General features: G+C 41.0%; 77 protein-coding genes (1 of these 77 running past the window's edge). 40 read left to right on the top strand and 37 right to left on the bottom strand.

Annotated features, from left to right (window positions below; genetic code table 11):
• On the bottom strand, positions 1 to 507 hold the beginning of the coding sequence (gene hslU, locus Q0976_RS05930; RefSeq protein ID WP_299492018.1) for an ATP-dependent protease ATPase subunit HslU. It extends 819 nt beyond the left edge of the window; only the first 507 of its 1,326 coding nucleotides appear in the window; the start codon lies at positions 505 to 507; its stop codon lies beyond the left edge, outside the window.
• A gap of 35 nt (positions 508 to 542) precedes the next feature.
• Positions 543 to 1,067, bottom strand: a complete 525-nt coding sequence (hslV, locus tag Q0976_RS05925; protein ID WP_299492016.1) for an ATP-dependent protease subunit HslV — start codon at positions 1,065 to 1,067, stop codon at positions 543 to 545.
• A 640-nt stretch (positions 1,068 to 1,707) separates the two neighbouring features.
• Between hslV and Q0976_RS05920 the strand changes: the two genes are divergently transcribed.
• From Q0976_RS05920 to metF, 9 genes are all read left to right on the top strand, one after another.
• Positions 1,708 to 2,757 carry a rod shape-determining protein gene (locus Q0976_RS05920; protein ID WP_299492014.1) on the top strand — a complete coding sequence of 350 codons (1,050 nt, stop codon included), beginning with the start codon at positions 1,708 to 1,710 and terminating at the stop codon, positions 2,755 to 2,757.
• A 43-nt stretch (positions 2,758 to 2,800) separates the two neighbouring features.
• Complete coding sequence (mreC, locus tag Q0976_RS05915; protein WP_299492012.1) at positions 2,801 to 3,739, top strand: rod shape-determining protein MreC; 939 nt, start codon at positions 2,801 to 2,803, stop codon at positions 3,737 to 3,739.
• Complete coding sequence (mreD, locus tag Q0976_RS05910) at positions 3,736 to 4,224, top strand: rod shape-determining protein MreD (RefSeq protein ID WP_299492010.1); 489 nt, start codon at positions 3,736 to 3,738, stop codon at positions 4,222 to 4,224. Before mreC ends, mreD begins: the two co-directional genes overlap by 4 nt.
• A complete protein-coding gene (locus Q0976_RS05905) occupies positions 4,224 to 4,832 on the top strand; it encodes a Maf family protein (protein ID WP_299492008.1) in 609 nt (202 codons plus the stop codon). Before mreD ends, Q0976_RS05905 begins: the two co-directional genes overlap by 1 nt.
• A 209-nt stretch (positions 4,833 to 5,041) precedes the next feature.
• On the top strand, positions 5,042 to 6,544 hold the full coding sequence (gene rng, locus Q0976_RS05900) for a ribonuclease G (protein WP_299492006.1): 1,503 nt from the start codon (positions 5,042 to 5,044) through the stop codon (positions 6,542 to 6,544).
• On the top strand, positions 6,544 to 10,551 hold the full coding sequence (locus Q0976_RS05895) for a YhdP family protein (protein ID WP_299492004.1): 4,008 nt from the start codon (positions 6,544 to 6,546) through the stop codon (positions 10,549 to 10,551). The genes rng and Q0976_RS05895 overlap by 1 nt, the downstream gene beginning before the upstream one ends.
• A 91-nt stretch (positions 10,552 to 10,642) precedes the next feature.
• On the top strand, positions 10,643 to 11,473 hold the full coding sequence (locus Q0976_RS05890; protein WP_299492002.1) for a carbon-nitrogen hydrolase family protein: 831 nt from the start codon (positions 10,643 to 10,645) through the stop codon (positions 11,471 to 11,473).
• Positions 11,474 to 11,848: 375 nt separating this feature from the next.
• Complete coding sequence (tldD, locus tag Q0976_RS05885) at positions 11,849 to 13,297, top strand: metalloprotease TldD (protein ID WP_299492000.1); 1,449 nt, start codon at positions 11,849 to 11,851, stop codon at positions 13,295 to 13,297.
• 339 nt (positions 13,298 to 13,636) lie between these two features.
• Positions 13,637 to 14,530 (top strand): methylenetetrahydrofolate reductase, encoded by an 894-nt coding sequence (gene metF / locus Q0976_RS05880; protein ID WP_299491998.1) that lies wholly within the window; start codon positions 13,637 to 13,639, stop codon positions 14,528 to 14,530.
• A gap of 51 nt (positions 14,531 to 14,581) precedes the next feature.
• On the opposite strand, the gene Q0976_RS05875 is transcribed toward metF, so the two are convergent.
• From Q0976_RS05875 to cyaY, 14 genes are all read right to left on the bottom strand, one after another.
• Positions 14,582 to 18,766 (bottom strand): Ig-like domain-containing protein, encoded by a 4,185-nt coding sequence (locus tag Q0976_RS05875; protein ID WP_299491996.1) that lies wholly within the window; start codon positions 18,764 to 18,766, stop codon positions 14,582 to 14,584.
• A gap of 389 nt (positions 18,767 to 19,155) precedes the next feature.
• Positions 19,156 to 21,078 (bottom strand): EAL domain-containing protein, encoded by a 1,923-nt coding sequence (locus Q0976_RS05870; RefSeq protein ID WP_299491994.1) that lies wholly within the window; start codon positions 21,076 to 21,078, stop codon positions 19,156 to 19,158.
• A complete protein-coding gene (locus tag Q0976_RS05865) occupies positions 21,075 to 21,734 on the bottom strand; it encodes a transglutaminase-like cysteine peptidase (RefSeq protein WP_299492177.1) in 660 nt (219 codons plus the stop codon). Before Q0976_RS05865 ends, Q0976_RS05870 begins: the two co-directional genes overlap by 4 nt.
• A 46-nt stretch (positions 21,735 to 21,780) precedes the next feature.
• Positions 21,781 to 22,374, bottom strand: coding sequence for an OmpA family protein (locus Q0976_RS05860; RefSeq protein ID WP_299491992.1), 594 nt, complete (start codon positions 22,372 to 22,374; stop codon positions 21,781 to 21,783).
• Positions 22,374 to 23,774 (bottom strand): TolC family outer membrane protein, encoded by a 1,401-nt coding sequence (locus Q0976_RS05855; protein ID WP_299491990.1) that lies wholly within the window; start codon positions 23,772 to 23,774, stop codon positions 22,374 to 22,376. The genes Q0976_RS05860 and Q0976_RS05855 overlap by 1 nt, the downstream gene beginning before the upstream one ends.
• A 71-nt stretch (positions 23,775 to 23,845) precedes the next feature.
• A complete protein-coding gene (locus Q0976_RS05850; protein ID WP_299491988.1) occupies positions 23,846 to 25,228 on the bottom strand; it encodes an HlyD family type I secretion periplasmic adaptor subunit in 1,383 nt (460 codons plus the stop codon).
• Between the two features lie 111 nt (positions 25,229 to 25,339).
• Positions 25,340 to 27,541 (bottom strand): type I secretion system permease/ATPase, encoded by a 2,202-nt coding sequence (locus Q0976_RS05845; protein ID WP_299491986.1) that lies wholly within the window; start codon positions 27,539 to 27,541, stop codon positions 25,340 to 25,342.
• 221 nt (positions 27,542 to 27,762) lie between these two features.
• Positions 27,763 to 38,211, bottom strand: a complete 10,449-nt coding sequence (locus Q0976_RS05840; protein ID WP_299491984.1) for an Ig-like domain-containing protein — start codon at positions 38,209 to 38,211, stop codon at positions 27,763 to 27,765.
• A 557-nt stretch (positions 38,212 to 38,768) separates the two neighbouring features.
• Positions 38,769 to 45,977 (bottom strand): Ig-like domain-containing protein, encoded by a 7,209-nt coding sequence (locus Q0976_RS05835; RefSeq protein WP_299491982.1) that lies wholly within the window; start codon positions 45,975 to 45,977, stop codon positions 38,769 to 38,771.
• Positions 45,978 to 46,452: 475 nt separating this feature from the next.
• Positions 46,453 to 47,619, bottom strand: a complete 1,167-nt coding sequence (locus tag Q0976_RS05830) for a heme biosynthesis HemY N-terminal domain-containing protein (RefSeq protein ID WP_299491980.1) — start codon at positions 47,617 to 47,619, stop codon at positions 46,453 to 46,455.
• Positions 47,616 to 48,746 (bottom strand): uroporphyrinogen-III C-methyltransferase, encoded by a 1,131-nt coding sequence (locus Q0976_RS05825; protein ID WP_299491978.1) that lies wholly within the window; start codon positions 48,744 to 48,746, stop codon positions 47,616 to 47,618. The genes Q0976_RS05830 and Q0976_RS05825 overlap by 4 nt, the downstream gene beginning before the upstream one ends.
• Positions 48,747 to 48,966: 220 nt before the next feature.
• A complete protein-coding gene (locus tag Q0976_RS05820) occupies positions 48,967 to 49,692 on the bottom strand; it encodes a uroporphyrinogen-III synthase (RefSeq protein ID WP_299491977.1) in 726 nt (241 codons plus the stop codon).
• 13 nt (positions 49,693 to 49,705) lie between these two features.
• A complete protein-coding gene (gene hemC / locus Q0976_RS05815; protein WP_299491976.1) occupies positions 49,706 to 50,635 on the bottom strand; it encodes a hydroxymethylbilane synthase in 930 nt (309 codons plus the stop codon).
• A 122-nt stretch (positions 50,636 to 50,757) separates the two neighbouring features.
• Positions 50,758 to 51,093: an iron donor protein CyaY gene (cyaY, locus tag Q0976_RS05810; RefSeq protein ID WP_299491974.1), complete on the bottom strand. Its 336-nt coding sequence runs from the start codon at positions 51,091 to 51,093 to the stop codon at positions 50,758 to 50,760.
• A 418-nt stretch (positions 51,094 to 51,511) separates the two neighbouring features.
• On the opposite strand from cyaY, the gene Q0976_RS05805 reads away from it, so the two are divergent.
• The 6 genes from Q0976_RS05805 (at position 51,512) to Q0976_RS05780 (ending at position 56,641) form a co-directional block, all read left to right on the top strand.
• Positions 51,512 to 51,676, top strand: coding sequence for a hypothetical protein (locus Q0976_RS05805; RefSeq protein WP_299491972.1), 165 nt, complete (start codon positions 51,512 to 51,514; stop codon positions 51,674 to 51,676).
• A 38-nt stretch (positions 51,677 to 51,714) separates the two neighbouring features.
• Positions 51,715 to 52,959: a diaminopimelate decarboxylase gene (lysA, locus tag Q0976_RS05800; protein ID WP_299491970.1), complete on the top strand. Its 1,245-nt coding sequence runs from the start codon at positions 51,715 to 51,717 to the stop codon at positions 52,957 to 52,959.
• Positions 52,960 to 53,208: 249 nt separating this feature from the next.
• Positions 53,209 to 54,036, top strand: a complete 828-nt coding sequence (gene dapF, locus Q0976_RS05795; RefSeq protein WP_299491968.1) for a diaminopimelate epimerase — start codon at positions 53,209 to 53,211, stop codon at positions 54,034 to 54,036.
• On the top strand, positions 54,033 to 54,671 hold the full coding sequence (locus Q0976_RS05790) for a DUF484 family protein (protein WP_299491966.1): 639 nt from the start codon (positions 54,033 to 54,035) through the stop codon (positions 54,669 to 54,671). The genes dapF and Q0976_RS05790 overlap by 4 nt, the downstream gene beginning before the upstream one ends.
• Positions 54,672 to 54,958: 287 nt before the next feature.
• Positions 54,959 to 55,867: a tyrosine recombinase XerC gene (gene xerC / locus Q0976_RS05785; protein WP_299491964.1), complete on the top strand. Its 909-nt coding sequence runs from the start codon at positions 54,959 to 54,961 to the stop codon at positions 55,865 to 55,867.
• A gap of 9 nt (positions 55,868 to 55,876) precedes the next feature.
• Complete coding sequence (locus Q0976_RS05780; RefSeq protein WP_299491962.1) at positions 55,877 to 56,641, top strand: HAD-IA family hydrolase; 765 nt, start codon at positions 55,877 to 55,879, stop codon at positions 56,639 to 56,641.
• A gap of 163 nt (positions 56,642 to 56,804) precedes the next feature.
• Here Q0976_RS05780 and fis read toward each other — a convergent pair whose 3' ends face one another.
• From fis to trxA, 5 genes are all read right to left on the bottom strand, one after another.
• Positions 56,805 to 57,110 carry a DNA-binding transcriptional regulator Fis gene (gene fis / locus Q0976_RS05775; protein ID WP_248941712.1) on the bottom strand — a complete coding sequence of 102 codons (306 nt, stop codon included), beginning with the start codon at positions 57,108 to 57,110 and terminating at the stop codon, positions 56,805 to 56,807.
• Positions 57,111 to 57,124: 14 nt separating this feature from the next.
• Entirely contained in the window at positions 57,125 to 58,096 is a 972-nt protein-coding gene (gene dusB, locus Q0976_RS05770; protein ID WP_299491960.1) for a tRNA dihydrouridine synthase DusB, read from the bottom strand.
• Positions 58,097 to 58,243: 147 nt separating this feature from the next.
• Positions 58,244 to 59,125, bottom strand: coding sequence for a 50S ribosomal protein L11 methyltransferase (gene prmA, locus Q0976_RS05765; protein ID WP_299491958.1), 882 nt, complete (start codon positions 59,123 to 59,125; stop codon positions 58,244 to 58,246).
• A gap of 152 nt (positions 59,126 to 59,277) precedes the next feature.
• A complete protein-coding gene (gene rho / locus Q0976_RS05760) occupies positions 59,278 to 60,543 on the bottom strand; it encodes a transcription termination factor Rho (protein ID WP_298773712.1) in 1,266 nt (421 codons plus the stop codon).
• 238 nt (positions 60,544 to 60,781) lie between these two features.
• Entirely contained in the window at positions 60,782 to 61,108 is a 327-nt protein-coding gene (gene trxA, locus Q0976_RS05755) for a thioredoxin TrxA (RefSeq protein ID WP_298773714.1), read from the bottom strand.
• Positions 61,109 to 61,495: 387 nt separating this feature from the next.
• On the opposite strand from trxA, the gene rhlB reads away from it, so the two are divergent.
• Entirely contained in the window at positions 61,496 to 62,809 is a 1,314-nt protein-coding gene (gene rhlB / locus Q0976_RS05750; RefSeq protein ID WP_299491955.1) for an ATP-dependent RNA helicase RhlB, read from the top strand.
• Positions 62,809 to 63,726, top strand: coding sequence for an exopolyphosphatase (locus Q0976_RS05745; protein ID WP_299491954.1), 918 nt, complete (start codon positions 62,809 to 62,811; stop codon positions 63,724 to 63,726). The genes rhlB and Q0976_RS05745 overlap by 1 nt, the downstream gene beginning before the upstream one ends.
• A gap of 44 nt (positions 63,727 to 63,770) precedes the next feature.
• On the opposite strand, the gene Q0976_RS05740 is transcribed toward Q0976_RS05745, so the two are convergent.
• The 11 genes from Q0976_RS05740 to ubiE form a co-directional block, all read right to left on the bottom strand.
• On the bottom strand, positions 63,771 to 64,172 hold the full coding sequence (locus tag Q0976_RS05740) for a thioredoxin family protein (protein ID WP_299491952.1): 402 nt from the start codon (positions 64,170 to 64,172) through the stop codon (positions 63,771 to 63,773).
• A 70-nt stretch (positions 64,173 to 64,242) separates the two neighbouring features.
• Complete coding sequence (gene hemB / locus Q0976_RS05735; RefSeq protein ID WP_299491950.1) at positions 64,243 to 65,256, bottom strand: porphobilinogen synthase; 1,014 nt, start codon at positions 65,254 to 65,256, stop codon at positions 64,243 to 64,245.
• A 14-nt stretch (positions 65,257 to 65,270) separates the two neighbouring features.
• Complete coding sequence (locus Q0976_RS05730; RefSeq protein WP_299491948.1) at positions 65,271 to 67,163, bottom strand: diguanylate cyclase; 1,893 nt, start codon at positions 67,161 to 67,163, stop codon at positions 65,271 to 65,273.
• The gene (locus tag Q0976_RS05725; protein WP_299491946.1) at positions 67,160 to 67,960 is read right to left on the bottom strand and encodes a TatD family hydrolase; all 801 of its coding nucleotides are present in this window, start codon (positions 67,958 to 67,960) and stop codon (positions 67,160 to 67,162) included. The genes Q0976_RS05730 and Q0976_RS05725 overlap by 4 nt, the downstream gene beginning before the upstream one ends.
• Positions 67,960 to 68,430 carry a hypothetical protein gene (locus tag Q0976_RS05720; RefSeq protein ID WP_299491944.1) on the bottom strand — a complete coding sequence of 157 codons (471 nt, stop codon included), beginning with the start codon at positions 68,428 to 68,430 and terminating at the stop codon, positions 67,960 to 67,962. The genes Q0976_RS05725 and Q0976_RS05720 overlap by 1 nt, the downstream gene beginning before the upstream one ends.
• A 277-nt stretch (positions 68,431 to 68,707) precedes the next feature.
• Entirely contained in the window at positions 68,708 to 69,478 is a 771-nt protein-coding gene (gene tatC / locus Q0976_RS05715; RefSeq protein WP_299491942.1) for a twin-arginine translocase subunit TatC, read from the bottom strand.
• Positions 69,479 to 69,481: 3 nt separating this feature from the next.
• Positions 69,482 to 69,901: a Sec-independent protein translocase protein TatB gene (tatB, locus tag Q0976_RS05710; RefSeq protein ID WP_366525070.1), complete on the bottom strand. Its 420-nt coding sequence runs from the start codon at positions 69,899 to 69,901 to the stop codon at positions 69,482 to 69,484.
• 12 nt (positions 69,902 to 69,913) lie between these two features.
• On the bottom strand, positions 69,914 to 70,147 hold the full coding sequence (gene tatA, locus Q0976_RS05705) for a Sec-independent protein translocase subunit TatA (protein WP_299491940.1): 234 nt from the start codon (positions 70,145 to 70,147) through the stop codon (positions 69,914 to 69,916).
• Positions 70,148 to 70,712: 565 nt separating this feature from the next.
• On the bottom strand, positions 70,713 to 72,362 hold the full coding sequence (ubiB, locus tag Q0976_RS05700) for a ubiquinone biosynthesis regulatory protein kinase UbiB (RefSeq protein ID WP_299491938.1): 1,650 nt from the start codon (positions 72,360 to 72,362) through the stop codon (positions 70,713 to 70,715).
• A gap of 2 nt (positions 72,363 to 72,364) precedes the next feature.
• Complete coding sequence (locus Q0976_RS05695; RefSeq protein ID WP_299491936.1) at positions 72,365 to 72,982, bottom strand: SCP2 sterol-binding domain-containing protein; 618 nt, start codon at positions 72,980 to 72,982, stop codon at positions 72,365 to 72,367.
• Between the two features lie 24 nt (positions 72,983 to 73,006).
• A complete protein-coding gene (gene ubiE / locus Q0976_RS05690) occupies positions 73,007 to 73,762 on the bottom strand; it encodes a bifunctional demethylmenaquinone methyltransferase/2-methoxy-6-polyprenyl-1,4-benzoquinol methylase UbiE (RefSeq protein ID WP_299491934.1) in 756 nt (251 codons plus the stop codon).
• A 480-nt stretch (positions 73,763 to 74,242) separates the two neighbouring features.
• Here ubiE and Q0976_RS05685 point away from each other — a divergent pair, with 480 nt between their 5' ends.
• Positions 74,243 to 75,112 carry a MaoC/PaaZ C-terminal domain-containing protein gene (locus Q0976_RS05685; RefSeq protein WP_299491932.1) on the top strand — a complete coding sequence of 290 codons (870 nt, stop codon included), beginning with the start codon at positions 74,243 to 74,245 and terminating at the stop codon, positions 75,110 to 75,112.
• A gap of 344 nt (positions 75,113 to 75,456) precedes the next feature.
• On the opposite strand, the gene Q0976_RS05680 is transcribed toward Q0976_RS05685, so the two are convergent.
• The gene (locus Q0976_RS05680; protein WP_299491930.1) at positions 75,457 to 77,133 is read right to left on the bottom strand and encodes a mechanosensitive ion channel family protein; all 1,677 of its coding nucleotides are present in this window, start codon (positions 77,131 to 77,133) and stop codon (positions 75,457 to 75,459) included.
• Between the two features lie 149 nt (positions 77,134 to 77,282).
• On the opposite strand from Q0976_RS05680, the gene Q0976_RS05675 reads away from it, so the two are divergent.
• The 13 genes from Q0976_RS05675 to Q0976_RS05615 all read left to right on the top strand — a co-directional run bounded on the left by Q0976_RS05675 (position 77,283) and on the right by Q0976_RS05615 (position 98,494).
• Positions 77,283 to 77,663 carry a hypothetical protein gene (locus Q0976_RS05675; protein WP_299491928.1) on the top strand — a complete coding sequence of 127 codons (381 nt, stop codon included), beginning with the start codon at positions 77,283 to 77,285 and terminating at the stop codon, positions 77,661 to 77,663.
• Between the two features lie 388 nt (positions 77,664 to 78,051).
• Entirely contained in the window at positions 78,052 to 79,548 is a 1,497-nt protein-coding gene (locus tag Q0976_RS05670) for a hypothetical protein (RefSeq protein ID WP_299491926.1), read from the top strand.
• A gap of 1 nt (position 79,549) precedes the next feature.
• Positions 79,550 to 90,364, top strand: coding sequence for an FG-GAP-like repeat-containing protein (locus Q0976_RS05665; RefSeq protein WP_299491924.1), 10,815 nt, complete (start codon positions 79,550 to 79,552; stop codon positions 90,362 to 90,364).
• Positions 90,364 to 90,642, top strand: coding sequence for a hypothetical protein (locus tag Q0976_RS05660; RefSeq protein ID WP_299491922.1), 279 nt, complete (start codon positions 90,364 to 90,366; stop codon positions 90,640 to 90,642). Before Q0976_RS05665 ends, Q0976_RS05660 begins: the two co-directional genes overlap by 1 nt.
• A 203-nt stretch (positions 90,643 to 90,845) precedes the next feature.
• Positions 90,846 to 91,946 carry a hypothetical protein gene (locus tag Q0976_RS05655; protein ID WP_299491920.1) on the top strand — a complete coding sequence of 367 codons (1,101 nt, stop codon included), beginning with the start codon at positions 90,846 to 90,848 and terminating at the stop codon, positions 91,944 to 91,946.
• Positions 91,924 to 92,322 carry a hypothetical protein gene (locus Q0976_RS05650; RefSeq protein ID WP_299491918.1) on the top strand — a complete coding sequence of 133 codons (399 nt, stop codon included), beginning with the start codon at positions 91,924 to 91,926 and terminating at the stop codon, positions 92,320 to 92,322. Before Q0976_RS05655 ends, Q0976_RS05650 begins: the two co-directional genes overlap by 23 nt.
• Before the next feature lie 335 nt (positions 92,323 to 92,657).
• Complete coding sequence (locus tag Q0976_RS05645; RefSeq protein WP_299491916.1) at positions 92,658 to 93,728, top strand: hypothetical protein; 1,071 nt, start codon at positions 92,658 to 92,660, stop codon at positions 93,726 to 93,728.
• The gene (locus Q0976_RS05640) at positions 93,725 to 94,177 is read left to right on the top strand and encodes a hypothetical protein (protein WP_299491914.1); all 453 of its coding nucleotides are present in this window, start codon (positions 93,725 to 93,727) and stop codon (positions 94,175 to 94,177) included. The genes Q0976_RS05645 and Q0976_RS05640 overlap by 4 nt, the downstream gene beginning before the upstream one ends.
• Positions 94,178 to 94,562: 385 nt before the next feature.
• The gene (locus Q0976_RS05635) at positions 94,563 to 95,192 is read left to right on the top strand and encodes a hypothetical protein (protein ID WP_299491912.1); all 630 of its coding nucleotides are present in this window, start codon (positions 94,563 to 94,565) and stop codon (positions 95,190 to 95,192) included.
• Complete coding sequence (locus Q0976_RS05630; protein WP_299491910.1) at positions 95,171 to 95,716, top strand: hypothetical protein; 546 nt, start codon at positions 95,171 to 95,173, stop codon at positions 95,714 to 95,716. Before Q0976_RS05635 ends, Q0976_RS05630 begins: the two co-directional genes overlap by 22 nt.
• A 384-nt stretch (positions 95,717 to 96,100) precedes the next feature.
• Positions 96,101 to 97,042 carry a hypothetical protein gene (locus tag Q0976_RS05625; protein ID WP_299491909.1) on the top strand — a complete coding sequence of 314 codons (942 nt, stop codon included), beginning with the start codon at positions 96,101 to 96,103 and terminating at the stop codon, positions 97,040 to 97,042.
• A 2-nt stretch (positions 97,043 to 97,044) separates the two neighbouring features.
• Complete coding sequence (locus Q0976_RS05620) at positions 97,045 to 97,464, top strand: hypothetical protein (protein WP_299491907.1); 420 nt, start codon at positions 97,045 to 97,047, stop codon at positions 97,462 to 97,464.
• A gap of 532 nt (positions 97,465 to 97,996) precedes the next feature.
• A complete protein-coding gene (locus Q0976_RS05615; protein WP_299491905.1) occupies positions 97,997 to 98,494 on the top strand; it encodes a hypothetical protein in 498 nt (165 codons plus the stop codon).
• 63 nt (positions 98,495 to 98,557) lie between these two features.
• On the opposite strand, the gene Q0976_RS05610 is transcribed toward Q0976_RS05615, so the two are convergent.
• Positions 98,558 to 99,580 (bottom strand): lyase, encoded by a 1,023-nt coding sequence (locus tag Q0976_RS05610; RefSeq protein WP_299491903.1) that lies wholly within the window; start codon positions 99,578 to 99,580, stop codon positions 98,558 to 98,560.
• Between the two features lie 382 nt (positions 99,581 to 99,962).
• On the opposite strand from Q0976_RS05610, the gene Q0976_RS05605 reads away from it, so the two are divergent.
• From Q0976_RS05605 to rraB, 8 genes are all read left to right on the top strand, one after another.
• On the top strand, positions 99,963 to 101,141 hold the full coding sequence (locus Q0976_RS05605) for a hypothetical protein (RefSeq protein WP_299491902.1): 1,179 nt from the start codon (positions 99,963 to 99,965) through the stop codon (positions 101,139 to 101,141).
• A gap of 399 nt (positions 101,142 to 101,540) precedes the next feature.
• A complete protein-coding gene (locus tag Q0976_RS05600) occupies positions 101,541 to 102,689 on the top strand; it encodes an acetyl-CoA C-acetyltransferase (protein ID WP_299491900.1) in 1,149 nt (382 codons plus the stop codon).
• Between the two features lie 252 nt (positions 102,690 to 102,941).
• Positions 102,942 to 103,229 carry an ABC-type zinc uptake system zinc chaperone gene (locus tag Q0976_RS05595; protein WP_299491898.1) on the top strand — a complete coding sequence of 96 codons (288 nt, stop codon included), beginning with the start codon at positions 102,942 to 102,944 and terminating at the stop codon, positions 103,227 to 103,229.
• 356 nt (positions 103,230 to 103,585) lie between these two features.
• Positions 103,586 to 104,728, top strand: coding sequence for a hypothetical protein (locus Q0976_RS05590; RefSeq protein ID WP_299492175.1), 1,143 nt, complete (start codon positions 103,586 to 103,588; stop codon positions 104,726 to 104,728).
• A complete protein-coding gene (locus Q0976_RS05585; RefSeq protein ID WP_299491896.1) occupies positions 104,712 to 105,635 on the top strand; it encodes a zinc ABC transporter substrate-binding protein in 924 nt (307 codons plus the stop codon). Before Q0976_RS05590 ends, Q0976_RS05585 begins: the two co-directional genes overlap by 17 nt.
• A gap of 69 nt (positions 105,636 to 105,704) precedes the next feature.
• Positions 105,705 to 106,499, top strand: coding sequence for a metal ABC transporter permease (locus Q0976_RS05580; protein WP_299491894.1), 795 nt, complete (start codon positions 105,705 to 105,707; stop codon positions 106,497 to 106,499).
• A gap of 135 nt (positions 106,500 to 106,634) precedes the next feature.
• Complete coding sequence (locus tag Q0976_RS05575; RefSeq protein ID WP_299491892.1) at positions 106,635 to 107,369, top strand: 1-acylglycerol-3-phosphate O-acyltransferase; 735 nt, start codon at positions 106,635 to 106,637, stop codon at positions 107,367 to 107,369.
• Between the two features lie 37 nt (positions 107,370 to 107,406).
• The gene (gene rraB, locus Q0976_RS05570) at positions 107,407 to 107,814 is read left to right on the top strand and encodes a ribonuclease E inhibitor RraB (protein ID WP_299491890.1); all 408 of its coding nucleotides are present in this window, start codon (positions 107,407 to 107,409) and stop codon (positions 107,812 to 107,814) included.
• Positions 107,815 to 108,124: 310 nt separating this feature from the next.
• Here the strand turns inward: rraB and Q0976_RS05565 are convergent, their stop codons facing one another.
• Together Q0976_RS05565 and Q0976_RS05560 are read right to left on the bottom strand one after the other, a co-directional pair.
• Positions 108,125 to 109,096 (bottom strand): diguanylate cyclase, encoded by a 972-nt coding sequence (locus Q0976_RS05565; RefSeq protein ID WP_299491888.1) that lies wholly within the window; start codon positions 109,094 to 109,096, stop codon positions 108,125 to 108,127.
• On the bottom strand, positions 109,093 to 110,103 hold the full coding sequence (locus tag Q0976_RS05560) for a response regulator (protein ID WP_299491886.1): 1,011 nt from the start codon (positions 110,101 to 110,103) through the stop codon (positions 109,093 to 109,095). The genes Q0976_RS05565 and Q0976_RS05560 overlap by 4 nt, the downstream gene beginning before the upstream one ends.
• A 200-nt stretch (positions 110,104 to 110,303) precedes the next feature.
• Between Q0976_RS05560 and Q0976_RS05555 the strand changes: the two genes are divergently transcribed.
• Entirely contained in the window at positions 110,304 to 111,110 is an 807-nt protein-coding gene (locus Q0976_RS05555; RefSeq protein WP_299491884.1) for a crotonase/enoyl-CoA hydratase family protein, read from the top strand.
• A 275-nt stretch (positions 111,111 to 111,385) separates the two neighbouring features.
• Here the strand turns inward: Q0976_RS05555 and Q0976_RS05550 are convergent, their stop codons facing one another.
• A complete protein-coding gene (locus Q0976_RS05550) occupies positions 111,386 to 114,823 on the bottom strand; it encodes a S8 family serine peptidase (RefSeq protein WP_299491882.1) in 3,438 nt (1,145 codons plus the stop codon).
• Positions 114,824 to 115,343 lie beyond the last annotated feature (520 nt).

Raw genomic sequence — 115,343 nt, 5'->3', positions numbered from 1 at the left:
TTTATCGTCTAATTGCCCTTCGCGTAGCTTTTTACGAAAGATCTGACGAGTATTAGAGTCGTCAGCTTTATCTGCGTCCCACTCGCCATTAGGCTTAGGAATTAATGCATCTAAAATACGTTCTTCAGCATTTTCTTCAGCTTGTGTTTTGCACTTTGCCATTTGCTCTTCACGAGTCAATTTTATAGCAATATCGGTCAAATCACGAATGATCTGGTCAACTTCTTTGCCGACATAACCGACTTCAGTAAATTTTGTCGCTTCCACTTTAATAAAAGGGGCTTTGGCAAGTTTTGCCAAGCGACGAGCAATCTCTGTTTTACCGACGCCAGTTGGGCCAATCATTAAAATATTTTTTGGTGTGACTTCTTGACGTAAATCATTTTCAAGTTGCATGCGTCGCCAGCGATTACGCAGGGCAATAGCAACGGAACGTTTAGCCTTTTGTTGGCCAATAATGTGGCTGTCCAGCTCATGGACAATCTCACGTGGGGTCATTTCAGACATAATTTTTCCTCGTGCCTATAGCTGGAAGCTTGCTATTAATAGGTAATTTCTTCAACAGTTTTATGTTGGTTAGTAAAGACGCAGATATCACCCGCAATAGTGAGTGATTTTTCGGCGATTTCACGCGCGCTTAATTCAGTATTTTCAAGTAATGCTGTGGCTGCAGATTGTGCAAAGTTACCGCCTGAACCGATGGCGATAAGATCGTTCTCTGTTTGCACAACATCACCATTACCCGTAATAATGAGTGATGCTTCGGTATCTGCTACGGCTAAAATCGCTTCTAATTTGCGCAGCATTTTATCGGTACGCCAATCTTTAGCCATTTCAACGGCTGCTTTCATTAAATGCCCTTGATGCATTTCAAGTTTAGCTTCAAAGCGCTCAAATAAAGTAAATGCATCAGCGGTACCGCCTGCAAACCCTGCAAGTACTTTATTATTGTATAGGCGGCGTACTTTCTTGGCGTTACCTTTCATGACGGTATTGCCTAGGGAAACTTGTCCATCACCAGCGATAACGACTTGGTTATTACGGCGAACTGATACGATAGTGGTCACAATAATTCCTCTTCTCTAGCCAGCGGCAATGGGCCGACTGGATGATGATAAATTAAGATATGGGGGATGTTATCAATAATTCAAGGGTAAACTGGAAAACTTGATAGTAGAGGTTGAATAAATCAATGAGCAATTCCCCTTTAGTCGTTTAAGTTTATTTTAGTTCTTTGATTCTGAGTCGTTTTGTTCAAGGGGCGATAGTAAAACGCATGATGTAGAGTATTTAGATTAGTTGCTTTTTTGAACAAGAGGGGCTTGAAGAGTGTGATTGTCTTTAAAGGTGTGACAATGAGCTCTTTTTGGTTATGTAAATAATATGAAAACAGAATCATTTTTTTAAAGTAATCGGTTAGCTCTTCTTATGTAGATGATTTATCGTCATTTGCTGTATTTTTAATACGTATTTTTGGCAATTGATATAAAAACAGTGGATAAATCTGTATTTTATTTGTTTGCTATATATGCAATCGATTAGTTTATTTTAACAAAAATAGCTTTTTTATGAGGTAATATGCATTTTATACGAAAAAATCGTCACTCATTCGCGATTGTTAACGTCTATGCCCTTGTAGAATTTAAGAAGCGTGATAAAGTTAGCTGATTTCTTTTTTCAATGACTCCACTGAGACAGGCTGGTTACATGTTCAAGAAGCTGCGTGGCATTTTTTCTAACGATTTATCGATCGATTTGGGTACTGCTAATACATTAATTTATGTTCGTGAAGAGGGCATAGTATTAGATGAGCCTTCTGTTGTGGCTATTCGCGCTGAGCGAGGCAATTCAGGACAAAAGTCTGTTGCGGCAGTGGGGACAGAGGCCAAACAAATGTTGGGCAGAACGCCTGGCAACATACAAGCTATTCGTCCAATGAAAGACGGTGTTATCGCCGATTTTTATGTGACAGAAAAAATGCTTCAGCATTTTATTAAGCAAGTTCACAACAATAGCGTATTTCGTCCCAGTCCAAGAGTGTTGGTTTGTGTACCTGTTGGGGCGACACAAGTTGAGCGACGGGCTATCCGTGAATCAGCTATCGGTGCGGGTGCCAGAGATGTTTATTTAATTGAAGAGCCTATGGCAGCAGCAATTGGAGCGGGGTTGCCTGTATCTGAGGCGACGGGTTCTATGGTTGTTGATATTGGTGGCGGTACGACTGAAGTGGCTATCATTTCATTAAATGGTGTGGTGTACTCTTCATCAGTGCGTATTGGTGGTGACAAATTTGATGATGCCATCATTAATTACGTTCGTCGTAATTATGGTAGTTTAATTGGTGAGGCAACCGCTGAGCGTATTAAACATACCATAGGAACAGCTTATCCCGGTGATGAAGTGCTTGAAATAGAAGTGCGTGGTCGCAATCTTGCAGAAGGTGTACCTCGCAGTTTTACATTGAATAGCAATGAGATATTAGAAGCACTGCAAGAACCATTATCAGGGATTGTCAGTGCTGTTATGGTGGCGTTAGAGCAATCACCTCCAGAGCTTGCCTCGGATATTTCAGAGCGTGGTATGGTCTTAACTGGCGGTGGTGCCCTTATTCGTGATTTAGATCGTTTGCTGATGCAAGAAACAGGGATCCCTGTGATGATTGCTGAAGACCCATTAACTTGCGTCGCACGTGGAGGGGGAAAAGCCCTTGAAATGATCGATATGCATGGCGGTGATCTGTTCTCCGACGAAAATTAACGCGTTTCTTTTATTGGGCGGTTAATCCCGCCTTAGTGATCCTATGAAGCCTATTTTTGTTCGTGGAATTTCAAATCAATTTAGACTAACACTGGCAGTGATACTGTCAGTGATTTTACTTGTTGCTAACGACAGACTCGATCCTGCGCGTGATGCCCTTTCTTCTTTACTCAGTCCTTTACAATATGTAGCCAGTTTTCCTGGGCAATTATTGGATATATCGGCAGAGAACCTTGCCACACGAAATATGCTGGCAAAACAAAACAAAAGTTTATTAAGAAAGCAATTATTAATGAGTGAACGCTTACAAAGGTTTGAGTTTTTGCGCCAAGAAAACGAGCGTTTAAGAGCGTTACTTGGTTCCCCAGTGCATATGGATGCCAAAAAGATGGTTGCTGAAGTCATGGAAGTGGCAAGCGATCCTTTTCATCAATATGTTGTGCTCAACAGAGGAAAGAAGAGTGGTGTGTTTGTTGGCCAACCTGTTGTAGATGCACAAGGTGTCGTTGGGCAAGTGACTCAAGTTAGTGAGTTAACCAGTCGTGTTTTGTTATTATCCGATGTTTCCCATGCTATACCTGTTCGCTTAACACGTAATGATGCTCGATTTGTTATTAATGGAACTGGTGTACTGGATGAATTGGAACTGAGGTATGTGTCAAAAAGTACCGATATCCGTGTAGGTGATTTATTGGTGTCATCTGGATTAGGGAAACGGTTTCCTGAAGGGTATCCAGTTGCAAGGGTGATGAGTGTGATTAAAGATGACGGTAAAAGTTATGCCAGTGTCACAGCTCAACCTTTAGCGGCGTTAGACCGTATTCGTTATTTATTATTACTATGGCCAGATACCCATGAGCACGATGTTGTCCCGGATAATAAATATAAGGATGTGAGTGACGCTAACGAAGTGTTAGCTGAAAACGATTCACCCGCTAATACGCCGACATCTGCTGGACAGAACGCTGAGGTGAACGAATGAGTTTACATTTGCCAAATGGGCGTTGGGTTGTTTGGTTAAGTTTTTTATTGGCCATGTTATTTCAAATCATGCCGTTACCCGAAGGGGTGGCTGTGTGGCGGCCAGATTGGTTATTGCTGGTGATGACGTATTGGGCAATGGCTTTACCACACCGCTATAATATTTTAACCGCGTGGGTATTGGGGTTATTGCTGGATATTCTTTTAGGCGCCACCCTTGGGATCCGCTCACTGGGTATGTCGATAGTTATCTATGGGGTAGTATTGCATTTTCAGCGATTGCGCAATTTTCCGATTTGGCAACAATCATTATTTGTTGCAGCTGAAGTGGCTGTTTATCAACTCATCGTTTTTTGGCTCCAGTTTGTTGTTGATGGTGCTAAATTTGAATTGAGTTTACTTTTCCCCGCCGTATCAAGTTTATTTCTATGGGTATGGGTTTTTTGGATTTTACGTCGAATGAGACGTAAGTATAAGGTAAGGTAATGAAAGCGTTAGTGTTAGCTTCCGCGTCACCAAGACGAAAACAATTATTAAGTCAATTACTTTTTAGTCAGCCTGAGGTCACTTTTACAATATTGCCTGCGGATATTGATGAAACGCCACAAGTGGGAGAGACACCAGCAGCATTGGTGATGCGCTTAGCTTGTGAAAAAGCCCGTGCAGGTTGGTTACTTGCTCAGTCTCAATCGTGTTTTTCTGACGTGGCTTCACTCAACGTTTTGGGATCAGATACCCTTGTGGTGTTTAATCATCAAATGTTAGGCAAGCCCACAGATGAACTTGATGCAAAAACAATGTTGCAAACGCTATCTGGCCAAGAGCACGAGGTGATGACTGCTGTTGCATTAACGGACGGGGTGAAAACACTGACTCGCTTAGTTATAACCAAAGTCAGTTTTTGTGCTCTCTCAGCCTTAGATATTGAGTCTTATATTGCAACAGGTGAGCCCATGGATAAAGCAGGCGCTTATGGCATTCAGGGCATAGGCGGGAATTTTGTTTCTCGTATTCAAGGGAGTTATTCTGCTGTGGTCGGTTTACCTTTAGTTGAAACCCAAGATTTACTGAAAGAAATGCAATTATTACGATGATATTGAGGGAACATTCATCTTATTCGGTTATCTAACAACGTCGTGGTAGTTGAAGAGAAGTGAATATTAAGCAGTGAAATAATACTGTGGAGTCAAAATTTCTATTATTTTATTTCTGTGTTACTACATTGTTTAGCGCCAAGTAGAGTGCTAACCCAGTACCTAGATGACTTGGGTATATAAAAAAAATGTCTTAAGTGAGTGTTAAAATGGGCCGTATCATAAGTAAGCCAGTACAAGGAAAGATAGGATCTGAATTGTTGATTAATGTCACTCCCACAGAAGCAAGGGTGGCATTAGTTGAATATGGTATTTTACAAGAAGTCCATATTGAGCGGCGAATGAAGCGAGGGCTTGTTGGTAATATTTACAAAGGTAAGGTGAGCCGAGTGTTACCGGGTATGCAGGCCGCTTTTGTTGATATTGGGCTGGATAAAGCCGCTTTCCTTCACGCATCGGATATTGTTCCTCATACAGAGTGTGTGGCTGATACTGATAAAGATCATTTTACCGTACAAGATATTCGGCAATTAGTCAGACCGGGTCAAGCCGTTATTGTGCAAGTGATTAAAGATCCGATTGGTACCAAAGGTGCCCGTTTAACAACTGATATTACTTTGCCTTCTCGTTATTTAGTGTTTATGCCTGGAGCCAGTCATGTGGGCGTATCTCAACGAATAGAGTCGGCTAAAGTGAGGGCGAGACTGAAAGGTTTGACAGAACCCTTTGTTGATGAAAATGGAGGGTTTATCATTCGCACTGCTGCGGAAAATGCCGGAGAAACAGAACTGGTACAAGATGCAGCGTTTTTAAGACGAGTATGGGCTAAAGTCAGTGAAAGGCGTAAGCGACCCGGTGTGTCTTTACTTTATCAAGATCTTGCTCTTCCTGTACGTATTGTTCGTGATTTTGTCGGAACTGAACTGGATAGAGTACAAGTGGATTCCAGTCAAACATTTGCAGAGCTTCAGAATTTTACTCAAGAATTTATGCCTGAAATTGCGGATAAATTAGAAAATTACTCAGGCTCTGTGTCTATTTTTGATTTATATGATGTAGAAAATGAAATTCAGCGTGCTTTAGGCCGAAAAGTTGAATTAAAATCAGGCGGATATTTGATTATTGATCAAACTGAAGCCATGACCACAATTGATATTAATACCGGCGCATTTGTGGGGCATCGTAATCTCGAAGAAACCATTTTTAACACTAATTTAGAAGCCACTCAGGTGATTGCTCGTCAATTAAGATTACGTAATCTCGGTGGTATTATTATTATCGACTTTATTGATATGCAAAATAAAGAACATAAAAGTCGTGTACTCAACAGTTTAGAACAAGCGCTCTCTTTTGATCGAGTGAAAACCAGTCTTAGTGGTTTTTCTGGCTTAGGTTTGGTGGAGATGACACGTAAGCGTACACGGGAAAGCTTAGAACATATTTTATGTGGTGAATGCCCTTCTTGCCAAGGTACAGGGAGTTTGAAAACAGTAGAAACTGTTTCTTATGAAATGTTTAGAGAGATTATTCGCTTAAATCGCAGCTATGATGCTGATGAGTTCCTTGTGTATTGCGCACCGGCTGTTTATAACACATTAAAAGAAGATGAAAGCCATTTTTTGGCTGAGTTGGAAATATATGTTGGAAAAAGAGTTAAACTACAAAGTGAACCTTTATATGCTCAAAATAAATTTGATGTGGTGATAATGTAGTGTTCTCTTTTTTTAGACCGTTTAAAGTGCTGCGTTTCTGCTGGCTTTCATTAGCTGGTCTTTTGGTATTGTTTGCGCTTTTAGTGAGTCTAATTCGAGGCTTGTTGCCTGAATTGGATGAAGTGAAGGCGGAGGTAGTTCATTATGTCGAGCAGACATATCAAGTCAAGGTGGAAGTGGGGCAGCTTCATGCTCGGTGGCGGGCATTTGGACCGGCATTGACCGTCACCAACCTTGTATTACCCAAACAAAATAACCTTCCTCTTACATTTTCTATTTCTCAAGCGCATATTAAGCTCGATTTTTGGCAGAGTTTATTGACGTTTAGTCCACAAATTGAAACTGTTATTTTTGATGGTATTGATGTCACATTAAACCTTGATGCGTTAAAAGAAAATACATCGGATCCTAAAACGTCTTCTGATACGACCTGGTTATATGGCTTATTGTTAGAGCAACTCAAACGTTTTACTGTGAGAGATGCAAGTATTACTCTTGAAAGCCATTCACATAAGTATAACCCTATTTATATCAAAGATTTAATATGGCGCAATAGAGAAAAACAGCATTTAGGGAAAGGTCTTGTTTATTTAGACGATAATGGCTCTGTGGCTGAAAGTTTGTCTTTAAATGTGGCATTAAAAGGCAATGGTTACCGTCCAGATAACTTAGTGGGACAGATATATTTAGCCGCTAATAGCTTGGATGTTGGGCATTGGGCATCGAGGCAACCTTCGAGGTTTAAGCGAGAGCAAAGGATGCACCTTAAGGGAGCCGTTAATTTTGAAGCTTGGTTGAGTATTGCGCATCGTCGCATAGAGTCTGCTGATGTTAATTTTAGGCCTAGTTGGTTAACCTGGTATTTAAACCAACAAGAACAGAATTTTACCATTGGAAAAGGCCAACTTTCTTGGCAGAGAAAGGAAGACGGTTGGGCATTAACAAGCAGTGATTTAGCCTTTTCAAGTAATGATACTCCTTGGCCTGTGTTGAAGTTAGGAGCAAAAGAAGAGCAAGGTCGCACCTTTGCTTATCTTAATGAGATTGATATTGGTTTATTACAACCTTTGTTGCCCTTATTTTCTAAGTTAGATAAAGAGGTGCTTGATACATGGCAGTTGATGGCCCCTAAAGGAAAGCTATTTGATTTACGTTTTTCTCAGCAAGAAGAAAATAAGCCGCAAATCAGTGTTAATGCCAAAGGGCTGGTTTGGCAAGGAGTGAAGAATATACCCAGTATATCACCTGTCGATTTGACCCTTATCGCTCAAAACGATCAAGTGTATTTTACTTTGCCTTCTCAACATTATTCATTAGATTTTAAAAATAGTTTTAAAGCACCATTAGTGTTTTCAGCTGACGAGGTGACAGGGCGGTTTGATGTCAATACACAGTCATTAATTCTTCCTAATGTAAGGTTGAAAAATGAAGATTTAACGCTCGAAACTGCTGTTAAAATGGATTTTAAAGCACCAATGACTCTCGGACTATTAGCCAATGTATCGGTTGATAATATTAGTCACGCCCAAAAGTATTTTCCTCAATCAGTGATGAGTCAAGATGTGGTTGATTATTTAGACTCTGCACTTAAAGCGGGTCAGATAGAAAAAGGAACGGTGGTTTGGCAAGGGGCGTTGGATGATTACCCCTATGATAACCACAATGGTATTTTTCAAGCAGGCTTTAATTTAAAGCAGGGGACTTATCAATTTCAGCCTGACTGGCCTGCAATAACTCATCTCTCCTTATATGGCTTATTTGAAAATGCGGCAATGGATCTATGGGTTAAACAAGGTGATTTGTTAAAGGTGCCTGCAAAGGGGACCCATGTCTCGATAGATAATTTAGTGGAAAAGCCAATATTAGGTATTCAGTCGACATTATCGACACAAGCTGTGGCTGCAGAAGAAGTCATACAAGACTCGCCTTTATCTGATACTGTTGGTGAAACGCTTAAGGTGCTTAATGTTAAAGGACCTTTGACTGGAGCATTGGATCTGTCTATTCCTTTGTATGGCAAAGATAATGAAAGCATTAAAGGCACCGTTAACTTTAACAACAACCCTGTTTATGTCTCAGAGCCTGGTATTCAGCTATCAAATGTGACCGGAGAAATTCAATTTAATAATGACGTGGTAACGGGGAAAAACATTTCTGCTACCTTGTATAATCAGCCAGTGAGTTTTGATTTTTACACAGGCGAGAAACATAAAAAATATGCGGTTAATGTTGATTTTAAAGGTCATTGGCAATTAGGTACCTTATCGAATGAATTGAATAATCCATTGAGTGATTATTATCGAGGCACTTTAGATTGGACTGGGAGTTTATTATTGGCCTTTGGAGACGGCGGATACAGCTTACAGGGGCAAATTAATTCCGATTTAATGGGGACTGAGCTGTTATTACCCGCACCTTTTCATAAAGAAAAGCAGCAAAAAAGGGCTTTATTGGCTGAAATTGTAGGTGATGATAAGCAGTTGTCTTTAGGTGTTAAAATTGGTCAACAATCTGAGTTTTGGGGAGCATTTGACTTTGACCCTAAAGGTGAATCATCACTGGGCTCATATGATTTATTATTAGGCCGTTTATTTAAACCAGGAGATAAGCTACAACGGAATAAGGGACACTTACAGTTAGAATTGGATAAAGCTAATTTTTTACAGTGGGATCCAATTATTAAAAAGTTTATTGGTGATGATAAAAGCGAAAATATAGCGTCAGAGGCGCAGACTAAATCAGCCAAATTGACGATGAAAAGACCATTATTTCCGACACTTAATCTGATTTCAGGTCATATAGGTCAGTTAGACTTTTTAGGGCATAATGTGGACAATGTGAAGTTTACTTCATTTGCTGTTGAAAAGGCTTGGCGTTTAAAGGCGACTTCTGATCAATTTACTGGGTATGTCGACTTTTACCCAAATTGGTTGCAACAAGGGTTAAAAATTGCCGCTCAAAAATTATATTTACAGAACTTGAGTAAAGATGTTGAGTCTGATGATCAAAAAAATACGCAAAGTCTGTCTATCAAAAATAAAGACAATAGTGTGTCAACAAACGTAGATGAAGTTGAGAAGGTCAATCCTATCACTTTACCTCCTTTAGCCATTAATGCTGAGGACTTTAGAGTCGGAGGAAAGCAATTAGGACAGCTAGTGTTACAGGCAACTCCAATTGAGAATGCTTATCAAATTCAAACTTTATCTTTAACAACTCCCGATATTCAATTACAAGGTAAAGGGGCTTGGTATTATAAAGATCAGAATAAAACTCGGCTTAAATTAGATTTAACCGCGAAGAAGTTTGATGCTGTCTCTAAGGTGTTGGGTATTGATCCTGGATTAAAAGATGCGCCTTTATCGATGGCGGCGACTTTAGCGTGGGTAGGTGCGCCATATGAATTTAGTTTAGATACTCTCAGTGGTCAGATTAATTTTACATTGGGCAAGGGACATTTAACAGAGGTGAGTGATAAGGGGGCGAGGATTTTATCCTTGTTCAGTTTAGATTCGATTTTACGTAAGTTAACACTCGATTTTTCTGATGTGTTTGGTAAGGGGCTTTATTTCGATTCGTTTAAGGGCACACTGGATATAGACAATGGTGTCGCAAAAACAACGAATACAGAGATGAAAGCTATTGTGGGTGACATGAAAGTCAGGGGATACACAAACTTATTGAATGAAAATATTAATTATGACATTAAGTTTATGCCTAAACTCGCGTCCAGTGTGCCAACGGTCGTATTGTTAACGACAGGAGGGTGGACATTTGGATTGGGGGCGTTTGTTCTTACTAAAGTGTTAGAGCCTGTGATTGAAGTGATTTCTGAATTACGCTTTAGAGTGACTGGAACCATGTCCGAGCCAATATTGAAAGAATTACCTCGCAAAAGTAAAGAAATCCAAATTCCTGAGTCTGTATTATCAGACTCTAAAGCCGCACAAGATAATGCTAATAAACCTGTGGTTGCCCCGCAAACGCCCACATCGACAGAACAATAATTGAACGGATTAACTTGCATTCTTTTTGGTTAATATCTCGAGTATAATGAGGAGTGTTGATTTTATTGTTCACAATAAAGGGTGAGGCTGCATGCAAATAAGTTTATTACAATGCCAAAGTGGCGCAGATGTTCAAGCTAACCTAGATTTTATCGAAGCTCAACTGATTAAGTTGCCTCGTGTTGAGAGTGAGCTGCAATTAGTTGTGTTGCCTGAAGCGTGTTTATTGTTTGGTGGCCTTGAGAGCGATCAAAAGCATATTGCTAAAACTGAAGCCGGCAATCCTTTAGTGGCAATATTGGCTAGTATGGCTGAACAATACCATGTTTATTTAATCGCTGGCACTATTCCTATTTTAGCCCATGATGGTCGTGTTTATAGTCGTAGTTATTTGTTTAACGATAAGGGGGAGGTGCTGGGCGACTATGACAAACTGCATTTATTTGATGTTGAAGTCAGCGATGGGACGAAAACGTATAGAGAAAGTGATACTTTTTTTCCTGGTAATAAAATCAGTGTTGTTGATACGCCTTTTGGGAAAATAGGTCTAGCGATATGTTATGATTTACGTTTTCCTGAACTTTTTAGAGCGATGCGTTTAGCGGGAGCAGAATTAATTGCATTACCCTCAGCTTTTACTAAAGTCACGGGTGAGGCGCATTGGCAAACGTTAGTGCAGGCCAGAGCCATTGAAACCCAATGTTTTATGTTAGCAGCTAACCAATGGGGGGCGTGTGACGGTGGGCGAGAAACATGGGGACAAAGCATGATTGTAGATCCATGGGGGCGTATTCTTGCTCAAAAGGAAACGGGTTGTGGTTGGGTGCAGATAGCCTTAGATAAGTCGCAACTGAATAATATTCGTCAAAAAATACCGGTAGCGATACACAATCGTTTTGCTAAACCTAAGTTGATTGAATAATTCTAAATTTATGTTATCAAGCTTAGGGGCTGTTTATCTTTGGTGATGATTTCTGAAGCAGTTTGTTTGGGCTTTATATAAGATAGAGCTTATGCTGTGTAGTTATTCTCGGCTTTGGTTCAAACGTCGCTCTACCTTCCCTATCCATGGGCTTGTACATAAATGAGCGATAATGATGTATAAAGGCACCACAAACGCTGTCCGTAGGATTCACTAAACGTGGTTTACTCTTTGTTGAGAGCCCTTTTATTTAAAGAAAGGCGGGGGGCTTAGAATGACTAGGCGTCACCTCTCGCCGCGATTAAAATACGTTCATTTGAACATGATTTAATCACAAAAGATCAACTGCCCCTAATTACTTAAAGAGAGAAATGAATGCCATTTTTAACACAAGTTGGACAAAGTTTACTGCAAGATGGACTATCAATTGATGATTTGCAGCATTACCTTAAGAAAATACACCAGCATAAGGTAGACTTTTCTGATCTGTACTTTCAAGGCGCACGGAATGAATCTTGGGTTTTAGAAGATGGCATTGTTAAAGATGGCAGTTTTCATATTGAAAGAGGTGTGGGTGTCCGTGCTATTACGGGTGAGAAAACCGGTTTTGCTTATGCTGATGAAATAACACCAGCAGCGTTAACGGCTTCAGTTAATGCTGCCAGAGGGATTGCATTGGCGGGTGAGCAGGTGCAGGTGAATGCATGGAAACGCCAAAGTGCACAGGTGCAATATTGCAGTAGCGATCCGATTGCAGCAATGGAGGAAGTGAAAAAAATTAATCTGTTAAAGCAAGCGGATGCCTATGTTCGCAGTTTAGATGAGCGCATCACTCAGGTTGTTGTGAGCTTGTCTGGCGTGTATGAAGAGATTTTAGTGGCTGCAAGTGATGGCACGTTAGCGGGGGATATTCGTCCTCTGGTTCGTTTTAATGTTAGCGTTATTTTAGAAGAAAATGGTAAGCGTGAGCGTGGTAGTGCAGGTGGTGGTGGCCGTCATGCTTACGATGTATTAATGAAAGAAGATGATACTGGTCTGCCTTATTGTTTTTATTTTGCGAAAGAAGCTGTGCGTCAAGCGCAGGTGAGTTTACGGGCTATTGATGCACCAGCGGGTGAAATGCCTGTCGTATTGGGAGCCGGTTGGCCTGGTGTGCTTTTACATGAGGCTGTGGGTCATGGTCTTGAAGGTGACTTTAATCGTAAAGGCAGCAGTGCTTTTAGTGGTAAGGTTGGTCAGCAAGTGGCTTCATCGTTAGTGACCGTTGTGGACGATGGGACTATTGCCGATCGTCGTGGTTCATTAAGCATTGATGATGAAGGGGTGCCAACTCAAAAAACCATTTTAATTGAAAAGGGGGTTTTGAAGGGCTACATGCAGGATAAATTGAATGCGGGTTTGATGGGGAGTGTGTCTACTGGTAATGGTCGACGAGAATCTTACGCTCATCTACCTATGCCACGTATGACAAACACCTATATGGAAGCGGGTGAGTCCGATCCAACTGCGATTATTCAATCAGTAGAAAAGGGCATTTATGCCCCTAATTTTGGTGGTGGGCAAGTCGACATCACCTCGGGGAAATTTGTATTTTCAGCCTCTGAAGCCTATTTGATTGAAAAAGGAGAAATAACTCAGCCAATTAAAGGCGCCACCCTGATAGGAAACGGGCCGGAAGCGATGGGGCAAATTTCTATGGTTGGTAATGACTTGTCGTTAGATAAGGGGGTTGGAGTGTGCGGCAAAGATGGCCAAAGTGTGCCTGTAGGTGTTGGTCAACCGACTCTAAAATTAGACTCATTAACGGTTGGTGGAACGGCTTAATAATGCAATATAAGGTTACGTCTTTGGGCGTAACCTCATGTTTTTTGATTGTCATATAATCATGTTTCATTTTCCAAAGTAATTTCTTTTTCATGCTGTCAATGAGAGAGCTATGATCTTTCCTGGTGTTTAATTAACTTAATTGTTGTCTTAAATGCTCAAAATTAACATTTAATGAGCACCTAAACAGGATAACCTTCGAGATCTTAGCTACGCTATCTTGAAAGCATTAAAAATATCATTAGAGTGTTTTTTAAGGCTTGACTTCATTCAGAGTTTCTCTAATATATGGACATATAGACGTCCAAACGTCCATTGTAGAACCCGAAGGAATTATTTATGGCTTTTCATTATGCGCAACATGCAACTTCATTAAACCAAAGCTTATCTGAGCTAAATGGTGATATTAATGTTTCTTTTGAATTTTTCCCTCCTTCAACACCTGAAATGGAAACCATACTTTGGAACTCTATTAGAAGGCTAGCTCCATTGAATCCTAAATTTGTTTCAGTGACTTATGGGGCAAATTCTGGCGTACGAGATCGTACCCACAGTGTGATTGAGCGGATCCAAAAAGAAACTCAGCTTGTTGCAGCGCCTCACTTAACCTTAGTGGATGCCAGTGATGAAGAGTTGATTGAATTGGCAAAACACTATTGGAATTCAGGGGTTCGCGATATTGTCGCTCTACGGGGTGACTTACCTGAAGGAAGTCCTAAACCGACACGTTTTGCGAATGACTTGGTAAGTTTATTGCGTTCTGTGGCGGATTTTGATATTTCAGTGGCTGCTTATCCTGAAGGGCATCCTGATGCGGCTAATGCTCAAGCAGATTTGATCCATCTGAAACGTAAAATTGATGCGGGCGCTAATCGGGCTATTACTCAGTTTTTCTTTGATGTCGAATCATATTTACGTTTTCGAGATCGGTGTGTGACCGCAGGTATTGATGTTGAAATTGTTCCCGGCATTTTACCTGTTACGAACTTTAAGCAATTAAAGCGATTTGCGGGCATGACAAATGTGGGGATCCCCAATTGGCTTCATCAGCAATTTGATGGATTGGATGACGATCCAGCGACGCGTCAGCTAGTGGGCGCAAATGTGGCGATTGACATGGTGAAAGTATTATCTCGAGAAGGGGTAAAAGACTTCCATTTCTATACATTAAATCGTGCTGAATTAACTTATGCTATTTGCCATACATTAGGTGTGAGACCAAGTAAAGTTTAAATACTTTATGTATCAAGGGCATGGTGATTTATCATGCCCTTGATACATTATTTAAGCTGTAAAAGTTGTAATCCCTTCTTCCAGTGGTTCGGGTTCATTCGTGTTTACCGGTGAGCTGTTTTGAAAGATTAAATTATCTTCTGCAATGAGAGTATTAATCATATCGCTATCATTATTGACACTGTAAGAAGAAAATAAATTTACACCATCAAGTATTAGGTGCTGGTTCATATCGCCGTCATGGTTACTGTCAATATCAATGATAGTGTCGCCATCTTCGGTTGAAAAATGCAGTAGGTTATCTAGGTTATTAACATCATCGTCCTCTTGGAGAATATCACTCAAGTCGAGTTTGTCTTTATCTAGATCAAATCCAATAATATGCGTCTCTCCCATCGCCGCTGCATTGAGTACAAAAATATCGACTCCATCATTACCTGAAAAATCAATAGTATCGATTAAGTCAGGATCATTTTGTTCTACAATAGACTCTGTTGTGTCACTTAATGGCGTAACAGGGGTAATATTAAGACTTACTGCAGAAGCTGTAATGGCCTCAGCCTCTATGGGAGTAAAATTATTGTTTATATTACTATTTGTACTTATTTGAGCATTAAGTGTTTCGTCACCGGGCCAAGGTATTGGGGTGATTTCGTTCTCAGGTATGTTAATAGTATCAACGATTAAGTCGTTGGAATGATCAATGGGATCGACAGTAATAGGGTTTAAGTTATCGACGATTAAGTCATTGGAATGATCAATGGGATCGATAGTAATGGGATTTAAGTTATCGACGATTAAGTCATTGGAATGATCAATAGGATCGACAGTAATAGGGTTTAAGGTATCGACGATTAAGTCATCGGAATGATCAATAGGATCGACAGTAATGGGATTTAAGTTATCGACGATTAAATCTGTGGGGTCGGCTGGGGTTATGCTCAAGAACTCTACACTATAGTCTTGATGGTGAGCCACACTCGTTGTGTTACCCGCATTATCTGTTGTGGTTAATGTGGCTGTGATGCGGTTATCACTTCTTAACTCTTGACTCGTAATAGACACATTAAATAATCCTTCATTGTTGAGGCTAGCAATATATTGCAGGCCATTGACTGTGATAATAACCTGATCATCAAGCTGATATTCACCTTCTACATGGCCAGTGACAATAATGTCATTATTCGCTTCAGACAAGCTTAGATGGTTATCTTCTGTAATGGGATGTAAAACAAGGGTGACAACTGGAGGATGGTTATCGATTAGAAAACTTTTTGTCGAAGACAATGAATAAGTGTCTCCATTTAGAGTTGAGAGGCTAACTTGTGCAATAAAGCTTATTTCATCATAACCTGCTAAAATAGTACCATTAATATCGACATGGAACGCTCCAGTAATGGGATCAATAAGGCCAGTGAAAACAATGGGATTATTCTCGATATTGAGTGTAATATCAATGAGGTTATTTTCCGTTAAAGGGATTACATCGACTCCTTCAATACGCCCACTAATAATAAAATCATTATTCAATTCTTGACGGTTAATAACATTATCATCAGTGATATTATCAAGTGTTAGGCTATACATTGGGGCAAGGGTGTAATTAAGGGTATCTATCGCTTCAGTTATATTCCCTGCAGGATCTGAATGAGATAAATACGCGCTGATTTGTGTGCCTTGCGTGATATGTTCACTGATCACCAGAGTGCTGAAATGCCCACTGGCATCAATTTGCGCTAAATAATCCTGTCCATTCACATTAATAGTAACTGGGGTTGATGGGTCATAATCACCGGACACCACACCGGATATTTGAACACTTTGGAGTGATTCAGCTGGGCTAATGATGTTATCGGGTGTGATAGGATTGAGGGTAATAGCAAGTGCTGGACCGATTAAGTCTAAATATATGTCTTTGGTCTCAGTAAATGTGTAATCAGTATGGGTTGTATCATCACTAATGGTTGCTGTTGCCGTTATGGAAATATCAGAGTGGCCCATAAAATCACTGGCATCAAGTGATCGAGTAAAAAAGCCATTTTCATCTGTGATGGCTAGAGTTGATATTCCCTCAGGAAATTTATCGGTTATGACTGTGAGCAAAATATTTTGCTGAACGACGGGCGTATTGGTGCGTAAATCCTGTAGTGTGCCACTAACGGCTAGCTCACCTTGGACTTCAGTGTTATTGATAATATTGTCGCCAGTAATATCATCAAATACAAGGTTATATAAGGGGTCAATAACAAATATTAGGCTGTCATAAACCGTGCTCTGATTACCCGCAAGATCGGTTGAACTGATTTCTGCATATAGCTGCGTGTCTTGGCTTAATTCAGCATAATTTAAGCTAATGGAGAAATGGCCATTATCGTCGATATGAGTCGTGTAGACCTGTCCATTATGGGTTATTTTGACTTGATCTTGGAGATTATATTCTCCTGAAACTGTACCTGATAGCCTGATGTCTTCATTATACAGAGCTGCGTTAAGAACGTTGTCATTGCCTATGGGGTTTAACGATAGCGTTATTTCTGGGGGAGTTCTATCAAGAGTGTAATGACCATTGGCTGTTAATACGATATTGTTACCAATATCCTTGATGATTTCAGTTTGAAATTGGATATTTGGAAGAGCAGAAAAGTATTCACCTTCAATATTGAAGATAAACTCACCGTTATTTGGATCTATTGTCGCACGGAATAAAGGATCATTAACGCCAAGGTTCATTTCGACTGTGATGGGTTGAGTATTTTCTAAAGGGAAAGGGTCGCTTGTTATCAGTCGGCCAGTAATGGCGATTATTGAACCGTATTCTTGAGCGTTAATAATACCGTCTTCAGCGATAGGATCGATTTCCAAGTCATAAAATGCTGATAGGGTATATGGCTGAACAGCCATTTTAGTGGTCTGATTTCCTACATTGTCGGTGCTAGTAATACTTGCTGTGACTTCTTTGTCATGACTTAATTCGCTGCCGTGAAGTCGTAAACTAAAATAACCTTGAGGATCGATATTTGTGGCATGATGTAAGTTATTAACACTGATTATCACTTGATCGTTACTGTTATATTCACCGCTAACTGTTCCGGTTAATGTGACCATGTCGGTCACTTCACTGGATGATAAAATATTATCGCCAGTAATAGGATTTAAACTGATTGAAATATTCGGTTCATTTACACTAACTGTATATGCTTTGGTTGTATGAGCAATAGTATTGTTTCCTGCCTGATCTGTTGTAGAAACCGTTGCGTATATCTGGCTGTCATTAGCAAGATCATGGCCTTGAATATTTGTATTAAAATAACCACTTTCTAATAATATATGAGTCGTATATGTTTGATTATTTATGGTTAAATTAACTTGATCATTAAGGTTAAAGTCACCAAAAACTTGTCCTGTTATATTGATCAAAGAGTGAGCTTCTTGAGAATTGATAATATTATCTTCTGTGACATCATTTAAGGTCAGTTGAAGATCTGGCCCTACGAGTTCAACTGTGTAGTCTTTTTCCGTATGGGCAAAAAGGGTTTCTTTTTCGTATTGAGTCGTGATCTGTGCGGTGACTTGGGTGACTAAGGCAAGCTCATTACCAGGAATATTGAGACTAAAATAGCCTTGCTCATTAAGGTGAGTGTAATGTTGATTATTGGCAATGTTGACTGTGACAGTATTGCCGTTTTGAAAGTGACCAAAAACATTGCCTGAAATGAGGATATTGCCACTAACGTCAAGAATATTGAGTATGTTATTGTCTGTGATATTATTTAACGTAATACTGAGTGTTGGCAGTTCTTGCTCTAATTGCTCTCCCTCTAAAGATAAAGAGCTGAATGGGTTGTTTTTATCGATATTGTTATTCGACAACGGTAATGCAGCTGAGTCGTAGCCACTTTCTGCCAGTGTCTCTTTTGCTGTTCTTATTATTTGAATAAAATCAGAGCGGATATCATGAGCGGAAGGTTCTGTGGTTGCAGTAATTTGAGAGTCGTGATCTAGGCTGGTGGAAGGCATATCCTTATCGAATAATGCTTTAATATTATCACTTGTGAGTGATTCTTGGTTCTCAAAAGTGAGGAAAAATTCACTCTCTCGATTAAAAATAACTTGATCTCCGACATGAATGTTAGTTTCAGCATTAATGTACTTAACTTGATCATTAATGGTTTTTATTTTCAATGAGCCTGAGAGGGGATGAATAACGGCATCAAATTTGGTTATAAAAAGATTCATAAGGAACGCTCCTTCAGAAATTGTGAATTTGAAGGTATAAATCCTTTACCTAATACTTGTACTTGAGATTAGCTCTATTTGATAAATTAAAAAAATATTAATTTGTATCTTAATATTTATTAATTTAACATTTTAAGGTGAGATAAGGGTTTTTATATTCGATGAATATATAAATGTGACGTACGTTTTTCATACTATTCTGTTGTTGTTTCATCAGATTATAACGTTATTTTGAACGGCTTATTTTTGTGTTGACAACATTTTTATATGAACGAAAAGATGTTTTTTTAATGTTAACTTTGTGTTTTGTTTGCCGTGTTTATCATAATAAAAAGAATATTATATTAATTAACTTTAATTTATGCTGCTAGGATATAAGTCAACTAATGTTAAAAAACAACATCTGTAGGTGGTGAAATAAACCCCATATAGTATTGAATAGTAAGTGAATTAAAATATGTAAGTTGCTCTTTATTTTGAATGCCTGTGGCAATAACATCAATATTGAGTTCAGCGGCAATATTCACTAGTGCTCGTCTGAGTTCTATATTATGTTGATTATCATCATTAACAGTGAATGATTGATCTAATTTAACATAGTGAGGCCTTAATTTTTGTAGATAGGACATGGAACCAAATTGACGGCCAAAATGGTCAATACCGAAGTGGGCACCATTATTTTTTATGATATTACATAATGCTCGGCATGTGTCGAAGTTGTTGTAGACCGCGGCCTCAGGAATATCAAAAATGACATTATGTTCCCATTTTGCATTTTTTAGAAATGTATTGAGCCAAAGGTGGAAGTCTGTATCGTTCAAACTTTGATGCGTTAAATTAATCACAATTGGTTCTTCATTAAGTGTCATTAATTGCTTATCTAATAAGGTTTCAAGTAAACATTTATCAAGGACGGCGCCTAAAGATAATTGTTCAATATATGGCATGAATTGCCCTGCGGGTATGAGAGTATTGTCGATTGACAACTGACAGAAGAGTTCTTTATTGTGAACTTCATGGGTGTTTATTTTATGAATGGGCTGTAATCTAAATTTAAAGCTTTTATTATCTATCGCTGTGATTAAGTTTTCACGCCATTGAACTTGAGTGAAAAGAGTTTGCTCATGAGATTCATACCAATGAAAAATTTTGTGTTCATTAAGGGCGGTTTGTAGCGCGTTGTCTGCTTGACCTAAAATATCAGAAATACTCATTTGCCCATTTCGTTGAGCAATACCAATTGCAAATTTTTCATTAGCGGTTAATCCTGCTTTTGATATTTCTTGATTGATTGTCCGTATCAATGTTTGTAGGTACTTATTGATGAGATCGCGTTCGATATCAGTGACTAAAAAAGAAAATTCGTAGGCTGCAATACGTGAAATAACAGAGGGGGCAATACCATTTAATTGCTGCTGGATTTCTTTGGAAAATAATTGGATGGTCTGATCTCTGACTTGATATCCGTGTTGACTATGTATATCTGCTAACCAATCCATTTTTATCATAAAAAGTGTACCGCTGCTTGATTCACTTAACCAACTATTCAAGCGGCTGACCAAATACTGTCTATTAGGCAGTCCTGAAATATCATCAATTAAATTGATCCTTCTGAGTGCAGATATTTCATCATCTAATGAAGTGAATACTTTCTTGAGCTGTGCCGACATAGAATTAAATGCTTGAACGACTTCTTTTAATTCTGTTGTTTTTGGTAGTTCAATTTTAGGGTCAAATTGTCTATTGGCAATATTCTTGGCGTATGTAGAGAGTTCATTTAAAGGTTTTAATAACCAAGATAAGCTGAGTCTCGCAATAATAAGAGCCAATATAAATAAAATTAAAACAGTGATAAATAAGTGTGACATGTTTTGCCAAAGTTCGTTATAGCCAAGACCAGGGTGTGCAATAATTTCAAGCTCAGCAAGTTGAGTCCAACCGGATGTAATTGTGGTTTCTTGAGCTATAGAGGGGAATAAATCTAAAGCAATAAACCAGTTAGGGACTTCTTTAATTTCTAGAGGGCTATTCCATGTTTCTTGTTCTCCTTCAACGAGCCAAGTTAGAGTGATTTGTTGATAATAACCACCTTCAAATAATGTGTTAATCAAGGCTTTGACTTGTTCAGCATTGCCTGCTTCTAATTCAGGGACTAACATCAAACCAAGAGACGTGCTGGTGTTGTTAAGATCGGAGCGCATTTGCTGAGTCAGAAAAGACTTAGTCTCATAAAACTGAAAATAACTGATACTAATAATTAGGATCAAAAATAAGATAGATAATAAAGAATAGATTTGTCGAAAGAGTGTCATAATGACTCCAACATTAAGATCGGAATATTAAGCTGATCTACACTTAAGCGATTTTGTAACTCATTCCATAAGGTTAATTGATTGGATGAGCCAGCGAGTACACCTTGAGTTTTTTCTTTGTTTAGCCACAACTGTCTGCCATTAAAGCTATAGACAGGGATGAGATCAGGCCGTTTATCTGCTTTTTTTATATCTAAATCTAAATTATCAAGTACAAAAGGAATGGATGATGGTGTTTCATAATAAGACAGAACCATATGATTTTGATTTAACTTTGATGCTTTGACCATAGTGATCCTTAATTTATCTTCTGCGACTCCCAAGTAGAGTAAAGTAAAATATTTAGCAATAGAAAAGTCTTCACAGTCACCCGCACCCACTCCGATAAATTCCAATGGTTTGGCCCAATAATTTATATGTCCCCATAACTTGATATCAGTGATATAGGTATATTGATTGAAAAATTCATTCACTTTTATGACCTTGCCTAGTTCATCAAGCCCTCTAGCCTGATCGATTAATCTAAACCATAATTTGGCACGCTGTATTGCCTTAGGACCATAATATGTTTCTAGTGTTTGAGTAATTTTAGCTACATCCAGCTGCTTTACTTTTGCATAACTACTTAGGCTATAAAGAGGTAAAAGCAGCACCATTATGATAATGTTGGCAAGTTTCATCACAGGACAATAGCGTCAAGACTTATTGCGCTTCCTCATCGACACTGTAAATATGCCAATCCATATCCGTTATTTTCTGGTTATTACTGATATCCACAATAACCCGCCTGTTTTCCGCTGCTGCTGGATTATCCGGATTAATGGGATGATCATAACCATAGCCGATGTCGGATATTCTTTTGGGGTCAATGCCATATTTAGTGGATAATAAGTTACTGACAGCAGCAGCTCTATTTTTAGACAGAGTCAGGTTGTGTTCGTAACTTCCTGTTTTGCTTGTATAGCCTTCAACCGTTGCAGTTGCTGTGGGGTAAGCATTCATTAACTTAGCAACAACTTCCACTTCAGAATAAAAGGCGGGGGGAATAATGGCCGAATTATTGGCAAATTGAATTTTAACCTCTTCTCTTTGATGTATTGGTTCAACGAGAGAGCAGCCGTAATTATCGATCATGGCGCCGAGGGGGGTATCTTTACAGCGATCCCGTTCCGCTATGACCCCATCAAAGTCGTAATCATTGAGATCATAAACTTGAGTAGTTGGTGTGTCCATAGTATCAATATTGGCGCAGCCTGACAGTACACTGAGCGTTAATAAAAACGTTAATTTTTTCATTAGTAACTTCCTTGTAAATATTGATCATCACTAAACCACACTTCAGGACGAGTGAAGCGTAATGAACCTAGCAATTGACCCGTGGCATTTAACAGGCGATATTGTGAAATAATTTCGTCATATTCAGCTGTTAAGTAATCTTTTCTTGCTTCGAACAGCTCATTTTCGGTATCCAGTAAATCCAATAATGTACGTTGTCCGAGATTAAATTGTTGTCTATAAGCCAATTGCGTCTCTTTTGCCGCTATCACATGTTCTTTAATGAACATTTTTTGAGGAGTTAACAGTTCATAGGCATTCCATGCAAGACCTAAACTTTCTACTATTTGTCTTTCTGCTCTTTGCCTGATTTCTTTTGATTCGCTTAAGTTATAAGCTGCTCTTTTTTCGGTGGCGAGATCTCTACCGCCTGCAAATAAGTTATATTTAACTCTGATCATACCAACGAGCTCATTGTAGTGGCCTTGTACGCCATTGACATCGCCATTTACGCCGTCTAAGTTATTATCCCAGCTACCATCAAATTCAAAAGTAAATTTAGGGTAATAACCTGATTTTGATGATTCTTTTGCCGACTCTGCTGCTTGAATATCTTTTGCTGCAGATTTTAAAACAGGATGATTCTCTTGTGCGATTTCAATGCCTGCGATAAGGTCGGTAGGGAGTAAATCTGCATCAGGCATAGGTACAATTAAGTTTTCAGGTGGAAGATGAATAATGCGTATATATTCAGATTTTGCATCGTAAAAATTATTCATTGCTGAAATGACATTGGCATTGGCTCGAGCAAGACGTCCGGTAATTTGAGATAAATCTGCAGTGGATGCAAGTCCTGAATTGGTTCTTTGTTTTATTTGGTCGTAAATCGTTTGGTGAGTAACAAGGTTTTTCTCTGCTAATGTCAAGACTTGTTCTGTTTGAATATATTTAATGTATACTTTTGCTGTATCGAGCGCCATATTTTCCGCAGCTGCAAATAACGCCCATTGCTCGGCACTGGCTTCAAAACGACTTCTGTCGACTTCACTGGTAGTAAAGAAACCATCAAAAATAATTTGTTGAAGGCTAATACCAAATTCTCCACGATCAAGGTCGAGATAATCATTTGGGTAATTAGCGGGATCAGATGAGTTTAAGTTACGTGTGGCTGGACTATCAGTTCGTTCAAAACCATAACCGCCAGTTACATCAAGTGTGGGCATAAAGCCAGACTCTGCTTGCTTGACTTGTTCTTGACTGGCTTTAAATTGATTGAAAACAATACGAATTTCTGGGTTACTTTCTAAAGTGTGAGCAACGGCTTGTTCAAGTGTTTGGCTGTAAGATATTGATGTAAATAAACTGCTAACGGCCAATGCAATAATGCTTGGGCATAATCTTATGTTTGAGCGGTTTTTCATAGGGTTCCCTCCAATGTTGTTATTCGCTTTTTTATATAAAATTCTATTGTGATAACAGTAATGTTTACATTTTATCGCTCCCTTAAGGCCGTATCTTTTGCTCTTAGTATTGGGTTAAGTATGTACTCCAAAATTGATCTTTGCCCAGTAATTACATCTACGGTTGTTAACATTCCCGGAATAATGGGCATTATTGTGCCGTCATCTTTTTTAAGGCTGGATTGTTTTGTTTTGACTATGGCTAAATAGAAGCTATTTCCTTCTTCATCTTGAGTGGTATCAGCACTAATGTGTTCAACAGTGCCATCTAAGCCGCCATAACGGGTAAAATCATAAGCGGTTATTTTGACAATGGCAGGTAAACCTGGATGTAAAAATGCAATATCTTTTGGTAATATTTTGGTTTCTATTAAGAGTTGGTCGTCCGTTGGTACAATTTCAATGATGTTTTCCCCAGGTTTTACAACTCCACCTAAGGTATTAATATTGACTGTTTTAATCGTGCCGTTTACCGGAGAGATAATTTCTGCCTTACTGACTTTATCCTGTGTTCCTACCTGAGCTTCGTTAATGCGAAGTAAAGTTGCTTGTAAGTCATTGAGTTCTGCTCGTGTATCGGCAATAAAGTTATAAGTATGTTCCCTGCGAGTCAAAATTGCTTCATCAAGAATGGACTTTACTTTTGGACGAAGTACACGCAGTGTCGATAACTCTCCTTGAATATCGTTAACCGTGCGTTGTAGCTTGAGTAGTTCAACTTCAGGCACAATGCCTTTTTGAGCTAAAGGCTTCGTTAAATCTAATTCACGGCTGATGAGTTGGAAGCTTTTTGTTAGTGTTCTAATTTTTGAAGCTAACTCTTGAACTTCTTGCTGGCGCTGTTGAATTTTACGTGTTTCAATTTCCAAATGGTTATTTAAATTATCGAGTCGATTTTGATATTCTTGACGTTGACTTTCAATCATATTGGCATGACTTTTAATCATGGCCTCAGGAAAAGATAGAGGTTCTGGACTGACTTTGATTTGCTCTCGCCAGTCAGTGGCGAGACTAGCAATCTCAATACTGTCTAGCTCTGACTCTAAACGAATAATATTTGCTTGTAAGCTGGAAACCTCTTGTTCTTGCTGGGCAAGGTCTGAACGAAATCGAGTGGCATCAATTCTAGCTAATGCTTGGCCTTTTCTTACCATCATGCCTTCTTTAACATGCATTTCAAGTAATACACCGCCATCTAAACTTTGTATTAATTGAATTTGAGAAGAAGGGATCACTTTGCCTGTACCAGAGGTGACCTGATCAATATTAGAAAAATATGCCCAAATAAAAAAACAAATAAATAATGCACTTAAGGCCCAAATAATGAGTTTATGGCTAACAGGAGCCTCTGTCATCATTGCACCATAAACATCATCGACCATGTCCAAATCGTTAGATTGAAGTTGCTTACTCATGATGTGCTCTCAATTGGGAGGTGATTAAAAGGAAAATGAGTCTTGACCATGGGAAAGTGTATTGGATGGACACAAGTCGGTTGGTAAAATGGGAGAGGGTTGCTAACGATATTATTTCTCATGAGTCGGACCTGCGTTAAGAGTGCCGGCATTGAGTTTTTCAAGGACTTCTTTTTTAGCGCCATCAGCAATGATACGACCACTATCAAGTATGATAATACGATCGACTAATTTAAGAAGATGCATTTTGTGAGTAATTAAAATTAAGCTGCGATCTTTGGACACATTTTCCATTGCATTGACAAATTGCTTTTCTGCGCGAGCATCTAAGCTCGCAGTGGGTTCATCCATTAATAATACAGGCGGATCATTCAAGGTTGCTCTTGCTAATGCCACTATTTGTCTTTGCCCTCTAGAAAGGGAAAGCCCACCTTCACCGACTTGTTGATCTAAGCCTTCTGACTCAAGATCGGTAAATAAACTGACACCTGAAAGCTGTACTGCACGGATCAATTGATGTTCAGTGACTTGACGTGTACCAAAAAGGATATTATCTCTAATTGAACCATGAAATAAGGTGACATCTTGGGGTAAATAGCCGAAATTACGTCGCAGATCACTCGGGTGTATTTGGGCGGAATCTAAGCCGTCGTAACGTAAACTGCCTTTTGTTGGCTGATAAAGTCCAATTAATAATTTAGCAAGTGTGCTTTTCCCTGAGCCATTGCGGCCTATGATTGCTACCCGTTCACCAGGGGCTATTTTTAAAGATAAGGGGTGCAAGCTTGGTTTTTCCGACTCTGGATAGCTAAAGCTGATATTATTAGCATCCACTTGCCCCATTATGCGTAGCCGGCTGACGAGGTGACCTTTATTTTCAAACTCATCTTCTTGGGTCATAATTTCGTTGACTTGACGCAATGCATTGGCAGTATGATTACCTCGAGTCATTAACCCTGCAAGCTGTGCCATAGGGGAAATAGCACGGCTTGATAACATAACTGCTGCAATAATTCCACCCATAGAAATGGCATTGTCGGCAACTCGATACACCCCTAAAATGACGACACAAATAACGGTAAACTGGACAATAAAAGTGGCAACATTGGTCACTGAAGTGGTAATTTTTTTCGTTTTTAATTGCCAGTTAGCCGTATGGCCTATCATTTGTTGCCAGCTTTTTTGTACGATCCCTTCAGCCCCGCTAGATTTGATGGATTCAAGAGAGGAGAGGGATTCAATTAAGTGACCATGTTTAAGGCTGAGAAACTTATTACTTTCTTCTATTGCGGCCTTGAGCCTGGATTGTATGAGTAAAGTATACCCAATAATAATGACACTCCCAATGAGAGGAATAAGAGCAAGATCGCCTGCAACAATATAAATAACAATTAAAAAGAAGACTGCAAAAGGTAAATCAACCAATGCGGTTATGGTCGCAGAGGTCAAAAAGTCACGAATACTATCAAATTCACTGACTTGTTTTGCCATACCACCCACGCTAGGTGAACGTTTTTCCAGTGGAATACCAATGGCTTTGGAAAAAATTTGAGATGAAACGACAATATCAACCTTTTTTCCAGCAATATCAATTAGGTGGCTTCTTAGTTGTCTCATGATAAAGTCAAATAGGTAGGCGATTCCGGCTCCAATAGCCAGCACCCAGAGTGACTCAAAAGCAAGGTTAGGGACGACTTTATCGTACACATTCATGACAAAAAGAGGGGACACTAATGCGAAAATATTCACCAACACTGATGCGATGAGGGCATCGCGATAAATAGGGGCGGAGTCTTTTAGTGTTTGAATTAACCAGTGTGTGCGGGTTTCATGTAAATGCAAATTAAAGCTTTTATCACCACGATATTCTTGTTTGACTAAAAATACATAACCAACATATAAAGTTTCGAGTTCTTCAATACTCATTGACTCTTGGCCGCCCGTTTCAGGAAGCTGAATGGTCGCTTTATCTTGCTCGGGATCAATTTCTCTTAATAGGCAGGCTTTATGGTTTTTAAGTAATAAAATGCAAGGTAATAAAATAGGGGGGATTTGATTAAGGCCTTTGCGAGCAAGTTTTGCTGATAGTCCTGCACGAGCGGCTGCCTGAGGGAATAATTCAGGGGTTAGCACACTACTACTTAAGGGCAAGCCTGCCGTCATAGAATCACTGGAGCAGGGAGTGCCAAAATATTCTGTCATCAGAACCAAGCTGTCAAGCAAAGGATCTTGTGTCACTCTTTGAGATGCTGAAATGGTCCATTGTTTGTTTTTATTGTCGTGTTCATCTGGAGTTGTTGTCGTATCTGACACCGAATGACTTTCCTTGATAATCCTTTTCGTGTGAAAAGTATTGGTCAAAATAGGCTAGTTTTCCAGTTATGAGGAAATTTAAAAGGTGATCATAATGAAGGGGGATTGGGAAATATTAAAAAGCGCCGAATAAAGCAAGCTCTTACTATTCAATAAGGGCTTGCTGCATTGGGTTCCAATGAGGCTAAGAGATAGCTCCCAAATTTTGGAAGCGCATAACCTTATATCACGGAGGGGGGAGTATCCTCGGGCGGCATCTCACTTGGTGAAGCTGCTTGCTGGCTTGCAGCTGTGTCAACAATCAGAGGACCATTATTATTACTGGTTAACTCATTGATTTCTATGCTGTTTAAATGCACGCCATCAAGTATAATTTCTTGGCTAAAGCTGTGATCGTGCATAGCATCTATTTCAATATGTGTGCCATCAGGTTCCAGTGAAATATTAATTTGTTCATCAAGACTTTGTTCCTGTTGAAGCAAATGACTAATGTCAATGCTATCTTCTGCTTTAAAATCGGTAATGTGATCGGTACTGGCATGGGCTTCAAGGAAAGCAAAGATATTGGCTCCTCCACCGCCGATTAATATATCATCACCGGTTCCACCTATGAGGGTATCATTCCCCTCACCACCAAGCAGTATATCATTACCACCTTCCCCTAAAAGGTTATCATTACCTTGGAGACTTTCCATCACATCGTTGCCATCCCAGCCCACAAGTTCATCATCGTTTTGTGTACCCACAATATGCTGATTATCATCACTTTCAAGATAAAATATAAGCTCTTGTCTCTCAGTTTCTAGGTTATCTATTTCAGCTTGTTTAGCGTCGATTTGTTCTTGTAGCTCTGCTCTAAGTAACCCATACTGACCAGCAGAAGCATTATCATCATTTACAGCTTGAGTAATCAAGGCGTTATCCTCATTATTTTTTGCCTCGAGTGCCAATATTGCCGTGTTGATAATACCAATTTCAAGTGTGCTTAATCCGTGAGGGGGCGTTAATGAATCATTATGCTCATCAATTTCGTCTAGATTGTTCATTATTCTGGCATTGGCCTCTCTAATGATGTCGTCATATTGTTGAAACTCTTCTCCTCTTGCGATATTCAGTGCGAGTATCTCGCTTTCTAGCGTACTCACTTCTTCATTTAATAGGTTGATTTGTGTCGTTAGCGTATTAATTTCATCAATACGTCCTTGTTCCTCCTGCTCAGCTTGCTCCTCAATATTTTGATTTAACGTCGCTAATGCATCATCCATCAATAAGCTCACGCTATCGGAATGAGTTGTTGAAATGACGCCTGCAACCACATTTGCAGCAGTGATACTTAAGTTTACGGCAGCATTTAATACAATGGTTTCATACCAGCTAATGATATTTGTACCTGAAGTAGTATTATCTAGAAAAGTAAAACCAGAGACAGTATTTTGTGCGGCATCAGTGACGTGTAATTCACCAGCAGCGTTTAAGCTGGCGAGTAATTGAGTTATCTCACCATTCTTATTCATACTGATACTCATATAGCTGTCTGGTTGCGTTAATATATCGGCACTTATCCAGACATGTACTTGTTCAGGATTGGGTTCAAGTTCAGATACTGATAGCAAGCCATCATTGTTGCTGTCGGTGATAATGGCGACTTCCGGCGGCTCAACGGTATCGGGAAGGACTTCAAGCTCTGCAATAACGACATTAGTGAGATCGATGGGCGCGTCGATATTATTTTCAGTTAATTCAAGGTTGAAATCGATAGTTTCTGCGCCGGAGGACTGGGTTAATATGACACTGGCATCATCATTTACGGTGAGATTTTCCTGATTAATTTCAATGTTTCTAAGCAGAATAGAAAAGGCACTCGGAAACATAGTTAATGTTTCTGTTCCTACTGTTAAAATGTCAATATTTTTGTTGGTTTGAAACGTGAAGGTATCCGACACCAGTTCCTCGGTGTGAAAAGACTGGCTAAATGACGTGCCGTCGGTATGAAAGCCTTCAATTTTAATCGCATACTCAGCGATACCGATACTGCTAAAAAGGCCGCCTAAGTTGTCAAGAGTGATACTGACCGAGGTGGCGTCAACACCGACGAAGTCAATTTGCATTGCATCCTCTCGGGCTATTCCCCTATCATCTGCACTGCCTATTCCGCCTGCACCGTTTTGAATAAAAAAGTTAGTGTTATTATCATTAAAGGCTGCAAGTGGGTCCTCTGAGAGTAAACCGACTGAAACGTATCCGCCTTGAGGTAAATCGAAATTATAGATTTCAGGAGATTCAGATGTTCCCCAGTCATCCAATGCTGCAACACCATCGAGTTCATTGGTGGTTAAATCTGAGTCAACAGTGCCGATAATGGTGCTAATATCCCCCGTGATCTCCACTAACACATCAGTATCGGGAACAAACTGTATTTGTGTATTCTCATTTATTGGTACAGAGTCTGATAAATTCAGTGTTTGCCAGGGTTCCCCTTCATTTAATGACACTTGTAGCTCGCCATAATCGAAGGCATTGGTCATTTCTATTTGAGGTTGTGTTGAATTAACTTCAGCTTCTAGCAAGGTTACAGTGGCGGTATCTTGACCGCCTTGATTATCGATTAATGTATAAGTGAAGGAGGACTCACCAGTAAAGTTGGCTGCGGCGGTAACAAATACTCCACCTATTCCCATCATCACGCTAAACGGAGAGTTAGGGTCTGCCTGAACGTCAATAATATTAGTTGGGTTACCGTCAGGATCGCTGTCATTACTCTGTAATTTGTCAAAAGGAATAAAGAGCGTTTCACCAGGAACGACTTCAAAAGGCTCTAGTTCTCGGGGGGTGAGATCGGCAATAACATGAGAGGTAACATCAATATTATTATTAGCATTGCCTTCAGTAAGTTCAACTTCATACTCTATATTGTCAATTGAGCCATCAGGTTGGATGGTGCTCATGATTATTTGCTCAAAGGCAGATTGATGAATGACCATATTGGTTATCACAAAATTGGCCGTATCTCCACCTACAGTGGTTAATTCAAAACTTGCGATTTCAGCCTGACCATTGTAAGAATAAGTTTCGTATAGCTCACCAGATTCTCTATAGCTGCCTTGGCTATCAATCAATACGCCATTCGCATCATAAGCATTAATAACAACATAGGCTCCGCCTTCATCAAATCGGCCGCCAAGTCCATCGTACCTTAAGTCGATAGAATGAGGGTAAGGTGCACCCTCTTTTGGTGTGATTTCTATTATTACACGTTCGTTTCCATTTATTCCGCTTGTATCATCGCCACCAATACCGACACCGAAGGAGCTGCCCGGATCATTATAAAAAACTAACGTATCCCCAATTAAAGTTGTAGTAACGGAATATTTTGGGTCGTCATCATTAAAGAGTGTATTGCCCTCTTTCTCCCCCCAGTCAGATATGGATGCTGGGCCGTCAAAAATGCCTGTGTTGGGGTCAGTATCAATGCTTCCGACCATAATATCATGCGTGGCGCCGACTACAGCCTCAGCATCTTGGACAAATCTAACTTGACTGAGTGCAGAATAAGTTTGTCCTGCTACCATATTTTGCCAAGAACCATTGGGCTCTTGCACCTGAACTTGACCAAAAGGCGTTTCAGGTGAGCTATCGAGTCGAATTAAGGCCTCAGGTTCTAAAGTACTGTTATCATCAACGGCATCGGGCTGATGGTTAACGGGGTAGCTGGCAGTATCTGAATTAGTGTACATGTTACCCGCTGCATCAGTGAGAGTGGCAATCACCTCAACAGTTGCGTCGAGATCTAATGCCATGTGCTCACCGTCAACGGCAAATTGCACAAAACCATAAGGATCAATGGCGCCGATATAGTCATGATTATTGACCGTTAATACGGCCTGATGATGGCCTATTAATGGTAGCTCATTATGTTCTAAGGTGGCTGTCACAATCACAGTGCCATAATCAGCTTCATTCTCATATACCTGTATGGGCTCAATTTCATTTAAATTAATATTGAATACAGGGACTTGAGTATCGACGTTGGCAGATTCTGTGTCGGTGGCAACATGTAGTGCACCGTTGGGATCAATAGCGCTTACATTTGCGGTAACAGTAATGCCATCTTCATTGTTAAACCGTGTTCTTTCTTGAAGGATAAACTCTGGGTGATTGAGAATATTTTCGATGATAAATTGACCATTTGAATCAATAGCAATATTCGGGTATTCAAGAGTAAAGGGGATTTCATCTGATAGTTGGAAGAGAATTTCAATGTCAACAGTCTGGCCTGTTAGGTGAGACGGGAACTCTGAATTAACATGGCCGCTCACTTCTATGGGGAGCTGTGATTCTACATTATTAATTAGGCTATCTTGAGAGATGGGCTCTAAAATCAAATCAAATTCAGCATAATTAGGAATGACATTAATAAAAACTACGGCCGTATCCTCGCCGCCTTGACCATCTGTCGCAGTATATTCAAAAGCGATTAGGCCAGAATGCCCCGGTTCAGGAGTATAAATGATTTTATCTTCTGTAGGGTGTAAGCTGACTGTACCGTAAGTGTCCCCTGTTGCTGAAACACTGCTTATTGAGATAGGGTCGGGAGTGATGCCATTGCTTTGTTCATTGTTATCGATTATGCCATTATTATTGGTATCAGGATCTAAGTCGTAATCATTTTGAAGCAGCTCGTCGGCATGGATGACAAGCACACCATCTTCCATGACTCTGATTTCGGCCACTTCAGGGACAACAACGTTCTCAAATGCGGCTTGAGTGATATTAATGGGAGCCCCGTCATTATGTTCTGTCACACTGATTATAACGGGGGTGATAGTGGTTGTTAAATTTGGTTGGAAAACCGTAATAGGAACTTCTACTAATAATGTCTGTGATAAGATTATGCTTTGTACAACATAACTTCCACCACCTCCAACAGTTGTGAGTTCAAATGTATCAAATGGTTTGTCCGCTGTGAAAGTATAGGCATAATTAGATAGGCCTGATTCTCGAAAGCCTCCTAGTGTTGTTGTTGAACCATCTTGATGAAAGGCGGTAATTTGAACTTCTGTCTCGTTGTCGTTACCTTCGTCAAACCAATCCCCTAACCCTGATAATGGTAATGTTACTTCATTTATTTGTATCGGAGTGTCTCCTGAATCAGTAATAGTGATCTTAAGTTTGTCGCCAGTAGAAAGGCCGTTATTAGTTTCCCCACCAATACCGACACCTAGATGATTATCAATACCTGAACCGTTATAAGCTGTTAAGTTGCCATCACCTATGACTTGAGTGTGAATAGTTATATCACCTTGAAATGAAGTGATTTGGCTGTAATCGATATTACCTAAGGCATCGAGGGTCTCATATTGTCCCCAGTCAGGTGCTACGTCTGCAACACCATCAAAGGTTCCGATAAAAATATCTTCAAGAAGTCCCTCGCTTAATTCAGGATCAGGAATAAAGATAAGTTCGATGTCAGTGGGATATTTGTGTCCGACTTCGATTGGCTGTTGTTCGCCAGAGGCATCAGTGAAATAGAGTGTGCCGTACTCAGGTAGTGTATCAATGCAAAAGCTCGCATCGGGTTGCATGAGTTGTGAATCATTATTAGCATTGACATCTTTATTGATGTTGTATTCACGTGTTGCGACTGCGGGAATGGCTGGGTTACCGGCATTATCCGCTGTTTCATAGCGTGCATCGACTTGCCCTATTCCATCACCGTCAATGTCATCACTTCGTAATGCTTCATTGGGCAGGGTGAGTGACCAAGTTGCTGTAAATTGATGACTGCCATTGATACCATTATCTGGCGTGATGATCACATTGATATCGCCATCTTCAAGGTTATCGTAGATTATTTCATTGACCTTGATTTGCACAAGCTCGTTTGCACCGAAAGGTTGGTTGCTTGTGATTGTCCCTGTTAGGGGCACAGCAAAGAACTCAGGCACAGGTGGAGCGTTAGGGCCGTCATCTTGACCGAGTACTTCATTCATAGGGTCAATTGTGATGTCAATGATAGGGGAAACAAGGTCTACGCCATAGTTATCACCGTCAGTGACTGTTTTGCTATTGCCTGCCGCATCAGTGGCGGTATATTCTACTTTAATTTCATGATCGATATCGTTAACCAGATATTGGCCTGGTACATCCTGGCTGAATGAGCCATCACTTTGAATGATTGGTGTAAAGGAATAGATATAAGGGGCCGTTGGGATTTGAATGGTTAAGTGTACTGGGTCACCTGAAGTGAATTCACCGGCAACAGAACCAGAAATAGCAATATTTTCAGTTGCTTCTATCGCATTGATGACATCATCTGAAGTAACGTGAGGATTTAATGTAATAGATAGTGGCTCCGGTGGCGTGCTGTCGATAATATAGCTTTCAGTATCTTGCGCCGGCGTTTCATTACCAGCTTCATCAACAGCGGTGAGAGTAGCGGTAATATTTGGGCTATCAGTGTCATTACTCAGAACGTCACCAGAAGTTACAATGGAGAAAGTGGCATGGTAGGTCGTGCCATCGTCTTCAGTGGCCACAATGCCGCCATTGTCGAGTGTGGGGTAATAAGTGATACCGTTGACAGTAATTTCTACGATATCCCTGTCTGATATCGGGTGATCAATGTGTAAAGTTCCAGTTAGGATAACGGTAGGAAGTTGTGATTCAAAGTGGTTGATCCAGCCATCACTAACAAGATTGTCATCGAATTCGATATTGGCCACAGGGGCAATGGTGTCAATGGTGTAAGGTAAGGGGTCAGCGGTAGCAGTGGTGGAGTTCCCCGCTACATCTGAGGTCATTAAGGTTGCCTGGATACTGGTTGCATCGTTATCCAGTGTTGGGCCATCGGTATAAACAGTAAAGGTGGCAAAATAGAGGCTCGCTTCGTCTCCGTCGGGAACAAGTCGTCCATTGCCCGTGGTGGCGATATAATCGACGCCATTTACTGTTACCGTGACGACATCGTTTTCAGTGATTGGCTGGTCAATGGAAATCGTGCCTGTGATAGGTATGCTCTGTGTTTCTACATTTGACTCTGCAATATTCAGTACGCCATCCTCTAGGAAGTCTTCGCCATTAAATTCAATGGTGGCGACGGGGGCAGTGGTGTCAATCGTATAGGGTAAGGGGTCAGCGGTAGCATTGGTGGGGTTCCCCGCTGTATCTGAGGTCATTAAGGTGGCTTGGATACTGGTTGCATCGTTATCCAGTGTTGGGCCATCTGTATAAACAGTAAAGGTGGCAAAATAGAAGCCCGCGTCGTTTTCGCCGGGCACAAGCAGTCCATTGTTAGTGGTGGCGATATAATCGACGCCATTGACTGTTACCGTGATGATATCGTTTTCAGTAATGGGCTGGTCAATGGAAATAGAGCCTGTGATAGGTATGCTCTGTGTTTCTATGTTTGACTCTGCAATATTCAGTACGCCATCTTCAAGGAAGTTTTCGCCATTAAATTCAATGGTGGCGACGGGGGCAGTGGTGTCAATGGTGTAAGGTAAGGGGTCAGCGGTAGCTGTGGTGGTATTGCCAGCGTTATCGGTGGTGACTAAGGTGGCCTCGATACTTCTGTCTTCGTGATTGAGGGTATCGCCATTGGTAAACACAGTAAAGGAGGCAACATAGGTGCCGGCTTCGCTTTCACCTGGCATGAGCAATCCATTGTCAATGGTGGCGATATAATCGACGCCATTGATTGTTACTGTGACGATATCGGCTTCCGTAATGGGTTGGTCGATGGTGATGGTACCGTTAATAGCGATGGTGTTTGTTTCAATGTTGGATTCGTCAATATTCAAAACGCCATCACCAAGAAAGCCCTCTTCAGTGAATGCAATGGTGGCGACAGGGGCGATGATGTCAATTTCGTAGTGACCAATATTTGTTGCTGTTGTACTGTTATCAGCCGCATCTGTTACAGTTAATGAGGCTATAACGTTATAACCTCCTTGTTCGAGCTCATCGGCAATAGAAAGTTGGTGGCCACTGACAGGGATGCTGTAGGTAAGCTCACCAGCACCATTTAGTATTAATGGGCCTTCACCTAAGGGGGTATTGATACCATTTATCACGTTATGTAGCATGACGATATTACCGGCTTGGGTTTCATCACCAGTGGCGTAGCCATTAATTAATACATTTTTAGGGTAGTCGGTTGGCGGTAAATCACTGTTCAATACAGTATCAAGCTGCCCATCTCCATCCGCATCAAGATCGATTATATCGAATATACCATCATTATCAGTATCTTGTGACACTTCAGCAGATAAGCCATCAGGATTGACATTACCATAAGCATAACCTCCAATCATATCGGGAACATTATTTCCGTCTGAGTCAATTTGCATTGAATCTATTATTCCATCTTGATTTTTATCGATATCAGCTGCAGCAAAGCCCTGATTATTATTGTTAATGTCTGCAAAATCAGCGATACCATCGCCATCAGTATCTTGATTTAACAATGCGTCAGGAATATTGTCGCCATTGGCGTCAATATCATCTGGATCAGGTATACCATCTCCATCAGTATCCAAGGGCAATACTGGCATTTCATTTTCATCAATATTATCGATGAAATCGGGAGGTAAAACGCCTGCAGGAATAGTGGCGTCGATATGATCAGGAATCCCGTTCATATTGATGTCTGTGGTGATTAATTGATCCTGAAAGCTTTCATTAAACATATCTCGCTGGGACTCTTCGATATTGATTATATTGTCCTCGGCGATTTGGGTAACAAACACACCGACAACAGGGGCGATGGTGTCAATGGTGTAAGGTAAGGGGTCAGCGGTAGCAGTGGTGGAGTTCCCCGCTACATCTGAGGTCATTAAGGTTGCCTGGATACTGGTTGCATCGTTATCCAGTGTTGGGCCATCGGTATAAACAGTAAAGGTGGCAAAATAGAGGCTCGCTTCGTCTCCGTCGGGAACAAGTCGTCCATTGCCCGTGGTGGCGATATAATCGACGCCATTTACTGTTACCGTGACGACATCGTTTTCAGTGATTGGCTGGTCAATGGAAATCGTGCCTGTGATAGGTATGCTCTGTGTTTCTACATTTGACTCTGCAATATTCAGTACGCCATCCTCTAGGAAGTCTTCGCCATTAAATTCAATGGTGGCGACGGGGGCAGTGGTGTCAATCGTATAGGGTAAGGGGTCAGCGGTAGCATTGGTGGGGTTCCCCGCTGTATCTGAGGTCATTAAGGTGGCTTGGATACTGGTTGCATCGTTATCCAGTGTTGGGCCATCTGTATAAACAGTAAAGGTGGCAAAATAGAAGCCCGCGTCGTTTTCGCCGGGCACAAGCAGTCCATTGTTAGTGGTGGCGATATAATCGACGCCATTGACTGTTACCGTGATGATATCGTTTTCAGTAATGGGCTGGTCAATGGAAATAGAGCCTGTGATAGGTATGCTCTGTGTTTCTATGTTTGACTCTGCAATATTCAGTACGCCATCTTCAAGGAAGTTTTCGCCATTAAATTCAATGGTGGCGACGGGGGCAGTGGTGTCAATGGTGTAAGGTAAGGGGTCAGCGGTAGCTGTGGTGGTATTGCCAGCGTTATCGGTGGTGACTAAGGTGGCCTCGATACTTCTGTCTTCGTGATTGAGGGTATCGCCATTGGTAAACACAGTAAAGGAGGCAACATAGGTGCCGGCTTCGCTTTCACCTGGCATGAGCAATCCATTGTCAATGGTGGCGATATAATCGACGCCATTGATTGTTACTGTGACGATATCGGCTTCCGTAATGGGTTGGTCGATGGTGATGGTACCGTTAATAGCGATGGTGTTTGTTTCAATGTTGGATTCGTCAATATTCAAAACGCCATCACCAAGAAAGCCCTCTTCAGTGAATGCAATGGTGGCGATAGGAGCATCTAAATCTACATTAAAAGGGTGACGGGTTGTAGAAGTTGTTGAAAGGCCTGTAACGTCGAATGTCGTGATTTCTACAGTAATAAAGCCGTCAGTGTTGGTGAGTTTTTGTCCATCTACCTCTAACGTGTATGTTCTATTTTCATCTGCAGTGGTCGTTCCTAGTGGAATTTCTTCCCCATCTTTATTGGTTGTCGTAAAGACGAGTTTGTCACCAGCCTTGGCATTTAATGTTACTGTACCGGATAAGGTGACCTTACCATTAGATTCGGCAATGTTGACAGTATTATCAGCAGTGACCGAATCGAATGTCACTCCAGCACTCAGGTTGCCACCAACTTGGTAAGTATTAGTGGCAACGTCATTATTGTTATCATTAAGGTTATCAATGAGAAAGTCGCCATTTTGTGAGTTTACATCGGTAGGTTGAGTATCAAAGCCAGCACTGGCGAGGACTTCATTGCCCTCCCTGTGAAGATTAACAGTATAGGTATCGCCTTCACTAAGCGGAATGTTGTCTTCAGTGTCGAGGGCTGATGATATTTCTTTGGAGGTAACGGCATCGGATGAGGCAATATTGTCAGGAGTAATGCTTTCATTGCCTGAAGCTAAAACGAATTGGGCGTCATCGGTGTATTGAAATTGCTCACCGACTTTAATGGTCTCACCAGGGAGAAGGGGGTGTTGTTCCCCTTGAGCATTAATAACGAAAATTTGCCCTGAATTAATAGATTGAAGAGTGAGTTCGTTTTTTGCTTCGTGCGTGATGGTTTGCGCAGCCATAATACATCGTCCTGTTTGCAGTCATCCATGATTAAATTCAAAGTGATTGAGAGTATAAGGTGACTTTATAATTATTCCCTTAACCTACTTAAGTCTAATAGGCCTTAATGGGCTGTCAAATGAGAGGGAGTTGGCACTAATGTTAGTAATAAACGTCTGTAACAAACATTAACAATATTTAAGCAATTGATTGTTTACACTTGAATCTTTTTGTATCTTTGTCGGCATGATTTATGTGAGTGTTAATGGAGGGGGTAAAGGGTGAAATAGGCGTATAAGCCGATGTATTTTTTATGATGGTTATCAATAAGTATTAATACTAATGGGTTGTTATACGAATAAAATGAACGAATGAAGAGATAGATCAACCGGTGGAGGCTTTGCTGCTTAGTGCGGTAGGGCAGAGCTATCGCATTGAGTATATAAATTTGGTTTTTAATAGAAAAAAACCACCTTAAAGGTGGTTTCTTTAGTCTAAATTAATCTATAGGTTGAGCGGTTATCGTTCCCCTATAATGGCGCTATCGCTCACCTATCGCTGTCAATTTAACAGCGTGCTATATTGTGGGTGGGGGCGTTTCTTCGGGGGGGACCTCCCCAGCAGGAGGGGCTGCATGTTGACTTGCTGTGGTATCAACAATCAAGGCTCCAGAATGACCATCTCCTAATAAACCATTAATAACAGCGTTTTCATCATTGGTTGTCACGCCATATTGAGCGAATAAGTCAATCCCATCTAATACAATATTTTGATTAAAATGACCGTCATGGGTACTGTCAAACGAGAGAGTTGTATTGCCTTCAGTATCAAGATAAATATGTAATTGTTGTTCCAGTTTATCTAGGTGTTCTTGCTGCAGTAAATGACTAATATCAATACTATCTTCATGAAGGTTGAAATCCGTGATGTGATCAATACTTTCACTGGCTTCAAGAAAGACAAAGGTATCAGCTCCATTCTCTCCAGTTAAAATATTATTTCCAAGACCACCGATGAGGATATCATTTCCTTCACCCCCAATGAGAATATCATTTCCATCCTGGCCAGATAATGCATCGTTGCCACCTTTACCTTCAATAACTACGTGGTCCATTGGACTGACTAAGGTATCATCACCATCAGTGCCAATTATATGCGAGTCCACATTGTGTGTTAATTCGAGCTCTAATTGGTTTATTGTATTATTGATAGTTTGAATGTTAAAAGTTATATCTTGAATTGCGATTGTGAGGTTATTAGAAGCTGTGTTAAAGGTTTCTTGTGCTGCGATTTCATTATCTGATATCGTTATGATGGTTTCTTCAAGTTGCGTAATTTCTTTTCTCAGATTAGCAATATTCAGTAACAAGACATTTCCTTGTGGATTGTTGAAGTTTTCAATACTTGTTTCAAGTTCAGTTTGTCTTTCTTGTTTAACTAATTGAATTTCATTGATAAGACTCTCATTATTAGCTTTATCGGATGTTCGCTCTGCGTTGAGTTCAGATAATTCAGTTTTAAATTGGTTGAGGCTTGCTGATAATACACTGACTTGTTCTTGAAGATTTGTCATTGTATCGAAAGGTGATTCCTGTTGAGGTGCGTTTTCATAAGAGATAATAGCACTATCAAAAGAGAGTTCTGAGACATAACCATTAGTCATAGTTGCTGCAGTGACTGTGACGCTGGATTCTAAATTGGGTGCAATGGTTTCTGCCCAGCTAATAATTAACGCATTTTGATTAAACTCTACTCCTTCAACAGGATGACCCCATTCATCAGTAATGGATAAAGCTTCTCCCACTTTTTGCGTAAAATAATAGTGTTTAATGGCTCCATTAATATTAACGTTCACACTGATTTGCCCATTTTGTAAAAATGTGGGATCAGCTCTCATCCAGATAACAACTTGATTATTTTCTGCATTGCCATTATTCAATAATTCATTATTATCAATAAACTTATCGTCATTGGCGTCTGTAACTATGGAGAGATCAGGTCCTATCATTTGATCATCGCCAGTTGTACCATCTTCAAAAATGGTGATAGTACCAGTATCTGTACGGCCTAAGTTATCTGCGATTGTGTAAGTCACATCAGCTTGTGCTGTGAAATCATGTCTGGCAATAATAAATATTCCATCTTTAGCCATTACGATTGAAAGAGAGGGATTATCACTGCTTGCATTGATAACAGTAAGGAGCTGGCCTTCAGGATCTACATCATTGCCAAGTAAAGATGCAAAATCAAGAAAGATTGATTTAGAAGCGGCAAGATTGGCAGTGTCATTTGAGGCAATAGGGGCATTATTCAGTATAATATTACTGGTTTGTGCTACCGTTGTTGAGTGTCCTACGTCACTTGCTAAGGTAGTGCTAATACTGAAGTTTTGACTTTGTTCATTCACTAATTCAGCTGCGTGAACAGCAAATTGCATAAAGCCCGTTGAGGTTATCATGGCGAGATAGGTTTGCCCATTGAGTGTTAATTCAGCTTGAGCATTTTGTGGTATATCTTGATCGCTTTCTACAGTAGCCGAAATAATAATAGTGCCATAGTCATCTGGATTGTCATAGATTTGAACGACTTCAAGTGGTTCAATGGTTAAGCTTAGCTCGGGTGCAGTGGTAAAGCTTGCAGTATCCGTGCTAAGAGGAGACATTTGTCCATTGACTAAAAGGGCGGATGTGATCGTAATGGGATTATCAAAAGTTAAACTGAGTGTCTCATTCCAAGTGATTTGATTATTATTGGTATAGATAAACCCAGGTACTTCCATGCCAAAGGCATTGTATACAGTTAATATATTACCTTCAGCCTGTGCCGTTAACTGTGTAAATTGATTATTATGCTCAATATTGATGAGCAGTGTGCCAGAGTCTAAAATATTATCTTGTAAAAGAATGGATATTTCGACTTGATCGCTATTATTGAGTTCGCTTTGAACCAATAACTCATTATTATTGAGATCAGTTACAATACTGACAATCGGAGCACTGACCTCTATGGATTCAGGTACGGCACCAGTGGTGTTGATTGTGATTTGGGCTTCATCTCGACCGCCTTGTTCATCGGCTAAGATATAAGTCAACACTGCCTCACCAATGAAGTTATTATGGGCTGTAAAGTAAATACCGTCAGGCCCCATCAAAACCTCTCCTACGGCTGGTGCTACGCTGATCCCCATTAAACTTAGATGACTATTATCACCATCGGGATCACTATCATTGTTGAGTATCTCTTCAAAGCTAATAAAAAGGGTTTCTCCTGAGGCGGTTTCTAACGGTACGTTAATGGGGGCTTCTGTGGCTGCGGCAATTGACTCTGTTAATGATTTAGTCTCACTTGCTTGATCAAATGCAAAAAATAACTCTTCTTGAAGTGTCGTTATCTCACCATCAGGTTGCGTGATGAGTAAATCAACCTCTTCGATGGCGGTACGTGACATCGTAAAGTTTTGTAATACAAAATCCCCAACACCGCCATCAGATTCGATGATAAAATAATGAATGGGGGATGATGTTAGGAATTCATAAACGTGATCATTGATATCGCCAACACCATCATTGGTTTGATAGCTACTTTGAGAGTCAATTATATTGCCACCTGTATCATAGGCTGTAATGACTATAGCGGTATTAGGTGCGGTAAAATTAGGGCCAAGGCCATCTATTGTTATGGCAACTTTATTAAAAAAACCACCTTGAATATCTATTTTAATTTGATCGCCTGCTTCGAAACCACGACGACTCCCATCGCCTATACCGACACCAATATCAGAACGTTCATCTCCGGTATTCAGGTCGACATCATTATATGGAGTGATAGTGCCTTCTGATATTGTTGTTTTCACTGTCACTTCTTCTCCAGCACTGTCAGAAAATAGTTTTGTTATGCTAAGGCCATTTTCAGAAAGACTATCTATATCTCCAAAATCTGTAATGTTAGCAACGCCATCAAATACACCCACTTGAAGGTCACGAGTATAGCTTTCTACTGCTAGTGTATCTGGTACAAAGTTGATTTCGCTGATGTCACTAATTGAGTATTGTTCCCCGTTGACAACTTGAATTGTATTTCCACTTAGATCCACAATTTCTAGGTGACCAAAGGTATAAACAGTATTATTAACGAAAAATGCATCAGGTTGGGGAGTGGTGTTATCATTAACTGCATCAGGTTGTGCATTAACAAGGTAACCTTTTGTATCTGTTGCATTAATAGTGTTGCCCACATTATCTGTTTGCGATAAATTAATGTGCACATTATGTTCCGAAAAATGGGCAAGTAACTGCGCATCAACGTCAAAAGACACTTGTCCCTCACTTGATACTAAGCTTGTGTAAGTGCTGTCTCCTATGGATAAGTTAGCCTGCATATTAGGTTCAAGGGGTTGGTTACTGTTGACTGATGCTGTAATGGTAATTGTTTCATACAATGTTGGATCATCATAAAGTTGAATCATACCGATTTCATCTAATGTTACAGTAAGAGCTGGTGCTTGTATGTCAACGAATGCTTGCTCAATAGCCGTTGATGACTTTAATGCGCCATTTGGTGCTATGGCTTGAATTTTGGCGGTAACGATAAGACTCTCATCATGCTCAAATTGGTAAATTTCTCTTGAATCAAGTTCAGGGTGATCAAGCACATTTTCAATAGAGAATTGACCATGATTATCAATAATGGTTTGATATTCTAAAGTTAACACTTCGAGATCCATTAATGAGAATTCAATGGTAATGGTGACGGGCTGGCCCGTTAATATAAATTCAGCATCGACATAGCCCGTCACACTGACAGGGGCTTGTGACTCTTCGCTATTGATAAAACTATCACTTGATATTGGGTCTAAAAATACCTTTAACTCAGCATAATCCTGAAGGACATTGATGGTGACGGTGGCATCATCATAGCTTCCTTGATTGTCCGATACGGTATAAAAGAAAGTATCAGTGCCAAAAAAACCATCTGTCGGTGTGTAGGTAATCTTTCCTGAAAAGGGATCAAATACTACATCGTTACCATGTTCACTTTTTTGTGACACATTAATAATTTCAAGTGGATCATCATCACCATCCTTATCGTTTGCAAGTAAATCATTCGTATTAAAAGAGACTATCTCTCCTTGATTACTCCATATAGAGCCTTCTGTTGGAGGGGGAATTTCGGGGAGTAATTCATCGGTGAGAGGAATAATGTTATCAGCATGTTCATTGGTAATATGCTGAGTGAATATTTCAGTATGGATACTACCATCGGGATGTTGCGTTTCTAATATTATGTCTTCAGACACCGTGCGCGACAGTGTGATACTTTGTAATAAATAATCACCGACACCATTGGTGGTGATTTCAAAATAAGCGACAGGTTGATCAAAATTGAAGGTAAAGGCATGTTCCCATTCTGAGGAAGTTTTATAGCCACCTTGTTCTTCAATTAAGTTGTCGTTTGAATCAAAGGCTCTAATGACAATTTGAGTGGGGGTCTGATTATTTTCAAATAGTTGCGGATCTTTAAAGAATTCGCCGGCTCCATCAATGATAAAACTTGCTGAATCAATAGTGAGATCAAACACCTCAATAAAAATACTTTCTCCTTCAGTGAGGCCGATTTGTGATTCATTACCAATACCAAACCCGTCACCAGTTTGTTCGGTATTTGGATCGTTATCATAAGCGGTCAGTAGGCCTTTGCTGACAGAGGTTCGTATGCTAAATCCATCACCATAGTGAGTCACACTGGTACGATCTTCACTGAGTACCCCCCAATCAGATAAATTCACCGGGCCATCAAACTCAGTAGTAGAGAGGTTATTATCGAAACTCCCAATAGAGACATCTTGAGTCTGCGGTATAATGAGTTCAGGATGCGGAACAAATCGAATTTCAGTATGACTATCGGCTTGATAATGAGTGTTCGCTTGCATATCTTGCCATTGCCCATTTTTATCTAAATATTGAAGAGTGCCAAATTCATACTCATTAAGGGTTTGTATGCTAGCTGCTGGCTGCAGGAAGGTATTGTCATCATTAGCAGTGACGTCTTGGTTGATAGTATAAGTTTGGTGAGCGTTACTGTTGGCAGGGTTTCCTACGGCATCCTGAGTGGAATAATAGGCATCGACAGTGTAGTCACTATCTGCTCTTAATTCTGAATTGGAAATATTGATAGACCATTCCGCGATAAAATGCTGCCCTGTTTGTGTTTCAATAAGCGGGATAATCGTTGGAGTATAATTGATACCATTGATGTTGATAGTAACATTATCATGTTCATTAAAAGCTTGATCGCTGCTGATCTGACCGGATACTCTGATATCATAAATTTCATTTGGCCCTCTGATTTCGTTAATGGTATCGATAATTATCTCGATATTAGGGCCAGTAGTATCAACAGTATAGTCTTGTGTGGTGGTGGCAGAAGGTAAACCATCGCTGGAATTCCCAGCAACATCATAACTGAGCACGGTTGCAATAACGTGATTATCGGCCGCGAGATCGCCGCCGTCGACAGGCACAGAAAAAGTGAAGGTATCGGTGACATTGGTGTAGTGTTCGATGCCATTGACGGTGACAGTAATGCTATCTCCGACTTTGGCATCGCCGCCGACAAAGCCGGTAATGGTCACTGTAGAGTTTGATTCTTCCAAACTGATGACATTATCTGGGGTGATTAAATCTAAATGAATTGTAGGTTCAGGTATTGTTGTATCGACAGTATAGTCTTGTGTGGTGGTGGCAGAAGGTAAACCATCGCTGGAATTCCCTGCAGCATCATAACTGAGCACGGTTGCAATAACGCGATTATCGGCTGCGAGATCGCCACCGTCGACAGGCACAGCAAAAGTGAAAGTATCGGTGACATTGGTGTAGTGTTCAATGCCATTGACGGTGACAGTAATGCTGTCTCCAACTTTGGCATCGCCGCCAACAAAGCCAGTAATAGTCACAGTAGAGTTTGACTCTTCTAAACTGATAACATTATCTGAGGTGATTACATCTAAATGAATGGAGAGCTCAGGACGCACTAAATCAACGTCAAAAGTATGTTTAGCTGTTGCTATTCTGTAAAAGCCTTCATGAGTATATGTTGTTACCGTTGCAGTGAAAGTGTTGCTATCTAAATTGAGCATGACTTGCCCGTCAATGTTCGCAAGATAAGTAAAGTCACTGTCCACTTCTACAATTTTTAATGGTTTGTCGACGCCATTAATGTGTGCGCTTATCACAACATTATCCCCAACACGGGCTTGACCTGTAACCGATCCCGTGACGGCAATGTAACCTTCAGATTCAGCTAGGTTAACCCTGTTGTCATCTGTTACATTATTGATAGTGATCCCTGTTGTTGCATATTGACCAGTAAGGGAGTTATGGCTATCAATTGCATTTTGCTGAAAGGTTTGACTTCCTGGTTGTGTATCATAGCCTGCGCTAGCCAACACTTCATTACCATCTCTATCAATGGTTGTGATAAGTGTATCTCCATCGCTAAGTAGCACTTGTTGATGATTGTTATCTAATCCATTATCGATTGTTTTATCAAAGTGTTGAATGGCACTAGATGTATTGACTGTTTCTTGGTTAATCGTATCACCATTGATGATTTCCAAAACAAATTGAGCACTTTTTTCAAACCTAAATACTTCTCCAGCTTTGATAATATCGCCGACTTCTAGAGGAACAAATTGTCCCTGAGCGTTTTGTATGTAGAGCTCTTTTTCAGTGATACTTTGGATGATAATGTCTGATTGTGCTTTTAAAGTCGTGGTTGATGCAGTCATGATACAGATTCCTGTTTGCATCCATCCATGGTGTTGATTAAAAGTTTTAGGTGTTAATTAAATTGATGATTAGTTATCCATCATCAATAGTGGGTTATATTTCACTAAACAGGATATTATGTCAACGTTATGATTTTATTGAATAAAACATTAACTGCGCATTAAGTTAATTTAATGGTTCAATATGTAAATATTTGTGTTAGATGTCTGAGTGCTACTGCTATGAGGTTGTAAGCTGTGATTGGTTTGTGTGATTAACTGAGTAAAACAAAGAATAGTTTTTTTATTATTGTTGTTAGCATGTAACGTAACTTTAGAATAGTTGCTTTAATATTGTATTTGTTGGATTTTAAGACGTCAAACCTAATCTACTAACACAAAATCGATAGGGTTGACTATGTTTATTTTATTATAGTGATATGCTTTTTTATATAAAGAAACCACCTTAAAAGTGGTCTCTTTAGTCAAAAGTAATCTATAGGTTTATCGCTTTTTGATAGGTCTGTATGGCCCGTTCATGCTCTTTTAGCTGACTATGTGCTAGGGCTAGGCCTGCTAAGTTCGCTTGTGTTTCTTGGAGGTGGCAGGCTTTTTGCCACCAAATTTTAGCTTGCTGAAAGTCTTCTTGTTGCTGATATATAGAGGCAATACAAGCGAGATAGTCAGGATCTTCGCTATATTGTGTTTCCAGTGCTAATAGCTGTTTCAATGCATCAAGGTTAGTGTGACTGATCAGTTTGGGAAGCGCATCAAAAAGAGCTTTTGAGGCCTGTTTTTTGACCTGTTTAATGAGCAAAGACACTGCTTGTTCTTGATGTTGATTTTTGGATAAGCCCATAGCGTATAACGCTAAATATTCAGGCTGCTTTCGCTCAATACGGCTGAGCCAATGCCAACATTTCTCTAATTCTTGCAAGCTGGTCTCTGCTGCTGTGGTGAGTACTTGCGTGTTACTCATGAGGGCTAATTGATTTAATTCTGTTTCTGAGAGTAACTGTTTTTTCTTAATAATAGGTAAAATCAGTTTCAATGCCTGCCAATCTTTTTGAGCTTGATATAACTCAATAGCCAATTTTAAAAGGGCGGGTTTACTTTTACTTGTTGGAGCCAGTTTATCCAGTTCAAGACGAGCTTGGGTTAATTCTCCTTGTTGAAATAAATACCTTGCACGGGTCGTGCTGACGGCATTGCGTGCAATGGGATCGTTTTCTGCTTTTTTAAGATAGGTATCACGCAGTTTCGTGCTTGATTGATGCTGAGCAGCTCGAGCAGCAGCGAGATAATTTAATGTTGGGATTTCACCTTTTGCAGCGCCTTTTAACATCGCCTTTTCAGCGATTTCCCAATCTTCTTCGGCTAAAGCCAGTGCGCCTAAAAGCGTGTGTTTTCTCGCGGTATTTTTACGCCAGCGTTCGGGCAAATAGCGGCTGTTAACAACAAGGTTGACTAAAAAGATAAAGATAAATTCTGCTAGCTGTAACACACTATAAAAAACGATAATGGCAATGAAGGCAAAAACTAAACTGGTTTCGATTTGATAATCACTGATAGCAATATATAGATAACCGGTATTGCCAACTAAAAAAGGGCTAATACAAAGGCCAATGAGAATGATTGCGAGATAAATGAGCGCGCGGATCATGATTTAGGCTCCTCACTGAGTAAATTGCCATAATTCACGACTTGAGTGAGTAGCTTCATGGATTGAAAGTGTTTAATTTTAGTGGTTTCAATTTTCAGAGTGAGTAAGGCGTCTAAGGTGGCTATCGTATCAGCGACCTTTGCATTACTTAAGTCAAAATACTGTGTGATCCATTTTTTAGCCAGTGCTAAAGAACTACGGTAATTAACCTGATCTTGTCGATATAAGGCGAGTTGAGCCTGTAATAATTTATTTTGTATATTTTCAATCAAATACCATTGTTGATTAGGCGCGAGCAAGGGGGCGGCATCTGTGGTGCGTTTACGAATAAGCACAAAATCATCAATTAAGGCATGCCAAGATTTTGCAAGATTAGTTTGCCAATCACTAATGGAATTAGACATCTTGTCATTATCTGGCTCGTGAGCTTTACTCATTTCACTGCGGTGTAATGGCAGGGTATTTAGATTATCGATAATGTCATCTAATGTCAGCGCCGTTCCTGAGATATCGGCTTCTTTTATGGAAAGAACAGCGGAGATATCTTTTGATAAGGCTTTACGTAATGGAGTGAGGGACGGATCCATCATGGACTTAACACGTTCATCTGCCGCTTTAAGTAAACTGGCCGCTGTTCTTGGATCGTGCTCCAACCACAGTTTACGTCCTGCAAGCCTGACAAGATATAAGGCTTCTTCTGCTCGCCAAGTATTGGGGCTGCGCTGTGCAATTAGCGCGACTTGTTGTTTGAGTTCTGACTGCGCTTTATTGAGTTGAGTCAGTTGCTGATCAAGTGTTGTGGTCAATTGGCTTTGCTTGGCTGCTAACTGGTTCATTTTCTCATTGGGTTTGACCATAGAGGCAGTCAGTTTTTGTTCAAGTAGGCGCGTTGAGTTTTGTTGTGCCTGCAGTTGTTGGTAAAGGTAAAAACCACCCATTGCGCCAAGTGCAGTAATGATCACGAGTAAAAAAAGTAATCCCCATATTTTTCCCGTATTGGATGTGTTTTTCACCGCTGGAACCGATGGCTGGGATTTTTTTTGTTGAGATTGATGTGACTCTACAGGTGGAGTCTCGTCTTCTTTTTTCGTTTTCTTGGCAGGGAGCTCGGTTTTTTTATTGTCCATTTAACAGTCCTTGAAAGCAATAATGCAACCATGTTAATCAGTTGCCAGTGATTAATACCCAAATGTGAAAAAGACACTATTTTTTATTGGAAGCAAAAAGTAGCAGACTTTGCGTTGACAATAGAATGAGGCGAATTTAATGCGCCTTCCATATCACTATGTGTAAATCAAACAGTCTGTTTTCTTCATGTCTATTGGGTATACGTCCTTTAAAACAGGACTAATTTATTAATGCGCTAATCATAGCTGCGGAGTTAGCGGCTTTTGCATTTGTGACGTGCTCTAACCCATGTTGAAATGCAAGTTGTTCAACCCTCGCACTTGGAACAATGATATGACAAGTTTGAAGCCAAGAAAATAACTCTTTAGGAACCAATTTTATTAAGTTGCTGAGTATTTCGCCACTGGTCACAATGATAGTGTCTATTTTTGCGATTTTCCATTGATTTGTGATTTGTTTTGCATTCAAGTCAACGGGGAGTCTTTGGTAAACTTCCCAATAGCTTACACTTGCTTGTCTTTGTTCCAGTACTTGGGCTAATGACGCTCGTCCACCTATGCCTCTTACAATAAGTATTTTTTTATTTTTAACAGCATCGAGTTCTGGTAAAGCCAATAGTCCTTCTGTTGTCTGCTGGCTCGATTGAGGGGTGATAGATTGTATCCCTAAGTTGAGCAAGGCATTTCTGGTTGCTTTACCGACAGCAAAATAGTCCAAGTGGGTTGGCCAAGCTTGCTGATAAAGTGCATCTGCATACTTAACGGCATTGGGACTGACAAAAATGACAGTATCAACTTGGGTTAAGGGATGTGGAGTGTGATATTCAGCTTGAGACACAGGAAGCACTTTGAGCAGTGGTGTTATCATATAGGGGATATGGTGATGCTCAAGTGCTACTGCCATGGATTGATTTTTCCCTTTTGGGCGGGTCAGTAGCACTTTCATTTATTGGTAACCTTTACGTACGATAAACAGCATCGAGTATTTCTTTAGCACCTTGCTTAAGCAGATCTTTGGCAAGTGCTATGCCGATTGCTTCTGCATCGGTTACTGAGCCTGAGGCCTCGGCACGAATAATTAAACTGCCATCAGGTTTCCCCACTAATCCTCGAAGGTGTAATTGATCTGCTTCGATTTCAGCATAAGCACCAATAGGGACTTGGCAACCGCCTTCAAGGTATGTGTTCATTGCGCGCTCGGCAGTGACTCTATAGCGAGTCTGCTCATGTTCAAGAGGGGCAAGCAAGGCCTTAACTCTTTCATCATTGAGGCGACACTCTATACCGACAGCGCCTTGCCCATTTGCTGGCAATGAGGACTCGGCCTCAATATAGCTGGCAATACGGTCAATCAGTTTTAATCGTTTTAGTCCCGCCGCAGCAAGTATAATGGCATCATATTGACCGGAATCGAGTTTGGCTAAACGCGTCCCTACATTCCCACGCAAGTCTTTGATCACTAAATCTGGGCGGGCGGCACGTATTTGACATTGGCGACGTAGACTCGATGTGCCGACAACAGCTCCTTGAGGTAGAGCATCGATATTGGCATAAGTATTAGAGACAAAGGCATCTCTATGATCGTCTCTTTCACAAATGACAGATAATCCCAATCCATTGGGGAAATCCACTGGCACATCTTTCATTGAATGCACCGCAATGTCGGCTCTGTTTTCTAAAATTGCGACTTCTAATTCCTTGACAAAAAGACCTTTTCCACCCACTTTAGCTAAGGGCGTATCAAGCAGAATATCGCCTTTAGTGCTCATTGGCACCAGTTCAACCACTAATCCTAAATGAGCTTTTTCGAGCTCTGCTTTTACAAATTCTGCTTGCCAAAGGGCTAATGGGCTTTTTCGAGTGGCAATGCGAAGCAGGTTTTCAGACATGTCATTTTCCGTCAAACATCGTAATGAGGGCAATGCTATCATTGCCAATATTCTTGTGTACAGCGCCTAGCGAGTGGAATGGAAGGCGAGTAATGATTTTATAGACCAAAAGGGGCAACTTTTTATAAGTTAATGTGCAGTTTTATGCCACTTTGACGTAAAATAGAGTCCAGAACAAAAGGCATAAACTCCCCACCATTACGCTCGTCGGTCCATTTCTCATTAACGTAAGAGAAATGATAGCCTCCAAATTTCGTGGCGACCCAAATTTGATGCAATGGTTCTTGCTTATTAATAACAATTTGTGAACGATCGGCAAAGGTTAATTGTAAAACATTACCTGACGCATCAATATCAAGATCTTCGTCTTGCTCATCGATAGCATATTCAATGGCGTTGTCGATGGCTTGAAACATGTCGTCGGCTAATTGATGAAACTCTGAATCTGTCATTGCCATGGGAAGGCTATCCTTTCGTTCGATAAAGACCGTTTATTATTGAGACTATGATACCAATGAGACTGAGTAACTGCACGGATTTAGTGATTTATATTTGTGCTGAGAAATTCTGTAGGGGGGATGGAAAGACATGAGATGTTATAATAATGAAATATAAAATAAATATAAATTGTATTGTTTTTGTATTTAAATATTTAAAATCAAATATAATCAATAGATTAAATTTATTGTCGTTCAATAGTCGCTCAGTGTTATGCACATAAGCTTGTCTATCTTCCCTTGATACTTGACCTTAGCCCCTTATCTTTGTAACCATCAAATGCAGATAATGGTTTTACGCAGACACCATCTATTATTGTTAAGTTAAGTAAATGTTATTAATGACTACTATTAATCGGATATTTCAATGTTGAGAAAAATGAAGCTGTTTTTATTATTGGCTCTTGCTAATCTAGTCATTCTAGGTTGCGGTCAAAAAAGTGGTTTATATCGTGCGCCTGAGCCAGATACCACTCAGGCTCAGCAAGATGACACAAACTCGCCAACCCAAGATACAACAAAACCCAGTGAAGTTAATCAGTAATCTTGCCACAAGTGGCATTGTAATTAAGGAATAAGCTGTTGGATCATTTTCTCTATAAAGCCGATGAATTGTATGCTGAAGATTGTCAAGTTGCAGCGCTTGCACGCGCTCACGGTACGCCGCTTTATATTTATTCTCGAGCAACGTTAGAAAGACATTGGCATGCATTTGACCGTGCTGTAGGCACTCATCCCCATCTTATTTGTTATGCGGTGAAGGCTAATTCAAACCTTGCAGTATTAAATGTGTTAGCTCGATTAGGCAGTGGTTTTGATATTGTCTCTGGTGGTGAATTAGCACGAGTCATTGAAGCAGGTGGCGATCCCGCTAAAGTGGTATTTTCTGGTGTCGGTAAAACGGTTGCAGAAATGGAAATGGCCCTTAAATTGAATATTCACTGCTTTAACGTTGAATCCGGTGCAGAGCTTGAACAGTTACAAAAGGTAGCCCAGCGATTAGGAAAAATCGCGCCAGTGTCTTTGCGTGTGAATCCTGATGTTGATGCTAAAACTCACCCTTATATTTCAACAGGCTTAAAAGAGAATAAATTTGGTATTACCATGGAAGAAGCGGAAGCGCTTTTTGCCAGAGCCCATGAGTTGAGTCATATTCAGGTAAAAGGTGTTGATTGCCATATTGGTTCTCAGCTGACTGAAATCCAGCCTTTTTTAGATGCCATGGATAGAATGTTAGCTTTAATTGACCGTTTGTCAGCAAAGGGCATTAATATTGAGCATTTTGATGTTGGCGGGGGACTTGGGGTGACTTATGATGATGAAACGCCACCACAACCTGATGTTTATGCCGCCGCATTGCTTGAACGTTTAGGCAAAAGAGACTTAACCTTAATTTTTGAACCTGGCCGTGCTATTGCCGCTAATGCAGGTATTTTTGTCACAGAAGTGCTGTATTTGAAGCAAAATGGCAATAAGCACTTTGCATTAGTGGATGGCGCCATGAACGATTTATTACGCCCGGCTCTTTATAGTGCATGGCAAAATATTATTCCAGTGATTTCTCGTGAAGGTGACACACTTAACTATGATATAGTGGGGCCAGTATGTGAAACGGGTGATTTTTTAGGTAAAGACAGAGCATTAAATCTTGCATCGGGCGATTTTTTAGCCGTTCGTTCTGCTGGGGCTTATGGTTTTACGATGTCATCTAATTATAATACTCGACCTCGCTCAGCTGAGTTAATGGTCGATGGCAGTCAAGTGCATCTTATTCGTGAGCGTGAGACCTTGCCACAATTATGGCAAGGAGAGGCGTGCTTACCTTAGGGGCTATTGATCTTTGGTGATGATTTCTGCAGTACAAACGCTGTCCGTAGGATTCACTAAATGAGCTTTACTCTGTGTTGTTGACCTCTTTGCTAAAGAAAAGGGGTTTGGAAGATTAGGCTGCATTCACTAAGTCGTGATTAAAATACGTTTAATTTGGGCGTAATTTAACCACGAAAGAGTAACCGTTCCTAGCTGTTGAGCATGCCAATATTTGTCGAGAATCATTAAGTTTTAAGGACACCTATCTTGATCCAATTCGCTAAAATGCAGGGACTCGGTAACGATTTTATGGTGGTTGATGGCGTAACACAAAATGTGTTTTTTTCGCCGGATCAAATCAAGCGTCTTGCCGACAGAAATTTTGGGATAGGTTTTGATCAATTACTCCTGGTTGAACCACCTTACGATCCCGATTTAGATTTTCATTACCGGATTTTTAATGCCGATGGTGGAGAAGTGGAGCAATGTGGTAATGGCGCACGTTGTTTTGCTCGTTTTGTGCGTAATAAAGGCCTCACTAACAAGAAAAAGATTAAAGTCAGTACCTCTTCTGGCAAAATCACGTTAAAGGTGGAACATGATGGCCAAGTGACTGTCAATATGGGCATTCCTGTTTTAGAACCCAATAAAATCCCCTTTACGGCCAAGAAAATGGAAAAAACCTATTTACTGCCGACGCCATTGAAAACCTTTCTGTGTGGGGCTGTATCTATGGGCAATCCTCATTGTGTATTGGATGTCGAAGATGTGGCGACTGAGCCTGTGGATGAAATCGGTCGTCTGCTGACTCAACATGAGCGTTTTCCAAAAGGCGTGAACGTGGGCTTTATGCAGGTGCTTAGTCGCGATCATATTAAGTTGAGAGTGTATGAGCGAGGTGCAGCTGAAACCTTGGCTTGTGGGACTGGTGCTTGTGCTGCTGTCGTGGTGGGACAAGTGCAAGGCAAGCTTGGCCCTCGTGTAAAAGTTGACTTACCCGGCGGCACATTAATCATAAACTGGGAAGGTGAAGGGAAACCTTTATGGATGACAGGCCCAGCTGTACATGTATTCGATGGACAAATACCACAATGACAGAATTGCAACATAAACAAAATACACCGCCGTTTGATGAAATTTTAATTCGAGAATATTTGTTAGATAACCCGAGTTTTTTTGCGCGATTTCCAGAATTATTAACCGGCATGCGGATCCCGCATCAAGAGCGGGGTACAGTGTCTCTGGTTGAGCGGCAACAAAGTGCATTACGTACTCAAGTACAACAATTAGAAGAAGAAATTACGGCGCTCATGACAATGGCCACCCGTAATGAACAAATCTATATGTTTAACAATGCATTGTCATTGAAGCTGCTTGAATGCGAAGGGATTGGGGAGCTAAGGCAAGTCTTATCGAATGAATTGAAACAGCAATTTAATTTCAGTCATGTACGTTTGATTTCGGTGCATGAGGTGGACAGCGAATTAGCCCATATTTGGCAAAAACGCTTAAATCAAGGTTATTATTTTGGTCGGCTAACACAATCGGAGTCTAAACGTTTATTTGGCGCTGAAGTGGGCTCTGTTGCGCTATCACGCCTCTCGAAAAGTTGTGGACAAGTGATTTTTGCCATTGCGATATCGGATCCTACTCATTTTCAACCTGACATGGATCATCTACTGTTAGATCAAATTAAGCAGTTGCTTGATCACTTAGTTCCTAAATGCTAGCGACCAAGTGTTAGTTCCTATACATTAATCCCTTAAGGCTGGTTATCAGTGCTAGCCTTTAAATCTGTGCCTAAGCCTGATGCGTTAAATGTCAGTTTTAATGCTCTATCAGGTGCTGATTTTTAGCTTTTCATTCTGTTTTTATTTAAATTAACCTGAACTCGGGATAATGAGTGTCAAAGAGTATTGACCATCCATTTAAAGTCAATAGGTTAAATTATACTTTTATTTCAATTATATGTCATAATTTCTCGTGTATTCTTAAGTTGCTTTTGGGAGAGAGTTCGTTGAGTATAGAGCAGAATTTGGTTGATTTTGAACGTTACTTAAAAACAGAGCGGCAGTTATCCTTGCATACCGTGCGTAATTATTTATTTGAAATGAATCGCTTTATCGCATTATTTTCTGATCCCATCGACTGGAATACAGTTTCCCACCACACCTTGCAATCGGGCTTAGGTAAATTACACCGTCAAGGGTTATCGCCGCGATCATTGGCTTTAACCTTGTCTGCGGTGAAGCAGTTTGGGGCTTTTTTATTACAAGAAAAGCAGATTTCAGCCAATCCTGCTGTGCATATGCGTGCGCCTAAGTTGAACAAGCCGTTACCTAAAAATATGGATGTGGATTCAGTTACCCATTTATTGGATATTAAAGGGGACGATCTCCTTTGCGTGAGAGACAGAGCAATGCTTGAACTCTTTTATTCCAGTGGCCTGCGTTTAGCTGAGTTGGCGAATATTAACCTCACCGATCTTCAATTTAATGAACAGCAAGTCAAAGTATTAGGTAAGGGCAGTAAAGAACGTATTGTGCCCATTGGTACCATGGCGATGACAGCACTGAAAGTGTGGTTAGCCATGCGTGAAAGTATTGTTTGTCATGATGATGCTGTGTTTGTAACGGGAAAAGGCGCTCGTTTAGCTCATCGCAGTATTCAAGCAAGGCTCAATAAATGGGGTCAAGAACAAGGGCTCAACATGAAAGTCCATCCCCATAAATTGCGCCATTCTTTTGCTACGCACATGTTAGAGTCGAGCCGTGATCTTCGTGCTGTGCAAGAGTTGTTGGGACATGCTAACCTGTCTACAACACAAATCTATACTAGTCTAGATTTTCAACATTTGGCTAAAGTGTATGACGGTGCTCACCCTAGAGCTAAAAAAGCAACCAAGCGCAATAAACCTGAAGAGTAGGAGTGTGTGATGCAGGTTTTCATTAAACCAGGACCTATTAAGTGCTTAAGTTTTGATCTTGATGATACCTTATATGACAATCGGCCTATTATGCGCCGAGCTGAACAAGCGTTACTGGCATATTTGCATGACAAATTTACCGCGACCGAGCAGTGGCATGCGAATGAAATTATGCGAGTAAAAACGATATTATTACAAGGTCATCCTGGGCTTGCTCATGATGTGAGCCAGTTGAGAAAAATGGCGATTCAACAAGGCTTAATCAATGCCGGTTATTCACAAGGACAAGCGCAAAAAGGGGCGATTGAGGCACTAGCGTATTTTTTGCATTATCGCAGTGACTTTAGTCTGTCAAACTCTGTTATTGAGTTACTCACAGCGCTAAAAAAACAATATTCACTGATTGCAATCACTAATGGTAATGTTGATGCTAAGCGCATTGGTCTTGACGGGATCATTGAATTTTCATTATCGCCCACTAATGGTTTGCGTATGAAGCCCTATGGTGACATGTTTCATTTGGCCTTAAACAGGCTCAACATCGATGCACCGCACCTTATGCATATCGGTGATAGCAGCATGAGTGATGTTCGCGGTGCACGTCAGGCAGGCTGTCAGGCGGCTTGGCTCAGTCCAGCTTTTGGCGATACCAACACAAAGGATACGCTCAATGCCACTATCACCACGCTTGAAAGTCAGGTCTTGAATAAACAAAGTCGATTATTACCTCATATTCGCATTACCCGCCTAGAGGAGCTAAAGTCGCTGTTGTAGATAGCATACAAAAAAGGCCGAGCATTGCTGCTCAGCCTTTTCAAAATACTCGCCTGTTACATTAATCGGCCCTATCTAACTTATCTATCTAGCTTATTAGAGACCGAGCATGACACAGGCTTACATTCACAGAACGCCGTCACTCAATAAGAGTAATCGACGTTTAGTTCATGCCGTATTTTTTTAATTTCTTACGTAGCGTACCACGGTTGATGCCTAGCATGTTGGCTGCACGAGTCTGATTACCACGAGTGTGCTGCATGATAATGTCTAAAAGAGGCGCTTCCACTTCGCATAACACCATTTCATAGACTTCTTCGGCTTCCTGCCCGTCCATTTGAGCGAAAAAATTAGTGACAGCACGCTTAACCGCATCACGTAATAATTGTGGCTTAATAGCGCCACTAGCGGTTTCGATTTTACCTACGGTTAGCGGGTGAACTTCTGTGTGAGTTGTCTGATCAAACATTCGTATTCTGCTCTTTAATTATGTGGTACAAATTCATCAAAATAGCGTTCCAACATGGAACATTGTTCTGCGACGGTCTCAAGGCGATTAAATTCCTGTCGAAACGCGCGCTGGGGTTCTTGGTGTAAATACCATCCAACATGTTTCCTGGCGAAACGGATCCCCTTATATTCGCCATACAATGCATATAACTTCTTGAGATGTTCCAGCATCACTTGACGCTTTTCATCCATCTCAACTGCTGCTAAATGCTTACCTGTTGCCAAGTAATGTTGGATTTCTCTAAATATCCAAGGTCTTCCTTGTGCACCTCGGCCTATCATCAGGGCATCAGCACCCGTATGTTCTAGCACAAGTTGTGCTTGTTCTGGGGTGGTGATGTCTCCATTAGCGATAACAGGAATAGAGACCGTTTTTTTAATTGCCTTAATCGTGTCGTATTCGGCATGACCCTTATACATACATTGCCGTGTGCGGCCATGAACAGCTAACGCAGCAATGCCACAATCTTGTGCAATTTGGGCTATTTGAACGCCATTCCTGTGCTCTGGGGCCCACCCCGTTCTAATTTTTAAGGTAACAGGAACATCAACAGCAGCAATAACAGCTTGTAAAATCGTTTTGACTAAAGCTGGATCTTGCAACAGCGCTGAGCCTGCTAGCTTTTTATTCACTTTTTTTGCCGGGCAGCCCATATTGATATCAATGATCTGAGCACCTTGCTCAACATTGACTCTGGCGGCATTGGCCATTAATGCGGGATCGGCGCCTGCAATTTGAATGCTACGGATCCCATCTTCGCCGGCATGTGCCATTCGAAGACGGCTTTTCTCTGTATCCCAAACATCAGGGTTAGAGGAAACCATTTCCGATACCGCTAAGGCTGCACCATAGCGAAGACACAAATTTCTAAAAGCTTGATCTGTGACACCTGCCATTGGGGCAACGATCAGCTGATTTTTCAGTTGATACGGACCAACTTGCATTTATCGACACACCTTGCACATCAAAGGGGCGCTATAGTACGTCTTTTTTGCGTGCTTGAAAAGGTCAATAAATGACCTGAGAGCAACTTTTTTTCTTGACTTTTGTTTAGTTAGAAATAAGTCGAAAATAAATAGCCTATGTCTGTGCTATTTACGTATGCCTGTCAAGCGGCTCCAGTCGTCTTTATAAGCAGGCTCGTCCATAATGAACCACTTTGAATAAAATTTAGACAACTCAAGTGCTTGCTCTTTTAATAACCCTGATAATGCTAATTGTCCACCAGGGGCAACTTTTTCGGCAATTAAAGGGGCAAGTTCTCTTAATGGACCCGCTAGAATGTTGGCGACTAAAATATCGGCGAGTAAATCATCAGGTTGCTCGTCAGGTAAATAAAGGGCAAGTTTATTTTCGACCTGATTACGCTCAGCATTGGCTTTTGATGCTTCAATGGCTTGATAGTCGATATCGATACCGCTGACATATTGGGCACCGAGTTTTAATGCGGCAACGGCTAAAATACCCGAGCCACAACCAAAATCGATCACTTTTTTATCAGTAAAGTCTAATCCGTCTAACCATTCAAGGCATAAAGCGGTGGTGGGGTGCGTGCCAGTACCGAAGGCAAGACCAGGATCGAGGATCACATTCACAGCACTAGGATCGGGGATGTCTCGCCAGCTGGGGCAGATCCATAGACGCTCACCAAAGCGAATTGGGTGAAAATTATCCATCCACTCCCGCTCCCAGTCTTTATCTTCGACTTGCTCAATTTTATAAGACAGGGCATTGCCTAAAAAGGGCAGGGCTTTGAGTCTGTCGACTACCGGTACTAAGTCATGATCGGCTTCAAACAAGGCAACCACCACAGTATGGGCCCAAAGCGGTGTTTCACCTAAAGTAGGCTCATAAATCGGGGTATCTTTACCGTCTTCAAAGGTAATGGAAAGTGAACCTTCTTCCATGAGTTGATCGCTGATGGCATCAGCATGGGCATTGTCTGTATCAAGTCTTAGCTGGATCCAAGGCATGTGAGTCTCTGTCTCGATAAATAATCGCGCTATTGTAAACGATACGCAAAGGACTTCAACTATGCGTCGTTTGTACAATAAGAACTAAAAAGGGATTATGGGCCATAAAAAAACCGCATTAAATGCGGTTTTTACGAGGTAGGATGAATATGTTAGGTTTTTGCGCGTTTCATTGCGGTAAAGAATTCATCGTTGGTTTTAGTCATCGCAAGCTTGTCAATCAAAAACTCCATGGCGCTGACTTCATCCATTGGATTAAGAATTTTACGTAAAATCCACATTTTTTGTAGCTCTTCAGACGTCGTGAGCTTCTCTTCACGACGTGTGCCTGAGCGATTAAAGTCGATGGCAGGGAAAACACGTTTTTCAGCGGCTTTACGAGACAAGTGAAGCTCTTGGTTACCTGTACCTTTAAACTCTTCGTAGATGACTTCATCCATCTTAGAGCCTGTATCAACAAGGGCTGTGGCGATAATGGTCAAACTACCGCCATGCTCGATGTTACGTGCTGCGCCAAAGAAACGTTTAGGACGATGTAGTGCGTTGGCATCCACACCACCGGTAAGCACTTTACCCGATGAAGGAATAACCGTGTTATAAGCACGGGCTAAACGCGTGATAGAATCCAATAGGATCACCACATCTTTTTTATGCTCAACGAGACGTTTGGCTTTTTCAATGACCATTTCAGCCACTTGTACGTGACGGCTAGCTGGCTCATCAAAGGTTGAGGCTATCACTTCACCTTTAACCAAGCGTTTCATCTCGGTGACTTCCTCTGGACGTTCATCGATAAGCAGTACCATCAAGACGACGTCAGGATTGTTGTAGCTGATGCTTTGAGCAATATTTTGCAGTAATAAGGTTTTACCGGCTTTTGGCGGTGCGACAATCAGACCACGTTGGCCTTTACCAATAGGCGAGCACAAGTCCAAAATACGCGCAGTAATATCTTCAGTTGAACCATTACCGCGTTCCATGCGAATACGCTCTTCTGCATGCAGTGGGGTTAAGTTTTCAAATAAAATCTTAGTGCGAGAGTTTTCAGGTTTGTCGAAGTTAACTTCAGAGACTTTCAGTAGGGCAAAATAGCGTTCACCTTCTTTAGGCGGACGAATTTTACCAAAGATGCTGTCACCAGTACGCATATTGAAGCGGCGTATTTGGCTCGGTGAGACATAAATGTCGTCTGGGCCCGCTAAGTAGGAACCATCTGAACTGCGTAAGAAGCCAAAACCGTCTTGAAGGATCTCTAAAACGCCCCCTCCAAAAATATCTTCGCCGCTTTGAGCATGGGCTTTCAGAATTGAGAAAATAATGTCCTGTTTACGTGCACGGGCCATATTTTCTAACTTCATTTCCTGAGCGAGTGTGACTAAATCTGCAATCGGTTTGTTTTTTAATTCTGATAAATTCATCTTAGAGGGATCTTGTTTGCGTGACGACGCTACTATGGATTAATCTGGTAAGGCAATAAATAGAATATCAATCGAATAGCGAGAAGTGGGTTAGTTAAGAATAGGTCTGGTCATTAAAGTAGCACTAACTTGAATGTACGTCTAGCGGTTTAAGTCCATTCGGCACATTTTTTATCAAATATATGCCGAAGGGACGTTTTATAGACTATTTAATCTATTGATTTAATAGTTTTTGCATTTAAATTTGAGCGTCGATGAACTCTTTTAATTGCGTTTTAGACAGAGCACCGACTTTAGTCGCAACTAACTCACCTGCTTTAAATAGCAGTAAAGTTGGAATGCCACGAACGCCATATTTAGCAGGAGTGACTGAATTTTGGTCTACATTTAATTTAGTTACAGCGACTTTGCCTTCATATTCTTGTGCAATATCGTCAAGAATAGGCGCAATCATTTTACAAGGACCACACCATTCCGCCCAAAAGTCGACTAATACGGGCAAATCAGACTTAATTACATCAGCTTCAAAGCTGTCATCGCTTAGGTGTACAATCTTGTCACTCATTCTTAATTCTCCGGTTTGGTTGCCATTGCTGGTTTGTTAATGGCTTAACCTGTATATTGGGCCATTAAAATGGCTTTTCAAGTTTAAACTTACGCATTAAATTAAGTTACACTACTGGAAATGAGAAAACGCCCTTAGACAAGCGAGTGATAGACAGGCTATAGTGTGCCTGCGCCAATCATGCCTATCTAGATGATACGTAAAAATACGTTAAGCGTTTTAAACCAGCCCTCAAAGTGATGCACTTTGTGAAAGTTTGACTGTCAGTATACCACTGAACGGACTTTCTCTTATGATTTCTTTGAGTGTGCACCTATTTTAGTGTGATAAGTATTCTATCTCAAATGATTGAGTTTCTTATTGCAACCTTACAGGTAAGCCTGCGCTATGAGCGAAACACATTTATCAACACAAAAATTTGCCGATTTAACACTACAAATTGAAGTTAAACAGGCGCTGAATAAAGCTGGCTTTGAGTATTGTACCCCCATTCAAGCCTTATCATTACCGATTTTATTACAGAAAAAAGATATTGCGGGCCAAGCCCAAACAGGAACAGGCAAGACACTCGCCTTTTTAGTGGCGACCTTTAATCATTTATTAACAACACCAGTACCCAGTGAACGTCAAGTTAATCAACCTCGGGCCATCATTATGGCTCCCACACGGGAACTGGCGATTCAAATTGCCAAAGATGCCACTATATTAGCCCAGTCGACCGGACTCAAAGTGGGCATAGTGTATGGTGGCGAGGGCTACGATGCCCAGCGAAAAGTATTAGATAAAGGCGTTGATATTCTCATTGGTACTACTGGGCGCATTATTGATTATGTGCGTCAAGGTGTGGTGAATGTCAGTAATATTCAAGCTGTGGTACTTGACGAAGCCGATCGCATGTTCGATTTAGGTTTTATTAAAGATATTCGTTTTTTATTCAGGCGTATGCCAGATGCAAAATCACGTTTAAATATGTTGTTTTCAGCGACATTATCGATGAAAGTGCAAGAGCTGGCCTACGATCATATGAATGAGCCAGAAAAAGTCGAAGTGGCCCCAAACGAGAAAACCTCTAAAAACATTAAAGAAGAAATTTTTTATCCTTCAATGGATGAAAAAATGGTGTTGTTATTGTCGTTAATTGAAGAAGATTGGCCTGAAAAAGCCATTGTCTTTTCAAATACTAAACACGGCTGTGAGAAAGTATGGTCGTGGCTCGCTGGCGATGGTCATCGAGTCGGGTTGTTAACCGGTGATGTGCCACAAAAGAAACGTTTACGTATTTTGGAGCAATTTACTAAAGGCAGTATCGATATTCTAGTGGCTACCGATGTGGCAGCCAGAGGCTTACATATTTCTGATGTGTCTCATGTGTATAACTATGATTTACCCGACGACTGCGAAGATTATGTGCACCGTATAGGTCGTACGGGACGAGCAGGCCAAAAAGGTGTCTCGGTGAGCTTTGCTTGTGAAGAGTATGCACTGAACCTGCCGGCGATTGAGAGTTATATTCGTCATTCAATCCCTGTGAGCTCTTATGATAGCAGTGCATTGCTTGATGATATTCCTGCACCTGTTCGCATTCACCGTAAAGCCAGTAGCCATTCACGTAATCAGCGTGAACGTACAGGTGGTAAACCTCATGGCGGTCATAATAGCGGTTCACGTAATCGCCATGACAGGACTCGCAGGCATTCATAATGAGTCAGCCCCCATATGCCGCAATAACGTTAGGCTCTAACAGTTTTAATATGTTAGTGGCTGAAACCATAAAGGGTAAACCTTGTATCACTGCAAAGTTTAAGCGCAAAGTCAGGCTTGCTGAAGGAATGGATGAGCATGATAAGCTCAGTGATGAAGCGATGGCACGAGGCATAGATTGCCTCGCGATGTTTGCTCAAGAAATTGATAAAGCGGGTATAGCACCTGATAATGTTGCTGTGATTGCCACAGCGACATTGAGGCGGATCAGTAATGTGCAGGTTTTTCGCGCGCAGGCTTTGTCAGTTTTGCCTTATCCTATTGAGATTATCTCTGGTGAGGAAGAAGCCGAGCTGATTTATCAAGGCATGATAGCCACCACTCAGGGTGATGAGCGGCGTTTAGTGATTGACATAGGTGGCGCCAGTACCGAGTTTATTATTGGCGAAAATCACCATGTGTTACTGAAAACCAGTTTACCTATTGGTTGTGTGACCTTTAATCAGCAGTTCTTTCAACAGCAAATGATAACGGTGTCTGAGTTTAATCGAGTCAAGCAACATATTGATGGCGTATTGCAAACGGTTCGCCAACCACTGCTTGATTTAGGTTGGCGTTCGACCTTGGGCGCCTCTGGTAGCGTGCAAGCTGTGATGGAAGTCCTTGCAGCGAGGGCAAAGCCTCAAGTTATTTCACTGCCAGTGCTTCAACAATTGCAACAAGACATTTTGACATTAGAGCATCGACCATTGACATCGATTCAAGGACTTAAAGAAGAGCGGGCACCAACCTTTGTGTCTGGAGTGGCGATTTTATTGGCTTTGTTTGAATTATTGAACATTGAGCAATTGGCACTGTCTGGTGGTGCACTAAGAGAAGGTGTATTAGAGCGCTTAGCCGGTAAAGTGGCCTCTTAAATACTGTCATTGAAAGACCTCGTTTGTTTGAGGTCTTGTAGTGCTTATATCGTTAGTATCTTCACTAGATCTTTTTCTAAGCTCAGAGTGGGGGACTCAACAATACGGCCTAATTCTTTGCCTGCTTGGGTCACGATAAAGGTTGGAATACGCTCAAATTGATAGTCTTGTGAGAGATTTTCAGGATCCTGTTTTAGCCTATCAACGCCCAAATAAGTTACGTTAATATCGGCAGGCTCAAGTGCCTCCATAATACGAATAAAATGGGCGATTTCACGATGACAATCCGGGCACCAAGTGCCAACAATCACAACAATGTCTAAAGGTGATTGATTATCAATCAAGGGGAGTAACGCATTGTTATCGATGCTATAGCTGTCATAAAAAGGCTTGAAATCATCAAGGGCTTTTAAATCGTTAGCAAGTAATTTTCCAGTGAGTATCATCAGTTGGTCTCTTATTATATAAAGGCGATACCCTCAATAGAGGATATCGCGATAGATATGCGGTGAATAATTAGGCGTTATCTTCTTTCAGCCACTGAGCAACTTGTTTCGCAAAATAAGTCAAAATACCATCGGCTCCGGCTCGTTTAAAGCATAATAAGGATTCCATTATCGTCGGTTTTTCAGCTAACCAACCATTTTGAATCGCGGCCATATGCATGGCATATTCCCCACTGACTTGGTAGGCAAAAGTGGGAATAGCCAGTTCTGTTTTGACTCGACGAACAATATCTAAATAAGGCATGCCCGGTTTGACCATGACCATGTCAGCGCCTTCTTGAATATCCAGTGCGACTTCATGTAGGGCTTCATCACTATTGGCGGGATCCATTTGGTAGCTATGTTTGTTACCGCCTTTTAAATTGCTGGCTGAGCCGACTGCATCGCGAAAAGGACCATAATAACTGGAAGAAAATTTAGCGGAATAAGCCATAATTTGGGTATTCACAAACCCTTCAGCCTCTAATGCTTCACGAATAGCACCGATGCGGCCATCCATCATGTCGGAAGGTGCCACCATATCAGCACCCGCTCTAGCATGAGATAGTGCTTGTTTGACGAGAATATCAGTGGTGATATCGTTAAGAATATAACCTGTATCATCAATAATGCCATCTTGACCATGGGTGGTAAAAGGATCCAGCGCCACATCCGTCATCACGCCTAATGTTGGAAAAGCGGCTTTTAATTCACGTACTGCACGCTGTACTAAAGCATTATCATTGTAGGCTTCTTCGGCCATTAAGCTTTTCTTATCGCTAGGGGTGACAGGAAATAATGCAATGAGAGGAATACCAAGTTGTACTAATTCAGCGGCTTCTTTGAGCAATAAATCAATGGATACACGTTCAACACCGGGCATAGAGTCGACTTTTTCACTGCGATTTTCGCCCTCAAGAATGAACATTGGGTAAATCAGATCGTTGACGGTTAAGGTGTTTTCAGCCATTAGGCGGCGGCTAAAGTCATGTTTACGCATGCGGCGCATTCTACGCTGAGGGTAGGCACTGGTCATCAGGTTCACAATTCACTCCAAATTTAACAAATAGTCTCTACATGAGAACGAGATCCGTCACAGTATAACTGTACTTGGTTACGCCCTTCATTTTTTGCACGGTACAGGGCTTTATCGGCTTGATCCAATAAAGCGCTTTTATCCATTTTCTTATCAATAATTTGGCAACTGATGCCTATGCTGATAGTTAATTTAATCAGTTGATTATCCCAATAAATATTCAGTTCGCTGACGCTATGACGAATGTGTTCTGCTACCGTGATGGCGCCAGCTTCACTTGTATCGGGAAGAATAATAGCAAATTCTTCACCTCCAAAACGTGATACAAGATCCATTGGCCGCTTTAAATTGACCGACAGCGCATTAGCGATAAGCCTTAATGCATGATCGCCCGCTAAGTGACCATAGCTGTCATTAATGGATTTAAAGCGATCGATATCAAGCATGAGGATGGCTAAAGGATTTTGTTGTCTGCGACTAATTTTAATTTCTGCCTGTAAACGTTTGTCAAAAGCATTACGGTTTTTAACACCTGTTAAGCTGTCTATGGTGGTTTGCTCGGTGAGTTTGGCATTGGCTTGATTGAGCTCTCGCAGGGCCACTTCTAATTCAAGTGTTCGCTCTTGAACCATGAGCTCGAGTTTTTCATTATGTTTGGCTTCAGCGAGTAAAGCTTGCTCTTTGTTTTGTCGAATAAGCTCTGCTTGATCTAATGCTTTTTGTTGAATGATGAGTTTTTCCTGCCGTTCATCGTTATAGCGGATAGCTAATACGGCAGCCATAAAAATGATTTCAAAACTTAAGCCTAACATAAAGGGAATTTGAGGTTGAAAGGGCAAGTTAAGCAGATCTAAATACATTAATCCTGAAATGATGCTGCCTATCAGGACAGTTGACCAGCCAAGTGTATACAGTTTTGCCAGTTTATGTCCCTTTATTCCTTGAATAATGGCCATGAACATGAGTAAGGAACTATTGGCCAATAACGAAATAATATTGATGACAATGGCCAGTTCATATGAAATAAAGGGGCTGATAAATAATAAAATCACCGCATAACTAATACCATAGCGGCACAGCTTGAGCATATAGGGACTTTGCTTTTTGAGTTGCAGGATTTTCTCAGTAAATAATAGCCCGAAAATCATGGAGAGCGGTAATAATATTGGCACCATAAATTGTTGTAAAATAGGCCATTGAGGCCAGATAAAACGAAAGGCTATGCCATACAAAGTGGCCACAAATAAGGTGATTGAAAATACATAACCCGCATAATAGCTGTAACTGAAAGACCCCGAAGTAATGGCAATAAATAAACTAAATAATCCAATGGAGGCCAATGCGCCTAATTGAAAACCATGCAATAAGGAGAGGTGATCTGAGTACTCTGTAAAATCATCTACAGACCATAGCGTTAAAGGAATACTGGCATGACCTTTAGTATCGATTTCTAAGAAAAAATGATGATATTCATCTGGTTTCATATTAAAAGAGTAGACAAAGTTATTGTTGATAACAGGCCTTTGACTAAAGGGCAGTCTGTCGCCCATTGTTAAACGAGTGACGAGTTTTTCATCATTAAAATGGTACAAGTTAACTTTATCTAAATGGGGATTATCTAAAGATAAAATACGATGTATATTGTCTTTCTCTTTACTATAAAGGTTGAATTTTATCCAAAGTTTTTGGGTGTCAATATTTTTAATCATGCGAGCGGGTAATGCTTGCCAAGCATGGTCTGGCTGGCTTTTGATATGCATAATGCTACTGCTGGGCTTTATTGTGTAGCTTAACCAAGCAGAGAGGGTTAAGGGGCCAGTGGTTTGTTGATCAATACTGACCACAGTATTGGCTTGAACACTTTCAAATGATGCAAAAAAAAATATCGCAAACAGCAGAAGAAAGCGAGGGATCATACGGCAGAGTCCAAATTAAAAAAGCGTCGGCTGTTTTGATAAACAATTTGGGCAAATTCAGTGCTGTCTTGCTTTCTTAACTTTGCAATATATTCTGCAATATGCGGTAAGTATTCTGGCTTGTTTTTACTGGATTTGGGCTTAGGTCTCAAGGTGCGAGGCAATAAATAAGGACTGTCGGTTTCGATCAGAATACGGTCATTGGGAATATCGACGACTAATTCAGCTAGCTCTTTTCCTCGTCGCTCATCACATACCCAGCCTGTGATCCCAAGGTGTAAATCCAGTGCAAGATAAGCGTCTAAACTTTTTCTATTGCCTGTAAAGCAATGTAGCAGAGCACCACTGAGATCAGTGCGATAGTCTTTTAATATGGCAAGGAAATCATCATGGGCATCGCGTTCATGCATTAATACCGGAAGCTTAAGGCTGGCCGCTAATGCCAGTTGCTCCTCAAAGGCTTTTCTTTGTTGATCTCTTGGTGAAAAATCTCGATTGTAATCCAAACCACATTCTCCAATGGCGACCACACAAGGAGAGGTGCTCAAACGAGAGAGTTGATCGTAACAGCCCGTCTGCCACTGGGAGGCTTGATGAGGATGAACACCTGCTGTGCAGTAGAGTTGATTGGGGTAGTCTTGGCACAAGGAAATGGCTTGCTGACTCTCAGTTATATCACTACCAATCACAATGAGAGGGGAAACGAGATGTTCAAATGCTGCTTGGATAATGGTTTGGCTATCTTTTTCTAAACTGCTGCCAACGAGGTTGACAGCAACATCTATATATTTTGACATTAGTAAAGGCGTTTCACTCTAATGGTGGTGTTTTGGTTATCTCGTCCAAGAATAAAAGAGCCAAGGGCACCTGTTTTAATGAATAGGGTTTCGTCAGCTTTCACTTTAAAATAACGCGAATCAGTTTGTTTCCATACCTGACCATTATCAAAGGTGATTTTTAACGCACCGTAAGGGTTTTTTTCAACACGAGTCACTTGAGCATAAATTTTTTCAATTTGCTCTTCTTTTGGTTTTTCTTTTAGACCAAACCTATCTTCAACTGTTTTTATTTGTGCTGTGTTGTCTTGAGAAGACAGGTAAGCAGAAGTGACATTTTTCCCTTCTTTCACTGCGCTGGTGAGCTTATCAAAGCAAATGAGACGATCGAGTTTATCGGATATACTTCCACATTGTATAAGTGCCTGTTCGACATTGGCAAAGACGCTTGTTGTGAATAATAAGCTTGTTAATAGTAATGTAATACGCATGAGTTAAGACCTTTTATCTTATTATTATATATAGATATTGACTAATTTAGCTTGTTTTATATTTGTATCTGAACCGAAATAAAAATGTAATTCATTCTGTCAGAATATCATCTGATACTGTAATTGCAATTCCCTTATACTAAAGTGATCACACATCTGAATGATGACATATTAAAAGACTGCTCTGATTGAGTGAACTCTGAATGGAATATTCATATTTTATTGATTGATATCGATCGCCATATAACTTGGCGATCGGAGTTAGGAAAGGGAGTGATTAAGTCTTTTTAGACTCATTGTGATTGTCGTCAATATCATCTTCTTCATCGGTTGATTTTGGTGTGTAAAAACGGGCACCTAAAAGACCTAATTCAAATAAAATGAGCATAGGAACAGCCAGCATTGTTTGCGAAATGATATCAGGAGGAGTTAATAACATGCCCACCACAAAGGCGCCGACAATAATATAGGGGCGCTTATTTTTTAAAGAGTCTGGCGTGGTGACACCCGCCCAACAAAGCAATACGACGGCAATGGGGATCTCAAAGGCTAAACCAAATGCAAAAAATAATTTTAAAATAAAGCTTAAGTAACTACTAATGTCAGTAGCAATTTGCACGCCTTCGGGAGCAACACTGGTAAAAAAGGCAAAAATAACAGGAAAGACAATATAGTAAGCGAAGGCGATACCAAGATAAAATAATAATGTACTGCTAAAAAGTAGAGGAACGACTAGCCGCTTTTCATGCTTGTAGAGCCCTGGAGCCACAAAAGCCCAAATTTGATAAAGCACGTAAGGTACGGCGATAAAAAAAGACAGCACTAATGTTAATTTGAACGGTGTGAAAAAGGGCGCCGTCACATCGGTTGCAATCATGCTGCTTGATGCTGGCATTGCCTTCATTAATGGAATGGCAATATAGTGATAAATATCATTAGACCAGTAAGCTAAGCAGATAAAAACGACCAAAATACTACCAATGGCGTGTAATAAACGTTGGCGTAATTCCAGCAAGTGTGAAATTAAAGGTTGTTGTTGATGTGGCATGAATTATCCGTCAGATTTGTCTAACTGGTTATTTGCTTTAGTTTTGATGTCTTTTTCTTTGCTTGTGAGGATAGGGTCGACTTGACGTTGGCTAGGAGCACCATCAATTTGCTTTGAGTCATCGTCAATTTGGTATGGGCGGTTAACCGAATCAGCTGCCTCTTTAAGCTTGTCAACGGACTCTTGCAGTTCTGGTGCGAGTTCTTTTAAACCTTGTTGTTCTGCTTTTTTGAGATCCGCATGTAATTGCTCAATTTTGAGTTCTTGCTCTAGTTCATCTTTCACCGCGTTGGCCATTTTTTTCATGGTACGGATCCAACCAGATATCGTGCGCACTGCGACAGGCAACCTTTCTGGGCCAAGTACGACTAGGCCCAAAACGCCAATCAATAGCAACTCCATAAAGCCGATACTATCGAACATAAATCATGACACCTATTGTTTATCTTTTGACTCAGCTTTTTCAGCGGTGGTGTCTGCTTTATTGGCTGTATCGTCAGGGGTGTTTTCTTTAATGGCTTTTTTTTCTTCTTCGCTAGACATGGCATTTTTAAAGCCTTTTACTGCGCCACCAAGATCACCACCTAAAGAACGTAACTTTTTTGTACCAAATAATAGAACCACAATTAATGCAATGATCAGCAATTGCCAAATACTAATGTTACCCATAACAGGATGCCTCAAAATATAGATATACTGACCATTATACCTGAATACATAAAGATTGCAGCTGTCGCCATAATGGGATTAACAATCATTTACCATTTTATGAGTCCCAGAAGGGGAAATATGAGGCAGTATGTGTCTTGAAGAAGGTTGTCAATGGGTGAAAATAACAGCGGTTCATTTTTAAATTTTCATAAAAGGGAGTGATTTTCACAGTGGATAATAAGGTTGTAGTTTGAGGCGTATTATTAACAGAATGCAATTGGCGACTAAGGCGACATCAGGCTGAAGTGAGTCTTTTTACGGGATTGTAAAAGGTTGATTTTTATTTATAAAGAGGGGGTATTTTGATCTTGTGTTATCAAATTTAAACTGAGTATTTTAAGCCATTAACGTAATGAAGTGCCCAAAACGGCTTTCATTCCAGCTAAATGGCATATCTTCAAGTTATTTGGGTCAATGTGTTATTTATATTGCAAATGAATATAGTCAGCTCAAGAAGGTCAGTTTGAGCTAACAATATTTCATCTTTTGTTCACACTTTGAGCGGGGGTAGTGAGAGGTGAAGTTAAAATTTACCACTTTTTGGGCGGCTGAACCAACCCACAAGCCAAGTTACAATACCTCCAGCAATACAGTTATGGGTTATCCAAGGTGTCACCCCATTATTAAACAGCATGACACCACTGAGGACTAAAACCGCTGCGGTGATCAATAAAAAATGGCTTTTATGGGTTTTCTGTTGCTGTTTTAAATATCGTTCAAGCAGCTGGTTTTGTGAATTGACAAAATTGCGGCCTACTTTCAAATTATCGTAAATCAGTTCTGGCAACTCAGGAAGTTTATCGGCCCAATAAGGCAGCTTTTCTTTGGTTTTCTTGTATAAGGCTTTTGGGCCCACTTGTTCGGCCACCCAATCTTCTAAAAAGGGTTTGGCTGTTTGCCAAAGATCGAGTTGAGGGTAGAGTTGGCGGCCTAATCCTTCGATATAAAGTAACGTTTTTTCAAGCAGGACAAGTTGAGGTTGCACCACCATATCAAAGCGTCTGGCAATTCTAAACAATTCAAGCAGTACATGACCAAAAGAGATTTCATTAAGAGGTTTGTTAAACATGGGCTCACAAACCACTTTGACCGCTTGCTCAAAGGCGCTAATATCAGTGTCCGGTGATACCCAGCCCGATTCAATATATAATTGAGCGATTCGGCGATAGTCACGATTAAAAAAAGCTAAGAAATTTTCGGCCAAATAGCGTTTGTCTTCATTGGTGAGCGTGCCCATAATACCAAAATCAAGGCCAATATATTTGGGATCGTTAGGGGTCTCTCGGCTGACAAAGATGTTTCCTGGGTGCATATCGGCATGAAAAAAATTATCTCTAAACACTTGGGTAAAAAACAGTTCGACGCCGCGTTCAGCAAGCAGCTTAAAGTTCGTCCCTTGTGCCTTCAATCCCGTAATATCAGACACTGAAACAGCGTCAATGCGTTCCATGACGATTAAACGCGTAAAACACAATTCCTCATACATATACGGAATGTATAATGTTTTTGAGTGAAGAAAGTTATTTCTTAATTTGATGGCATTTAATGCTTCTAATTTAAGGTTAAGCTCACCTTCGATAGTGGTGCGGTAATCTTCAATGACCTCCACAGGACGCAGGCGATTATTAGGTCCAAGTAGGGTATCAAGTAACCGTGCAACGCGTTTCATTAGGTGTAAGTCAGCACTGACTTTATCTTCCACATCGGGACGTAATACTTTCAATACTACGGCTTTACCATTGGCTTTGAGAGTGGCAGTATGCACTTGCGAAATAGATGCTGATGCTAGCGGCGTATCATCAAAGTCATCAAATAACGATTCAATGGGACCATTGAGCTCGGCTTCAATGGCCGCCCTGGCTAAAGCTGTTGAAAAGGGGGGAACTCTGTCCTGTAACATAGACAGTTCATTGGCCCATTCATCGGTTAACAAGTCCCGCCGAGTGGATAACATTTGCCCAAATTTAATATAAACCGGCCCGAGTTCTTGCATGGCCAATTTTAAGCGTTCACCGCCAGCACTGTTTTTGTGTTGATTTGTTAGCCAAAATAAACAACGCCTGAGTAAACGAAAATACCAAGGTGTCAATTTGGCTGGCAAAAGCTCATCGAGTCCGTAATGAAGTGTGGTTTTAATGACTTGATAAGCGCGGCGAAAACTACTGGTACTCATTTTTATTGGGTTACCTTGTGGCTGAGGTGTTTGATCCTTTGGCTGAGTTGTTCCAGATCTTGGTGCAAACTGTCAACATGATCACTAAATTGTATGTATTCCAGTTTGTGGGGGGCAATACGATACTCTTCAGTGGCCAATTGAGCGAGGTGAGACTGTGTTTTATGAAATACTTTCAAAAGCCCTTGTTGGGTTTGTTTAGCATGGCGCGTGAGCATATGAGTCGGTGCATCACCTAAATAACGCGATAAAGGTTCGGCAATATCAAATTTTAAGGTTTGAATAAAGCGACTAAAACTTTGCAAAACGCTTAAATCACCTTCAAGGCTTAACCTATCTTGTTTAATGAGCTCAGTTAAATTTGCCCCTTCTCTCAATTGGTATAATGTGGTGAGATCCACATTGACTCTTGTGGCCACTTTACCTTCGTATTGGCTCAGCACCACAATTTCATCGGCAAAAATAAAATATAATGTCCAAGGTAATTGGCTTAACTTGATACCAATAACTTGATGATGTAGCTCACGGCAATTGGCATAAGCTTCGGGAGATTGGGCAATTAATTGTTTGAAGCTTGTTTCTATTGCGCCGCAAAGCAGTAAGCTGAGTTCACGTTTCATAGGCTTGATTCATAGTCCAAGTGATTAAAACTTATAACCTTTATGTAAAGCGACAATACCGTCAGTCATATTGGTATAGGTCACTTGCTCAAAGCCTGCATCTGTCATCATTTGCTTTAATGTTTCTTGATCGGGGTGCATACGAATGGATTCAGCTAAATACTCGTAACTATCAGCGTCTTGGGTAATGACTTTGCCCATTTTGGGTAAGATTTTAAAACTATAGAGATCATAGATTTTACGCATGACTTCATGTTGAGGTTTAGAAAACTCAAGAATTAATAGCTTTCCTCCTGGTTTTAAGACCCTTAACATCGAGGCGATAGCCGCATCTTTATTGGTCACATTACGCAATCCAAAAGCAATCGTGATAATATCAAAATGATTATCGGGGAAAGGTAAAGCTTCAGCATTGGCTTGCACATAATTGACGTTATTGACAATACCTTTATCCCTGAGTTTGTCACGACCAACTTTAAGCATAGAATCATTAATATCGGCGAGGACCACTTGGCCAGTGGGACCAACAATACGAGAAAATTTGGCGGTTAAATCTCCTGTGCCCCCTGCTAAATCAAGCACTTTCATTCCGCTTCTTGGTGCAGCACTCTCAATAGTAAAACGTTTCCACATACGGTGAATACCAAAAGACATCACATCATTCATAATGTCATATTTGGCGGCGACAGAGTGAAACACACCAGCAACCATATCTTCTTTTTTATCAATATCGATAGTCTTATAACCGAAATGGGTGCTGTTAGGGCTATCTTCTGGCATGTGTGTATTCCTATAAACTGGCGATGTAAGGTCTGGGCATAGAGCCAATGTGTTGATTAAGTCTCATTTAATCAGTGCGGGTGATGTAAAAAGAGTGAATTACATTTACGGCACATGACCTTTCAAATTTAACTGCGCATTACACCATAATATTAGTCAATATTGAATAGATAACTAGGGCCTAGGTAAGAATTAGGCTGGAATGTGTGCTTTGAGCCGCAACTTGAAGTCTCGCGGGTATATCATAATCTGTAACAAAAAAATGCGTACTTTGTTGCACCTTGTGCAATCTTTCACTTTTGTAATGTTTTCTCTGGATATTATGCATAAAAGCAGTGAAAAAGTGTTGCTATTTACGTCAAAATTAGGTTAGTTAATAATAGCAATAAGGAATTTGGGTGGGCTGTGAGTAAGCTTTGAGGTATAGTACGCGGCTGAATATGTGCAACGTAGTTAGTTTATTTTAAAGGTTAGCTTAGTTTGAATAAAGAATATCGTGTTGATTTGAAAGGCATCCCTTCATTACTTTCCCTCTATCGCAAGATTTTTTTCGTGCGAAAACCGGGGTGGGATGAACAACCTCTGCCTTATATTTCGGTGGCGACAGAGCAGGTTAAATTAGCAAGAAATAAAGTAGCACGTTACGCTAAAGTCTGCGGGTTCGAGTTTGACGGAAAAACCATTCCGTTAACTTATTTGTATGTGGTGTCTTTTCGCCTCCACGCCAGTATTTTTACCCATGAGGGCATTACTTTCCCTTTATTAGGCATTATTCATTTAAAAAACAGTATTACACAATACCGTGCTTTAGGTATTGATGAGCGTTATGACATTGAATGTGCTGTGGTGACCAGCAAAATGACCGATGCTGGCTTAGAATTTGATTTTTTGTCTAAAGCAAAAGTGGACGGTGAGCTAGTATGGGAGTCGTTGTCGACTTATTTGTATCGAATTGAAGGCCCTAAACGTCGCGTAAGACCGCCAAAAGCCAATGATATGAATTGGGCGCAGCCTGTTAATTGGAGCTTGCCAGAAGATATTGGTCGTCGTTATGCAAAGGCATCGGGTGATTATAACCTGATCCATTTACATCCGTTTTTCTCAAAACGTTTTGGTTTTGAGCGCGGTCTGGTACATGGTATGTGGTCTAAAGGGCGTTGCATCGCACAAATGATGCCAGAGATTGGCGATCGTGCTTGTAAAGTCGAAGTGGAGTTTAAACTGCCATTATTTATGCCATCAGAAGTCAGTTTTGATGTGGAAAAAACCAATGATAATTTAGTGTTTGAATTGCGTGATCATAAAGGTCGCCGTCCACATTTATCAGGTGAAATTCATTTTATTGAATAAACGTCATTGATGTAAAACTCAGTTATTGCCATCGAATAAAAAGGAGCAAAGATTGCTCCTTTTTTTGTTTTTATTGTGCGTTTGGCAATGGGGGTCATTATACCAATTTGATTAAGTAGGCGATCATTCAGCGGGACATCAAAATACGATAGACAAGGCGGTGACTTGAAGCTAATAGTTATTCTATATCAAAAGTCACTAATGCAGTGTAGCGAGTTTTGCAAGCCGCACTGGTGAGCCTCTCAGGCATTACCACTTCTGTGTTGCGTATTTCACAAGGGAACAAGCATTTTTTCATTCATGTGTATTGTATTGAAATTTCTGAGAGGTTCTAAATTGAACAATTATTTAATTAAATTGGCATTATATAAATGCACATCACGTTGTGGGAAAGGAATGCTGATCCCTTCTTTGTCAAAGTTAAGTTTTACCTCTCGAGTAATATCCCAATACACCTCCCAATAATGTTCGGTAAGGCTCCAAGGTCTCACAATAAACTCAATGGCTGAGTCACCTAAAGTATGCAGTTTAACCACTGGAGCGGGATCGGTTAACACATGAGGGTGGGCTTCAATAATCTTAAGTAACAGTTGTTCAGTTTGTTCAATATCGTCTTGGTAACTCATACCAAACACCATATCCACTCTTCTGTGTGTTTCGACACTGATATTATGGATGATATCGCCCCAAATTTTATTGTTAGGAATGATCAATCGCTGATTGTCAAAGGTGTTGATGGTGGTAGAAACCAGACTCATGTGGCAAACACTGCCTGCCACGCCCGCTGTGCGCACACTGTCACCTAAATCAAATGGGCGGTAAATTAAAATCATCATGCCGGATGCAAAGTTAGATAACGTATCTTGCAATGCAAAACCGATAATAATCCCTGCAATCCCAAAGCCTGCCAATAATGGGCCCATTTGTATGCCCAGTTGTGATAGGGCAAATAATAATCCAAAAATGAAAATGATTTTGCCCGACAAACTGACAAAAAACTCTTGCAGCAGTTGACTGAAGTTGAGGCTTGAATTATTCACAGTTTTTTTAACTAAACGGCTCACCATTTTCCCTAGGAAGTAGGCAAAAAACAGGATGAAGACAAACACCACGACTTTAAAGGTGAGGCTTGGACCGTGTTCAATTAATTGTTTTTTGCCTGAAATAACCCACTCTTGTAATAGGCTACTGGCCACATCAAAATTGAGAATATCTTGCGTAATATTACCGGAAATTTCAAATAAGGTTTGTTTAAGCTCACTGGTTTCTTGTTGCAGATCGTCCAATAACACAATAATGTCGGCCAAGTTATTTGAATATTGATTCAGGGATTTATTTAAGGATAATATGAGGGTATTGGTTTTGTTATTTTCTTGATTACCACTGTCTTTATTCGCACTTTCATTATCAATGGCAATAGCGAGTCTTTCTTGTGTGTAGTGGATTAAGCTGTTAAGCGCATCACCGCGATCTTGTATTTGCGCAATTAACGCTTGTTGCTGTGCTAACGTATCAATATTTAATTGCTGCGCCCACTTGAGGGCTTCCCATTTAAATCGATATAAACGGTCTCGTTGGCGGTCTAATAATGCCAGTTTATCCATCAGTGGTGCGTCATTATCGCTGCCAAGAATTTGTTTAATTTGTATTAATTCTTTAGTAAAGTAATCATCAACACGATTAATAAAACTGACATGTTTTTTCACATAAGGTGGCAAGCGGCTTTTATCAAAGGTGTCGGAGTCCATGAGTTGTTGAATTTGTTCATGCATTAACATGGAATACTGCTTAATACGGTATTGAATAATGGCCTTCATTTCACCTTTAGCTTGAGCGAGTCGATTGATGTCTTTATCGATAATGGCTTGGGTTTTATCAAGACTGGCAATCACTTGTTGACTGTTTATCTTGGGGGATTCTTCGTCGGCGGTATTGGCAGATACTGGAAGATGGCTAAGAATAATGGCAATCGATAAAAGGAAAAACAAACGGTATGGGGAAAATCGGGGCGTTCCTCGCATGGCATGGTTCCTGTGTCAATATTGAGAGCGTATTTGTGTCATACTCATTTTAGACGTAAATATGTAAAGCAGAGTGAAAGTGATAATAGCGGTAAACCTTTCCTGTGATTTTTGCTATACTCCTTTGTCATTTTTTATGGCTGAGTTTGATGCAAAAGTGTATGCAATCGCTCAGTAAAGAGAGAGTCGCTGCCGTGTTATGTACCCATTGCCATAAACATTTTAATGTGAGTAAGGTTGAAAACCAGAGAAACAAGGGCCTCAATGCACAAATTCAGTGCCCACTTTGTGAGGCATGGCTAGGCCGAAATCCTATATTAACGCGGTTAAAAATCATGGGTTTTTATATCGGTGCATCAGCGCTTGGGGGGTATTATTGGCTACCCGACTATAAAAATATTGCCATTCCTGTATTGATTTTATCCATTATCACCTTGCTGGTGTCTCACTTGATGGATCATTTAAAAGTCATCGAAGCCCCTATTAAGCCTGAAGTGAATAACGATGAACATTTGAGAAAGTATCGTTAACTCGAGGCCTTGAGTGACAGCCAATCCATTTAGTCTTGCTTCAGCGCTTCTTTCTTGAAGTGCTTCCTTTATTAAATACTTTCTTCATTTTCAATTATCCGTATTACTTAGAATTCAATTGCTTGACTAACCGTTCTTCGCTGGTTTTGTTTAAGCGACTTTTTTGTTAATCCATCTTGTTAATCTATGTTGTTAACTCCCCAAATAGCCAAATTCTCAATAGCACAAAGTGTTCACCGATCCATACAAGGCCACATCATTGTATTTTTTAGGTTTTAATTGAGACTTAATTGTTACCTTTGTTAATAAATATATTGATTTGTTTTTGTTAAGTGTGTAAATTGCGCCAGTCAAAAATGTGTCTAAATGGATATTTGAGTGGGTTGTTATGGCTAAACAATGGATTTGTGCTTTTTTTGTACTGTTTTTAAGTGTCAGTGCTCATGCTGAAACCTTTGAGCAAGCCTATGCCCCTATTGGCGTGGGTGACATTACCATTATTATTCCTATTGACAGGCAACCAGCTGTTCCTCTTTCTTTTTCAATGATGCAAACCGCATCCAATTATTTATTAGCTTGGGATGCCAGTAGTGGTCACCGTTTTAAGTTAGAGCATTGGGTAGATGGGGAGTGGGTTTTACTTTCTGATAATATTCTAACTAATCAATATCAAACCTCACAGAATAATGGCCCACAATTTAGAGTCAGTGCCTGTGATCAGTATGGCTGCTCTGACTGGAAAACCGTCAATAATACCGTCGACGGCGAGTTGATGATAAGCCGTTTTAGCAGCTCCTATCATGCTGTAGAACGTGGCCAAAGAGTGAGTCTTGCTTGGAATGTTTCATCTGCCATTGAGCTTAATATCACTAGTAATCAAGGCCATCGTTTTAAAAGTTACCTGAAAGAAGGTCTGCAAAATTTTTATATCAACAAAATAACTGAATTCACTTTAACGGCGACAGGCTTTGAAAATACTTATCAACAAACCCTCACAGTATCGCCTGCCGCTGTTATGCCTGATTTTCAAACCCAAGCTCAGCCAGACACTTATACTCAGCCCTTACTGGCGCTGGTGCTAGATCAAAATGAAACTATGCTGCCCATTGAGCGAGCACTCTTATCAATAACCCTAACCGATGGCGATAATTTACATATCATCCCCCAGCATGACAATAAACTGTCTCGCGTCAGTGACTCTGGGGAGTTGATATGGACCCAAGCGCTTAATGGCATGGTGGCGAATCAGCCCATATTGCAACTTGCTGATGCTCATCAAACAGAGCATTTATATTTTGGTGTGGCGAGTCTCGATGGCAGCGGGGAAATTTGCCGTATTCATATTGATGGTACTGATTTGCAATGCCTAACCACTCAGCCTAATAGCCAAACCCCATTAAACAGCATGATTGCCGGGCCAGTGATGGTTGAAGAACGTCTCTTTAGTTTCGATATTCAGGGTCACTTGTATGAAGTGAGTGCGAATTTTGATGTTAATTGGAATAACAGTGGGCAGTCGAATATAAGCAGTTACCGCTATCACGCTAAAGTGCCTTTAATCGATGGCGATGCCGTTCTTACGCCCCCAGTGGCCGACAAAGTGAAAAATAGCCTAATTTTACGCACTCAACTTGATAATGTTATTGCACTGGATATTCCAGAGTCGCCATCTGTGATCGCTAATGCGCTAGAAACATTCAATATTAATGGTTTATTACATAGAGCCAAAAATATGCTGGGGCTATCTGAAAGCGAGTCTGTGCAAATACCTGAGCTCATGTCAGAAAAATCAGACTCTTTAAATAAGAATATAACCACGCCACACACTAACAATACCATAAACATCAAATGGACCAAGGCTTTAGCTCAGGATGAGGCACGCTAATATGAAACGTCAGGCAGTAATTCAACACATCTTGAGTGCAGGGTTTAACACTTCAATGGCACCTATCAATTCACTGATGATTAAAATACTTGGTCTTATTTGTTTATTATTGTCATCAAATGTCTTTGCTGTTCAGTGTGATGATATGGGGAAAGTTCCAAGTGAAACCTTTGATATTTTAGAAAACTCAAGTCAATATAAAGAATTTTGGAATGCGAGACATTATCTAAAATATCGAGATGATCCTACAATTGACAATGGCTATGCTCGGTTACAATATGTAAATGTTACTGTCTGTACGCTTAGTGGCACTCGAGTGAATTATAAAGATCTTCCAACAGCAGATAGTAGGCCTGGTAGTATTAAAATCGATAGTACTCTATTAACAGGTAGCCATTCTTCTTATATTATTCAATATCGTTACTCTTACACTTTTGGTGCATTGGATCACTGGGATGAAATGTGGGAAGATTCCCTCAGTCACAACGTTATAAAACGAGTGAATATTTATCCTAATGTTGCGCCTCAGCTGACTTTATCTTCGACATCGGTGACGACAGATTTGGGCAGTAATGTGAAGCTCACCGCCACAGCAAAAGATGTGCACGCTAAGCTTGATAACAACTTGGCAATAACGCTCCCCTCAGGTTGGAGCGCTGCTAAAAATTGTACGATAAAGACCAGTAAAAATTTAAAATGCGAATTTACGATTACTCACCCTAAAGAAGCATCCAGCATTGGTGATCACAAGGTGACCTTCACCGTTACTGACAAAATGAACTTGAAGGCAGAGAAGTCAGCGACTATCAAAGTGACTGAGTCCAATGTGGCGCCGACGTTTACTGAGACGGGCATAAGCCAATCCATTATTGGCCTTGATCAAAGTGTGACATTAAGCGCTGAGGCGGCGGACGATAATACACAAGAGGATAAGCGAATAGACAGCATCAAATGGTGTTATTCAACGAATGACTCCAGATCTAATTGTAAACTTATCATTGATGACGCTTCAAATAGCAAAGACCAGTGTAAATTAATCAATAAGGGCAGTACTGCCACTTGTGAATATACGAAAAAGTTTACTCAATCGGGTGTATATACCTTATGGGCAGAAGTCTCCGATGGTATCGCTACGACGGTTAAGTCTAAGGCGCATTCATTGACCGTCGATGCGCTGCCAGTGGTCACTTTTACTACTTCGGGGAGTTTTCACTTAGGCGGCAAGGTAAGCTTTATGGCCACAGCGGTTGATAGCAACCTTAAAGACTTGAAGCTGTGTTATGTCAAAGAAGGGCAGAGTAAAGCTAACTGTATCAATAAAATTACCAATAACACCGATGACTGTAAAGCTATCAGCTCACAAAAAACGGTATGTGAAGTCAAAGACTTTCGATTAGATCCCGAGGACTTTGATGTTGCGAGCTATGATTTTTATGCTTTAGCATTCGATGGTGTTAATACCAAATATCAAAGTTATACAGAAAATGTTTTTGGTCGTTATACGGTTTCTCCGCCTAAGGTCACCGCCACTGAGAAAATACCGGGCGTCATGGCCACAGTGTCGGGGGAATATAATAAATTAAAGTCGGATAACATCACCATTAGCAGCATTGCCTTGTATGTTAATGAGGATGAAAAGCAAATCATCACAGATGTGAATAATAGCAAAGAATTTACATTTGAATACGCCTTACCAGACCTCAGCGAGCCGATTTTTCAATTTAAGCTCATCGATAGTGAGGGATTGGAAGTCTGGTCGCAACCTATTACTGATAAGATCGATTTAACTCACCCACCTAGAGTGGCGCCCACTGTCAGTCATAGTGCAGGCAACACCAATATCGATGGCCGCATAGCACTTTCGGCCACACCCGTTGCGCATAGTACAGAATATCTCTGGCATGAGTACCGAACCTGTCCCACTAAAGCGCAAACAGGCAGCCACTTGGGCACTACCTCAGCCCCCAGTCACACTGTGATGAAAAGCTATGAGGATAATGGCCAATATTGTTACTGCGCCCAAGCAAAAAATAGTAATGGTGTAGGCCCGATTGGCTATGGCAGTCAATGTGCTCAAGTTACGTTAGCCGTGCCCGATTATGTGCCAGGACTAACCCGCTTTTCGCCCAATTTGTCACTAACACAAAATAGCCCTTATCAATTGCAGTGGATTAATAATAATAAAGGGGCCAGAAGCTTCAAACTAGAGCGCCAAAGTGGTCAAGTCGATACCAGTAAACCCTGGCAAACCTTATATTCTGGCACGAATACTCAGCTGCTTATTTCAAACATTGCTGTGCAGGCAGGTCTTGAGGCGGGCGATGTCAGTTACCGCGTGACTGCCTGTAATAGTGACAATGTCTGTGAAGCAGGGCAAATCATTACTGTGAATCATCAAGTGCCTTATTTGCATAAGGCTGAGTTTGTTGCAGCTATTAATAATACTTCCCATGCCGAAATTATCTTTGAAGGCTTAGGACTACAAGGGATCGACAGCGCGGTGATCCAACTGCGCAATACGGGCGAAACCGTTAATTTACCTGTTTATCAACAAGCGGGGGATGGCAAGCATAGGTACCGATTAAGGCCGACACCACGCGTTATTAAAGGCCTTGAAAATGGTGGATTACGCCTAGAAGTCAATACGCTCATTGGCAGCGCCACCATTGAGTTTACCACGCAAGGCAGCAGCGATAGAGCCAGTATTGATTTAATTCATGCCAGTCCTACCGTTAGCAGTGATGGTGTGGTGTATGTGAGTTCAGGGCAATCGGTACACGCATTAAAAGACGGGCAAAACTTGAATCGTTGGCCGTTTACTTTGCCTGTTGGCACACCTGAAAATGTAAGTATTACTGCCGCCCCCACATTAGACAAAGATGTGAATGCTAATGATGTGGTTTATATCGGTGCTACTAACCGATACCTGTATAAGTTAGATTACTTGACCAATATACTCTGGCAAACAAGACTGCGCGGTGAAATCCATGCCAAGGCCACCTTATTTACTGAGGCGAATCCTTATCAAAATAATACGCTGCAGCAGCTACTCTATGTGGGCGTAGTGGCAAACAATACTGTGATTGATGCCAATCATAGCGGCAATGATGTCAGCGGCTTGTATGCCCTCGATGCCGATACAGGTGAAGAGCATTTCATGTATCCACTGCTTGAAGGTGTCAAGCAAGCGCCGCAAATTTTCAGTAATGGTGATTTACATGTCACCACCCAAGACGATCAATTACACATTATCAATCGTCATCAGATCGGGCCATTTGCGCTGCGCTGGCAAGACATTGACAGCTCACTGCTGCAAATGAATCTATCAAATGTACCCGATTGGCAAATACCACAAGATGCTAACGTGCCACTGCGAAGCTTTGCAGGCCTTTTTTATGGGCTATTAGGCCGTGCGCCCACTCGCGCCGAGCTGACTTTTTTTGCTTATGCTTATGATTCAGGTATCGACACCAACGAAATTACCGCCGCATTTTTAACTTCAAATAAAGGCGCCGAGCGTTTTGCATTATCACAAACCTCCGCTGAATTTGTAGACAGTCTATTTGCCTTTTTATTTCCATCAGAGCCTGATAAAGAGCAGGCGGGCGATTTGAGCCGCAGTCAGTGGACGGATTTATTATTAACGGGTGTGCCGCGAAGTGAAGTGGCCTATGCATTAGTGCAAAGTCACGAGTATGTGGCTTACAGCGAAAATGTGGTTTCACTCGTTACAAGCGTATTTTACGATCAATGTAACTGCAATCAAAACAGTGATTCCGACGGCGATGGCATTATTGATAGTGTGGAAATTGAATTAGGCTTTAATCCACTGGACCCTGAAGATCTATTATTAGACAGGCCGTTATTAAGTGCATCTGAGCCTGCACTAGGCGACTTTACCCTCGATTGGCAAGCGATTGCACCGACAAGATCAGGTGAAACGATTTTTTATCGCATCACGCAAAGCGTTAATGGCCAACCTGCCACCTTCGTCTCAAATAATCATGCTAATACTCAATTGGCATTAGTTAAAGCATCAGGGCGCTATGAATATCAAGTGCAAGCTTGTATGCACGCACAAATTTGCAGCCAGTGGTCAAATGAGGTAGTCGTTGAAGTGGGCGATAGTATTGTGGAAGCGCCTATTCAGCCCTTAGCTGCACCTGAGTCAGTGGCGGAGTTTTTAGTGCCGACGCAAGATGAAATCAATACGTCGGCCGAATTTGGTTTAACCGCTGGGGCGTTCAGAGTTAACGAGTCTGGCGCCGCCACCTATAGTCTGCCTTTGAGTTTGCCAACAGGCATAGCCGGAGTAAAACCGTCATTGGGGCTAGCCTATAACAGCCAAGGCCGTGAAGGCATTACTGGCATGGGCTGGGATCTACAAGGTGTGTCGGCAATCAGCCGCTGTGGTAGCACCCGTTTGCTTGATGGTGTTATCAGGCCCGTTGAGTTTGATGAGCAAGACAATTTTTGTCTCGACGGTCAACGTTTGTTGCTTAAATCCGGTGAGCAAGGCCAGCCAGGTTCCACTTATGTCACTGAAATAGACAGTCAGCTAGTCATCACCTATAAAAGTGATGACTCCTTTGAGGTAGAAGGAAAAGATAACAGCTTGTCCGTATATGGTGCAACGGCAAACAGTAGGCTTAAATTATTGTTAATTGTTAGTGATAGGGCCGTGCGACATGCCACACATTCTTGGTTGATTGCCTATTCCCAAGATAATTTACGCCAAAGCAGTAATCAAATTGATTATACCTATGACGAGCAAGGGCAAAATGAAAAGGTGTTGTCTGAAATTAGCTACAGTGGTCATCGTGTTGAACTTCATTACACGGATACAAGTGCAATAAGAAGCAGTGTTTATATAAAAACGGCACATTTAGTACAAAAAGCGCAGTTATCAAAAGTGAAGGTATATTCCGATCAAAATACCCTCATTCGCAGTTATCAATTGGGCTTTAATAACAATGATATCGGTCAGAGGCAATTAACCAGTATTACAGAATGTGGTCTAGGGAATGTTTGTAAGCAGCCGGTGAAATTTAATTACCGCGATGTGTTTAATCAAAACGATCATGATCTTTCATGGCGAAAAAATATTACTACACCCGAAGGTGATAATTTAAGGGTGGCATTAGTACTGGATGCCAACAACGATGGCATCAGCGAGTTGGTGACCTTAACTCACGTGACATCCAAGAGAGCTATGTTGTGTTTGGGGAGTATAGATAATCCTGAAATGTCGTGTCGTGGATTTGATATTGCTGGAGATTTACAAAGTAATGCCAAGTTAGTGCCCACAGATCCTGATGGCGACGGCTTAATGAATTTCTTAGTCAATACTGACAATGACAGAGATAATGCACATTGGCATCAGTTTGACGTGTTGGCAGATGGCACATTGTCTGAAGCATTAACGTTGCCCTTATTAGGTACCTTTAATCTAGGCATTGACATCAAGGTGATGGATTTTAATGGTGATGGCTACAATGACATCATTGAAACCAAAGATCCATTCACTCCAAATACCCCGAGTATCACCGTTTATTTGTGGAGTCAAAATGAACAAGCTTATTTACGTGGCACGGGAATTATACTGGGGGAGCACACTACACTTGTGCCGCATATAAATTCTGGTTGGCAAAGCAGTGATGTGAACCAAGATGGTCTCGCCGATATTTTATTGTGGGGTAAAGATAATCGTAATTTATATATTTTCACTAATAACACCGAAGAGATGTCATCAACCGATCCCTTATGTTTACGTGATTTTAGACGGCGCGGTGATAGTAATAACGCAATTTGTACCTTTACTCACTATACAGCCAGAACCTATGACAGTATCTATGTAAAAGGTAAGCATGCGATACCAATGGATTTAAACGGCGATGGTTTGAGCGATATTGTACTGTTCAACGAAACCACTGAACGCTGGCAATACCATTTTAATACTGGAAAAGAGTTTGTTAAAGGCGATGATTTTGAAAGCAATGATAATTTATCGGGCTCTATTCCACCTATTGGGGGAGATCTTGATGGCGATGGCCGGACTGAGTTAGTCTTCCATGATGCATCAGACAATAAATGGTACCGTTATGAATGGAGCCATAATGAATCTGTTTCAGGAGGGATAGTCACAGGAGGCTTTATTCGAGTAGACACACCAATCAGTGATTGGAGTTTCTCGCCGCCTACCGATGATCCAATGGATCCGAATTTCGATCCTAATAAAATGGAATACGGTTTCTTCACCGATGCCGACAGTGATGGCTTTTTAGATTTCCTTTATAAAGAGCATAATCAAGCTTCACAAAGTTTAAAACTGTACCATGGCGGCAGTCGCGTTAAGCATCCAGGCCTTTTGTCATCAGTGGTAACAGGGACAGGCATAGAGACTCATATCGACTATGCTTCTATGGCTGAGCCTTCACTTTATTCTAAAGCCAGTGGCTTACCCGAGGGAATGTCAGCGCAAGATGAGGCTTTTAGATCCATGAATATTGCAGGGGCTGGGACGTTAGTGAAATCCGTCACCACTGATGCTCCTACCAATACAGTAAATGACACAGTAACTGTCAATTACCGTTATCATGGCGCACGAGCCATATTTGGCCGCGGTAATCTAGGCTTTGCAGCCATTGAAACTGAAATGGAAAAAGACGGCATTAGCTTCATTACTGAAACGCAATACGCTCAAGCCTTCCCCTTTATAGGCATGCCGTTAAAAACCATTAAAACTGCCGCCGGTACCGTGATATCGATGGCGGAGAACCGCTATGTCAGTCAAACCCAAGTTTTAGAGCAAGGTTATATTCAATATCAGGTATACCAGCAAGAAAGCCGTGATTGTCAGGCCAATGTGGATACCATAACGGGCTTGAGTGTGAATGTGAGTAGTTATAATTGCCAGCAAATGCTCACAATACAAGATGAGTATGCCAATGTGCTCAGCAGTAAAACAGGACACTATGAAGCCAGTGATCCCGATTTATTTGTCGCGATGGATGAGAACTTAAGTCATGCAGGCGACATAGGTAGTAGTAATACGGCCATCAATGACACGCTTAAGTCAAATAGCTTATCGAGTCTTGAAAACAGCAATACTTATGGCACTAGCGATTTTGAACAACGCTTTGGTCGTTTAAGTGTGGCGAGCGTCACCCATAGCCGAGGTGATAAAAGTGCCACCCGCACCAGTAATTTTAGTTATTATGATAACGGCATGCTTAAGGGAGAAGTGATTGAGCCTGACGGCAATTGTACCACTAAGCTCATTACAGACTACCTTTACGATGCTTATGGTAACGCCACTCAAAAAACAGTCCATAACGATGCCATGTGTGAAAAGGCAATATCTCGTACCAGCAGCACAACATTCGATAATGCGGGCCGTTATATTGTTGAAACCCATCAAAATGGCATTCTTGAGTCCAAAGTACTTAAACGAAATGCACTGGGGCAAGCCACCAAGGTGGCCAATGTCGATGGTGTAGAATCACTTGCAGTTTTCGATGCTTTTGGCGCCGAGGTCGCCAGCTACAGTCCGTCTGGCGCTCAGCAAACTAAGCTCAATAAAGCCTGTGATGAAACTGTGGATTATTGCTATACCATGGTGGAAACCGCTATTAATGGTACTGTGCTGAAAAAGCAATATATTGACCAAGCGGGCAGAGGCTATAAAGAATCTAGCCTCAATGTGCTTGGCAGCTGGCACAGCAAAGAGCAAACCCATGATAAATATGGCCGAGTAATCTCGGTCACTGAACCCGGCTTAGAGGCGGTTACCAGTATTTATGATGCACTGGATAGAGTGGTCTCTAGCGTGGATGATAATACGGGCATTACCACTAGCCAAACGACCTATGGTCGCGTGCAAACCAATACCTTATCCGGTGACATTCCAGGGGGCGTGCAAACCAAAACTACCACTTATAATGCCCTTGGGGAAGAATATCAAGTGACCGACGAGCAAGGTAATATTCTAACTTATACCTATGATGTGTTTGGCGCCCTTGAAACCGTGCATTCCGATGTCGATGACATTATTCTAAGCCGTATCTCCTACGATAACTTAGGCCGTAAGGTGTCGATGCAAGATGAAAATAGGGGGGATTGGTCATACGAGTACAACGCCTTAGGTCAGCTAACACAGCAAACCGATGCTCGCGGCGTCGTGACCGACATTTATTACGATAATCTTGGCCGTAAAGTAGAGCAAAAAATCACGGGTACCAGCGATGTGGTCTCAGAGAATATGTTCTGGATCTATGGCACAGGCAGCAATGCCCATAGATTACTCAGTGAGCGCACCGGCAGTTGGCAACGGCATTTTTATTATGACCATTTAGGCCGCAGTGTCGCCAGTTTGACTAACTTAGATGGCACGAATGATTGCGCCGCTAATGTCAGTTTTAATACTGTGACCAATGATCTGCGTATCACAGGTGATGCCCTTTTTGATCCCATTACCAGTCGCTGCGTGATTCAGCAAAGCCAGTTCGATGAATATGGCCGAGTATTTCAACAATTTGATGATTATCGCCGTAAAAATGATGGCAGCTTTGTTGAGGCGCGAGGGTTACGTCAGCATTATCAACACAACCAAGTATTAAAGCAGCAAGAAGCCCGTGAGGGCAGCGCTGGGCGCATCTATCATGAAATCGTTAATATTAATGAGAATGGTTCATTGATCGAATATCTCAAAGGTAATCGAACCATGACATTAAGCTATGATGATGCCAAGCGGTTAAACGGCATTAGCAGTGGCAATCATATTCAAACTGACAGCTACAGCTTTGACAGTCTCAACAACTTAACCTCAAGGCAGCTGGCGGCATCGAGTAAGCAAGATTTTCAGTACGATGAGCTTAACCGCATCACCCATGTCAATGGCATCGAGGAGTATCGCTATAATAACAATGGCAATTTGACCGAGAAAGACGGTTGGCAGCTAGGTTATGCCAATACCATGAGCGCTGATAGCACTAGCCCACTGCACGGTGTACAGAGCCGCTCAAAAGCAGGCGAGATTACGGAAACCTTTGGCTACGATGCCAACGGCAATCAAATCTGGGGTAAAAAAGGCGGCAGTGCCTGGCGTGAGTTCACTTACAGTGGCCGTAATAAAGCCACCCATATTCGTGTGGGCGATAAGGACACCTATTTTAGCTATGATGCCAACAATAAGCGTTTCAAGCGGGTCGACAGTTCAGGCACTATCTTCTATGTGGGTAACTTAGAACTGACCATTAAAGCCGCTGATCCCAATGCTAGTAGCATGAATGCCAGCAGCGAGCCGCAAACTTACATTAAGCGCTACTTAGGCGATGCCATGCAAACCTATTACAGCAATGGCAATGCTATGCTGCGCTGGTTGTATAAAGATCATCTAGGATCAATCATTGCCATCACCAATGACAGCGGCGAACTGGTTAAGCGCTTCAGTTATGACGTCTTCGGTCAGCAAACCGAAATTGTCCCTACTGAGAGTGAGCGCATCGCCCATTATGAGCGCAGCGCATTATCCTCCCTATTGCTGGCAGAAATTTCCGCCAATACGCGGGGTTATACAGGTCATGAGCCCGTGGATATCGATGGCGACAAGCGCATCATTCACATGAATGGCCGCATGTATGACGCCGCGCTCGGCCGTATGTTACAGGCCGATCCTGTGGTGCAGTCCCCCAGTAATCTGCAAAATTATAATGCCTATAGTTATGTACTCAATAACCCGCTTAATGCCACCGATCCTAGTGGGTACTTTTTTAAGAAGTTACTCAAAGGCGTGATGAAAGTCACAGGAATGTGGGCGGTTCATGAATTTATGAACAGTATTCCCTACCTGAATATGGTCGTTAGTACGGCATTGAACTTTGTGCCGGGATGTCAGGTATGGTGCGCTGCTTTGCATAATGGTATGAGTACCTTTGTCGCGACAGGCAGTTTAACATCAGGCATTAAGGTGGGTGTCATCAGCGCCGCAGCAGGTTATGCCTTGAAGGGGATTGGAGAGCAATTTGGCACAACATCTGATTTGAATATTGCTGACATTGTTGATGCGGGAAATGCTGCCGCTGAACAGACGATGATAGACTCAATGGTCAGTTTTGGTGGTAACATGTTAACCTCAGGGCAAGTGGTGGCGCAAATCGGTGCTCATGCCATGGTAGGCGGGATTTCTGCTGAACTAATGGGAGGTAAGTTTGGCCATGGATTCATCTCAGCAGGGGTCAGCATAGGATATAATGGAGGACAATTTATAAAGAATGTTTACCTCAAAGGATTAACAACAATAGTGGTTAGTGGAACGGTCTCTGAATTAACGGGTAGGAAATTTGCTAATGGTGCTAAAACCGCTGCTTTTTTAATTGCACTGCAAAATTTGCCTAGTGTTTATAAAAAAATAGTTGGTTATGAATTAGATATGGGGCCTGGTGGAGATGCGGTAGGAAAAGGGCAGTTGCAGATGCCTGTAGAGGGAGCAAATAATATTGGAACTCAGAATAAAATATTGGATTCTGAATGTATTGCTTGTGAAGGTGGTGCTGTTTCTGAAGCTTTAAACTATGTACCAGGCATAAATGCCGTTGCAGGCGTACATGATGTTTTTCAAGTATCATTAGGGACTGGTATAGCAAGGGATATTTTAAATGTTCCAGGAATGATTCCTGCCGCAGTTTTGACCTACTCTGCGGCATTATCCTTACCATTGCAGTATGTAAGTGGTGGTCAGATCATCGCTATATCAAGCCAAAATTCTGTTGATAAAGAGAAAAAAGATCATAATATGTCTTATATCATGGGTTACTAATGATACGTATTTATTATTTTATATTATTAGTATTTTTAAATGGATGTGCTTACTTTGTTTCTTGGGATGAGCAAAGTCAAGTACTCCTAGGAGAAAATATTGAGGTTTGTATTAAACTTGATGGACCGCCTGATACAGTTACAATTCTTCCTCACGGAAATAAAGAATATAAATATCACTTTAAAAAATTAGATCCTTCTTGTATTCATTATTGGATTGTGAATAAAGAAGGTATTATTACAGGATATCATTATCGAGGTTATTGTAGGCCTATATGAAAGATTAATTAAAGAATAATATGGACAGGCATTATTAGTTGTTAAATAGAGTAAATCGATAGCGATGTAAGCTGATTTGTGGTGCAGCCATCTCACCACTAATAAAACTGCAAAATTATAATGCCTATAGTTATGTACTCAATAATCCGCTCAATGCCACCGATCCTAGCGGTTACTTTTTTAAGAAGTTACTCAAAGGCGTGATGAAAGTCACAGGAATGTGGGCGGTTCATGAATTTATGAACAGTATTCCCTACCTGAATATGGTCGTTAGTACGGCATTGAACTTTGTGCCGGGATGTCAGGTATGGTGCGCTGCTTTGCATAATGGTATGAGTACCTTTGTCGCGACAGGCAGTTTAACATCAGGCATTAAGGTGGGTGTCATCAGCGCCGCAGCAGGTTATGCCTTGAAGGGGATTGGAGAGCAATTTGGCACAACATCTGATTTGAATATTGCTGACATTGTTGATGCGGGAAATGCTGCCGCTGAACAGACGATGATAGATTCTATGGTCAGTTTTGGTGGTAACCTGTTAACCTCAGGGCAAGTGGTGGCGCAAATCGGTGCCCATGCTATGGTCGGCGGCATTTCAGCGGAACTAATGGGTGGTAAGTTTGGTCATGGGTTTATCTCTGCGGGGGTCACCAAAGGCGCGGGTGGGGCCTTTTTACCCGGTGGTGCCAACCTAAAAAACCGTGAAATCGTCGGTGGCACCATCATTTCAGCCGCCATTGGCGGTACCGCCTCTGCCCTCAGCGGCGGTAAGTTTGCTAACGGTGCTCAAATGGCAGCTATGCAGTATTTGATGAATCAGGCTGGGGAGAGTTTGAAGGAATTAGGCAGAGAAACACTATGGGATCGAGTTAGCAAAAATTATAGTAGTGAATTTTTGTCTGACTTTAAAAAATCTAATCCATATGAATACTCATTATTTAAAAAGTATGCCTTAAGTGTCGACGCAAATTTGTGGAATAATTCATCTTCCGGTTTGGAAATGGAGAGAAATGCACTAAGTAAGTTTTCAACTTTTGCATCGGGAGAAGCAAATAGCTATTTTGTTAATGAGGTAAAAAATCAAGCGATAGGAAGTATACATGGAACGTATACCGGGAAGATTAGGGACGCAGCACTTTCAGCAATTGGTGCTTGGCCAATAGTTGGGAAATTAGTGGGTGATTATCAAATGGCTTCAGGTGCATTTAATTATGGATCTAATATTACCGAAGTAATGAATATTCAAATGAATGGAAGTCAAGTTATTAATGGAGGGTTTATCAATGAAGTTTATGGTCAGAATTAATTTATCAATTCTTATTGTATCATTATTAGTAGCTTGTAATAATCAAAATGATGTTCAAAAACAGTTGATTGAATTAGCTTATTGTTTGCATGTAGAAGGTGGTAGCTGTAAAAATGAACGTATCGATGATTATTTGCGCTTTTTTTCTTCTGAAAACTTACAAATAAAAACAGAGAAAAGTGCAGATATTAATAATTTATGTTTACTTATTGAACGATATGACAAACAAGAAAATGAACCTTTGGATAAGAAATATCGGACTAATTTGTTAGATAAATTGGGCAGGAAAATGGAAGGAACTAAATATAATTATCTTTTTTATAAGGATTGTAGACAGTTTTTTGACTTACAATTTGTTAATCCTCGAAACGGATAACCAAGGATTAATTAAGACATATACAAAGATTAATTAAAAGATTAATTAAGACACCCACGATTAAATCTCCCTCGTTAAACAACATAAGCCCCTATGATAGGGGCTTATGTTGAGATTAACTCAGTGAGCTATATGCAGTGAGCTATATGGACAGGCATTGTTCAATAGTTTTTGTTCAATAGCTTTTGTTCACTAGCTAAGTCGCGCTTGTGGTGCAGCCATTTCACCACTAATAAAATCTACAAAATTACAATGCTTATAGTTATGTACTCAATAACCCGCTTAATGCCACCGATCCTAGTGGGTACTTTTTTAAGAAGTTACTCAAAGGCGTGATGAAAGTCACAGGTGCATGGGCAGCACATGAATTCTTAAACAGTATCCCGTATCTTAATACGGTTATTAGCACTGCATTGAATTTTGTCCCATTTTGCCAAGTGTGGTGCAGTGCCTTGTATAATGGTCATGCAAATTTTGTGGCGACAGGCAGTTTAACATCAGGCATTAAGGTGGGTGTCATCAGCGCCGCTGCAGGTTATGCATTACAAGGTGTGGGAGAGTACTTTAGTGAGCTTAGTGCAGTAAATATCAATGCCGTAGCTTGGGAAGGTGCTCAATTGAATAGTTTTGTTGATTTTGGCGGTAACCTGTTAACCTCAGGGCAAGTGGTGGCGCAAATTGGTGCTCATGCCATGGTCGGCGGGATTTCTGCTGAACTAATGGGTGGTAAGTTTGGTCATGGGTTTATCTCTGCGGGGGTCACCAAAGGCGCTGGCGGTGCATTTTTACCCGGCGGTGCCAACCTAAAAAACCGTGAAATCGTCGGTGGTACCATCATTTCAGCTGCCATTGGCGGTACCGCCTCTGCCCTCAGCGGCGGTAAGTTTGCTAACGGTGCTCAAATGGCAGCTATGCAGTATTTGATGAATCAGGCTGGGGAGAGTGTGAAGCGGCAGCTTGCATGTAAAGGAAGGTGTCATGGTATTTCTGGATTAGAAAAGAGGCATTTATTAAATGAAGAGCAGACAGCAGCTTTAATCAATGGAGCTCTATCTGGTACTGGTGCAACAATAGCTGGAATTGGATGTGTAAGTAGTGGGGCGACATGCGGGCTTACAGTTGTTCTTAGTGCTGATGCTATGAGACAACTAACAAAAGCTGCTACAGGTAATGATCCTCTTATAACACTTGCTTCCGATTTAGGGGCAACTGATTTACAAGCGGCTAATATAGCTTTGGGGACGGATTTTGTTACTGCGACTATGTCGATCAACGCTGCATATAAGGGCTTGTTGATGCAATCTATTCAGCCTTATACTGCAGGAACACTTGGAATTACTTCACTTGATATCTTTTCTACAGTTAATACAGTACAGCAGTTAAATAAGGCGGTTGAAAGTCAATGAGGAATAATAATCTGATATTTTTATTTATTGCGTTAGTTTGGTTCTGTTGGGGGTTTTTGGCTTTATTCTTAAAGTCTCAAGAAATTGATGAGACAGAAATCTCTATTAAAAAGGGAATCGCTGTTGGAGCTCAATGTGTTGAGTCTCGTTCAATAAAAGGAGTTAAATTCAGAGTGATTTATTCTGACCATAAGGTAGTAGATGATTATATTTCTCTGCCGTTAAACTTCCCTTGTAATAAGACTTTTATTAATAAATTTAATAATAATCCAGTGAAGATAGCATATTATGAGAACCGCTATTTAGGTTTTAGTATAGATGGTTTGGAAATTCGTACTGTAGAAGAGAGTATCGAGAAAGTAAATAATAAAGGAGGCGTGCTATTTTTTACTTTATTTATGGCTTTTATTATCAGTTTTTCTTTATTCATGTATAGCCGTAAGTCATAGATGAATTACAAGTTAACGTTATATAACAATTAATTAAGGCATATATGGACGCTCCCGTTGAGTCAAGCCTGTTTTGATTTTTAGGAAACCAAAGAAATCTAGCCAAGGTGTATAGGCCTTGCTGGCTTGTGTAATGACCATAAAAAATAGCGCTATTTTACCTTTTTTGATATAAAGAAAATGCACTAAAACACTCTGAATCAATTCTTTCTTTGTCTATTCATCATCCTCTATATGCTGGGGATGATGCTCTATTGTGTCTCTGTCAATATCGGTGAGTCAAACAGTTTGCGGCGGCACCAATTGGTGCTAATGCTATGTTGAAAAGCAATGGTGGGCGGCATTTCTACCGAGTTAATGGGCGGCACTCTTTATATACAGACAATTGGGGCCATGGCTTTACTTCTTATATAAAAAGAGTGCAGGGGTCACCAAAGGCGCTGGCGGTGCATTTTTACCCGGTGGTGCTAACTTAAAAAATCGTGAAATTGTCCGTGGTACCATCATTTCAGCTGCCATTGGCGGTACCGCCTCTGCCCTCAGCGGCGGTAAGTTTGCTAACGGTGCTCAAATGGCAGCTATGCAGTATTTGATGAATCAGGCTGGGGGGAGTGTGCGAAAAAAGAGTACTGAATGGCGTAAAACAGGTAAATTTAAACTGAAAAAAATATATGAAGTAAATATAGAGTATGAAGAAGCAAATTTAGTTTTAGGAGCTGGGAAGGGAGCAATTGCTTCTCAAATGAGCAAGGCAGGTTTAAATGTTTTAAGTGTTTTTGTATCTAAAATACCGAATTTAGTTTTATTTGAAAATCATGATGTATATCAATATGAACAAGAATGGAGGCTTCATGAAGTAGAGTATACAGATCTTGGTGATGGAGGACGTTATTACTGGAGTGAAGTTATGACGCATAGTACTATGTGGACAGATGTTGAAAATGTATCTTTACATGAAACAAAACAAACAAACTGGTGTGTAGGCGGTTGGACATGTCCAAGCTTTCAAAATTAAATATTTTATTTTATTCAGTAATCGTTATTTGCTTTTTTCTTTCAGCAGTGAATAGTGGACGCATTGAGTATTTAATATGTAAATTTAATCAGTGCGAGCCGAATTATGGTGAAGAAATAGATAGACAAAATAAAGAAAATCACATTGTCACTTCTGAATTTATAGATAAAGATTCTCAAGGTCGGGAATATATTACTCCTGAAAATATGGTGAAAATAAAGAAAGCTGAAAAGATTAATCGTGATATTATGATTAATGACATAAAGGCGAAGGCTATCGATAGGGGTGGTATATCTTTATATAATAAATTCATGATGTTAATGTCACTGTTTGTTGTTTTTTATATTCTTTTGGGTGAAGAAAAAACAAGTGGTTTTAAGATGAAAGTAATTTCACTGGTTGTGCTTTTATTCGTGAATTTGTTTTTTGTTCAGTTGTCTCTTGTGAGTGTAATATTTACTTTGGCTATATTATTTATATATGTTAAAAAATATATACTTTGGTTTTTACCAAATGGGAGGTAGTTTTGTTTGAAAAACAACCAAAAAAAATAATATGAAAATAAGGATGATGGTCGTTACATGGACAGGCATTGTTAATTGTTAGTAGCCGGATTAATCAAGACACCCACAATTAAATCTCCCTCGTTAAACAACATAAGCCCCTATGATAGGGGCTTATGTTGAGATTAACTCAGTGAGTTATATGGACAGGTATTGTAAAAGTTAAGTCGCGCTTGTGGTGCAGCCATCTCACCACTAATAAAACTGCAAAACTATAATGCCTATAGTTATGTACTCAATAACCCGCTCAATGCCACGGATCCTAGTGGGTACTTTTTTAAGCAATTAAAGCGGTTAAACCGTAATTTCATAAAAGGTGCAGTTAAGATTTTTGGGGCCAATGTAGTGAATATAGTGGGGAGTGCTTTGACCGCTTACTATGGTGGGCCTGAAGCTGCTGCAGCATGGAATTATGATTTTAATCGTGCTATGGGTGCTTCAAGTAATGCGGCATTAAAATCAGCTGGGATTACTTATGCTGTTAGTGCAGCGACTTACGGTGCATCGGCGATAGTTAGTCCTTATATTCAGGTGCTTACTCAAGCTACAATCGGAGGCATTGCAGCCGAAGCTCAAGGGGGGAAGTTTGCTAACGGCTTCATTTCAGCAGGGATTGGGGCGGCTATGGCTATTGGTGGTAGAGGTATTCAAAACCCCTATTATAGGGTTGCGGTCGCTGCGGTAGTGGGTGGTACTACCTCTACAATTATGGGCGGTAAATTTGCCAATGGTGCGGCAACGGCCGCATTTGCGTCTATTATTACCTCGGCGATGAAAGGGGAGTTTGGGAGTGGTAAGGTTTCGTATAATGTATCGGGGAAAAGAGGTAAATTAGAAAATGAAGATGCTTTAGGTATTAAACCTAAAGGAGATATAGATAGCATGCTTGAAGAGGGAGTTAAAGTAGCAAAAGGAATGGATAATTTTCAAGGTAAAATTGCTGATGATTATAAAGCGGATAATCGTTATGGTATTGTTGTTGATGGAAATGTGAAAATGTTTGACTCTTTCGATGAAGCAAATTCTTACGCTGGTAAGTATAATGGACAATGGGCTAATGCACATCACTATAAAGGCGGAATAGTACTATATAAAACTGCATTTTATAGTGGAGTTATGCAACATATGTCGGGACGTATTAATTTATCAAGTATGGAAAATGTAATGTTAAACCTAGCACATGAGGGGTATCATTATTCTCAATGGAACGCAGGGAGAGTTCAAAATCATTCATTTAGTTTAAGAGCTTACGAGAGAGCAATCGTAGATGAATATAAGGGGGGTTGATAGTGAATAAGTTTATAATCTTATTTTTTACTTGTTTTACTGTTTTTGCTTCACCAGAAAATGAGATGATTTTTATAAATAAAAGTAATATTCATCAATGGGGTGAAGTATCCTGTTCATCAACTGTTGGTTTTGGTGGTATAAGTGAATGTAAAGTATTCATATTGAACAAACCAATATTACATGAATGTTACCGTTTGAATGCGATGGAGCTATACAGAGGAGAAGATATTTCTTCTATGGTTCCCATATTGAGTTCCTCAATAATAAATAGCTTACAACCTTATGAAGTAACAGTATTCACATCAAAAAATGAAAAAACAATGCTATCTTTGAGTTATAGTAAAACCAATGACTATTGCCCATATAGTGCTTTAGTTACCGAACCTGTAATATTGGATCTCTTACATTGGGAAATATAAGGCAAATAATCGGACACCCACAATTAAATCCTCCTCGCTAAGAGGGCGTTCACTATTCTGTGTCAGTGATATCATTTAAATATCCAGCACGTTATCTAAAAAGGTTAATTTAGACACCCATAATTAAATCTCCCTCGTTAATCCACAAGCCCCTGTTTTGGGGCTTTGTTGTTTTCTGTGCTGCCCACTGCTAAGTTAATTCATGCCATTATCTGATGCGTAATTACTTTTCACATAAACCGTCACCGACCCAGCAGTTATGAAACAACAAGTCAGCTGAGTACTAAGACGGTCAAAGTGAGTGTCACGGGATCGCGTATTAAACGGTCGGTGAAGGTGATGGGCTCTTGAGTGAAAGAGTAGTGATGTTCTTTGATGGTACCGATTCGGGAAAGTGATTATGGGGATCTTAATGATTAATTGCATTCTTGTGAGCAGAAGGAGGTAAGTGTGTGAAGTATGGGTAAATTATCAACTAAGCGTGCAGGTTATAATTTATACTGGTGGGATAATCATTTACGGGGTTTTTATCATGATAAAATGTAAATCGAGCGCGCGCATTTCCACTTCCTTTGCTTTTACGTTTATGCTGGTGGCTTTTTTGGCGGGGTGCAGCAATACGCCTAATCCTTACGGTGATGCTTATGGCTCCGCCGATACCCGTACCATTCAAAGCGTGTATTATGGCACCGTGATTAAAACCACACCAGTGACTATCGATGCGTCTCAGGGCAGTAATATGGTGGGCACCATTGCCGGAGCAGCGACCGGAGGCATACTGGGCTCAGCCATTGGTGGCGGCATAGGTTCTGCATTGGCGGCCATAGGCGGTGGCCTATTAGGTGGTTATGCCGGCGGTGAGGCGGCCAATGCTATGGGTAAGGAAAATGGGGTTAATTTAACTATACGTTTGGAAGACGATGAAGTGATTTCTGTTGTGCAGGCCGCTGATCCGAATATGATTTTTCAGGTCGGCCAACAAGTGCAGGTGAATGTCGACAGGGATACAGCCAGAGTCACTCCTCGTTAGTCATTCCGTATTGAGGATCAGGCAGGCTGTTTAACCAGATCCTCTTTGATTGCCATTGTGACATTATTTGTTGGGTTTTCCTTGCGCTAAATACCCAGTGTCAACCCCAAACCAAATGCTGTTGTCGGTATTATCGAAATACATATAGCGAATATTGCCGCCGCTAGGGACTGGGGTTTTGCTAGTGAATGTCTCTTTTGCTGTATCAAAAGCAAAGATAATATTGGGTACCTCGCCCGTGTCGGCTATCCAAAGTCGTCCTTTGTTGTCCAGTGCTGTGCCGTAAGGACGAGGGCTTTTGCTGGGAAGCTTCCATTCTTTAAACTTCTTATTGTTGAGAGAGTAGCGTCCTAGATAACCACCAATGTAATCGACATACCAGATATTGTCGCTGGGATCTATTTCAAGTCTGCGGGGACGGGCGTCGGGTCGAGGGAGATTTATTTCAGTCACAGCCATATTTTTGGGATCGACCCAAGCCAGCTTATTGGTTCCAAAAAGTACTATCCAAGGGCGGTTTTGAGCATCAACTTTGATCCCATAAGGACGAGCGTTGGCCGTTGCTGGCGTGGCGACTCGTACTTGTCCATTGTTCACATTTAATAGGCCGATATGATTGCTTTGTTGAGCGGTGAACCAGATATTGCCTTGCTGATTAAATACCAGTGTGTGTGGATCGTTGACGCCCTTGGGCATGGGGTATTGTTGAATTTTTCCGTTTTTAGGATCCATGCGTCCAATGTGGGCATTACGATTACCGGCGTACCAAACTTGACCCTGCTTATCCACAAGTAAGTTATGTGGGTGGGTTCCTTCTGGTACCTGATATTTTTTAAATTGCTGGTTTGACGGAGAAAATCGGCCAATGTAGTTACCGGCTTGTCCACAAAACCAGACTTGGCCTTTGCTGTCTACATGCGGATCTCTGGGAAGCCCTTCCCAAGGCACTTTCCATTCGTTCAATGAGAGCAGATTCGGTAGCTTGCTTTGCTCCGTTGAAGCAACAGCAGAACCGAGAGAGTAGAGGCTGATAACGAATAATATTATAAACCGACAAGTGTTTAATCGTTGTGTATTAACAGACATTTTCTGGCTCCTGAAAGAGAACTTATTACTGGCTGAGTGGAAGTTGATTGGACGGGAATGCCACTTTAAGTAACGTATAGGTAAAGCATAGGCTAATAAATTGATATTAGACTCAAAAACGGAGAAATAAGCGTATTTACTCATCCATTTTTGAGCATTTTAATGAGTATAATCATGGTGGTTAGGGTTATTGGGTGATATAACTGATTCTTGTCCGGTTAACATATGCTGCAATAAAACGCAGGCCAATAGCCTTAAGGCGAATATTTTTGCAGCATAATGCACTGACATGATAGGGAGGTTGTTATGTACTTAGTGTTCTTTTATTGTAAAATGTTGAGCGAGAACAATAATAACAATAAAAAACATCCGGATGTTAATCATGCAGTATACCTCTTATCGATTGCCTTTTTTTATTATGCTCCTGACCCTATTATCGGGTTGTATATCGACACCTCAAATGGCGAAGTATAATTCGAACATTAATCATAAATATCCACCGATTTCGGTATTTTACGCTGAGCCTTCTCACGTGTTGAAAGAGGAGTGTTTAGCCTTTGAGAATGAGTCAATGTTTCAGTATTGCCGAGAAAATCAAATTGGCAGTGATCGTTATTGGCAAGCACTAAAACAGATGCAATTGTTTGAAGATGTTGGTTTTTCGGATAAAGATAATGCCTTTTATCTGACTTTTTCGACGGTGAGCCTCATGTCTGATAATGCTGCAGATATGGTGAAAGCGGCGCTTTCTGGTGCGAGTTTGATGCTGCTGCCTATGCAACATGAGCATCAGGTAAAGGCTGAGGTGAGCTTATATTTTTATGATCGAAAAATAAAACAATACACTTATCAGTTACCTTATGTTACGACGATGTCTTTATTTAATAATGTGCATGAGGCTAAACAAAATTTTACTCAGGCGTTGGTATCGCACCTTATTGCCGATCTGCAAAAAGATGAGGTGTTTTCCTCCAAAACCATCGCCGCAGCACTGCAGTCAACGGATTATAACCAAGACCTTAGCGTGCCTAAGCAAGTTGGGGATTTCTCACTGGCCAAACAGTTCAGTTATTACGACCCATTTTTAGGTCATCAAAGTACCTATGTTCATCCCGATTTTAGCGACGATTATATTGATTTGTTTGTTTACCCCATTCGCTACGCTGAGATAGAGGATACCCAGACTATATTGCAAGTTGAAAGTCATGCGATACAACAAGAGATCAGTGCGATTGCGACAAAAAGTGAGTGGCGTGATTTGGTTTTTTCGACACTAAAATCAGTGAGCTACAGTAAAAATGGCACGCGATTTCATGGGGTAGGATTTGATATTGAATATACCAATACCTTAGGTGAGCAAAAATTCAGTGGACTGTATTTATTTCAACTGGAAGATAAATTGATTAAGTGGCGCACTAGCTTTCCGGCTAAATTAATAGAGCAAGCTATGTTATTTCAAATGTGGGATATCAAGGCACCTAAAGAGTCCTTGTTTATGGCAACATTTCGTCAGCAATGGCGCAAGCAAGCAGAAGATAAACAGATAAAAACTCAAAGTTAAGTCATTTAAGGTGTTGTGGGTGAATTAGAGGCTTAGGATAAAGGCGTAGTGGTGCAAGCAATAAAAGGACAATCATCTTGCAGGTTTACTCCCCCTAAATATGTTGAGTCACGCTCAGGCGAAAGAATATCGCTATCAATGGTATCGGTCATTCGCTATTCATGAAGGTGGTGGTCGATGACGATGGATGCAGGCTTTGTTACCTAAATCAGAGAGAAGACAAGCTCCTCCATCGTGATTAATTTTCAACCGATACATTGCTGTCTCTGAAAGTGAGCGCTTATGATAACTAGGCCGCTTCTTCCATTTTTTGTTGGAGCCGTGAAGCTTCTAGATAATCTACCGCTAAACTATAATGAGGCTGTTGATTAATGAGATAATAACACAAGGAAGAACAACATGACTCAAGCTTATATTGTGGATGCGTTAAGAACGCCGACGGGCCGCCGCAAAGGGAGCTTGTCTCATGTGCACGCCGCCGATTTAGGGGCTCATGTGTTAAAAGCCCTTGTTGAACGCAATGGGATCCCAGATGATGACTATGATGATGTTATTTTTGGCTGTTTAGATAATATTGGCTCGCAAACTGCCAATATTGCACGCACGGCGTGGTTGAGTGCGGGACTCAGTCAAACGGTGCCTGGGACAACTATAGACAGGCAATGTGGTTCATCACAGCAGGCAGTGCATTTTGCAGCGCAAGCGGTCATGTCTGGAAGTATGGACGTAGTCGTGGCAGGCGGCGTGCAAACCATGACGCAAATTCCTATTGGTTCGGCGATGACAGTGGCAGAATCCATGGGGTTTAGCGATCCTTTTACAGGATCGACAGGCTGGGTGAGCCGCTATGGCAAGGTGATGCCAACCCAATTTAAAGCGGCGCAGATGATTGCCGATAAATGGGGCTTTAGTCGTGAGGAGCTGGAACGGTATTCCCTTGAGTCACATCATCGAGGGTTAAACGCCATCCAAACAGGGCGATTTGAGCGAGAAATTGTGCCGCTGGAAGGGTTATTGATGGATGAAACGGCGCGAGCATCATCGCTTGAAAAAATGGCCCAGCTCGATAGCCTCTTTGGCTGTGACAAATTGACTGCAGCAGTGGCATCGCAAATCAGTGATGCGGCTTCGGCGGTGTTAGTGGTATCTGAGGCCGCGCTCAAACGCTATAATCTCACACCTCGAGCACGTGTTCATCACATGAGTGTTCGCGGAGACGATCCTATTTGGATGTTAACCGCTCCAATTAGCGCGACTCAGCATGGGTTAAAAAAAGCAGGTATGACATTAAATGATATCGATTTGGTCGAAATCAATGAAGCGTTTGCCTGTGTGGCCATGGCTTGGCTCAAAGAAACGGGCTTTGATTATAGTAAAACCAATGTGAACGGCGGCGCTATCGCGTTAGGGCATCCATTGGGGGCTACGGGTACAAAATTGATGACCACATTGTTACATGAGCTGGAGCGCACTGGCGGCCGTTATGGGCTGCAAACCATGTGTGAAGGCGGTGGCTTGGCTAATGTGACCATTATTGAAAGACTGTAGTGATGTCGTAGATTGTTAGCAATCTTTGGTTGGTTTTGTGATAATAAATGTCATGTTTCAGTAAAGACTTAACTTGACATAAGGTAAGGGATCCTTACACTTGTGGCTGTTTTTAATCTTTGTTTAACAAAATTGCCTTTAGTGATGTACACACTTGTGTGAGTCAAACTAACGGTAAAAATTGAATATGAATGGTAACGCTTAGTAACCGTTTAATCGAGATGTCATATTTAACATGAGCAGAATCACCTTATGATGAGTCAACGCAGTAGACGCGCTTTAGCCTTGTGGCTAAGTGTTGTGTTGATGTGCTTGTCATTTGCAGCTCAAGCGCATCATGTTAGGCATGTTGATGATGGGGCTAAAAAGCACTGTACGTTGTGTTTTCATTTACATCATTATAATAAGTATCTGCCACAGGTCGACTTCAGCGTTCATCAGGTTAAACAGCGTTTTTTACCCGTTGAATTTTCTTGTGTAAGCTATTCGACTATTACTCCCCGCTATTTTAATAGCCGCGCCCCACCTCTTATTTTTTAAGGTTTTGCATGTAAGTACATTGAGATTAAGCATTGATATTCAGTATGCCAAATTATTGTTCTGTTTTATTTGAGTGCAATGTATTTGAGACTGCTTTGTCGATTTTATTCCGTACTTTTATGCCTGCTGATTTCATTATTGACTCATTATGGTCTTCATTTGTTTATCTGATTGTGAAGCGACATTTTGAGCACAAGATAAAAATACCATTTGAAAAGAATAAAGTTATCTGTGGATGAATGGATCTCAATTCGTGGCTCATGCTGAGCGGCGATGGGCCTTCTGTGGTGTATTGAACATCATGTTTACAGAATAAAAATAAAATTTAAGAGGAACGACCAGTGTTCAATAAACACATGACTTTTACGGGGCTGTTTTGCGGCTTGTTTTCAGCTAGTTTATGGGCTGAAACGCCAACTCTCACGAATCCTGCGATCAGTGTGGTACTGGATGGTTATTATCAAAATACTGAGCGTCCACTTTCAGAAGCGACGGAAGGTTTTGGTATGGGCCATAATGAATTGGCATTGAGTGCCAATATTGATGATATGTTTTATGGCAAATTGACCACTGTCATTGAAGTAAATGATGAAGGAACAGAGCTCAATCTTGAAGAAGCCTTTATTCAAACCTTAGCCATGCCAGCAGGTTTTGCGATTCGTGGCGGCCGTTTTTTATCGGATATTGGCTATTTAAATAACCAGCATTTACATACTGACTCATTTGTGGATAGACCCGCTGTGTATCGTGCTTTTCTAGGCAGTCATTATTATGATGATGGCGCACGGTTAACCTATCTTGCGCCCACCGATGTGTATTGGACCTTAGGAGCTGAGATTTTTCAAGGTGATAGCATGCGCGCTGCTGATGATCACCATGAGCGGGAATATGACAACCTGGGTGTATATACGATTTACACTAAAGTGGGCGGGGATATTGGTATTGAAAGCTCTTGGCAAGCAGGGATCAGTTATTTACATAATAAAAATGGTCGATTAACTGCTGATGAGCATGATCACGATCATGACAGTGATGAACACAATCATGATGCCGCTTATACAGGGAAAAATATGTATATTGCTGATTTTGTGTATAAATGGGCGCCTAAAGGCAATTACAAATATCAAAACTTAGCGGTGAGCGGTGAATGGATCCGCTTATCGGATTTTGCACCAGAAGAAGGGGTTTATACTTATCCTAGTTCAGCTCATTACCAAGAAGGTTGGTATTTAAGTGGTGTCTATCAGCTAGCACCTCAATGGAGTGTTGGGCTGAGATATGGACAAGTGGAAACCATGGAATTAGATGAAGAAGTTTTTGAGCGTCAAAAACTCAAAGAAACCGATGTCAGCTTGGCTTGGCATCACAGTCACTTTTCAACGGTTAGGTTGCAATATACCTTGCAAAAAGGAACTAACTTTGACGGCATTGAAAATGATAACGTCGTTACTCTTCAATATGTTATGACATTAGGAGCTCACGGTGCGCATCAATTCTAATTTTATTAAAACAGCGATTTTGGGACTGGGAATGACACTGTCTTCAGTCAGTTATGCTCAGTTAAATATTTTTGCCTGTGAGCCTGAATATGCTGCTTTGGCAAAAGAGTTGGCTCCTAATGCAAAGATTTATGCTGCCACTACGGCGATGCAAGATCCTCATCAAGTTCAAGCTCGTCCCAGTTTGATTGCTAAAATGCGTCAAGCGGACTTGGCCGTTTGTGCCGGTGCAGATCTTGAAATCGGTTGGCTGCCAATGCTGCAAATGAAATCGGCGAATGCCAAAATACGTTCAACGGATCAAGGCTTATTTTTTGCCGCAGATCAAATTGAGACATTAGATAAACTCGATAGTGTGGATTTAAGTCAAGGGGATGTTCACGCCAAAGGTAATCCCCATATTCACTTTTCACCTGAAAGGGTGCTGAAAGTGGCGCAAGCGTTGACAGATAAACTGATCCAATTAGATGGCCAGCACAGTGTGCAATATCAAGCAAACCTCGCTCATTTTTCTGAGCGCTGGACTGCTGCAATGGCGAAATGGAAAAAGATGGCTACGCCTTTAAAAGGCCAAAAAGTGATTGCTTACCATTCAAGTTTTCGTTATTTGTTTGACTGGGTTGGTATTGAACAGGTGGGGGATCTAGAACCTAAACCGGGTTTACCGCCTAGCAGTGCGCATTTAGCACAACTGTTAAAAAGTGCCGCTAACCAAAATATTATGGCTATTGTGATTGCGTCTTATCAAGATGATCGTGGTGCTTTATGGTTAGGAGAGCGAGCGAATTTACCTGTGATCACTTTACCTATGTCGGTAGGAGGTAATGATGACAGCCAAGATTTGTTTAGCTTGTATACCAGTACGTTAAATTTATTATTAAATGTGCAAAAAATAGAGCAAAAATAATTTTGTGACATTGTAAGTAAAAAAAGAGCATCATTTGATGCTCTTTTTTATCTAAAAATGAGGGAGTGCATGTCTACTATGGGTATTGATATAGAGTTAGTGTCGATTTTAATCCCTGCATTGTTGGCTGGACTATTAGTCTTGTCTACGCATGTTGTGTTAGGCCAGCAAGTCCTAAAAAGGGGGATTATTTTTATTGATTTAGCCATTGCACAAGTGGCCGCTCTTGGCACTGTAATAGGGCATTTAAATCATGATTTAGCCCAATTACCTTTTTCTAATGTGTGGATGCCAGCAATTTTTGCTATTGGGGGAGCGGGGGTGATAGCTTGGCTTTCTAAGCGAATGCATGATGAGCTTGAAGCCTTTATTGGCTGTTTTTATGTGTTAGCAGCAGTGGCGGCAATGTTGATTTTAGCAAACGATCCCCATGGCTCGGAACTGTTAAAACAGCTATTGTCTGGGCAAATTCTTTGGGTCAATTTTTCTCAATTGTTGCTGCCGGCCATTGTTTATACCTTAGTTTTACTTTTTGTCTTGTTTAAGCCCAGTGTTCTTGAAGGGCGTGCTTTCTATCTCATTTTTGCCGTTGTGATCACTTTGTCAGTCGAGTTAGTGGGTGTTTATTTAGTTTTCAGTAGTTTAATACTACCCGCATTGGCGATTAATCGCTATTATGGTCGTTTTGGTTTAGCGTTCGCTTATTTAGTGGGAATTATGGGCTATTGTGGCGGTCTATTGTTATCTGCGGGTTTAGATTTACCCAGTGGAGCGGTGATTGTGGCGTGTTTAGCCGTGAGTGCGCTTGTTATGAGAATGACACTAAAAGTGTGTCATAAGAATATCCACTTTAAAAACGTATAGGCAATGAGGCAGTGAATCACCACTCTCTCAGTTAACCTTAAATTCACATTAATTCAGCATACAAGTGTGAACAATATATTGAGTCGTGTATCTTGGCTCGCTATACTGTGCCGACTTGAGTCGTGGGAGAATACGGTGCTTTTAATCTTTAGATGTGTGATATTGGCGGTAATGTTGTTTTTGGCCTTTGTAGTAGGCAGTTTAGTGTGCTTAGTGAGACCGCGTCATCGTAATAATGTACATATGTTAGCCAAAATGTTTTCTTTTGCTGCTCCTGTTTTAGGGATAAAAGTGATTGTGCGTAATCAAACAAGAAATGATAAGCACCCTTGTATTTTTTTAGCGAATCATCAAAATAATTTTGATATCTTTACTCATACTGCGGCCGTACCTAAAGGGACGGTGAGCTTAGGTAAAAAGAGTATTGCTTGGATGCCCTTGATTGGGCAAATTTATTGGTTAACCGGTAATATTTTATTAGATCGTAAAAATCGCAGTAAAGCGTTTGATACTATGGCAAAAACGGCACAAAAAATTAAAAATAAATGCTTGTCTCTTTGGGTGTTTCCGGAAGGTACTCGCTCTCAAGGTCGAGGTTTATTGCCTTTTAAAATGGGGGCATTTTATACCGCGGTTGCAGCACAGGTACCTATGGTGCCTGTATTGGCGTCAAATCAGTGTCATATAAAGTTAAATCGTTGGAATAATGGTGTCGTGTTGATTGAAATGATGGATCCAATCGCAACGAAAGGTATTGATAAGTCACAAGTGAAAGACTTTTCGGCCAAGATCCATGACCAAATGACCAGAAAACTAGCCCAGCTAAATCAAGAAGCACAAACCTTGATGGGTAAACAAAAGGCCTGTTAATAGGTTATCAGTCAAATTTTAATATTGGGAGTCATTCATGTCGATTGCACAGCAATTAGCGTTACAAAAAAAAGAAAATAGAGAGATCGTCGATGCGATGCTGGCAGATGGCACCGATCCTGATGCGCAGTATAGTATCGAGCATCATTTTTCTTCGACAAATTTTGATAAATTAGAAAAAGCAGCCGTTGAAGCGTTTAAATTGGGTTTTGAAGTGAATGATGCTGAAGAAATGGAGCTGGAAGATGGCTCTGTTATTTTTTGTTTTGATGCCATGAGTACGCACTTACTAGAAGTGGCGTTATTGGATGATGCCTGTGAAAAACTGCTTCATGTCGCAGCAAAACAGAAAGTGGATTATGATGGCTGGGGCACTTATTTTATCGGTGATGAAGAGCCTGAAGATGAGACGTCAGTTGAAGAGAGTAAACACTCTTTACATTAACCTTTATTGAGCGTTAAAAATGGATGTTTTGATGGGTTTTTAACGCTACTTCTACATGAGCCGCCTATCGCTAAATCAATATAAAATGATAGCCTCAGAGCGACATTTTGAGGCGCATTAGTGATGGAATATAGGCACCTTTCGAGATAATGCAACAAAGAAATGCCGCTCAAGTTAAGCTCCTAACCGGCTGTGTTAAAAGTGAATGATGCTTTGTTGATTTCTCTTGTCGTAGAATAACTATGCTTTCAACAATTCGCCTAGCCTAAATCACTTTTCATTCCAGCTGAGCATGTCATCTTATATTGATTTAGCTATTCGTTTCTTTTTGATATTGCATACAGCGATTCCTGCCTTGTCTTTTTGCTTCATATAACGCCATATCGGCATTTTCAAGCCATTGTTCACTGGTTTGGCTATGGCTATCTATTTCACATAACCCAATGCTGACAGTAATTTGTATGATGTTATCGCTAAAAACAAAAGGGGTATTCTCGATTTTTTGTCGAAGACGTTCGCCAAGGCTGTGTGCTTGATGGCTATTGGTATCGGGAAGTAATATAGCAAATTCTTCACCGCCGTAGCGACCTGCACAATCTGTTTTACGCAATGATTGGTTAATCATGTGTGAAATCGTCTGAATGACTTTATCGCCCGCAAAATGGCCATAGTTATCATTAATATTTTTAAAATAATCGATATCCAGCATCATTAATGAACTGGACTGACCGTAGCGGTGATGCCTATCAAACTCTTTTTGCATGCCAATTTGCCAGTAACGACGGTTGTACAGTTGCGATAAATCATCAATTTGGCTTAAATGCTCTAAGTTGTCATTGGCTGCTTTTAATTGTTGCCGATTCAGGGCCACGTCGGTGACATCGTAAACGAGCATGCTGATATGGGTAATATCACCCGTTTCGGACTTGAGGGGAAGTAAGGTGACATTTTGGTACATGAAGTCGGCGCGACAAGTAATAGGGCGATAATTTTTAAATTGAAACACAAAAGGACGCTGCTCCCAACTGATAAATGAACGGTTTTTTAATAGGAACACCGATTGCATTTTTTGCCGCAGCCACTCTCTGGGTAAATCGCTAAATTGCTCAAAAAGATTTTTATTATGCAGGTTATCGAAACTGATCCCACTGTGGTTTTCCATAAAACCATTCCATAATTGAATATTAAAATCTTTATCGAGTACCACTAGACCCACCTCAATGGTTTGCACCATATCAACGAGCCAATGCCATTGCTCATTTACATTTGATGTTCGGCTCATTGTAAAGGACTCCGATTGGCAAAGTGATCCAGTTTTTGTCGCAAAGTGGGTATAGAGTCTTCGGTTAATACCAGTAATAAATCACATTGTATGTCATGCTCTTCAATGCGGTAATTGATTTCCATTGCTAAGCTTTTGGTCCATTTACCTGAGTTTTCGTGAATAAGATCGTTCGCGCTGCAATGCTTGCCTAGTATGACGGGATGACTTTGGTTGAATGTCATATCCAGTTGCTCCGATAAACCGTTAAGAAAGGCGCCAATGAGTACATTACCAATGTCCATCATGATTTCAATTTCATTATGTTGATGATGAGGCGTTGGTAAATTCATTAACGTGGCCATATCATTAAAAGAGGAATCATGGAACAGAAGCAGTGCCTCACCTGCAATATTGGCGCCGATAAAACCTTGGCATAAGGCTGAGATCCCTTCTTGGGAATCTGTTGATTTTAACGCCATAATGAGTTCATTTACTTCGAGTGTATTGACGTTGGGGATGGGTAAGATGACGACGGCATCTAATAAACGTGATAGTAAAGCTGCGGCTTTTCCCATAGCGACATTGGCTAATTCTTTGGTCGCATCGAGAAGATCAATATGCAGTGGCATTGGAAAAGGGGCGACTTGTGAGCAATGAGCTTGAAATAAACTATGTTCATCTAATAGGTATTTCAGAGACTCGGGATTGACTGGCTTTTGAATAAAGTCGAGTGCCCCGAGGGATTTGGCTCTGCTTAAGGTATTGATTTGTATGTCGGCTGAAACAATAATGATTTGACAGTTTAGGTTTTCTGATTGAACCTTATCGAGTACCTCAAAGCCATTCATGACAGGCATGTTTAAATCTAAAAAAACTAATGCACCTTTTCCTTGGCGTATGGCTTCAATGGCTTCTAATCCGTTAACTGCATAGGTGACATCAATATCCCATTGAGGGGGGAAGCTGCGCACTATTTGTTTTCGGGCTAATGCAAAATCATCACAGATCAGTACTGGGAATGGCATTAATCAACATCCTTACATTTACATGAAAAATACAGCTTTTGTGCTTGTTGGGGTCAATAACCCTCAAGTATTGGTGCTTTATTATAAAAAGAGTATTTTGGGGTACCGATATTAAGAACAATGATGCTAGCATATTTGGGGCTATGTTGGTCAAAGGATCTTTTTTTGTTTTTTTAGCGTTAATTAAATAGTGAGTAAAAATGCAAGGGAATTATGTAGAAATCAAAAAACAACAGGGCATCGCTTATGTTTGTTTAAATCGTCCTGATAAATATAATGCGCTTAATTTTGAGGCTTTTCTCGCCATTGATCGAGCGATCAAACAGCTTAAAAAAGATCGTGATTTGCGTGCGGTTATTTTATTTGGCGCAGGTAAACATTTTTGCTCAGGCCTTGATGTCAAAAGTGTGATGAAATCCCCCATGCAAGCGCTGCGAATATTGTTAAAGGGATTACCGGGAAATGCTAATTTAGCGCAACGACTCTCTTTAGGTTGGCGACAGCTGCCAGTGCCTGTGATTGCGGCTATTGAAGGTTGTTGTTTTGGTGGCGGTATGCAAATTGCGTTGGGGGCAGACTTTAGGTTGGTTTCCAATAGTGCCCAATTTTCAATAATGGAAGCCAAATGGGGCTTGTTGCCGGATATGGCGGGATTGGTGACATTAAGAGAAATTATGCCGAAAGACCAAGCCTTACTGATGACGATGACAGCGCAAGTATTGACTGCTGAAGAAGCGTTAGAAAAGGGATTGGTCACGAAAATAGTCAGCAATCCTATGCAAACTGCTGAGCAGTTAGCACAGCAATTGATGCAAACATCTCCCGATGCGAATGCGGCGATAAAATTCAGTATTAATCGAAGCTGGACTGCTAGTGTGAGGCGTTTGCTGAGCAGAGAAACAGTCAGTCAAATAAAATTGCTAATGGGAAAAAACCGCGTGATAGCGGCATTACGGCAAGGGAAAAAGCCTGATTTGCCTTATGAAAAAAGACAATCACGTTGGTAATGTCAGTGCTTAAGTAAAAGTTTTCCAAGGTTGAGTTTAGCCCTTTAGAAAGCAGAAACTCAGGTGTTATCAGGTAATCGGCATATTTATGGAATCTAAAAATTATACGAAATACCGGATAACTTCACCTCATGCACTTATTGGCCTATTGGCTAAAGAGTATTAAAAAAGCCACTGCGAATTGTTTGATTGAAGTGGCTTTAAATCATTTGAAGATACCATTTTAGGGCTTGTTCACTATGGTATGATCCTTGATGACGTCGTTTTTCGCGTATTTAGTGGCGACGTCTCAATAAGGTTAATGGGAGCAAGAAAAAGCCTAACCAGCCCATAGAACCTGCTGATGAAGATTTTTCATTAACGAGGGCTTTTTCTTCAACGGCTTCATCCTCTTCAACAGCTTCGTCTTTCTCTTCTTCATTGTCATCTTCTGTTTGGACAATGACTGTCACAGTGGCTGATTTTGAGCGATTGGCTAAGGTATCAAGTGCGATAACCTCGGCGGTCATGTTGGGCGTAGCTTCAGTGATGATGGCATCATCACTTAAACGGACAGCCCCCTCTTTGTCAATGATGAGGAAGTCACTGTTGCTGCTGAGTACTATGACTTCGGAGAAAGGACTACTCAGCTCATCGGGATCGGTTATCTCTAATTGCCCTAATTGAGTCCCAGCTTGCGTATCGACGGGAATGATAAATTCAGCACTATTAATCGTGGGTGCTGAATTGGCATTTGAACTGGTATTGATGGCTAATGCAACGGCGCCAGCTTCTGATTGCAACATATAGCCTAACGCATTTTGAGTGCCTTGAGTAGTAAGGTAAGCGCTCTGACCTGGCGCGAGCTTAGTGATGATATTATCTTCACTGTCTAATAGTTGTGCGCTTAATCCAGAATAGTCCAGTGTTAGGGTCGTCGTCACTTCGTCGGCTTTTCCTGTGGCGGCATAAATGCCAGCAGCTTCTTCGATGCGATAACGCACATTGACGGATTGTCCCAGTGCATCTTCAGTTAATGATAAATCTTCTAAGCAAATGCCGAGTGTTAAGAAATCATTGCCAGTCATATGATAGGCTGGTGCAAGCACTAAATCATCCTTTGAGCCGTAGGGGCCTACAACGGCGTAGAGTGCGTGCCGTGCTCGACTGTCTAGATCTTTAATATTAATCGTACTGACACTGTAATCCCATATTCCATCTTGATTGGTATCAAAGTCAACCAGATAACTATTTCCTAAGGGATGAATAATGGGATCGCGCGTTTGCATTGAACTATAGATACCAATGCCACTTCGGCAGAAATAATCATCAATGAGTTCACCTGTCACATTGATTAAATCTTGGCGTTGATTTTCATCAATCGGACTGGTGGCTAATAATGGCACGGCATAAGGGTAGTTGATACTGGTTGCGCCAGTATTGGTTAGAATGCGTTTGGTTTCCTCCTTATTTATTTCTGTTTTGATATCAATGGCGGCTTTAGCTTTAGGAAGCATATGATAAACAAGGTGTAAGGCGGTTTCATCACCTTCTTTAAATTCAATTGAACCATCATATTCTGATAGCGTTAATGCTTTAGAGGCATTTTCTTCTGTGTCACTGAGTCCAAATGAGGAGCTGAGTTTCCACTCTGGCAATTGATGGGGCTCGACCTTGACGATGACGTCAAATTCTATGGTTTGGCCTGCTGGAATAGTGATTGACTCTGGCAGCGTGAAACTCACCGCCTCAGTGTCGATATCATTATTAAAACGAGGGTTAACATGCAGGGTATAGTTTTTTTCTTGGGTTGAGAAATTCTTTACTCTGACGGTTTTAGTGATGCTTGTTGCACTATCAATAGCGATTAAACCATAAGCAAGTGCAGCTTGCTTGGTGTCTTTATTCCATGCAATGACAGAAGATTGCATGGCTTTCTCTACATTTAAGAGCCCTGCGCCAATATAACTGATGGGAGCGAGTTCTGCTTCGGGGTCAAGCTCTTTTGCGCCGAAAGTGATATTTAAGTTTGCGGTATTCATCAAGGTTGCCTTGATCTCTAACGCATTACGAGCGGGTAAGGCTTCGCGTAAAAGGCTGACAGCGCCAGCGGTGATGGGTGAAGAAAAAGAGGTGCCGCTCACTGGAGTGAGTGCATTTCCTGTACCAGGCTGTGCCGTTAAGACACTTACACCTGGCGCAATGATTTCTGGTTTTAATGTACCTGCGACAGAGGGACCACGTGATGTGAAGCTGGCGATAGAGTCAACGGCATTATATTCTGTCGCTTCGATTGAGAAGGTTAAATTGCCTTCAATGATTTGCTCTTTTAAGGAATCACTATCCGATTTTTCTATCATGATTGAGGGGATAGTAATACGCGTATCACTACCAGACATGCTAAAAGGTGCCATGCCTCTTACATGTAAACCAACAATCACAGCAGCAGCGCCCGCTTGTTGGGCATGTAACACTTGATCGGTAAAGGTACATTCCCCTCCGGTGTCGATAAGGAGGGTTTTACCGGTAAAGTCAATTTCTTCAGAAAAAGCATCACAAGCTGTTTGATTGGTATCAGGGTAAATAATATTGGTTTGTGTATTATCGAGTCGAAATGCTTTGTCGGGATTAAAAAGGGCCGCTTTTGCCGTGATATTTTCATCATTCACTTGTAGATCAATATCACTGACGGTGGTGATGGGGTGACTCGTTGCAGCGACCGATAGCGCACTGTCTGTTGTGCTTGGCCCGCCGACAATAAATGGAGAGGCGCCGTCATTACCTGCAGCGACAACAAAATTGACGCCAAGTTGGGTGACTTCATCAATCATTGCTTGAATGGCATCATCTTGAGTATCACCAAAGATACCGCCAATTGACATGTTCACAGTGTCGACCCTATCACTGATATCACCATCTCCATTGGGATCGATTGCCGCTTCCAATGCTAAAATTTGAGCTAAACCTGGGCAAATAGTCTGACAGACAGAATAGACGAATAACTCGGTATCCGGCGCAATGCCTAAAACAGAATGTGTCACATGGGTACCATGACTGGTTTCTATTTCAATCGGATTCGGGTCGTTATTAATAAAGTCCCAGCCTCCTATGATATTCCCTTGAGGCCAACTAGGCGCTTGCGCTTTGCTTGCAATAGCCGCATCAAAGTCTGCTTGTGTTCCGCTTCCTCCTAAGGCTTGATGAGTATAGTCGACACCCGTATCTAAAATAGCCACTCTTTGTCCGGCACCGGAAGCTAAGCCATCAGCAAGGATTTGAGTGGCATTGATATAATCTGCACTATCGGTAATATTCAGTTTGTAGTCATAAATGGGCAGAATATCTTGGACGTCGGGATGCGTGTATAGCTTGGAGAGCGACTGTTTGTCAGCGTCAACGATAAGGGTGTTCATTAATATTGAAGTGGAGGTCAATACGTTGGCATTCATTTGACTCAGCGATTCGAGGACTCTGGCTTGTGAAGTTGCAATCTCACTTTTAGTCCTTGTCGCGTCATAGTGTAAGGTTTGACTTTGTTGGGCAATGGGTTTTGTATTGAGCTTTATCATCCAAGCGACGGCGTGCTTTTGTTGAGGCTGTGCCTGTAAGCTTGCTTTTTGTCCTCGATATTTATCGTTATTTTGATGAGTGATATTGTATTGGGCTTCGGTGGCCGCGAAGCTAGTAGACGAAAGGAGGGCTGCCGAAATGGCAATGGCGACTTGTGTCTTCATGACGAAACGTCCTTGTTAATAGTACCAATAAATATTATTCAGTCTGCTAAGTGCTTTTATCACATGAAATGGCTTTGCCATAAAAGCACAAGTAGAAAAACTGAACACGGGGTAGGGATAGTAACGCTATATGTTAAATATTGTAACTTAATGTTGTATTTCTTGGGTTGGTTGGTTGTTAATTATTCGATTTGCTGTTTAAGTTTGCTATGCCAGTGGGGGGACGGGTATAGTCGTTAATTTGAATCGCCTTGATGTCATAAAAAGCCGAGTCTTCAGTGTTGAAGGCTCGGCGTGTTGTGTAATGATGGTGAGTGTTACTTAGGCGTGACTCACCACTGCAATGAGTAGCCGAATGGAATCGAGTCTCGGCTTTTTGTGTAATGATGTCGTTACGCGTGACTCACCACTGCAATGAGTAGCCGAATGGAATCGAGTCTCGGCTTTTTGTGTAATGATGTCGTTACGCGTGACTCACCACTGCAATGAGTAGCCGAATGGAATCGAGTCTCGGCTTTTT

This window comes from uncultured Shewanella sp. (assembly GCF_947501665.1).
Classification (GTDB): Bacteria; Pseudomonadota; Gammaproteobacteria; order Enterobacterales; family Shewanellaceae; genus Shewanella.
The sequence above is the reverse complement of the archived record's forward strand: the minus strand, read 5'-3'. Positions and strand labels throughout refer to the sequence as shown.

Coding starts and splice junctions, on each gene's coding strand:
- Q0976_RS05920 (WP_299492014.1), top strand. CDS start 1,708: ATGTTCAAGAAGCTGCGTGGCATTTTTTCTAACGATTTATCGATCGAT.
- mreC (WP_299492012.1), top strand. CDS start 2,801: ATGAAGCCTATTTTTGTTCGTGGAATTTCAAATCAATTTAGACTAACA.
- mreD (WP_299492010.1), top strand. CDS start 3,736: ATGAGTTTACATTTGCCAAATGGGCGTTGGGTTGTTTGGTTAAGTTTT.
- Q0976_RS05905 (WP_299492008.1), top strand. CDS start 4,224: ATGAAAGCGTTAGTGTTAGCTTCCGCGTCACCAAGACGAAAACAATTA.
- rng (WP_299492006.1), top strand. CDS start 5,042: ATGGGCCGTATCATAAGTAAGCCAGTACAAGGAAAGATAGGATCTGAA.
- Q0976_RS05890 (WP_299492002.1), top strand. CDS start 10,643: ATGCAAATAAGTTTATTACAATGCCAAAGTGGCGCAGATGTTCAAGCT.
- tldD (WP_299492000.1), top strand. CDS start 11,849: ATGCCATTTTTAACACAAGTTGGACAAAGTTTACTGCAAGATGGACTA.
- metF (WP_299491998.1), top strand. CDS start 13,637: ATGGCTTTTCATTATGCGCAACATGCAACTTCATTAAACCAAAGCTTA.
- Q0976_RS05875 (WP_299491996.1), bottom strand. CDS start 18,766: ATGAATCTTTTTATAACCAAATTTGATGCCGTTATTCATCCCCTCTCA.
- Q0976_RS05870 (WP_299491994.1), bottom strand. CDS start 21,078: ATGACACTCTTTCGACAAATCTATTCTTTATTATCTATCTTATTTTTG.
- Q0976_RS05865 (WP_299492177.1), bottom strand. CDS start 21,734: ATGGTGCTGCTTTTACCTCTTTATAGCCTAAGTAGTTATGCAAAAGTA.
- Q0976_RS05860 (WP_299491992.1), bottom strand. CDS start 22,374: ATGAAAAAATTAACGTTTTTATTAACGCTCAGTGTACTGTCAGGCTGC.
- Q0976_RS05855 (WP_299491990.1), bottom strand. CDS start 23,774: ATGAAAAACCGCTCAAACATAAGATTATGCCCAAGCATTATTGCATTG.
- Q0976_RS05850 (WP_299491988.1), bottom strand. CDS start 25,228: ATGAGTAAGCAACTTCAATCTAACGATTTGGACATGGTCGATGATGTT.
- Q0976_RS05840 (WP_299491984.1), bottom strand. CDS start 38,211: ATGGCTGCGCAAACCATCACGCACGAAGCAAAAAACGAACTCACTCTT.
- Q0976_RS05835 (WP_299491982.1), bottom strand. CDS start 45,977: ATGACTGCATCAACCACGACTTTAAAAGCACAATCAGACATTATCATC.
- Q0976_RS05830 (WP_299491980.1), bottom strand. CDS start 47,619: ATGATCCGCGCGCTCATTTATCTCGCAATCATTCTCATTGGCCTTTGT.
- Q0976_RS05825 (WP_299491978.1), bottom strand. CDS start 48,746: ATGGACAATAAAAAAACCGAGCTCCCTGCCAAGAAAACGAAAAAAGAA.
- Q0976_RS05820 (WP_299491977.1), bottom strand. CDS start 49,692: ATGAAAGTGCTACTGACCCGCCCAAAAGGGAAAAATCAATCCATGGCA.
- hemC (WP_299491976.1), bottom strand. CDS start 50,635: ATGTCTGAAAACCTGCTTCGCATTGCCACTCGAAAAAGCCCATTAGCC.
- cyaY (WP_299491974.1), bottom strand. CDS start 51,093: ATGGCAATGACAGATTCAGAGTTTCATCAATTAGCCGACGACATGTTT.
- Q0976_RS05805 (WP_299491972.1), top strand. CDS start 51,512: ATGAAGCTGTTTTTATTATTGGCTCTTGCTAATCTAGTCATTCTAGGT.
- Q0976_RS05790 (WP_299491966.1), top strand. CDS start 54,033: ATGACAGAATTGCAACATAAACAAAATACACCGCCGTTTGATGAAATT.
- Q0976_RS05780 (WP_299491962.1), top strand. CDS start 55,877: ATGCAGGTTTTCATTAAACCAGGACCTATTAAGTGCTTAAGTTTTGAT.
- fis (WP_248941712.1), bottom strand. CDS start 57,110: ATGTTTGATCAGACAACTCACACAGAAGTTCACCCGCTAACCGTAGGT.
- dusB (WP_299491960.1), bottom strand. CDS start 58,096: ATGCAAGTTGGTCCGTATCAACTGAAAAATCAGCTGATCGTTGCCCCA.
- prmA (WP_299491958.1), bottom strand. CDS start 59,125: ATGCCTTGGATCCAGCTAAGACTTGATACAGACAATGCCCATGCTGAT.
- rho (WP_298773712.1), bottom strand. CDS start 60,543: ATGAATTTATCAGAATTAAAAAACAAACCGATTGCAGATTTAGTCACA.
- trxA (WP_298773714.1), bottom strand. CDS start 61,108: ATGAGTGACAAGATTGTACACCTAAGCGATGACAGCTTTGAAGCTGAT.
- rhlB (WP_299491955.1), top strand. CDS start 61,496: ATGAGCGAAACACATTTATCAACACAAAAATTTGCCGATTTAACACTA.
- Q0976_RS05745 (WP_299491954.1), top strand. CDS start 62,809: ATGAGTCAGCCCCCATATGCCGCAATAACGTTAGGCTCTAACAGTTTT.
- Q0976_RS05740 (WP_299491952.1), bottom strand. CDS start 64,172: ATGATACTCACTGGAAAATTACTTGCTAACGATTTAAAAGCCCTTGAT.
- Q0976_RS05730 (WP_299491948.1), bottom strand. CDS start 67,163: ATGATCCCTCGCTTTCTTCTGCTGTTTGCGATATTTTTTTTTGCATCA.
- Q0976_RS05725 (WP_299491946.1), bottom strand. CDS start 67,960: ATGTCAAAATATATAGATGTTGCTGTCAACCTCGTTGGCAGCAGTTTA.
- Q0976_RS05720 (WP_299491944.1), bottom strand. CDS start 68,430: ATGCGTATTACATTACTATTAACAAGCTTATTATTCACAACAAGCGTC.
- tatC (WP_299491942.1), bottom strand. CDS start 69,478: ATGCCACATCAACAACAACCTTTAATTTCACACTTGCTGGAATTACGC.
- tatB (WP_366525070.1), bottom strand. CDS start 69,901: ATGTTCGATAGTATCGGCTTTATGGAGTTGCTATTGATTGGCGTTTTG.
- tatA (WP_299491940.1), bottom strand. CDS start 70,147: ATGGGTAACATTAGTATTTGGCAATTGCTGATCATTGCATTAATTGTG.
- ubiB (WP_299491938.1), bottom strand. CDS start 72,362: ATGAGTACCAGTAGTTTTCGCCGCGCTTATCAAGTCATTAAAACCACA.
- Q0976_RS05695 (WP_299491936.1), bottom strand. CDS start 72,982: ATGAAACGTGAACTCAGCTTACTGCTTTGCGGCGCAATAGAAACAAGC.
- ubiE (WP_299491934.1), bottom strand. CDS start 73,762: ATGCCAGAAGATAGCCCTAACAGCACCCATTTCGGTTATAAGACTATC.
- Q0976_RS05680 (WP_299491930.1), bottom strand. CDS start 77,133: ATGCGAGGAACGCCCCGATTTTCCCCATACCGTTTGTTTTTCCTTTTA.
- Q0976_RS05675 (WP_299491928.1), top strand. CDS start 77,283: ATGCAAAAGTGTATGCAATCGCTCAGTAAAGAGAGAGTCGCTGCCGTG.
- Q0976_RS05670 (WP_299491926.1), top strand. CDS start 78,052: ATGGCTAAACAATGGATTTGTGCTTTTTTTGTACTGTTTTTAAGTGTC.
- Q0976_RS05665 (WP_299491924.1), top strand. CDS start 79,550: ATGAAACGTCAGGCAGTAATTCAACACATCTTGAGTGCAGGGTTTAAC.
- Q0976_RS05660 (WP_299491922.1), top strand. CDS start 90,364: ATGATACGTATTTATTATTTTATATTATTAGTATTTTTAAATGGATGT.
- Q0976_RS05655 (WP_299491920.1), top strand. CDS start 90,846: ATGAAAGTCACAGGAATGTGGGCGGTTCATGAATTTATGAACAGTATT.
- Q0976_RS05650 (WP_299491918.1), top strand. CDS start 91,924: ATGAAGTTTATGGTCAGAATTAATTTATCAATTCTTATTGTATCATTA.
- Q0976_RS05645 (WP_299491916.1), top strand. CDS start 92,658: ATGAAAGTCACAGGTGCATGGGCAGCACATGAATTCTTAAACAGTATC.
- Q0976_RS05640 (WP_299491914.1), top strand. CDS start 93,725: ATGAGGAATAATAATCTGATATTTTTATTTATTGCGTTAGTTTGGTTC.
- Q0976_RS05630 (WP_299491910.1), top strand. CDS start 95,171: ATGTCCAAGCTTTCAAAATTAAATATTTTATTTTATTCAGTAATCGTT.
- Q0976_RS05615 (WP_299491905.1), top strand. CDS start 97,997: ATGATAAAATGTAAATCGAGCGCGCGCATTTCCACTTCCTTTGCTTTT.
- Q0976_RS05610 (WP_299491903.1), bottom strand. CDS start 99,580: ATGTCTGTTAATACACAACGATTAAACACTTGTCGGTTTATAATATTA.
- Q0976_RS05605 (WP_299491902.1), top strand. CDS start 99,963: ATGCAGTATACCTCTTATCGATTGCCTTTTTTTATTATGCTCCTGACC.
- Q0976_RS05600 (WP_299491900.1), top strand. CDS start 101,541: ATGACTCAAGCTTATATTGTGGATGCGTTAAGAACGCCGACGGGCCGC.
- Q0976_RS05595 (WP_299491898.1), top strand. CDS start 102,942: ATGATGAGTCAACGCAGTAGACGCGCTTTAGCCTTGTGGCTAAGTGTT.
- Q0976_RS05590 (WP_299492175.1), top strand. CDS start 103,586: ATGACTTTTACGGGGCTGTTTTGCGGCTTGTTTTCAGCTAGTTTATGG.
- Q0976_RS05580 (WP_299491894.1), top strand. CDS start 105,705: ATGTCTACTATGGGTATTGATATAGAGTTAGTGTCGATTTTAATCCCT.
- rraB (WP_299491890.1), top strand. CDS start 107,407: ATGTCGATTGCACAGCAATTAGCGTTACAAAAAAAAGAAAATAGAGAG.
- Q0976_RS05565 (WP_299491888.1), bottom strand. CDS start 109,096: ATGAGCCGAACATCAAATGTAAATGAGCAATGGCATTGGCTCGTTGAT.
- Q0976_RS05560 (WP_299491886.1), bottom strand. CDS start 110,103: ATGCCATTCCCAGTACTGATCTGTGATGATTTTGCATTAGCCCGAAAA.
- Q0976_RS05555 (WP_299491884.1), top strand. CDS start 110,304: ATGCAAGGGAATTATGTAGAAATCAAAAAACAACAGGGCATCGCTTAT.
- Q0976_RS05550 (WP_299491882.1), bottom strand. CDS start 114,823: ATGAAGACACAAGTCGCCATTGCCATTTCGGCAGCCCTCCTTTCGTCT.